The organism is Pseudoalteromonas sp. '520P1 No. 423', assembly GCF_001269985.1.
Taxonomy (GTDB): domain Bacteria; phylum Pseudomonadota; class Gammaproteobacteria; order Enterobacterales; family Alteromonadaceae; genus Pseudoalteromonas.
In genome coordinates this window covers 2,998,919-3,114,261 of the sequence record NZ_BBZB01000001.1, presented here as the reverse complement: position 1 = coordinate 3,114,261, position 115,343 = coordinate 2,998,919, and the positions used below count along the sequence as shown (strand labels likewise).

Sequence of the window (115,343 nt, the reverse complement as noted above, 5' to 3'; positions counted from 1 at the left end):
CGTGTATTATCTCTCGATTTAGGCGCTTTAGTTGCGGGTGCAAAATATAGAGGTGAATTTGAAGAAAGACTTAAGTCTGTTTTAAATGAATTATCAAAAGAAGAAGGTCAGGTAATTTTATTTATTGATGAAATTCATACTATGGTGGGTGCAGGTAAAAGTGATGGTGCTATGGATGCAGGAAATATGTTAAAACCTGCATTAGCGCGAGGCGAATTACATTGTGTCGGTGCAACAACATTAGATGAATATCGTAAATATATTGAAAAAGATGCAGCATTAGAACGTCGCTTTCAAAAGGTATTGGTGCAAGAGCCTACAGTTGAAGATACCATCGCCATTTTACGAGGCTTAAAAGAGCGTTATGAGTTACATCACTCAGTAGATATTAGCGATCCAGCGATTGTTGCTGCAGCGACTTTATCTCATAGATATATTTCAGATAGACAACTGCCTGATAAAGCAATTGATCTGATTGATGAAGCGGGTTCTTCAATTCGATTGCAAATAGATTCTAAACCAGAAGAACTAGATAAATTAGAACGTAAAATTATTCAACTTAAACTTGAAGATAATGCACTGGAAAAAGAGCATGATGATGCTAGCGTAAAACGTCAACAAGATATTAAACATCAAATAATCGCTTTAGACAGACAATATAATGAATTAGATGAAGTTTGGATTGCAGAAAAAGCCTCTTTACAAGGTACGCAAGTCATTAAAGCAGAACTTGAACAGGCTAGGCTTGATTTAGATGTTGCCAGACGTGCCAGTGATCTACAGCGCATGTCGGAATTACAATACGGTAGAATTCCAGAACTAGAAAATAAGCTCGACCTTGCTTCACAAGCAGAAATGCAAGATATGAGTTTATTAAAAAATAAAGTAGGTGAAAGTGAGATTGCAGAAATTTTATCTCGCTGGACTGGGATCCCAATTAATAAAATGCTGCAAGGTGAAAGAGAAAAATTATTAAAAATGGAAGAGCAGCTCCATGAAAATGTGATTGGTCAAGATGAAGCTGTAGAAGCTGTTTCAAATGCAATTAGGCGTTCTAGAGCGGGGTTATCCGATCCTAATCGCCCGATTGGTTCTTTTTTATTTTTAGGGCCATCAGGGGTCGGTAAAACTGAATTAACAAAAACCTTAGCCAATTTTATGTTTGATACCCAAGATGCCATGGTGCGTATTGATATGTCTGAATTTATGGAAAAACATTCAGTGGCACGTTTAGTGGGTGCACCACCAGGTTATGTAGGTTATGAAGAAGGGGGTTATTTAACAGAAGCGGTAAGAAGAAGGCCTTATTCAGTTATTTTGTTAGATGAAGTTGAAAAAGCGCACCCTGATGTATTTAATATACTGCTACAAGTGCTAGATGATGGGCGGTTAACGGATGGCCAAGGCCGTACTGTTGATTTTAAAAATACTGTAATCATAATGACATCTAATTTAGGCTCTGAACTAATACAAGAACAAACAGATACTGCAGACTATCAACAATTAAAGTTGACGTTAATGGATGTATTAGCAAGTCAATTTAGACCTGAATTTATAAATCGCATAGATGAAACTGTCGTGTTTCACCCATTAGCTAATGAGCATATAAAACAAATAGCACATATTCAGTTGCAAAACTTACGTGAAAGGTTGGCTGATTTAGATTATCAGCTAATTCTAACCGATGAAGCGATGTCTAAGTTAGCAGAGTCCGGCTTTGATCCTGTTTTTGGTGCAAGGCCACTTAAGCGTGCAATACAGTCATCAATTGAGAACCCACTGGCACAATTTTTATTGGCAGGTGAAAGTAAAAAGGGCACCTTATTTACTATTGATGTAAAAGATGGGTGTTTTATTATCAATAGAGATTAAAGCCTTTTCGCTGTTAAACACCTATATTGCGTTTTTTATTTAATACAAAAAAGCGCAATACGTTTTTCTGCTTGTTTTTTATATTCTGCTTTATCTTCATTTGACAGTATACGCTCTTTGCCTGAGTCATCAGCAAACTTAACTTTTGCATATTCTGAGAGTACTTTTAAGTTGTCTTGGGCGTTTTTACAATTCGTTTGTGATTGTTCAGTGAGTTTATCAGACAGGCTTAGGTGTTGTTGAGCATCTTGTGTTGCATCACTCTCTTTTTTAGGTAGGGGTTTCTTCATTTCAAATGTGGTGTAGTCTGCATTTTTAGGCATGATGTATGAGAAGTGAGCAACACCTTTGCTATCAACCCATTTATATACTGTAATTGTTTGACTATAAGCTTTTATATAAAATAGGCTTATTAATATAAACATCACTTTGATTACTTTGCTCATTTGCCTTTTCTCAAAAATAAATCCCTTCCTAGTTATTATTAAAATTAATTTATATTTTAGCAACAAATTTAAAAGAATCGGCCGCAAGCGAGCGAGTTTAAAAGAGTTCTAACTGATTTCCGTGAGCTCCTTTTTTATCCAATTCAACTATATCGATGTCGTAATCGTAACCTATTTTTTGAATTATCGTTTTCATCGCTTCACGATAAGGCTCAGAAAATACTTTGCGTCGATACTTAGGTATCCACACAAAGTGATACATTAGTCTGAAAACATAATGTGAATTTCCATGTAATGGATAGTACAGACTGAGGCAAGCTCAGTCTGCACTATCCAGGACGGGGGCAAGCCCCCGAGATTTTCGCTACGCGCTGTTAAAAATTATATGATTACTAAATATTTCAGATTCAAAATAGTAATTTTTTGATACAATTAAAAACATTAAATTTGCTTTGTTTAGTAATATTTTAACGCGGCGCTATTGAGTATTACTTTCATGCCCCCATAAAACAAGAAGCAAGTACAAAGCCATTTAGGTTTGAGGATTTATTTTTGAAAAAACAGCTATTAAAATCGACTTTAGCAGCGCTTTCCCTTGAAGAAAACAGCAAAAGTATCTTGGGGATCACTCGAGGTATAGAGCGTGAGACTTTAAGGATCAGCAAAGAAGGTCGTTTATCTTCAAATGCTCACCCAAAAAGTATTGGCAGTGCTTTAACACATAAATATATTACCACTGACTTTTCTGAAGCATTATTAGAGTTTATCACCCCTGCGACACATAATGCAGAGCGTACTTTAAATCAATTAAGAGATATTCAAAAGTTTACACAGGCAAGACTTGATAACGAAGTCTTATGGCCAATGAGCATGCCTTGCTTTATTAAAAATCAAGATGAAATTGCTTTAGCAGATTATGGCAGCTCTAATATCGGTAAAATGAAAACCTTATATAGAGAAGGTTTGAAAAATCGTTATGGCAGCATGATGCAAGCTATCGCAGGTGTGCATTTTAATATTTCATTCCCAAAGTCATTTTGGCTTAGCTTACAAAAAATAAAAGATGATAGCGCAAAGTCACAAGATTTCATTTCTGATGGTTATTTAGGTCTAATACGTAATTTTAAACGTGACTTGTGGCTGTTAAGTTATTTATTTGGTGCCTCACCGGCATTATGTTCTTCTTTCTTAGAAGGTAAAGAAAGTAAGCTTCCTTTTGACAAACTAGGTAAGGGCAGTTTATATTTACCTTTCGGCACAGCACTACGCTTAGGTGATTTAGGTTATACCAATAGTGAGCAATCTGCGCTTAAAGTAACTTACAATAATTTAGATGAATACATAAAAGGCTTAAAAAAAGCAATCTCAACTGATTCGGAGTTATACCGTAACATCGGCACAAATGAAGATGGCTCATTAAAACAGTTAAATAGTAATGTTTTACAGATTGAAAATGAATTTTACTCGCCAATTCGTCCTAAGCGTAATGCCGATTCAGGTGAAACGCCGATAGATGCATTAAATCGTGGTGGTATAGAATATATTGAAGTACGTGCACTTGATGTTAATCCGTTCAGTGATACAGGAATTAGCCTACAGCAAATTTACTTTTTAGATGTATTTTTATTATATTGCTTGTTAAATGATGCGCCGCAGATGAATTGTAGCGAACAAAATATCAGTCAAAACAATTTAGACAAAGTGGTAAATCAAGGACGTGATCCTAATTTAACTTTAACTAAAGGTAATGAAGAAGTCTCTATCAAAACCTGGGGTAAAGATATTTTTGATCAGCTTGCACTTGTTGCTAAGTGGCTTGATGATGCCCACGAAACATCTCATTATCAACAAGCAATTTCTGAATTAAGTCAGTCTATTGAAGATCCAAGCAAAACACTTTCAGGTCAATATATAAATGAGCTTAAAGCGTCAGGTAAAGACAACGGTTGTTTTGCACTTGATTTAGCAAATCAATACCATGAGCAGCTAAGGTCACATCAATATGTTGAGTTTAGTGAGTCTGACTTAAACTCAGAAAGTCAAAATTCATTTGTTAAACAGCAAGAAATAGAACACAATGATAAAATGACATTTGATGAATTCTTAAAAGATTATTTTAAAGATTAATCTTGAACCCAATTCTGCTTAACGAGTGGAATTGGTAATAGAATATTTTGGCAAAAAAAAACGCAGCGACAACAGCTGCGTTAAATATTCTTCAGGGATGAAACAATGTTCATAAATTCAGACCAAGCTCTTTTTAATTAGTTCAAAAAAAATTGAATAAAATGAAAAAAAAATTAACTTTACCCATCTTATTAGTTTCAAGCGTAGCCATATTAACAGGTTGCGCTTCTGCGCCTCCTGAAAATCCAAATAATATTTGTGATATTTTTACTGAAAAACGCGATTGGTATTTTGCGTCTAAAGACGCTCAAGATAAATGGGGCGCACCAAAACATGTTTTAATGAGCATGATGTATCAAGAAAGCTCATTTAGACATGATGCTCAGCCTCCAATGGAGTATTTTTTAGGTTTTATTCCTACCGGACGTGCAAGCTCTGCATATGGCTTCTCACAAGCTAAAACCATGACTTGGGATGACTATATCAAAAAAACAGGAAACTCCGGCGCAGATAGAGATGATTTTGATGATGCAATAGATTTTATGGGTTGGTTTGTTTATCAAACGCATCGTATTAATGGCGTTTCTAAATGGGATGCATATGCGCAATATCTTAATTATCATGAAGGCTGGGGTGGGTACCGTAGAGGCACCTATAAAAAGAAAAAATGGTTAATGCCAGTTGCAAATAAGGTAAAACATCGCGCGAGTAAATATGGTGCGCAATTGAAAAAGTGCGAAGATGAATTAGGTAGAGGCTGGTTTAGCCGTTTCTTTTTTGGTTAAAGAATTAATAATTATAAAAAAGCCGAATAGTGATATTCGGCTTTTTAGTGTTTATTTTCTGAAATGTTAGATTTTATGTTCAGGTAATACTTTTGCAAGTTTTACAGTGTTTTCTTTTACTTCTATAATTTCAATCGGATAACCCGCTAAACGAATGCTGACATTCGCTTCTGGAATTTCTTCTAAATACTCAACAATTAATCCGCTTAATGTTTTTGGACCGTCAGTAGGGAAGCTCCAGTTCATCTCTTTGTTTAAATCACGAATGTTTGCACTGCCATCTATGATGAAAGTACCATCCTTTTGCGAATGAATTTCTTCACTAGGAGTACGCGTCATAGTTGTTGTGAAATCGCCAACCACTTCTTCTAAGATATCTTCTAGGGTAACTAAGCCTTGTATATCACCGTATTCATCAACAACTAAACCTATGCGCTCTTTACTTTGTTGAAACTTAAATAGTTGTGTATTAAGAGATGTTCCCTCAGGTACGTAATAAATATCTCTTACTGCACGTAATAATGAATCTTTTGTAAATTGCTCTTTTGTTAATAGCCTTAATGCGTCTCTAGAATGAATAAAACCAACAACATCATCTATTTGATCTCTATAAAGTAATACACGAGTATGCTGTGCATGAGATAACTGTTTTAAAATCGTTTTAAAATCATCATTGATATCAATTCCCACAATTTCATTTCGTGGGATCATAATATCTTCTACTTTTACTTGCTCTAAATCTAAAATAGAAACAAGCATATTTTGATGTCTTTCAGGCAGCATAGCACCTGATTCGTTCACAACTGTTTTTAGCTCTTCTTTACTTAAGCTATGTTGTTCTATTTTATCTGCACTGATCCCAAACAATTTAAGTAAGCCATTTGTGATCCAATTAACCACAATCACTACTGGGAACAATATTTTTAATAATATGTTTAAAATCCAAGAGCTTGGAAATGCCACTTTTTCAGGATGCAGGGCAGCTAAGGTTTTAGGGGTAACTTCAGCGAATATTAATACTACGAGTGTTAAAACAATAGTTGTAACTGCTACTCCAGTAATACTATCGCCAATCAGTCGCATACCTATAATAGTAGCTACAGACGAAGCTGCAATATTAACTAGGTTATTACCTATAAGAATTAAACCTATTAATCTATCAGGTCTTTCAAGAAGTTTACTAACACGCTTGGCACTTTTATGGTTTTGTTTTTCTAAGTGGCGTAGGCGGTAGCGATTAAGTGACATTAATCCAGTTTCAGAGCCAGAAAAATAGCCTGAAATAAGTATAAGCACTGCTAATGTGATAAATAGCGTACTTGTAGATATGGCGTCCAACTAGGGATCCTTTTATTTAATATAGAATAGGTATTAAGTCTTAGCTCGTAACTATAGTCAAGCTAAAATTGATATAATAAAACTTCTTTCACAAATCGGCTGCCAAAATAGGCCATAGTTAACATAAAAGCAGCAAACATTGTTGTTATAATACTGCTTTTACCACGCCATCCTCGATATTTATGTCCCCATGCAACAGCAACAAAACAACACCAGGCTAAAATAGAGAGTATGGTTTTATGAATAAAGTCCTTGCTGAACATATTCTCAAGAAATATAAACCCAGTAGCGAGTGCAATAGTGAGTAATAAAGTGCCAACAGTAACAAGCTGATAAAGTTGTCTTTCAACAACCATTAATGGTGGAAGGTGACTATATGCAATTGATAAGTCTTTTTGTTTTAATCTTTTGTTTATAAAGTAAAACTGTATAGCGTACAGCGTAGCAATAATCAAGATACAGTAAGCTAAGAAAGACAGTGAGATATGCGTGACTAAAGCGATATCGATATTAATCGATTTTAAAATAATATGATGTGGGAGAAATAAGCTAATAATTAATAATATTGCAGCAAAGCCATATACAACAGGTAATAATAAGGTTGCTGGATAGCGTAATGATACAGTTGTAATAGAAACAACAATTATCCAACAGATCAACAAAGAAATATTCACTAGGCTTAAATCTTGGCCGCTTTCAGTAAATACCAAATTAACCAATAAAGCCATATGAGATAAAATAGCCACTGTGCTTGTAAGTAAAGTGAGTTTTTTATTTGGTCCATCTTTATGAAATAGGCGCGCAACAACATGACTACTTGCTAAGGCGTAGAAAAAAAATGCAATAAAGGTAAGGCTATTCACAAGCATATTAATACCGTAGGGCAAAGCCCTATATTCAATAATATTATGTTCTTATTGTATTTTAACCGTGATGAATTTAATAGAGGTTAAATCAATATAAATGAATTTGCTTGCTAAAAATTTGATACTTATCCAAGGATATTGATAGATATTTAAAATCAACGCTGTTTTATACTGTGTTATCTGAGGTATAATCGAAAATAATTTAGAATTTTGAACGGACGATTTTTAATGTTTGAAAACTTACAGGAACGATTAGGCAAAACCTTAAACAATATAAGAGGCCGTGGTCGTCTAACTGAAGATAATATAAAAGAGACTTTGCGTGAAGTGCGCATGGCGTTGTTAGAGGCTGATGTTGCTTTACCTGTTGTTCGCGAGTTTGTTAAAACAGTAAAAGAACGTGCCGTTGGTACAGAAGTAACTAAAAGTTTAACCCCTGGACAGATTTTTGTAAAAATTGTTCAAGATGAGCTTGAAAAAGCCATGGGTGAAGCGAATGAAGAGTTAAACCTTAATGCCCAACCACCAGCAGTGGTTATGTTGGCAGGTCTTCAAGGTGCTGGTAAAACAACCAGTGTTGCTAAGCTTTCTAAGTTTTTAATTGAAAGAAAAAAGAAATCTGTTTTGGTTGTCAGTGCTGATGTATATCGTCCAGCAGCAATAAAACAATTAGAAACTTTAGCTCAAGAAGTTTCTGCGGAATTTTTTCCGAGTGATATTTCACAAAAGCCTGTTGATATTGTTAATGACGCAATTGCTTACGCAAAACGTAAATTTATTGAAGTTGTTATTGTAGATACTGCGGGTCGTCTTCATGTTGATGAAGATATGATGGATGAAATTAAAGCCTTACATAATGCTGTAAACCCAGTTGAAACATTATTTGTTGTTGATGCTATGACAGGTCAAGATGCTGCCAATACAGCTAAAGTATTTGGTAATGCTTTGCCATTAACCGGCGTGATCTTGACAAAAACTGATGGTGATGCCCGTGGTGGTGCAGCTTTATCAATTCGTCATATCACAGGTAAGCCAATTAAATTTATCGGTGCGGGTGAAAAAGTTGATGCGCTAGAACCTTTCCATCCAGATAGAATCGCTTCTCGTATTTTAGGCATGGGTGATGTACTTTCATTAATCGAACAAGTCGAGATGAAAGTAGATAAAGAGCAAGCTGCAAAAGTTGCTAATAAAGTTCTCAAAGGTGATGGATTTACTTTAGAAGATTTTGCTGAGCAGCTTAGACAGATGAAAAACATGGGCGGTATGATGTCTATGATGGATAAATTGCCGGGTATGGCTAATTTGCCTGATGCCGCTAAAAGTCAAATGGGTGATAAAACATTTAACCAAATGGAAGCGATTATTAACTCTATGACAGTTAAAGAGCGCATTCGTCCTGAAATCATTAAAGGTTCACGTAAAAAACGTATAGCGGCTGGTTCTGGTACTACGGTACAAGAGATAAATAAGCTATTAAAACAGTTTACACAAATGCAAAAAATGATGAAAAAGATGAAAGGCAAAGGCGGCATGATGAAAATGATGCGCGGAATGAAAAATATGATGCCACCAGGTATGGGTGGTGGTATGGGCGGCATTGGCGGTCCAAAATTTTAAATTATAAAAGTTATTTAATATAATTTTTATATCTCGTAATGGTGTATAGGTTATGCTTATACGCCACATATAACTTCAACTAAGCCTTGTAAACCCGTTATATATTTTCCACGATTCAATCGATAAACCTCAAAAATATCTTGCATTTTTTCACCAGATACGTACAATTCGCGAGCTTCATCTGAACTTGTCACTTTATTTATAAAGCGATAAGTGAGAATAGGAAGTATGTTAGAAAGTAATCAAAACATTAAATATAGGTAGAAAACGATATGGTAACTATTCGTTTACAACGTGGCGGTGCTAAGAAGCGTCCATTTTATCAGGTAGTAGTAGCGGACAGCCGTTGTGCTCGTGACGGTCGTTTCATCGAGAAAGTAGGTTTCTTTAACCCACTAGCTCGTGGTCAAGAAGAAAAAATCCGTTTAGATCTTGCTCGTGTTGATCACTGGGTAGGTCAAGGCGCATCTTTATCTGATCGCGTTAAAAGAATTGTAAAAGACGCTCGTAAAGCGGCTTAATAGGTGTAAGTGAAACCATGAGTCAAGATTCTATTGTTGTAGGTAAGCTTGGTGCCCCTCACGGCATAAAAGGATGGCTTAAGGTACATTCATTTACTGATGATCCCGAAGGGATCTTTGATTTCAGCCCCTGGCTGATTAATCAACAAGGTAAAGTGGAGACCTTTGAAGTTGCCGACTGGCGTCGAAGCGGAAAAGGCTTTATAGCCAAATTTGCGAATATTAATGACAGAGATGAAGCGATGGCTTATACCCATAGTGAAATCACAGTTACTGAGTCGCAAATACCAGAATTACCGCAAGGTGAATTCTATTGGCGTGACCTTATCGGCATGTCTGTTGTAACTAATAAAGGTTACAGCTTAGGCAAAGTCGATGACTTGATGGAAACAGGTTCTAATGATGTGCTAGTTGTTAAAGCTAACAACAATGACGGATTTGGAAAGTCTGAGCGTTTATTACCATTTTTAACTGATTCAGTTATTTTAAATGTTAATGCTGAGGCAAAAGAAATTACTGTAGATTGGGATCCAAGCTTTTAATGAGTACTGAGTCTAAACTGTGGGTGGGGGTGATAAGTCTTTTCCCTGAAATGTTTGATTCAATCACTAAGCTTGGTGTTACTGGTCGAGCGGTTAAAAATGGCATTATTAGCTTTAATAGCTGGAATCCACGCGATTATGCTTTTGATAAGCATAGAACCGTAGATGATCGTCCCTATGGTGGCGGACCAGGTATGTTAATGATGGTAGAACCGCTCAAAAAAGCGATCACTGATGCAAAAGCTGCAGCTGGTGATGGTGCAAAAGTAATTTATCTGTCTCCTCAAGGGCGTAAGCTAGATCAACAAGGTGCTGCCGAATTGGCAAAACACGAAAAGTTGATTTTAGTTGCTGGTCGCTATGAAGGTATAGATGAACGTATTATAGAATCCTATATAGACGAAGAATGGTCTGTAGGTGATTTTATTTTAAGTGGTGGTGAATTACCTGCCATGACACTAATTGATGCAGTAGCGAGATTAGTGCCTGGCGTGTTAGGTCACAGCCAATCGGCGGAGCAAGATTCATTTTCGGATGGATTATTGGATTGCCCACACTATACTCGACCTGAAATTTTGGATGGTAAGCAAGTTCCAGCTGTTTTACGCAGCGGGGATCACCAAAAAATCGCTAAATGGCGCTTAAAGCAGTCATTAGGTAGAACTTGGTTAAGACGTCCAGACTTGTTGAATAAACTAGCTCTGACTGTGGAGCAAACTCAATTATTAGCTGAATTTCAGCAAGAAAATAGTGAGTTAGCGGCAAATGACAGTTAATACTAGAAAAGAGAAAATAATGTCAAAAGTTAATCAAAATATTATCCTAGCGCTTGAAGAAGAGCAGCTTAAAAAAGATCTTCCTGCATTTGGTCCTGGTGACACAGTTGTAGTTAAAGTTCGTGTTAAAGAAGGTGAGAAAGAGCGTCTACAGGCTTTCGAAGGCGTAGTAATCGCTGTTCGTAACCGTGGTCTTCACTCAGCATTTACTGTTCGTAAAATCTCGAACGGTGAAGGCGTTGAGCGTGTTTTCCAAACTCACTCTCTACAAGTAAATAGCATTGAAGTTAAACGTCGCGGTGCAGTTCGCCGTGCGAAACTTTACTACTTACGTGAGCGTTCTGGTAAATCTGCACGTATCAAAGAGAAACTTCCTGCTAAAAGAAAGTAGATCTCTATACGTACTAGTATTTAGTTCAGATAAAAAAGGTCGATATCTTATGATATAGACCTTTTTTGTTGGCAAAATTTTAAATAATTATAAAGTATGTTTATTATAAAACTCAGTAAATGCTTCAGGGTTGATCGATTTACTAAAATAATACCCTTGTATCTCATCGCAACCTATATCAGATAAAAAGTTTGATGCTGCTTATATTCAACGCCTTCAGCAATCAGTGACATATTAAGGTTTTTACCTAAACTTACGATAGTTTGAACGATATCCCTATCTTTTTTAGAATTATGAGATTCTAAAATAAAGGATTGATCGATTTTTAACTTATCGACAGGGAATTGTTTTAAATATGGCAAAGATGAACATACAGTACCAAAATCATCAATAGACAGATGTACGCCTAGTTGTTTTAGTTCTAAAAGCATGGCTATGGTACCTGACTCTTGATGCATTAAGACACCTTCTGTGATCTCAAGTTCCAGATTACATGGCGGAAGCTTACTTTGTATTAAAATTTCTTTTACTAAATTAACAAAATTAGGTTGGCTAAATTGTCGTGGAGATATATTAACCGCTATAATTATTCTAACCATTGTTTAGCTTGAAAGCATGCCGTGTTTAAAATCCAGTTTCCTATTGGGATAATCAAACCTGATTGTTCTTTTAATGGAATAAATTCAGCTGGAGAGACTTGTTGGCCTTCAAGTGTCCATCGACAAAGTGTCTCTGCACCTGTAATTGTATTACTGTCTAAATTGAGCTGAGGTTGGTAATGTAAATAAAGAGCATTATTTTGAATGCCAGACTTGAGTGCTTCGATTAAAGTTGCTTGTCTATTGAGCTTATCCCCTAATTGGGAAGAATAAAGAACGAGGCTTGAATGTTCAATTGATATTGCTTGCTCCAAAGCCGCACGACAGTATTTTAGAAGTTCATCAGGGTTACTGCCATGACTGGGGTAGTCGACAACACCAAAGTCTAATTCAATTGATAGTTCGCCACATTGAGTCATAAATGCATTGAATTGTCTTATCTCTAATAACATCATGGAAAAAGGTCTTGAAGTATTTTGGCATATCTGAGTATTCAAATGCTTGATAATATAACTCATCTTTCGCAATTTTTTGCTCTGTGATATCAACGATATGCACATCAACCTGGTTAACATCATCTAACCGGTGAAACTCACATAATAAAGTCTTTGATTTTAATTGATGCTCAATCTTTATGACTTGTTTAGTTTGTTTTTTTAAATGTTGAATGACTTCATGCAGGTTTTTTGGTAACAGGGCATTTAACTCGTTATTGCAGCCTGGTATAGAAGTTAATAGAGCTTTAGCAGCAGGGTTCGCATATACAATTTCTTTATATTCGTTTATAGATAGAATTGGATTAGGGTTACGCATAGGAAAAAGTGCTAAACGCGCGCTTTTTTGGCTATGATCTAGGTAGCCCTAAGGTATCGTCCTACAAATAATATAAAACTAAATGCAATTACGGTCCAAGATGTTTTATTTATTTCTTCAAGGGTGTGTTGATAACTCATATCCACTCTTAGCTTTAATTCATTTAATATTTCATCTAAATGCGGTAATGCCGCTTCTCTTATCAATGTTATCTCAGCTAATTTATCTCTTGCCAGTTGCCACTGTGTTTGTTCTGAATACAAATTTTTAGTTAACGCTTGAGCTGTCGTTTTTATACGATTAATTTTCGAAATTCATGAGCTTTTCATCTGCGGGTTATTAAGTTTTATTGTTAACTTAATAAGCTGAGAGTCTAACTCTCTGATTTTTTCGTTATGCAGTCGAATATAGATATTATTTTCATCCTTTGCATAATATTCATATAACAACCTTTCTTGCTCAGATAATAATGCAACAACATTTTTTATTTGAGAAAGCGTAGGGATTTCATTATCAACTAAATTGAGTGTCGACTTTTGAACTTTCGAAAGAGAAAAGTAGACTAAAGCAGATAAGCAAAGGCCTAAAAACATAATGGTTAAGTAAAAAATAATAGATTTAGAGTCGCTAATAACCACATATGATCCTTATTATATTGTTATTCTTGATATTGAGTATTCGATATAAAGCCGTTAACTACAAGCATTAGAATGAAAAGAATCACTTTTGCTTGGCATAAAATATGATAGTATCTTCTGTATATAAATTTGTACAATTGTAACTTTAGGTTTACGGGGTTTGGTTTTGGAACAGAAATTAGCAGCGCTTCGCTCACAAATAGATGCATGTGACACAGAGTTAGTCGCCATTTTGGCGAAAAGAAATAAAATTACAGCACAAGTAGGTCAAATAAAAAGAGACTCAGGAAAACCTGTTTATATTCCAGAACGTGAAATTGAATTATTAGCGGCGCGTAGGGCACAAGCACAAGCGCAAGGTGTATCTGGTGACTTAGTTGAAGATATTTTACGTCGTATGATGAGAGAGTCATACCAAAATCAACAATCTGAGTTAGCCTGTGTTTCTCCTGAGTTATCTCCCGCCGTGATCATAGGTGGTAAAGGTGTAATGGGGCAGTTATTTGCTAAACAATTGAGACGCTCTGGTATTGAAGTCAGGATTTTAGATAAAGAACAAAATGACTCTCAAGCTGAAATTTTGTCAGGAGCAAAATTAGTATTAGTCTCCGTGCCAATCAATAAAGTAGAGGCTATTATCGAAAACTTGCCAAAACTGGATGATGATTGTTTATTGGTTGATATTACAAGTGTCAAAGCAAAACCGGTAAGAGCTATGTTGAACAGTCATAAAGGACCTGTTTTGGGTTTACATCCGATGTTTGGTCCTGATATTGCGCATTGGGTTAAGCAAACTATTGTAGTGTGTCGTGGCAGAGGTGATTTAAAAGCTGATATGTTGCTCGCTCAGCTTAAAATTTGGGGTACGCAACTTGTTGAGATGGATACTAAAAAGCATGATGAAGCGATGCAAATCGTGCAAGTAATGCGCCATTTAACAACATTTGTTTATGGCCAATTTTTAGCAAAACAGACTCATAGTTTACGTGAAATCAAGAGTTGTTCATCGCCAATATACCAATTAGAGTTAATGATGGTAGGTCGATTGTTTGCACAATCACCGGGTTTGTATTCAGATATTATGTTGGCACAATTTGATAATGTAGAATCACTGCTTGAAGATTATCAAGATATATATGAACAAACCTTAATTAAATTAAAAAATGGTGATAAAGCAGGGTTAATCGAAGGGTTTAGTGATGCGAAAAGCTACTTCTCGGATTCAGCTGAGTCTTTTTTAAAGCAGAGTCGTGCTTTGTTAAACAAGGCAAATGACTCTAAGGTGTTAGATTAATAAATCTCCTTCACATCTTTATTAAGGCCACTTCGAGGAGTTTTTTGGTAAAAAGCATAAAATACTCTGCGTATATAACTGCGCTTGTTAATAGCGCAGTTATATAACAAAAGGTTTACTTCTCTACTTCTACTTGCGTCATAGACTCACTCGGGTAGCACCCTAGCACTCTTACATACTCAGTGACTTCTTTTAAATCATCAAGAGCCTTTTGGGTATTGCTTTGAATTAAATTAGCATCCAAATCAACATAAAATACTTCTTCCCATGGGTTACCAGGTACTGGACGAGATTCTAATTTAACTAAATTGATTTTATGCTGTTTAAAAATCATTAAGGCATCAGCAAGTGACCCCGCATTTTGGCTAGTCGCCATTATTAAGCTTGTTTTAGTTGGGATTTGTTTTGATGTTTGCATTGGTTTTCTTGCAACAACAATAAATCTGCTATGGTTTTCAACTTGATTTGCAACCGCAGATTGAACAACCTCTAAGCCCGCTTTAATACCTGCTTGTTGTGAAGCAATTGCAGCGCTGTTTGGTGTTTCTAATGCTCGAGCGATCGCACTTGATGTTGAATCACAGTATTCAAGTTGGATGTTTTCTAGACCCTGAATAAATTGACTACATTGTGTGAAAGGTTGTGGGTGACCAAATACTTTAGTGATATCAGTCAGCTCTAAACCCTCTTTTGCAATTAAACAATGTTCGATTGATTGTGTTAGTTCACCAACAATCGCAACTTGTGCGTGTTGTAATAAGTCGAACACTTCATTAATACTACCTGAGCAAGTATTTTCAATTGGCAATAAACCAAAATCAGCTTGTCCGGTTTCAACTTTATTTGTAATTTCGAAAAAGCTAGAACAGCCAAGTTCGACTAAATGATCGCTACGTCGACTAAAGTATTTATGACATGCAAGTTGGCTATATGAGCCTTGACCGCCTAAATATGCAACACGGTTAGTTTCGCCTTTAATATCTGGGTTGATATTCTGTTGCAGCATAGCTTGCTGATGTAACACTGAATCTTCGATAATCGTTTGGAAAACACTATTTACATAATAAGCATCTAAACCAAGAGACTTTCCGTACGATATTAACTTTTCTAATAACGCGACTTCTCGTTGTTCATCTCTAATTGGTTTGTTGTTTGAAATTTTATATTCAACAACAGAATGACTAATACGACGACGTTTTGTCAGTAGTATTAATAATTCAGAATCAATCTCATTGATATCTTTTCGTAATGCTTGTAATGCATCATTAGCCATAGTTATTTCCTCATTCCCGGTTTTAAAAATTTAATGCAAAAAAAAGCCTCCCATTTGGGAGGCTTGTATTTGTCGCTGACTTTTCTTATGTCGTGACTAAACCGCCTCCCATTTGGGGTGGAGTACAAAAAACATAAAGAAAAATCGTGCATAAATTCGTTTCATACTGTTAATTTAAAAATTAGCGCGTCATAAGTCAATAAATGATTTGTTTAATTTCAAGAATATTATTTTCACTTACCATCAAATGAAATATTGACAGAAATTAAACCACTTATATATATAAAAAAGGTGTTGTTTACGCTACGTTTATTTTATATTTAAGGGGTTAATGACAAAAGCCATTTTGAAAAATAATTGCATAGGTTTAATTTTGAAGTATAGCCGTTTACCATCCCGCTATGGAAGAAATTCTCTTAGCGTTAAATTATCAGTATTAATTTCAGTTATTTGTTTAATTGCTGGTATGAGCGCTGCTGTTTTGATGTTGAAATCAGAACGAAAGCAATTAATTTTTGAAGAACAAGAAGCTTTAAAGAGAAGTGGTAATAACTTTATAACTCAGTTTAATCAAATTATTGATAATAAAACTAAGATTGCGACCAAAGCGAACTTTGTTGTTAAACAGCAATTATTCGAATATAACTTTATTAATCAAAATCAAAAAAAGATTGAATTAGATACATCACAGGAAGGCGTGGTTAGAAGTATTGCATTAGATGGTTTGTCTGCAGCTTATATTCCTGAAGTAAACTTTACAGATTCATATAAAAAGCTTTTCTATGATACCGAAGTGCTTTGGCAAATCATTTCACCTACTTTAACTAAAGATTTTTTTAATTTTTATTATATTAGTAAAGATAACTTTGTACGTATCTCTCCTCCAAACTGGGCAGTGCAATTAGAGCCTGAACACAATTTTTCAAATGATATTTTTTACTCTGTGGCATTAGAACAGAGTAACCCCTCAAGAAGCCCTGTTTGGACTCCTGTTTATCGAGATGATATTTGGGATAAGTGGGTGGTTAGCTTAATTGTGCCGCTTTATTACAAAAATGAATTCTTAGGCATTACAGGTAGTGACTTAATTTTTCAGGATTTGATTAAGCATTTTTCTGTATCAGATAAAGAGCAACAATTTTTTATTTTTAATAAGCAAGGTCAAATATTATCCCATCCATTGTTCAATAAGTTGATTGAAAAGATGGAAGGGGATATGAATCAGTTGTTAGTAACAAATGATTTAATCCCGCAGCATTTACAAGAATTAGTACAGTCAGCCATTAAAAAAGATTTACCTCATATGCCAAGTACTTTTATTGAGCAAAATGAAGTGCATTTAGTTAATATTCATAAAATGGATCCGCTAGATTGGTATATAGGCGTTTATAAAAAGCGCTCAACGATTTTATCTGCTTTGGATGAATTAGAGATTAAGTTTTTTGGTTTATTCGTAATTTATACTGCCTTGGTTGTGATTTTATTGCATCAATCTTTAAATGAGCTATTGCTAAAACGTGTTATTACTTTAGTTCATTCAGTTAATGCTTTTGGTAAAAGTAAAGGTAAATCAAAAGGTGACTTCCTTGAAGAAAATAAAGACGAAATAGGTGCATTAAATGGTGCCTTTAAAACCATGTCAGAGGAAATTACTAAGCATCTAGATAGCTTAGATCAAAGGATCATAGAAAAAGAAGAGGCAGAATTGGCTGCTAAAAGATTAAATAAGGCGGTAGAGTTCTCTGGAAGTGCTGTTGTTATTGCTGATGCTGATTTAAATATTGTTTATGTAAACCCTAAAATGCCAGAAATGACAGGCTATTCAGAAAAAGAGCTTATCGGCTCATCCGTTCTTAATATCATTGCCCAAGAAATGCAAATTTTGGTTGAGGATATTGAGATAGACCTTAAAAGTAGGCACTACTGGCGTGGCGATACATTATTTAGAAATATTTATAATAAAGCAATTTGGGTTTCTTTGAGTATTTCTCCGATCAGAGATGAAGATAGCACAGTAACCAGTTATGTCGCGTCAGCACAAGACATCAGTTTTATTAAAGAAAGCCAACGTAAAATGGAGCAACTAGCATATTATGATACGTTAACTGGATTATCTAATCGTGCCTTTTTTAGAATGCAGCTTAGAAAGTCTATGGCACTGGCTGCGAGAGGCCATTATTCATTTGCTTTATTCTATTTTGACCTTGATGAATTTAAACGTATTAATGATACCTTAGGTCATGATGCGGGTGATCAACTCCTATTAGAAGTCGCCAACCGACTTAAATTTAGACTCAGAGCGGAAGATACCATCGCGCGCTTAGGAGGAGATGAATTTGCAGTATTACTTAGTGGTATCAATGATAGAGAAAAAGCGACCGAGGTTGCCAATACAATTCAAGAAACATTAAATAAACCAATTAAATTAGTAAATGATGAGGTTATTGTGAGTGCCAGTATTGGTATTACATTAGCACCAGAAGATAGTTCAGAAGAAGACCAATTGTTAAAACATGCGGATTTAGCTATGTATGAGGCGAAAGCTAAAGGCCGTAATACATATCATTTTTATAATGCAGATCTTAATGCTGCGGCAAAAGAGCGTATGCTGATAGAAAATGAATTAAGGATCGCACTAAAAGAAAAGCAATTTGAACTGCATTATCAACCTCAGCTTGATAGTAGAACACGGAAAATAGTCGGTTATGAAGCGCTGATCCGATGGCTTCACCCAGATAAGGGCATGATACCGCCAGATAAGTTTATTCCAATTGCTGAAAGTACAGGGATCATTGTTGAATTAGGCGAGTGGGTACTTTGGGAAGCATGCCGCTTTGCAACTAGGTTGGTTGAGCAAGATGTTGCTAATAATGTGTCAATTAACTTATCTGCAAGACAATTCAAAGATAGTAATTTAGTCGATTTATTATCAAAAATATTAAAAGAAACTGGTGCAAATGCGGATAATGTTCATTTAGAGTTAACTGAAAGTATGTTAATGGGTGATATAGAAGTTGCAATAGCGCAGCTCCATGAATTTAAAGCTTTGGGTCTTGCAATATCTATTGATGACTTTGGTACCGGTTTTTCTTCATTAAGTTATCTAAAGCGTTTCCCTGTTGATATTCTTAAAATAGATAGATCATTTGTAAAAGATATCCCTGAAGATACAAGTGATATGGCCATTACCGCTGCGATAATCGCCATGGCAACTAAATTGAAGCTTAATTTGGTAGCTGAGGGGGTTGAGACTTCAGAACAAATTGCGTTTTTAGAGAGCAATGGTTGTTATATTGTTCAAGGTTATTATTTCAGCCAACCTTTAGCTGAAAATAAATTAGAGCAGTTTAGGAATACTTTAATAAATACTTAAAATAACTCTATTACTACTCTAAACTTCAATGTATTTAGTGGTTATCTAATAACTGATAAATTAAATTTTTGACTGTTTTAGGTTCAAATGGTTTATCGCACATCGCATTAACACCAGATTGTGCGATATTTGCTAAGTGTGTATCACTAGCCTCTGATGATACCATTAAGATAGGCACATGAGATTGATGAGATTCATTACGTATAAACTGTGCTAGTTCTTGTCCATTAACTTCAGGCATATTGTAATCAGTTACAATCAAATCAAACATTTTGTCATTTAAAGCGGCAATGGCTTTTTGGCCATCAACAGCTTCAGTAAAGTGTTGGATGCCTAAATTAGTTAATACACGTCTAATATGATTCCGTGCCAGCATGGAGTCATCAACGATTAATACTTTAATATCGTGAACATCGTATAATTCTAGCTCTAACTCTTGTGGACTGAGTATGTCTAAGGTGGCATTGATTGCTTTACCTAAATTTTCACGTGTAAAAGGCTTAGGTAAAATCGCTATGACACCTGATTGTTTAAATGTTTCTAATGCGTGTTTTCTGGTTTCACTAGAAATTAGCATAAATGGCACATCACCTATGCTGTCATCTTCTTTTATCGCAGTGAGTAAATCTAATGCACTACCATCATTAAAATGCAAACTGCTGATCACCAGATCAGGAGAGTTTAATTTAATTTTTTCAAATGCCTCCGTGTGATTTTTTCCATGGTCAATATGTGTGATCTCCTCTAAATTTAACTCTTTTATAATTATATTTCTTTGAGTTAAAGAAGGTTCAACTAATAGAATATGTAGATCTGATGGTGATAAGTTTATCATGTTAGCCTCCCGCTATTTTTACTTTAAAACCAGCACTTTCTAAAATGGCCTTGAGTTTAACTCTGTCATCACCTTGAATTTCAATAAGACCATCTTTTACAGCGCCACCTTGACCCATTTTGCTTTTAACCGATTTGGCTAATTTTTTAAGGTCATGATCTTTAGTATCTATACCTACTACCAACATAACGCCTTTACCTTTACGGCCTTTTGTCTGGCGTTCAATTCGAATAAAGCCATCTTTAAATAATTTAACATCTTCAACTTTTTGCTCTTTTTGTTGTTCGATTCGGCCAAAATCTGTTGAATAAACTAAATTAGAATTTTGCATAAATTTACCTTAAGGGTCGTGAAATTATAAAAATTGAATATAAAAGTATTTTAACTTTATGATTTATTATAAATCTCTCTAAATAGGTTTTATATTATAGTGGAATAAGAACGACAGGTTTAAGGATTTAGCGCGTTATTTTTATGTTTTATCAATTTAAAAAGTCAAAAGATGATTTAAATTTACAACTTATGTTGAAAAACAGCCAATTTACAGCTTTATTTATAGCTAGAATATCCTATTTATAATTATATGCATTTTCTAAATTAAGGAAAATATGATGAGTTTGAACAAAAATTTTTCATCTGATGGTAAATTATTCACAATACAAATAAAGGGCAAGTTTGACTTTAATTTAGTTCAAGCTTTTCGTTCTGCATACTCTGAAATAGGAGATAAATCGCCTAAGGTGATAATTGATTTACGTGAAACAGAATATATGGATAGCTCAGCTTTGGGCATGTTGCTGAATATGAAAAAATCCTTAGGGGATTCGGTTTCAAGTATTCAAATAGCGAATTGTAAGCCACAAATAAAGAAAATATTACAAATTTCACGCTTTGATAAAAAATTCGATATTGATTGAGAAATACAATTAACTCATAAAATACTTTCAATCATTTAGATTTATTTTTGGAGCGATATTTGCGTATTTTAGTTGTTGATGATCAAGCATTAAACTGCACTTTATTAAAGTTTATGCTTGAACAAGAGTCACATACGGTTTTTTGTGTTTCTAATGGTAAAGAAGCTGTAGAGCAATTTTCTGATATCAATCCCGATATCGTATTATTAGATGTCATGATGCCAATCATGGATGGCTTTGAAGCCGCGCCACTTATAAAAAAACAGGTAAGCGACGTTTATCTGCCGATTATCTTTATTACAGCTCTGGATGATCAAAAAAGTTTAACCCGTTGTTTAGAAGTTGGAGGTGATGACTTTATTAGTAAACCTTTTGATAAAATTATTTTATCAGCAAAAATTCAAGCACATACGCGTACTAGAGAATTAAGCCAAAAAAGTTTTGAGCAAAAGAAATTATTGGAATTACATCAAAATGAAGTTCAACGAGAGCATGAAATTGTTGAACATATATTTAAAAATGCGTTAGTCGAACACCTTATTGTACCCGACATCATAGATTATCATTTATCTCCTGCTTCTATGTTTAATGGCGATTTTTTTTTAGTATCACCAAGCCCGATAGGGGGCTTATATATCATGTTAGGTGATTTTACCGGGCACGGGTTAGCAGCGGCGATTGGAGCACTACCAACTTCTAAAATATTTTATAGCATGGCACACAAAGGGCTGACAGTAGGAGATATTGCGAGCGAACTTAATAGCATGTTGTCGGATTTACTACCTGGGCATATGTTTTGTGCAGCAACTATTTTGGAGATTAATAAGTCTGGTAGAAGTGTTAATGCTTGGCTTGGTGGGCTACCAGAAGGTTATATACTAGATGAATTCGGACAAGTTAAAAGAGAATTAGAATCTCAACATATGGCATTAGGTATATTAGAAAGTTATGAGTTTGAAGATACCATAGTGCATTTTGAGGTTGAAAATACTGACCGCATACTCGTTTTTACCGATGGCATTATAGAGGCATCTGATCCCAATGATGAGTTTTTTGGTGAAGAGCGTGTATTAGAGATTATGTCATGTTCAAAACAAGCAAAAATTGAAGATGTCGTAAATGCAGTTTATGAGTTTACCGGCGATATTAAGCAGCAAGATGATTTAAGCTTAGCGCTAATACGCTGCAAAGCAACACCCTTAGCTGATGTAGAACCAAGAAGCTTTAGTCAAATACCCATCACTTTTAATATTCAGTTAGAGCATGAACAATTAAAAACATCAGATCCTGTTGTTCAATTTGTTGATTTAGTTTGCAGTATAGAAGGGGCTTCAGAGCATAGATCAAACTTATTTCTAATTTTATCAGAGGCTTATAATAATGCGCTTGATCATGGCATTTTAGGTTTAAACTCCCAGAATAAAGATACTGAAGAGGGATTTTACGAATATTATATTCAAAGAGCTGAAGTATTGGCTGAGTTAAATTCAGGATATTTAAATTTTACAGCTTTATATCAACCAGAAGTTCAAAGTATTGTTTTTACAATCGAAGATTCCGGTAAAGGGTTTTGTACAGAGCAGCAGCATAAAGCAGATAATAAAGCCCACCCTCATGGTAGAGGGTTAGGTTTAATGGAAGAAATTGCATCAGGTGTGTCTTCTAACGATATTGGTAATAAAATAAATATTAATTATTGTTTAAATGAAAGGGCAAGCAGTACTTAACAAGTACTAATTTCCATGTTAGTATTTTTGATATAGATATTCAGATGTGTAGACGTCCATGGTGCTTTCATATTTAGAGATAACACAAATAACATGTGATCATGTATTAATAAATAATCATTTATCAGCCCTTAAAACATATTTAAATACAAAAAATCATAGCCGCGATATCCAATGGCAGTATAAAATCCCAGAGTTAGGTGAGGATGGAAGTTGTAGTTTATTTGGACATTTACAGGATGAACCATTTGATCTAAAAAACGTGCTACTTACAGAGCATCAAGATATAGATATTAATTTAGTTAATTCTATGCAGATGTTAAACCAGATTGTTGATTATATCGTTAATACTTCTCAAGTTGATTGGTTTGGCATATATCAAAACCGTGATACAAACAACGAACAAGGCCTTGTAAAACTCGCCTATCATGGTGCGCCGAGTCGACCTATATTTCCTCTAACGTCTGATTTTTCCCTTATTAGTAATAATGTTCAAGTGGCACTATCAAAAAAAGGGCGTGTTATTAATGATATTCAAGCATATCAAGCCAATGGCGGTGAATATTATATTTGCGATCCAAAAGTAAAATCTGAGGTGTGTTTACCTATCTTGACAGCATCAGGTGCAATGTTAGGTATTATTGACGCCGAAGCTTTTAAAACTGATTTTTTTGATGAAAATACATTAGCGTTGCTCATTGCTGGCTGTTTATTGATACCAAATTATTTACCTGCATAATTATTCTGTTTAGCGACCAATCGGCATAGTTTATGTTAAGCTACATTTGAACTCATTGATTTTAGCTTTTGTTATTATAATGAGTATAAAAATTGTTGCTTTACAATATTTTTAACCCCATAAATGAAAAGAGATGACCAAATGTTCTCAAACTTAAAACCATTACCAACAGATCCAATTTTAGGCTTGATGGCTGCGTATAAAAAAGATACGAACCCAAATAAAATCGACTTAGGTGTTGGTGTATATAAAAATGAGCAAGGCGATACACCTATTTTAGAATCAGTGAAAAAAGCTGAAGCATTTCGTTTAGAAAATGAAACCTCAAAGTCATATATTGGTCTAGCCGGTGATCTTGGTTTTTGTAACAAAATGGAATCTTTATTATTAGGTGAACACAGTGCGCTTTTAGCTAATCGCGTACGCACAGCGCAAACACCAGGCGGCACAGGCGCTTTACGTGTTGCTGCTGAGTTTATTGTTCGTTGTAATCCTAAAGCGACAGTTTGGGTAACAACACCTACATGGGCAAACCATATTAGCTTATTTGAGGCAGCAGGTTTAACTGTTAAAGAATACCCTTATTACGATTACGAAAATAAAGGTTTATTATTTGATGAAATGATTGCAACACTAAAACAAGTGCCTAAAGGTGATATTGTTCTATTACATGCATGTTGTCATAACCCAAGTGGTATGGACTTAAATCAAGAGCAATGGAAAATTGTTGCTGAACTAGCTAAAGAAGTTGGTTTTACACCATTAGTTGATATTGCATACCAAGGTTTTGGTACAAGCTTAAATGAAGATGCTTCTGGCCTTCGTGTACTTGCTGATACAGTTGAAGAAATGATTATTTGTTCTTCTTGTTCTAAAAACTTTGGTTTATACCGTGAGCGTATTGGTGCATGTTCTATTATTGCAAAAGATTCCGCCGTTGCAGATGTATCAAATTCAGTTTTATTAAGTGTTGTTCGTAGTATTTATTCAATGCCTCCTGCACATGGAGCAACGATTGTTGATACTATTTTAGGCAGTGCAGAACTAACTGGTTTATGGCATCAAGAACTAGCAGAAATGCGTAATCGCATTAATGGTCTGCGTTCTTTGCTTGTTGATAATTTACATGCACAAAATGTAGATAAAGACTTCTCATTTATTAAACATCAACATGGTATGTTTTCTTTCTTAAGCATTACAAAAGAACAAATTGAAAGATTACAAAAAGAATATGCTATCTACATTGTAGGCTCTAGCCGTGTAAATGTAGCTGGTGTGAGCAAAGCAAATATTGAGTATTTCTCAAAAGCGGTTGCTGATGTAATTAAATAAGAAAGTTACTTTTCTTATTTAATGAACAACTCATAGATAAAATATTGATATAAAAAAGTGGCTTTTGCCACTTTTTTCATTTTAGGGTCTAAACTTATTTATAAATAGCTATTGAAAGGATTCGATTATGTTTAAATTTATAAGTGTGCTTTTATTACTTACCATTATATTTTCTCCATTAAGTTACGCTACTGAAAAAATCAAACCTTCAGTGCAATTGGCAATGAAGTACCATCAAGCTATCAATGTTAAAGATTATTTTATAAGTGAGAAGTATGACGGTATTCGTGCTATTTGGAATGGAAAAGTACTGAAGACACGGGATGGCAATAAAATATATGCACCAGATTGGTTTACAGCCAAATTACCAGATATGTGGCTAGATGGTGAGTTATGGTCAGCCAGAGGAGAGTTTGAGTTTATTTCTTCTACGGTACGTAAAAAACAAGCAGATTTTAATTGGCATAAAATCAAATATATGGTGTTTGATGCCCCTGATAAAAACACGCCTTTTTATTTAAGATACCAAAACTATAAAAAACAGATCAAGAATTTAGCGCTTAAGCATGTTGTGGCAGTGAAGCAATTTGAGATAAGTACTAATGAGGGGTTAAATCACATATTAGATGGATACGTTGCAAAAGGCGCTGAAGGCTTAATACTACATTATAAAAAAGCCATATTCCGCTCAGGTAGGGGTAATAATTTAATAAAGTTAAAGCCTTTTATGGATGCTGAAGCGACCGTTATTGCGCATCTTCCTGGTAAAGGTAAATTTCAAGGCATGTTAGGTTCTTTATTAGTCAAAACAGACTTAGGCATAGAGTTTAGAATAGGCAGTGGTTTTAGCGATCTAGAAAGAGTAAATCCGCCCAAAATAGGGGATGTGATTACTTTTAGTTATCATGGATTGACTAAAAATAAAGTGCCAAAGTTTGCAAGCTATATGAGAGTACGCACACCTAAAGACACTAAATATTAATAGTTATTGCTACACTAACTTGGCTATGCTATTTTGCGCAGCCTTTTTAGTTTTAGGTTGTATTTCATGTTTGCAGGTTTTGATTACGGTAGCTCTAATTGTGCCATAGGTGTATGGCAAGAAAATCAGGTTAGCCTAGTACCCTTAGAAGGAGATAATCATTATATACCTTCAACTTTATATGCTTTACACCCAAGTTTGATCGTCTCTGAAGTACATAAAGGCATTAAATCTGTCGAGCTAAAACAAGATTATCAAAAAACGCGACAGCCATTACTAAACGCTTTAGGCATGGTTAAATCAAACTTAGATTTAACTGATGATGAATGCAAAATTTATTTAGGCAGAGAAGCGATTGCAGAATATATAGAATGCCCTGAGGAAGGTCATTTTGTTAAATCCCCAAAGTCATTTTTTGGTGCGACAGGCTTAAAGCAACAACAACTCGATTTTTTTGAAGATATCGCTTGTGCCATGATCATGACCCTAAAACAAAGAGCTGAATCTCACTTAGGAACTGAACTTAAACATACTGTTATAGGGCGCCCTGTAAACTTTCAAGCCATAGGTGGCGAAAAGAGTAATCAACAAGCTGTGACCATATTGCATAATGCAGCAATGAGAGCTGGATTTAGCAGTGTAGAATTCCTTTTTGAGCCTTTAGCTGCTGGTATTGATTTTGAATCAAAGCTTGAAGAAGATAAAACGGTTTTGGTAGTTGATATTGGTGGTGGTACAACCGATTGTTCTTTAGTGAAAATGGGACCATCTTATCGAGATAAAAATGATAGGCAGTGTGACTTTTTAGCACATACTGGTAAGCGAGTTGGTGGTAACGATTTAGATATTAACCTTGCTTATCATGGTTTAATGCCATTATTTGGTTCTGAAAGTAAATTGAAGTCGGGCATTCCTATGCCAAACCAACCTTTTTGGAATGCCTGTAAAATTAATGATGTTATTTTACAAAGTGAGTTTTATAGCGCTAAAAATCAAAGAGCATTAAATGACTTTGTTCTAGAAGTTAATGAGCCAAATAAATTTAGAAGGCTACTATCTTTACAAGAAAATAAGCAAGGTCACCAATTAGTGAGAACCGCTGAACTCGCTAAAATTTCTTTATCGGGAAAGAATGAACATCTAGCTGATTTAGGCTTTATAGAATCACAATTAAGTAAGAATATTGTGCAACAAGAACTTGCTAATGCGATTGATTCTAGTATCTCTCAAGTGGTGAGTTTAGTACTTGATGCGATTAAGCAAGGTGGTTGCAAACCTGATGTTATATATTTAACGGGTGGCAGTGCACAATCACCATTGATAAAAGCGGCATTAACGCACGCTTTAGGCGAAATACCTATGTTAAATGGTGATCACTTTGGTAGTGTGACTGCAGGTTTAACTAAATGGGCAAAGCAATTATTCAGCTAAGCGAATTAATTAAGTCTAGTCGCTAAATAATTTTGGTAATCAGGGATCTCTCGAGAGATTTCTGATGTCATTAAAGGCGATGATAACAGCATGTCAGCACTTGCCTCTGTACATGCTACCGGAATATTCCAAACCGCAGCTAATCTTAATAATGCTTTAATATCTGGATCATGTGGTTGTGAAGCAAGTGGATCCCAAAAAAATATCAATATATGAATTTCATGTTCAGCAATTTTTGCACCTAGCTGCTGATCTCCGCCCATAGGGCCACTTAATAGCTTTTCAACCGGTATTTGGGTGGCTTGTTCTATTAAATTACCCGTGGTACCTGTGCCATAGAGTTTATGCTCTGCTAATAGACTTTTATGTTTTACACACCATCCCTCTAAAGATTGCTTTTTACCATCGTGTGCAACAAGTGCGATGTGTTTTTTAGCGGGTAATACTTTGTTTATTGTCTGCATACGCTTCTCTTTTTATGTTTTAATAAATAATTACATAAAATCAACTCATTTCATAATGCAATTTTTGCTTACTATCTTTAATTAATAATATCAACATAGGCAGTAATAAGAGCATATGAAAGGCAATATAAAGTGGCGCAGTGAGATTTAATATGTGGGTTACTGTTACAAGTAAGCCTGCACCGCTCATTTGCATTAAACCTATTAGGGCTGAGGCAGTACCTGCTTTTTTTGAAAAAGGTTCAAGTGCTTTGCCGGCTGAAGAGCCAAGGGTAAACGCGAAGCCTACAGAGGTAATAAATATTGGCACCATAAATGCCCAAGCTTGTTTTATGTTTGAAAATGCAATTAATAATATGCCGCCTAATACCAGTAATGTTAAACCGATAGTAAGTGCTTTTTTTGTACTGCGTTTAATTAAAATGGGTGCAATAAAACTCGCTAATATACTTATTGAAGCATTAACAGAAAACCAATAGGTAAAGCTTTGCATTGTTAAACCTTGCTCTGTCATCAACCAAGCAGGGGCTGAAGTAACAAAGGCTAAAATTGCGGACATAGATAATAGACAAATACTGGCATTAAACATAAAACTCGCATTACTGAGCATAGGTTTGAAACGTCTAAAGTCTAAAATATTACCTTGATAGTGGCTATCTTGTGGTTTTGTTTCTTTATATGTTGTCAAAAATATCAATAAACTAATAAGACCGAATCCGGTTAAAAATAAAAAGTTTATACGCCAACCAAATTCTGTTGTGAGCCAACTCCCTAAAATGGGTGCTAAGGCAGGTATAAAACAAACAATACCATTTAAATAAGTGATCATTTGTGCACTTTTATTCGCATTAAAGCTATCTCTGACAATCGCAAAACAAGATACAAATGTTGCACTGGCACCTATGCCTTGCAATATTCTTGCTATTAATAACAGATCAAAATTTTTGGCTAAATAAGCTAGATATGATGTAAAGGTATAAATCACTATGCCAAATAAGGCGATGGGTTTTCTACCGTATTTATCAGATAAGGGACCTAATATAAGTTGCGCGATACCTACACTGACCATAAATAGGCTAATTGTGAGTTTTACATCACTATTGGGCACATTCAAGCTGGTGGCAATTTCAACAAAAGCAGGTAAATAAATATCAATTGCTAATGGACAAAAAATGACAAGCAACACTAAAACTAGGATACTTCTAAATGTATTAAATGATTTTACGGTCATAAATAGAATATGGTATGTGTGAATAAATCTAGGGCAGGGATTATATTAGATTTAAATTAAAAATATATAAAAAATGACCAATTTATTTGGTCATTTTTTATCATATTGAAATTATGTAACTATGATGTGCTGTTTTCAACACGGATTGCAGCTTTAATAATTTTCACTTCAGATTTAGTTCTGCCACTTCTGCTTCCTAAAGCCTCAATTTGTGGTAAAGAATCATCTAAACCCTTAACGACTTCACCAAATACAGTATGGCGACCATTTAAAAAAGGTGTGGCTTTAAATGTAATAAAAAATTGACTTCCGTCAGTATTTGGACCTGAATTTGCCATGCTTAAAATACCTGGTTTATCGTGTACTGCAGAATCTTTACTAAATTCACCTGCATATTTATAACCTGGATTTCCACGACCAGTTCCTAAAGGGTCTCCTCCTTGTGCCATAAAGCCAGGGATCACGCGATGAAAAATTAAGTCATCATAGAAGCCGAGTTTAGTAAGGTAAATCGTACTTGATACATGCATAGGTGCGGTATCTGGTAATAATTTAATACTGATGTCACCCTGATTGGTGTGTAAATCCCAAAAATAATCTTTACCTTTTGTAAATTCAACCAGTTCGGGTTTGGTTAATTGGGTTTTCCATTTACTATCTTCAGTATTTACCTGTTGTTTAGCGATAAACTCATCTGTTTGTTTTATTGCAGGATCGGCTTGAAAACAGCCACTGAGTGAAAGAGAGATAAAGCTAGCACCAATTAATTTATACAGATTATTCATAAATTTACTTTTCCTTATGTTGTAGCGTTATTATGCCCAGTTTATTTCAACAGTAAAGTCGCATTTTGCTGCAGTTTATCAAGAAGTTGATTTAAATCTTTTTGTTCATTATCAGATAGCACTGTAAGTAACTCTTGCTCTTTTTTAAGTACTCTAGGAACTAATATTTGATAAATTTCTTTGCCTTTATCAGTCAAATATAATTGTGTGAACCGTTTGTCTTTAGCGTTAACAGTTTCTTTTATTAAGTTATTTGAGCGCATTGAGTTGATGGCGCGACTGATTTGCATTTTTTCTAAGTTAGTTAATAGGGTGATTTTTTTGGCGGATAAGCCTGTTTGCTCACCTAAAATCGCCATAACACGCCATTCATGGCGAGATAACTCAAATTCACCAGTATAAACACAGGCAATATTTTCACTGATAGCTTGTTGCAACATCGCAAAGCGATATGGAAAAAATTGATTAAGGATCAGAGGTTCATGCTTATCTGTTTTATGCACTTTTTAAACTCCAAATAATTGATATAAGTAAAATGCGTTAAAATTGAAAAAACATCAATAGTAACATTTGTTACTATTTATTTCTTTGTTCCAAATGGGCATAGATTAGAGCTTACTTGTGTTACAGGTACAAGTGAACAAATGGCTGAACTAAAACGCGTTGCACCCGCTATGGTAGAAGAGTGGAGTGTGACTAAAAAAGCGCCTAAGCATGCAGCTTGGCTACATGAAAAAGAATTTTCAAAATAAACTAACAATTGTTGGTTGCTAGCTTATTTTGAGTGAATTTTTGCCGGGTAAGTTACCCGGTTTTTTTATTATTTGAAGCTTTATCTTTAATATCTGTGACATTTTCATCTTCAACAATTTGCTTGATGCTTGCATCAATTTGAGCGCCAGATTCAATGCTAATTGTTTTATGGTTTATATCACCTTTGATGTGAGCTGTTTGTTCTAAAGTTACTTTTATCGCATTAATAGAGCCAGTGACTTTACCTTTTACAGTGACTTCTTGTGCATCAATATTACCGTCGACCCAACCTTGCTCTCCGATAGTGAGGCTATTGATATTAATTTCACCTTCAATTTTACCGTCAAGTTGAATTAGCCCTTGGCTTATTACATTGCCTTGAATCACTACATCAGCACCAATAATTGAAGGCGTTGCATTTTTATTAAGCGGAGCTGGTTGTGTTTGGTCTTTACTTTTAGAGAACATTTTCTAATGCCTTTGTTATTTTTAACGGATTTACCGTTTTATTATTAAACATGAGTTCATAGTGTAAATGTGTGCTTGTACTTCGGCCTGTACTGCCCATTAAGCCGATGACATCATTTTTACTAACAGTCTGTCCTTTTTTAACTTTTATTTTATGAAGATGGCCATAGCGAGTAGAAAACCCATTTAAATGATCAATTTCAATAAAGTTACCATAACTACCATTTTTACCAGCACGTTTTACAGTGCCTTTAGCAGGCGAAAATATTTGTGTTTTTATCCAACCTGCCATATCAATGCCTTTATGCATAGAGCGGCGCTTGGTGATCGGATCTTTGCGGTAGCCATATAAGCTTGAAATGTAATAATCTTTCGCGGGCAGCTTTACTGGCACATTCTGTAAAGCGAGTTCTAATTCTTTGAGTTCAATCAATTGATCAATAACATTTTTTTGCTTATCAGTCGCTTTGGTTGATAGGTCATATAATGGGCCGCCTTGCGCTATTGTACTATTTACAAAATGCGATTTAATCATTTCATTAGTAATACCTGCGTTATTTAGGGCTTTATCTAGAATATTTTGGCGGTGTTGAACTTGTTTCGCTAATTGAGTTAAATCATTATGCTGTTTTAATCTAATATTTGATAATTGCTTGTGACTAATATCCATTTTATCTAATAAAGAGATACTTTCATTTGATGGAGCTTGCGTATCAACTTGATGTTCAGTAGGTGTAATATTTCCCTCTTTTTCAGGGCTTATAGCAGAGGGTAATGATTCAAGTATATTTTGTAAAAATACTTGCTGTTCTTGAAGCTGTGTTAGTTGTTTATTTAAAGTTTGGTGTTTTTCTTTATATTGATTTGTTAGCTGATCTAAATCTTGTTTAGATTGTTGTAAATTATTATGACTACTAGATATTTTTTGATTTAAAGCAAAATATTGTTTACTAGAATATACAAACCAAATAAATGTAATAGTAATGATACTTAACAATGAAAGTTGTACTACACCTGTGATATTAAGGTATTTAACTTCTCCGTTTTGTCGGATCAGTAATTGACGCTCAGGTAAATAGTGTTTATATATTTTCTTTAAAGGGCTTAACATTTAACTTTTAATTTATTCAACGCTTAATCTTTCTACGATACCAAATTTTAATAAAATAAAAAAGGGCATGTTTCTATTAATAAAACATACCCTTAGATTACTAAAAGTTATTATTTAGTTGGTAATAGTGTACCTTCAACAGAGCCGAAACCAATGCGAGCATAACCATCAGCTTCACACCAACCGCGCATAATCACTTTATCGCCATCTTCTAAGAATTTACGCTGCTCACCATTACTTAAAGTGATTGCTTCTTTGCCACCACGTGAAAGTTCTAGCATAGAACCTGCTTCAATATGTTCAGGACCTGACTGTGTACCAGAACCTAACATATCACCAGGCACAAAATTACAGCCATTTACTGTATGATGAGTTACCATTTGTGCTACTGTCCAATATGAATGTTTAAAGCTAGACTCTGATACTTTAGAAGCTTCAATGCCATCTTTACGCATTTGTTCAGTTTCAATTTGAACATCCATAGTGACATCAAAAGAACCCTGTTCACGGTTTTCTTTAGAGTCTAAGTATTCAAGTGGTTGTGGATCGTTTTCATCACGTGTCCAAGATGTACGGTATGGCGCAAGTGCTTCTGTTGTCACAATCCAAGGAGAAACGGTAGATGCAAAGTTTTTAGCAAGGAATGGGCCTAAAGGTTGGTATTCCCAAGCTTGTAAATCACGTGCTGACCAGTCATTAAATACACAGAAGCCAAACACATGATCTTCTGCATTTTTAATTGAGATAGCATCACCTAGATCGTTACCTTTTCCTAAATAAATACCCATTTCTAGTTCGTAATCTAAACGTTTAGCAGGGCCAAATGATGGTACATCAGCGTCAGGCGCTTTAGTTTGACCTTTAGGGCGGTGAAATTCTTGACCAGAAACATCAATAGATGATGCACGACCATGATAGCCAATTGGTACCCATTTGTAGTTTGGTAATAATGGGTTATCAGGGCGGAATAAACTACCTACTGCAGTAGCATGATAAATTGATGTGTAAAAATCAGTGTAATCACCTATATGACAAGGCATTGAAAACTCAATATCAGCTTGTGAAATTAAGCTAGTTTCTAAAGTTGCTTGATGTTCAGAACCTGCACGTAATGCTTTTGATAAAGCTAAACGCAATGCAGACCAATATTCGATTCCCATGCCCATAAATTCATTAAGTGCTGCTGCATTCGCTGCAACAACAGCTTCTTGTGCAAGACCTGTAAAAATATTTGCGTTAGCAACAACACTTAAGTCAAGTACTTGTGAACCGATAGCTACGCCACCACGAAATTCTTCATTTGAATCTTTACGACGAAATACAGCAAAAGGTAAATTTTGAATCGGGAAGTCTGTTGTTGCATCATTTGCAGATGATACCCAAGACGCTAATTTTATATCATGTGTTTCGTTAATAAGGCTCATAAATTTTCCTTTTCGGACTATGTCATTTTTAATAAAAATCTATTGTGTATATAGATATAGCCGATTGTAATTATTTAAAGTGTAGAAATAGAAAAAAGCAGATTTAAAATCTGCTTTAGTTCTTAGCAATTTGGAACTGTTTTAAATCTTAATTTAAAGCACACCACGTTTTCTTTGGTCTCTTTCAATTGACTCAAATAATGCTTGGAAATTACCTTCACCAAAACCACCATCATCAACACGTTGGATCATTTCTATGAAGATAGGACCAAATAAGTTTTTAGAGAAGATTTGTAATAAATAACAATCATCACCTTGGCTATCAACTAAGATTTGATGTTTTCTGATTTTCTCTTTGTCTTCTTTAACCCAAGGTACACGATCGAAAATAGTATCGTAATATTCAGGGATAATATCTAATGTTGCGATAGTAGATTGGTCTAGCTTATCTAATGAACTTACAAGGTCATTTGTTAAGAAAGCAATATGCTGAACACCTGGACCGTCGTATTTTTCTAGGTACTCATCAATTTGGTTATTTTTATCGCCTTTACCTTCGTTGATAGGAATACAGAAAGTTTCACAAGGAGACTTAAGTGCGTAAGATATAAGTGCTGTTTCAACACCTTTAATATCAAAGTAGCGTACTTCAGTAAAACCAAAAATATCTTTATAGAAATTAGCCCATGTTTCCATAGTACCTTGATAAACATTGTTAGTTAAATGGTCTATTCTTAAGAAACCTTTATCTTCAACAACTTTTTGTTCTGCTAAATCTTCAAAATCATTAGCGTATATAGAACCTTTATCACCAAATACATCGATGAAGTAAATTAAGCTGTCGCCAATACCAAAGATTGCCGGGTAAGGTAAGTCTTTATGTGTTGAATCTGTCGCAGGCTTTGCACCACGTTTTACAGCTTCTTCAAAAGCAGCTTCAGCATCGGCAACGCGCCAACCCATAGAACAAATAGCAGGACCATGGCTTTTAGCAAACTCTGCAGAAAATCCTTCACGACTATTATTTAATAAAAAGTGGATATCATTTTGATTGAAGTAAACAATGTCTTTACCTTTAAAAGTCTTTAATTTTGAAAAACCAAAGTCAGTAAATACTTGTTCCATATAATCCGCATCAGGTGTTGCATATTCTGTAAATTCGATGCCCATTAAACCTAATGGATTAGTTGATTCGCTCATTTTAAATGCTCCTACAAATCTATCTAAAAATTCGTATTTAATTTAGTTAGTATCATTTGTTACCGAATGATTAACTATTATTAATGTAAGTAAAAGCCCTAAGCCTAATTTAGTAAAGGTGCTCAGATGTAAATAAATGTGAACAAAAGTATATTTTTTGAATTTAGCTTAGTTATACAGCTTAAATACTCTGAAATATTTAAATTCTAATAAATAATAAAAGTTTAAAAATAGAGCTGTTTTAACTTAAGTCTTTGTTATTTATTTGGAAGTAAGTTTATATTTAAATCGTAATCTAAGGAAAATATACGAAACAGAAATGTAAACAAAACAGTACAAAATGTATAAATTGAAATAGGTTCTATAATTTCGGCATATATAGAAAACATCATTTTGATAATTTTAATGTTGTATTTATGAAGGCTGTAAGAGATAGCTTGTTAGAACATGCAAATGTGGAAGAAAAAAGTAGAGCCCCTAGTAATATAGTATTAATTTGTTTAGTAATAATTTACTGTATGTTATTATACTTGCGAGATTGGCAATAATTTCACTAGAGTGTAATGTTGTGTAATTAACTGTTGTTATTGATTTTTGTGTTTAAATACTTCAATTCTATTCACAAAAATAAATTTCAATATTGTTAGGTATTTTTAGGATTTTAAATATGCAAGAATTAAAACTAACCGAAGCAGGGATTGTAGTATCCATACAGGGGAAAGTATCAGTAATTTCTTCAGATGGTCAGATCCGTATTTTGAAACCTGATGATAAGCTTCAGGTTGGTGATATAGTTTTAACTTCTAAAAATTCTAAAGCAGTCATTCAGTTTGAAGTTCATAATATGGTAACAACTATTGATGAGTCTTGCGCTGCTTGTATTTTAATTAATAATTATGAACAAGTTAGCGCTAACATACAAAATGTAGACACAGATGCTTTTGATGGATCTGATGTTCTCGCATTACAGCAACTTATTTTAGATGGGGTAGACCCAACAGATACAACTTCAAATGATGAAATAGCTGATTTGCAAGAGCTAATAGCTCAAGGTATCGATCCAACTGCTACGCCTGAATTTGAAGCGGCTGCTGCTGGCGCGACGGGTAACCAGGGTTCAACAATTTCTCCTCGAATAGATGCCACAATTGAACAAATAGATGTAACAGCTGGTTATGATACTGATTATGCCACATCTAACTTAAATACCGTTGAAAACACTGAAGAAACACAAGTAAGAAAAGCAATTATCATAGGGGAAGATCAAGGCACTGCGGTTGAAGATATTGCACCTCGTATCAGTGGAAAACTTGAAATATCAGATACGAATATAGATGAATCAAAATTCAATGTAGCTGAGATCCAAACTCAATATGGTATGTTGACAATAGATGAGAACGGTAATTGGGTATACTCACTTAATAACGAATCAGATGTGATCCAAACATTAGATGTTGGAGAGTCATTATCTGAAAATATCATAGTTACATCGATTGATGGTACAGAGCATACAATATCTATAATAATTCAAGGTAATGAAGATCTATCAGTTATTAGCTTAGCTGATGGTGATACAGATGTGGGTTCAGTGACTGAAGATGAATCAGTTACGAATAACCAACTTAGCACTAATGGCCATTTAACCGTTACCGATACCGATAGCTCAGATACTGCAGCATTTGATGTTAATTCAGTAACAAGCACTAATACGTTAGGCACATTGACCATAGATGAAAATGGTAACTGGGTCTACAACATAGATAATACTCTGGCAGCTGTTCAAGGCTTAGATGAAGGCGAAAGCTTTACAGAAATTTTCACTGTAATGACGATTGATGGTCAAACACATGAAATCACAGTGACGGTTAATGGTGCAGAAGATTTATCACAAATTAGCTTAGAAGCAGGTGATACAGATGTGGGTTCAGTGACTGAAGATGAATCAGTTACGAATAACCAACTTAGCACTAATGGCCATTTAACCGTTACCGATACCGATAGCTCAGATACTGCAGCATTTGATGTTAATTCAGTAACAAGCACTAATACGTTAGGCACATTGACCATAGATGAAAATGGTAACTGGGTCTACAACATAGATAATACTCTGGCAGCTGTTCAAGGCTTAGATGAAGGCGAAAGCTTTACAGAAATTTTCACTGTAATGACGATTGATGGTCAAACACATGAAATCACAGTGACGGTTAATGGTGCAGAAGATTTATCACAAATTAGCTTAGAAGCAGGTGATACAGATGTGGGTTCAGTGACTGAAGATGAATCAGTTACGAATAACCAACTTAGCACTAATGGCCATTTAACCGTTACCGATACCGATAGCTCAGATACTGCAGCATTTGATGTTAATTCAGTAACAAGCACTAATACGTTAGGCACATTGACCATAGATGAAAATGGTAACTGGGTCTACAACATAGATAATACTCTGGCAGCTGTTCAAGGCTTAGATGAAGGCGAAAGCTTTACAGAAATTTTCACTGTAATGACGATTGATGGTCAAACACATGAAATCACAGTGACGGTTAATGGTGCAGAAGATTTATCACAAATTAGCTTAGAAGCAGGTGATACAGATGTGGGTTCAGTGACTGAAGATGAATCAGTTACGAATAACCAACTTAGCACTAATGGCCATTTAACCGTTACCGATACCGATAGCTCAGATACTGCAGCATTTGATGTTAATTCAGTAACAAGCACTAATACGTTAGGCACATTGACCATAGATGAAAATGGTAACTGGGTCTACAACATAGATAATACTCTGGCAGCTGTTCAAGGCTTAGATGAAGGCGAAAGCTTTACAGAAATTTTCACTGTAATGACGATTGATGGTCAAACACATGAAATCACAGTGACGGTTAATGGTGCAGAAGATTTATCACAAATTAGCTTAGAAGCAGGTGATACAGATGTGGGTTCAGTGACTGAAGATGAATCAGTTACGAATAACCAACTTAGCACTAATGGCCATTTAACCGTTACCGATACCGATAGCTCAGATACTGCAGCATTTGATGTTAATTCAGTAACAAGCACTAATACGTTAGGCACATTGACCATAGATGAAAATGGTAACTGGGTCTACAACATAGATAATACTCTGGCAGCTGTTCAAGGCTTAGATGAAGGCGAAAGCTTTACAGAAATTTTCACTGTAATGACGATTGATGGTCAAACACATGAAATCACAGTGACGGTTAATGGTGCAGAAGATTTATCACAAATTAGCTTAGAAGCAGGTGATACAGATGTGGGTTCAGTGACTGAAGATGAATCAGTTACGAATAACCAACTTAGCACTAATGGCCATTTAACCGTTACCGATACCGATAGCTCAGATACTGCAGCATTTGATGTTAATTCAGTAACAAGCACTAATACGTTAGGCACATTGACCATAGATGAAAATGGTAACTGGGTCTACAACATAGATAATACTCTGGCAGCTGTTCAAGGCTTAGATGAAGGCGAAAGCTTTACAGAAATTTTCACTGTAATGACGATTGATGGTCAAACACATGAAATCACAGTGACGGTAAATGGAACGGCCGATGCAACAGAAACTAAAGCTGATGCAGCATCAGTAAACGAAGATGGCTCAGTTGTTATTGATGTATTAGCTAATGACTCTGATATTGATAGTGAAAAATCTCCTGTAGTCTCAGTAACTAATGGTGCTAATGGCACAGTTTCAATTAATCCTGATGGCACCGTAACATATACACCCAATCCAAATTTTAATGGCACAGATACCTTTACTTACACTAATGCAGAAGGCAATACAGCAACAGTTACAGTATTTGTTACACCTGTTGATGATGCAACGGTTATCAAAGATGATACCGCGACTGTAAATGAAGACGGCTCTGTAGTAATCGATGTTTTGGCCAATGATACCGATGCAGATGGTTCAAAATCACCAGTTGTGTCAGTGACTAATGGTTCAAATGGTACGGTTGTTATTAATCAAGATGGAACAGTAACTTATACACCAAACCCTAATTTTAATGGCACAGATACCTTTACTTACACTAATGCAGAAGGCAATACAGCAACAGTTACAGTATTTGTTACACCTGTTGATGATGCAACGGTTATCAAAGATGATACCGCGACTGTAAATGAAGACGGCTCTGTAGTAATCGATGTTTTGGCCAATGATACCGATGCAGATGGTTCAAAATCACCAGTTGTGTCAGTGACTAATGGTGCTAATGGAACAGTGGTTATCAATGCTGATGGAACAGTAACTTATACACCAAATCCAAATTTTAATGGCACAGATACGTTTACTTATACTAATGCAGAAGGCAATACAGCCACAGTTACGGTGAATGTCACACCTGATGGGGATGCCACTGTAATTAAAGACGACAGCGCGACAGTTAATGAAGATGGCTCTGTGAAAATTGATGTTTTGGCCAACGATACAGATCCAGATGGTTCAAAATCACCAGTTGTGTCAGTGACTAATGGTGCTAATGGAACAGTGGTTATCAATGCTGATGGAACAGTAACTTATACACCAAAACCAAATTTTAATGGCACAGATACGTTTACTTATACTAATGCAGAAGGCAATACAGCCACAGTTACGGTGAATGTCACACCTGATGGCGATGCCACTGTAATTAAAGACGACAGCGCGACAGTTAATGAAGATGGCTCTGTGAAAATTGATGTTTTGGCCAACGATACAGATCCAGATGGTTCAAAATCACCAGTTGTGTCAGTGACTAATGGTGCTAATGGAACAGTGGTTATCAATGCTGATGGAACAGTAACTTATACACCAAATCCAAATTTTAATGGCACAGATACGTTTACTTATACTAATGCAGAAGGCAATACAGCCACAGTTACGGTGAATGTCACACCTGATGGGGATGCCACTGTAATTAAAGACGACAGCGCGACAGTTAATGAAGATGGCTCTGTGAAAATTGATGTTTTGGCCAACGATACAGATCCAGATGGTTCAAAATCACCAGTTGTGTCAGTGACTAATGGTGCTAATGGAACAGTGGTTATCAATGCTGATGGAACAGTAACTTATACACCAAATCCAAATTTTAATGGCACAGATACGTTTACTTATACTAATGCAGAAGGCAATACAGCCACAGTTACGGTGAATGTCACACCTGATGGGGATGCCACTGTAATTAAAGACGACAGCGCGACAGTTAATGAAGATGGCTCTGTGAAAATTGATGTTTTGGCCAACGATACAGATCCAGATGGTTCAAAATCACCAGTTGTGTCAGTGACTAATGGTGCTAATGGAACAGTGGTTATCAATGCTGATGGAACAGTAACTTATACACCAAAACCAAATTTTAATGGCACAGATACGTTTACTTATACTAATGCAGAAGGCAATACAGCAACAGTTTCTGTTCTAGTTAATCCTTTATCAGATACCTTCACAGATAATGATGAAGTGGTATCAGGTAATGAAGATACAGATCAAACGGGCACAGTCCTTGAAAACAGTGTAGACGGTAATGGTCTGACACTGACAGTAACTAAGTTCAGCTTAGATGCCAATGGTGATGGGTCACAACAAGAATTTACGGCTGGTCAAACGGTGATCATTGCCGGTGTGGGTGAATTCACACTGAGTGCAAATGGTAGTTACACGTTTCAACCCGCACAAAACTACAATGGTCCAGTACCTGTGATCACATACACAGTGAGTAACGGTGAGACCACAGATACGTCAACATTAACGATTAATATCAATGCACAAGATGATGTATTTACAGATAATGATGAAGTGGTATCAGGTAATGAAGATACAGATCAAACGGGCACAGTCCTTGAAAACAGTGTAGACGGTAATGGTCTGACACTGACAGTAACTAAGTTCAGCTTAGATGCCAATGGTGATGGGTCACAACAAGAATTTACGGCTGGTCAAACGGTGATCATTGCCGGTGTGGGTGAATTCACACTGAGTGCAAATGGTAGTTACACGTTTAAACCCGCACAAAACTACAATGGTCCAGTACCTGTGATCACATACACAATGAGTAACGGTGAGACCACAGATACGTCAACATTAACGATTAATATCAATGCACAAAATGATGTATTTACAGATAATGATGAAGTGGTATCAGGTAATGAAGATACAGATCAAACGGGCACAGTCCTTGAAAACAGTGTAGACGGTAATGGTCTGACACTGACAGTAACTAAGTTCAGCTTAGATGCCAATGGTGATGGGTCACAACAAGAATTTACGGCTGGTCAAACGGTGCTCATTGCCGGTGTGGGTGAATTCACACTGAGTGCAAATGGTAGTTACACGTTTAAACCCGCACAAAACTACAATGGTCCAGTACCTGTGATCACATACACAGTGAGTAACGGTGAGACCACAGATACGTCAACATTAACGATTAATATCAATGCACAAAATGATGTATTTACAGATAATGATGAAGTGGTATCAGGTAATGAAGATACAGATCAAACGGGCACAGTCCTTGAAAACAGTGTAGACGGTAATGGTCTGACACTGACAGTAACTAAGTTCAGCTTAGATGCCAATGGTGATGGGTCACAACAAGAATTTATGGCTGGTCAAACGGTGACCATTGCTGGTGTGGGTGAATTCACACTGAGTGCAAATGGAAGTTACACGTTTAAACCCGCACAAAACTACAATGGTCCAGTACCTGTGATCACATACACAATGAGTAACGGTGAGACCACAGATACGTCAACATTAACGATTAATATCAATGCACAAAATGATGTATTTACAGATAATGATGAAGTGGTATCAGGTAATGAAGATACAGATCAAACGGGCACAGTCCTTGAAAACAGTGTAGACGGTAATGGTCTGACACTGACAGTAACTAAGTTCAGCTTAGATGCCAATGGTGATGGGTCACAACAAGAATTTACGGCTGGTCAAACGATGACTATTGCCGGTGTGGGTGAATTCACACTGAGTGCAAATGGTAGTTACACGTTTCAACCCGCACAAAACTACAATGGTCCAGTACCTGTGATCACATACACAGTGAGTAACGGTGAGACCACAGATACGTCAACATTAACGATTAATATCAATGCACAAAATGATGTATTTACAGATAATGATGAAGTGGTATCAGGTAATGAAGATACAGATCAAACGGGCACAGTCCTTGAAAACAGTGTAGACGGTAATGGTCTGACACTGACAGTAACTAAGTTCAGCTTAGATGCCAATGGTGATGGGTCACAACAAGAATTTACGGCTGGTCAAACGGTGACTATTGCCGGTGTGGGTGAATTCACACTGAGTGCAAATGGAAGTTACACGTTTAAACCCGCACAAAACTACAATGGTCCAGTACCTGTGATCACATACACAGTGACTAACGGTGAGACCACAGATACGTCAACATTAACGATTAATATCAATGCACAAAATGATGTATTTACAGATAATGATGAAGTGGTATCAGGTAATGAAGATACAGATCAAACGGGCACAGTCCTTGAAAACAGTGTAGACGGTAATGGTCTGACACTGACAGTAACTAAGTTCAGCTTAGATGCCAATGGTGATGGGTCACAACAAGAATTTACGGCTGGTCAAACGGTGATCATTGCCGGTGTGGGTGAATTCACACTGAGTGCAAATGGTAGTTACACGTTTAAACCCGCACAAAACTACAATGGTCCAGTACCTGTGATCACATACACAGTGAGTAACGGTGAGACCACAGATACGTCAACATTAACGATTAATATCAATGCACAAGATGATGCACCTACATCAACAAATGATTCAATATCTGTAAAAGAAGATCTTAATAATACAAATCTTGGTTATGCACTTTTATTAACAGATTTCGGTGATTATTCTGATGTTGAAAATAACCCTCTATCTTCCGTTAGAATTGAGACATTACCGACAAATGGTAAGTTTTATTTAAATGGTGTTGAAGTTACGGCGGCCAACTTTGAGGTAACCGCAGCTGATATTACTGCAGGGAAATTAACTTTTGTGCCAACACAGCATACCGACACAGATGGTAGCTTCACTTTTAGTGTTTCAGATGGTACAAACTGGAGTTCTGAAGTATACACAACGGTTATAATATTAGAAGCCCTTGCAGATAAACCTGAGCTATTAATTTCTATTAGCACACCAGTACAAATTCCGGTCTCTAGTACAGGAAATCCAATTGATTTTAATGACCTAGCTTCGTCACTCGGTATAGTTATTGATGGCACAGTTACAGGTACTGATCTTGGTGATTCATTGATGAATGGCGTTAACAATACCACAAATGATTATTTGTTAGGTAAAGGAGGGGCCGATGCTATACATGGTTATGGTGGAGACGATATCTTTGATGGTGGCGCCGGTAATGACTCTATGTATGGGGGAGAAGGTAAAGATGTTGCCATCTTTACAGGTAAATTTAGTGATTACATTATTGAATATAGATATCCAGACGACCATGGCAATGATGCATACTTATTAGTGATTGATAAAAGAGGAATTGATACAGACTCTACAAATTCTAACCATTTAGATGCAGGTGATCATCTTTATAGTATTGAAACGCTAGTTTTCTCTGATATGAGTGTTTATGTTGATTTATCTAATGGCAATATGGAAACTAACTCTGCATTTAAATATGAGTTAAATATTGATTCAAGCTTAGTAGATAGAGATGGTAGTGAAACACTTTCTATTACATTATCTGGCATACCTGACAGTGTAAGTGTTGTAGGTGCAACTAAGAACCCAGATGGTACTTGGTCACTTACAGTAAGTGGTAAAGACTTTAATGGTGCTATCACGCTAATAGCCTCTGAATCACAAAGTAACTTTGATGTTACAGTTACTGCGAGGTCTACAGAAAGTAGTAATAATTCAACAGCTATTTTCTCTCAAATAGTGGCAGTTATTATTCCATTAGTTACAGGAACAAAAGCACCAACAATAACCTCTGTTGAAGATGAAACTGTATATGAACATGGTTTAGTTGATGGTAACTCTAATAGTGGCGCTGAGTTTACAAGCGGTAGTTTTATAATTAAAGGTGAGAGTAGTGATATTGTTTCGATAGAAATTGAGGGACAAAGTATTAGCTTGTCACAATTAGAATCGCTTTCATCAACAGATATCACAATTATTACAGATAAAGGTGTATTTACATTAACAGATTATAATTCATCAACTGGAGAGTTAAGTTATACCTATAAGCTCTCATCATCTCAAAATCATACAAATAACATAGACATTAAAGAAACTATTGATCTAGTTTTAGAAAATGCACAAGGATTAAAAAGCTCAACGAGCTTTGATATTACAATTGTTGATGATGCACCTAGCACAACAGGTGATACACAATTTATTGTTTTTGAAGAGCAGATAACTAATGTCATTATTATCTTAGATGCTTCAGGTAGTATGGCATATGATATGAGTAGTAGTGACGATAGAAGTCGAATGAAAGTTGCTATTCAAGCGATTAAGCAACTACTAGAAGCATATGATGATCTCGGTTCAGTAAATGTTCAACTAGTAAGCTTTAGTAGCACGCATAGTGGGTCTACAAATGCACATTCAAATGGTTGGCTTAATTTAGCAGACGCTAAAGCGTGGTTAGATACTGCATCAAATGTTGACCCAGATGGTGGTACTGACTACGTATTAGGGCTGAACAGTGTAATTAACAATTTTACAGCACCTCAAAATGGCGGAAAAACTTACACTTACTTCATTTCTGATGGTGAACCATGGAGTAATCAAAATAAATCGGATGCACTTGCATTTGAAGATGATTGGGAAGCTTTTATCAATGCAAATGGGATCACTGAATCTTATGCTATTGGTATGGGTAATGTACCAACTGAATATTTGAGTATTGCTGCACATGCAAATGGTGTAGATACTGCGGTAACACTTGTATATTCTGCAGATGATTTAAAAGATCATTTATTAAGTACCATAGTAGTTGAAACAACAGGCCATATATTTGATGGATTATTATCAAATGGGAGTATTATTGGGGCAGATGGTGGTACTTTCACATCTGTAACTATCGATGGTCAAACTTATACATTAGCAAATGCTATTAATGGTATTTTGGTAATTAATACTGCGCTAGGTGGTAAATTAACCGTTGATTTCAATAAAAATGAGTATTCATATGAAGCGACAGCTTTATCAAATAATGGACAAGATTATATTGAAACCTTTACTGCGACTATGACAGATAATGATGGCGATTCATCATCTGCTGAATTTACAATAAATGTCGCATTTCCAGATCATACCCAAGGTACATCAAACACAGATGTATTATATGGTACGACAGCAAATGATACATTAAATGGTTTAGCTGGTAATGATGCCATTATGGGTGAAGCTGGAAACGATACCCTTGAAGGCGGTGCTGGTCATGATATTCTAGTCGGCGGTAGTGGAAACGATATATTTAAATTTGGAGCAAACTCAGGTGATAGAAGTACGGATACAATTGTTGACTTTACTGCGGGTGACATCATAGATTTAAGCGATTTACTAGTTGGTGAATCAGCTAATGCATATACACTGAATTCCTATTTAAATTTTACAACTGTTGATGGTGATACTAGGATTTTTGTTGACTCAGATAAAGATGGTGCAGTAGATCTAACAATTAGATTACAAGATTTAGATCTTGGTGCTACAGGAAGCAATGATGTAGATATAATTCAAACACTATTAACTCAAGGGCAACTGGTTGTAGATAATACATCTTCACGTTCTTCAAGACGTACAGATACCGAAGATGAAGCAAGAGATGGCAGAGAATATAATAGTTTTAAATACTCAACAAGAAGTGCAGACTCAAACTCAGCGCAAAATGATGAAATGAATACAATTAATTCAGAAGCTGAATCAGATAGCTTAATGTTCAACTTTTCTAACGATCAAGCAATACTTGGTATTGATAGTTTAGAGCCTATGCAAAGCGAGACTGATGATGAATTAAAAATTAATCCTAATGAAAGAGAGGTGGCACAGTTTTTAGATCTTAATACAGTTGAAGCTATATCAGATATGAACTTAACTATGTCTGATTTAGTTAAGGATGAAGGTGAAGAAATCGAATCTTTAGATACATATTTAAACTTATCATTTGAAAGAAATGAAATTGAAGGTGAAATTACAGAGGCTAAACAAGTCGCTAAGCCTAGTAATAATCCAAAAACATTGGAAATTTCAGAACATCAGGAGTTTGAGTTGATTCAAAAATTAATAGATGACATTAAACTGTCTCATGACTAATCCTTGATTTTTATAGTGATAAGTTTTTAGCCTTATTTTCTTGTAGTTATATATTGTTCTTTAGTGATAAAGAACAATATCAAAAAGATAGACAATATGATCAATGAAAAAGATACGTTAGCTCAATCATTAGAGCTAAACCGCCAAGAGCAAGATCCATTATTAGGATGCTTAGTTTTTTTAAGTAAATTTTATGGAAAACCATTTTCAGCTGAAGCTATGAGTTCGGGCCTCCCCTTAGAAGATGGTAAATTATCTCCTAAATTGATGCCAAGAGCAGCACTTAGAGCTGGGATGGAAACTAAACTTAAGAAAAAAGAATTAAAAAAATTACCCTCTTTAATGTTGCCATGTGTTTTGATGCTAAAAGATGGCCGAGCATGTGTTTTACTATCTTATAAAGAAGATAAATTAGAAATTGTATGGCCTGATTTACCTTCTAGTCACGATCTTATTGAACGAGAGCAAATAGAAGACGAATATTCTGGATATTGTTTTTATATCAGAAAGCGATACCGATTTGATGAAAGGGCAAAAGAAACTTTAAAAACCAACCATGGTCATTGGTTTTGGAGCACATTAAAGCTTTCTACACCTATTTATAAAGATGTATTATTAGCAGCTTTTTTTGTAAATTTATTTGCAGTTAGCTCACCGCTATTTGTAATGAATGTATATGATCGGGTAGTACCCAATCAAGCATTAGATACGCTTTGGGTACTTGCTTTTGGTATGTTTATAATATTAGTTTTTGATTTTATTTTAAAAGAAATTAAAGCCCACCTACTCGAAACCGCCGCTAAAAAGTCAGATTTACTGTTATCTTCTACATTATTTGAGAAAACACTGAGCTTAGATATGAGCAATCGGCCGCCATCTGTGGGGGCTTTTGCTAAACAAATTCAAGAATTTGAATCTATAAGAGATTTTATCACATCAGCAACAGTATCAGCGCTTTTAGATGTACCATTTTCTCTCATATTTTTAATCATCATAGCGGTTGTTGCAGGCCCAATCGTTTGGATCCCTCTAGTAGGTATTATTATTATGCTTGTTTTCTCCTTTTGGATAAAAGGTAAAATTAAATTTGAAGTAGAGCAAGGTAGTCGTTTTTCAGTGCAAAAAAATGCGCATTTAGTTGAGTCTTTGCAAGGTATTGAGACAATAAAACTAACAGGTTCTGAAAGCCAATTTCAATCCAAGTGGGAACAACTAATAGGCCATATTGCAAACTGGAATATTAAGATAAAAAAATATGCGACATCTGTTGGTAGTGTGAATAGTCTTGTTGCCCAAGTTGCAAATGTATTTGTTGTTATTTTTGGTGTATATCAAATAACTGAAGGCAATATAAGCATGGGTGCGATGATTGCATCAGTTATGCTTACAGGTCGAGCTATGTCTCCATTTTCTCAAGTTGCATTATTGATCACTAGATACAACCAAGCGCATTCAGCGCTCAATACACTTGATGAAATAATGGAATTACCAGGTGAAAATATGGATAGATATTTACACCGCGGTCATTTTGATGGTGAAATTAAATTTGAAAAAGTCAATTTTGCTTATCCAGGTGCTCAAATAAATGCTTTGACTGATGTTAGCTTCAATATAAACAGTGGTGAAAAAGTTGCTATTATTGGTCGCATTGGTGCAGGTAAAACATCTATTGAAAAACTATTGGTTAACTTTTATCAACCTTCAGAAGGTGCTATAAGAATAGATGGGATTGATATCAAACAAATTAGTCCTGCTGATTTGCGTCAAAAAATAGGTTGTCTGGCACAAGATAGTACATTATTTTTTGGTTCTATTCGTGACAATATCACTTTGGGTGTACCACATGTAGATGACGCTCTTATAACCCGAGCTGCTGGCCTTGCTGGTGTAACCAGATTTACTGATATCGATCCTGAAGGATTAGATAGACAAGTAGGAGAGCGAGGGTGCTATTTATCTGGTGGACAACGTCAGGCTGTAGCACTTGCTAGGGCTCTGTTATTTAATCCTCCAATGCTAGTGCTTGATGAGCCAACAAGTAGCATGGATAATTTTTCAGAATCAGAAATTAAAAATAATATAAAAGGCATTATTCAAGATAAAACATTTATCTTGATCACCCACAAAGCAAGTATGCTAGATCTTGTTGATCGTATATTAGTCATGGAAAGAGGACGTCTTGTTGCTGATGGACCAAGAGATAAAGTATTAGAAGCCTTAAAGTCAGGTAAAATAAAGGCGGCATTGTGATGAAAGATAATTCTTTTAAAGAAATTGATACCAGTTTTATTGATGATATTAATGCTGCTATTTTATTAACTTCACCAAATAGATCGCGAAACTTATTATATGTCATTACAGGATTTTGTTTTTGCGTTTTAATCTGGGCCTATTTTGCAGCACTTGATGAAGTAACTGTCGGATCAGGAAAAGTAATACCCTCTTCTCAAATTCAAGTTGTGCAAAACTTAGAAGGAGGGATTTTATCTAAAATTTTTATAAAAGAAGGACAGAAAGTAACTAAAGGTGAAGAGTTACTCAGGATAGATGATACCCGATTCTTAGCCGATTTTCGTGAAAAAGAGCAGGAAGTCATGCAATTACAGCGTAGAGCTGTTCGTTTAAAAGCAGAGCTTGCCAGTGTTAAATGGTCTAAAAATATTAGCCCACGCTTGTGGAAACAACAAATTAAAATTATACCGCAATCATTTAATATCTCTCTTGCCGAACAAGAGACGTTTTCTGATATTTATCGTACTGAGGTAGCAAGCTTTAATGCCAATATTAGTAACTTTAAAAAACAGTTAAATGTGATGGCTAATCAAATTCAGCAAAAAGAGCAAGAAGTTGAGTCTTTGAAGTCCCGAGTTAAACATGTTCAGACAAGTTATCAACTGGGCTTGGAAGAGCTCAATTTAACAGAACCTTTAGCTAACAAAGGTGTTATTTCTCCTGTTGAATTTTTAAAGCTCAAACGTCAAATAAATGAACTTAAACAACAAATGGAAGAAGCTGAACTGGCTTTACCAAGAAGTAGAACCGCTTTAACCGAAAGTATTAGTAAACGACAAACTTTAGTGAGTGAATATCAAAAGGAAACTCAAGAGTTATTAACTAAGGTAGAAGCACAGTTAGCACAATTGACAGAAAAACAGGTTAATTTAAAAGATAAAGTAAATAGAACATCGATAACATCACCTGTAGCAGGTACTATAAAAGCGCTAAATGTAAATACTGAAGGTGGCGTCATTCAGCCTGGCATGGATTTAGTTGAAATCGTACCAATTGAAGACCAACTTTTAATTGAAGCGAAAGTATCACCAAAAGATATCGCATTTTTAAGACCTGGTTTAAAAGCTATTGTAAGATTTACGGCTTATGACTTTGCCATATATGGTGGTATTGAAGGCAAACTTGAAAATATCAGTGCAGATTCATTTGAAGATGAGAAAGGCGTTAGTTATTATCTGATCACTGTGAGAACAGAAGATAACTATCTTGGTGATAAATCAAAAAAGTTACCAATAATACCAGGCATGACTGCATCAGTTGATGTTATGACGGGTAAGAAAACAGTTTTAGAATATTTATTAAAACCAATTTTAAGGGCTCAACAGAGTGCTTTAAGAGAAAGATAAAAATATTTTTATCACCTAAGAATCACACATTATTTTGAAAAAGGATTGATCATGTTCCACAAAACAAAAATAACATCAGCTATTATTTTAATGAGCACTTTGCTTAGTACAACTGTATCTGCACAATCTTTAGAAGAAGCTGTTGAAAGAACATTATCAAGTGAACCAAAAATAGCTGAGGCTTTTCATTTATATAAAGCTTACCAACAAGATGTTGGCATTGCTAAAAGTGGTTACTTACCACAAATAGACTTACAAGCAGGGTATGGTTATGAGAATACAAATAGCCCAACAACACGTATTGTAAATGACACATCAAGAGAGCTAACAAGAGGTGAATTATCGGTATCACTAAAGCAAAAGATATTTGATGGTTTTGCAGTGATGGATAATGTTAAAAGAACAAAGTTTGAAGCAACTGCATCGCAATATGCGCTATATGGTTTAGCTGAAGATCAAGCATTAAAAGTTGCATCAGTATATTTAGGTGTATTAGAGGCAAAAAAAATACTAAGTCTGTCAGAGCGAAACTTAAAAGCACACAAAAAAGTATATGACCAAATTAAAGATCGCGTATCGCAAGGTTTAGGCTCAAATGCTGATTTAGCGCAAATTGAAGGGCGATTAGCAAGAGCACAAGTTAATGTTATTTCATCAGAGCATAATCTATTAGATGCCAACAGTAAGTTTGTAGATATTGTTGATCAAAAACCTGAAGATTTAAAATGGCCAGTAGCAGATGCTGATATGTTTCCTAAATCACTTAATAATGCATTAGCAACGGCAAGAGAAGATCACCCTGTATTACTTTCTGCCTATAATGATATACAGGCTGCTTCTGCAAAATTAGAAATTGGCAATAGCAATTTTTATCCTAAAATAAGCTTTGAAGTAGGTGCTTCGCATAATAACGATATGGATGGAACAAAAGGGTATAATGAAGATTTAACCGCAATGCTGAGAATGAAATATAATTTATATGCAGGTGGCGCAGATAGTGCTGGAAAATTAAAAGCAGCTTACCAAGAAGCACAAAGTAAAGATATATACGCACAAACCTTAAGACAAGTATTGCAAAGTACTAAGTTATCATGGCGTGCTCAGGTTTATTTAAATAAACAAATACCATTTTTACAGCACCATGTAGACTCGGCAAAACAAGCTCAAAGTATATATGAAGAGCAGTTTTTCTTAGGAAAACGTAGTTTACTTGATTTGTTAGATACCAGTAATGAGCTATTTGAAGCTAGAAAAACTTATACTTCGGTAGAGCATTCTCAGTTACTTGCACAATATCGTGTATTGGCTTCCACTGGTAAATTACTTGCCTCATTAAGAGTTGAAAAACCAAAACAATGGAGCCAACAACAATGATTAAAAAAGCGATGTTCGGTAGTTTGCTTATTATCCTAACTGCCTGTAGTTCGCAACCAGAACTTAGCTATAGCACAAAAAAAAGTGCATCACTTGCAGATGATGACGCCGATGGTGTCATTAATGCGCGAGATTTATGCGCATATACTTTTGAAGGTGCACAAGTTACAAATGATGGTTGTCCTACAGTAACAGATACATTATTAACTATGGACTTAAACATTTTGTTTGATAATGACTCTTCATTTGTAAAACCTCAATATCATAGAGAGTTGGTTAAACTTGCTGATATGATTAACAGAACTGATGATATTAAGCTTGAGCTTGAAGGCCATGCGAGTTCAGTTGGCAGTGAAAAATATAATCTCGCACTATCTCTTAAACGAGCCAAAGAAGTTAAACGCCTATTGGTTAATAACCACGGGGTAAACTCGAGTAAGCTTGTTGCAGTACCTTTTGGTGAGAGTCAATTGGCAACACAAGGTGGTTCTGAAAGTCATCATAGTAAAAATAGAAGAGTGGTGCTTTACATTCAAATAAAAAATCAAAAAGATCTTTTAAGATGGAACATTTTCACAACAGAAAATAAAAAAAATGAAAGGTTTAAAGGTTATTAATTGATGATAAAGCGCTTTATTGTCATATCTCTATGTGTGGTTTTACCGCTATGGGGTGATTCAAATAAAGCCTTTGATTGGGATAAACTTGAACTCCAATTAAAAAATCAATATGGGCCCCGAGCGGGCCTAAGATTACGGGCATGGGAGAAAGTACTTACTGACCCTAACTTAGTTACAGATTTAAATAAGTTAGAAAGAGTGAATCACTTTTTTAATTTATTAAATTTTGTTGATGATATCCCTTTGTGGGGGAAAAAGGATTATTGGGCAACGCCATTAGAGTTTATTGGTGCAAATGGTGGAGATTGTGAAGATTTTAGTATTGCCAAATACTTTAGTTTACTAGAGCTAGGTATACCAGAAAATAAACTTCGTATAACCTATGTTAAAGCTCTTAGTTTGAATCAATTCCATATGGTATTAGCTTACTATGAAACACCTTCATCAATACCGCTTATTTTAGATAATATCAATCCTAAGATTTTACCTTCAACTCATAGACGAGACTTACTGCCCATTTATAGCTTTAATGGTGAAAACCTTTGGTTAAGTAAGGTCAAAGGTCAAGGTAAGTTAGCTGGAAAATCTAGCAGATTACAGAGTTGGAACAAATTAAGAAGTCGCTTCAGCGCCGCGTCCTTGCGAACACCTTTGTATTCATTAGATTAATATTAATTATGTGGATAATCTAAATCTATATTAACTGCATTGATGCAGGTAATTATGTTTGCTCTGTAACTAATACCTGTGTTTTTACAAACTTATAATTCAGTTGGAATTTGAATGAACTGTCCCTGACAGGCATCACATTCAAGTTCTTTTATCTGGTTAAGTATCTCATCACTTTCTATATGACAGGCAATTACCTTTATACCTAAGCTATGACAGACTTGATTTACAGCCTGAATATAATAGTTATTTTCAGTGTGATTTATTAGGTCTTTAATATAACTACCATCAAGTTTAATAAAGTCGAGATCTAGGCCTCTAAGATATTTAAATGATGTAAAGCTAGTGCCAAATCTTTCGATACAAATACTGATCCCTAAAGTTTTAAATAAATTAATGTGTTTTGTTGCAAGTTCTACATCCTTAAGTAAGGCGGTTTCATTAATCTCAAATATTAACCTTTCTCTGCAATATTCATTTTCAGTCATAAACTCTTTGAGCCATAGATAAAATGAGGTACTGAATAGTGATTGTTGGCTTAAGTTTATGGCGAGTGTGTTATCTTGAACGGTTGAGACAAAATTAATAGCTGTTGTGATGAGCTTTATATCTAGCTCTTGTGTTAACTTTAATCTTTCAGCCATCGCAAACAACTGATTATTAGGAATAACTTTGTCATCATAATAAAATTTAGCGAGTAACTCATCATATAAAACATTGACATTATTAATCTCTTTTACCGGTTGATATAAAAATTGTATATGGCCCGTACTCATTATATTTTCAATGAGGGTTTTCCAATCTTGTAATCCGATAGATAAGCCGGAATTCTCAGAAAATATAGTTTCCTTGATTTTTAATTGTGACGAATCTTGAGTGACTAAATTATCTAAATCAATTAATAACTTTTTCATCGAGTCGCTATTTTTATATGGTGTTGCGACTAACTTAGCAAAACCGTCTGGATAAAGATTATTATCAAGAGATAAAAACTGGTTATTTAACGATCTTATTTCGTATTGGCAAAGAGAAGTCGATTGCGCGATGGTTACTATAAAACTACCACCATTGATCCTATAAATTTTGGTGCCTTCAATTTCTTTGAAAGCAATTTTTAATTCATTAACTGCAGATAATACGTATTTATCACCTGCTTGATAACCACTCTCATTATTTACTTTTTGTAATGATGGTAGTTCAATTAAAGCAATAGTTGCTGATTCATCATCTGAAATATCAGACAAGCTTGCATTGAATTGACTTTCAAAAGCACGACGGTTAGCTAATCCTGTTAACTTATCTAAATAAGCTTCTTCAGTTATTTTTTCAGCCTGGCGAGTCATTGAATCAAAGTTTTTTTGCACATTGGCAACCATAGAATTTAATGCTTCTATTACAACTTTGAGCTCTCTAGTAAATGGTTTTGCGCCGTTATGGATAAACTGTTTTTTGGAAACTGAAATTGCTTGATGCTCAACCATAGCTAACGGTTTCAATACTGCGCTTAAAATGAAATATGCGATAATTAAACTAAATAAGAGAATAAAGAAAAATGCGATAAATGCTTTGCTACCATATTGCCATAATTGGAAATAAGAAACACCCGCATGGCTGGTTACAGATAAGTTACCAACAATCTGCCATCCATTATTTATTTCACTTACTCTTGTAGGAGGAGACAACGCAAACATATCAATAAACCAAGCTGGGACAGTATCGACCTGATTTGGGTTTTGGCGGTTAATAAGGACTTTACCATCAATGGTTTTAAGCTCCATAGCGGCATAATATCCAGAATCAAAAATCGCGGAAACCATAGTTTCTGCAATAATGATATTTTCTTCATCTAAATAAGGGGAAATTGATAAGCCTAAACTGGTTGCAGTATCTTGGGCGTGGCTACCCATTTGCTCATTTAAATAATCTTTTGTATGTTCTACGCTTATTAATAAACTACCAATAAACGATACTATGCCTAAAAAAATGACTAAACCATAAATTTGCGTTTTAAGACTGGCGCCTTTTCTGGTTTCACTTCGCATTTTAGTTCCCTTTATTTCTTATTATGCGTTGGTATGTTAACTCAATAACTTGTAAAAGTTAATGAACAGATGAATAACATTTTTTAAATAAATAGTCATTAAATACATGATTGAAAGCCAAAAACTAAAAAAACCCAAAGATTTCTCTTTGGGTTTTTAATATATCAAATTAAAGTTGAAATTAACGTGTCGCTGTTACTTCTAACTCTTCTTCAAGGTTTTCTTCTTCAGTATGATGGCTATCACCTTCAGCACCATGCATCCAATAAATAAGTTTGTTAGCACTTAAGAATATAATAAGACCAGTTGCTAATGCAGCAAAACCAACAGACATAAAGATATTACCTGCGTTATTAACCATTTCTTGACCTTCGCCAACAAATGAACCAATAAATGCAGCCAGTTTATTTGATAATGCAGTGAATAAGAACCAAATTCCCATTAATACAGAAGCATATTTAAGTGGGGCTAGTTTTGTCACTAGAGATAAACCGATAGGGGATAAACATAATTCACCTAATGTGTGGAATAAATAAGCGAATACTAAGAATAGCATTGTTACTTTAACAGTTGTATCACCACCTTGTACCATAGTCGCCCATAACATAACAAAGAAACCGAGTGCTAAGAATAACATCGCTAAAGCAAATTTAACCGGTGATGTTGGCTCTTTTTTGCCCATTTTAACCCAAACTGTGGCAATGACAGGGGCTAATAAAATAATGAACATTGCATTAAGAGATTGGAACCAAGAAGCTGGTACTTCAAAACCCATTAAGTCACGGTTGGTAAATTCTGAAGCATATATTGTAAATAAACCACCGGCTTGTTCAAATCCAGCCCAGAAAATAACAGAAAACATACTCATGATTAAAATAACTTTCATACGATCAAAGTCTTCTTTAGTCAGAGGCACATCTGCTTTTTTATCGCCTTTAGTGCGTTTAGCTGAAGGCTCAACACCAATATTACCAAGGTATTTATTTGCTAAAGTAAGTTGTAAAACTAAACCAATTAACATACCACAACCTGCTGCGATGAAACCGTAGTGCCAGTTTACTTGCTCGCCTAAATAGCCAACAATTAGTGGTGCAATAAATGCACCTAAGTTAATACCCATATAGAAAATAGTAAAAGCACCATCGCGACGATGATCGCCATCATCATATAATTCGCCAACTAAGCTAGATACGTTTGCTTTAAAAAAACCATTACCGATTACGATTAATGTTAGACCAAGATAAAAAACTTCTTCTTCCATGCCAACTAGCATAGTTTTAGGAATACCTAAGGTAAAATAACCTGCAGCGAAAATAATGCCACCAAAGATAATTGCTTTTCGTTGACCAATATAGTTATCGGCTAACCAACCACCTATTAAAGGAGTAACATAAACCGCCATGGTAAATGTACCGTAAAGTCCTAATGCTTCAGCAGGGGTCCAACCAAAACCGCCATCTTGAACGCTAGCTACGAGGTAAAGTACCAAAATGGCACGCATACCGTAATAACCAAAACGTTCCCACATTTCGGTACCAAACAGTAAGAACAGCCCCTTGGGGTGTCCTAAAAAATCTCCAGTCTTTGGAATCGAACTCATTGTTAATTTCCTAAATCAATTTATCGTGTTGGCCTGTATGTTATAATTGTTTCGTTTAATTAAGGTATTAATCACCTAGTATTAAACGGATGGCCATGTGTGTTTTTTTATTGGTAATAGTCGACAATCTATTTTATTTGAACATTTTTCTCTATTGAAAAGCGTTAAATGGGCATAAAAACAGGTCATGTGTATAAAATTACCGAAAGTCAGTATACATAGACCTAAGTATTAGTAAAAGCATTAGCTGCTCTGAGTAGTGAGTGATGTAAATAATAAGTATAAAAAACGGACAAATATATATGAAACATGGCTTTTCTACACCTGATCCCCAAAGCAATATTAACTTTGCAGTATTCAAACAGGTGATCCCATACTTAACCGAGTACAAAAATCGTATCATCTTGGCATTTTTATGCTTAGCTTTGGCTAAAGTAGCTAGTGTTTATTTACCTTTCATTCTAAAGAACACGGTTGATTTATTAGATGAGCAACAAAGCATTACTTCCCCAGAACTTGTTTTGCCTTTAATGTTAGTGGCCGCCTACGGCATAGTTAGGTTTGCTAATGTATTATTTTCAGAATTAAGAGACGTTCTTTTTGGTCGCGTAACAGAACATGCAATGAGAAGGATCAGCCTTGAGGTATATACGCATATTCACCAACTAGATTTGGAGTTTCATCTCAATAGAAAAACAGGAGGCTTGGCTAGAGACATAGAAAGGGGCGTATCAGGTATTAGTTTTGTTATGCGCTTTTTTGTTTTTAATATTGGACCTACAATATTAGAGTTAAGCTTTGTTATAGGTATATTAAGCATCAATTATGGCATTGAGTATGCGTTAATTATTATATTTGCAGTGGTTTTATATGTATTGTTTTCCGTAAAAGCGACAAATTGGCGATTAAAATACATTAAACAAGCTAACCTTGCAGATAATCAATCAAATACCCGCGCTGTTGATAGCTTATTAAACTTTGAAACAGTTAAATATTTTAATAATGAGAAATATGAACAAACTCAATACGATACTGATTTAGCTAATTGGCAAGTTGCGAGACGTAAAAATAGATTGTCGCTATTTATTTTAAATGGTGGCCAAGCTTTAATAATCGCAATGGCGATGACTGTAACTTTAGCACTGGCTGCGATCGATGTTAGTCAAAAAAATATGACTCTGGGTGATTTTGTATTAGTGAATGCTTTTATGATGCAAATTTTTATTCCATTAAACTTCTTAGGTTTTGTCTATAGAGAAATCAAAGGGTCATTAGCAAATATAGAAAACATGTTTGCGCTACTTAGTGTGAAATCAAATATAACAGAGGATAAAGATGCGCCTGATTTAAAGCTTAAAAATGCAGATATCGAGTTTGAAAATGTGAGTTTTGCTTATAAAAATAAGACTAACACCATAACTGAACTCAGTTTTAAAATTAAATCAGGGCAAAAAGTTGCGATCGTAGGCCCTAGTGGCGCAGGAAAATCTACTATCACTAAATTACTTTATCGGTTTTATGATATTAATGAAGGGCAGATACTCATTAGTCAGCAAAATATACTAGATTATTCTTTAGAGTCTGCCCGAAAGCAAATCGCAATTGTGCCCCAAGATACTGTGTTATTTAATAATAGTATTTTAGAAAATGTGCGTTATGGCAGATTAGATGCAACAGATGATGAAGTTAAACAAGCGATTAATGATGCACAATTGAGTCACTTTATTGATTCACTACCTGATAAGTTAAACACTCAAGTAGGAGAGCGAGGATTAAAACTCTCTGGTGGAGAAAAACAAAGAGTTGCTATTGCACGAAGTTTATTGAAAAAAACCCCCATTTTAATTTTTGACGAAGCGACATCATCATTAGATAGCCACAATGAAGCTGCCATTATGGAAACACTAAGAAACATTGCAACGGGACATACAAGTCTGGTTATTGCACATAGGTTGTCAACTATCATAGATGCAGATGAAATATTTTATATGGATAAAGGGAAAATAAAAGAGCAGGGAACACATATTGAATTACTTAATAAAAATGGTTTTTATGCCGCTTTATGGCAGGTTCAGTCTCATAAAAATTAAAATTAAAGCCTAAATAAAGGCGTTTTAGTTCTAACATATAAGTTTTAAAATATTAAAAATGTGCAAAATTCTTTACAAAATGAGTTTTTTTATATGTAAATTGCAGTATGATTCAGCTATCTGAAATTTATATGCTCTGAGGTTTTATGCGTCTGGAAATTCATTGTGCTGATCGTATGGGGATCGCACAGGAAGTATTGAATATTTTAGTAAGTTATCAAGTCGATTTAAAAGGCATTGAAGTAGATGCTATCAATAGTAAAATGTTTATTTCAATGCCGCCGATTGAGTTTGAAACTTTTCAAAAACTGATGCCTGAAATTCGTCTGATTGATGGTGTAGAAGATGTTAAAACAACTGCTTTTATGCCATCAGAAAGAGAACATAATGAACTCAAAACCTTATTAAGTGTTTTACCTGATGGTATTATTTCTATTGATACTAAAGGTTGTGTTCGCCTATGTAATGATGCCGCAGCAAGAGATTTAAACATTGATAAGTTCGAAGTCATAGATTTAAATATTAATAATCTATTAAAAGGTTTTAACTTTAATCGCTGGCTAGAAAGCGATGAAGTGCTGGGCCAAACGGTGAGAGTTGAGGTCTCAGGTGAAGATTTCATTGCTGATATTTTACCTATCTCCGTACCTGATGCATCTAGTGAAGATATATTAGCCGGTGCGGTTATTAATATTAAATCTCAAAGTCGCTTAGGTCAACAAGTAAGTGTATTTAGACGCTACGGCCAAGAAAGCTTTTCTTCTATACAAAGTCAAAGTACTGCAATGCGACGTGTAGTTCGAGAAGCGAAAAGAATTTCTCATTTAGAGGCACCAATTTTGATTTTAGGAGAGACTGGCACAGGCAAAGAATTACTTGCTAGGGCATGTCATTTCTCATCTAACCGTTCTATGAAACCTTTCTTAGCATTATCTTGTGCCTCTTTACCTGATAACGTTGCGGAGTCCGAATTATTTGGTCATATCGATCATACTAATGAATCACTGACCAAACGGGGAATTTTAGAACAAGCAGATGGTGGTACTGTTTTTTTAGATGAAGTTGGGGAAATGTCTACTCAGCTACAAACTAAATTATTAAGATTTTTACAAGATGGTACATTTCGTCGTGTTGGTGATGAAAATGAAGTAAAGGTAAATGTTCGCATTATCGCAACGACACAAAAAGATTTGCCAGGTATGGTACAAGAAGGGGCTTTTCGTGAAGACCTTTACTATCGTATTAATGTACTTACTTTAGATATTGCACCATTGAGAGATAGAAAGGCTGATATCTCACCGCTTTCAAATCATTTTATACAAAAATATGCCCATCAAATGGGTGTGAAAGTGCCAGAATTAACGCCTGAGTGCCTCGCATTTTTAGAGCAATACCCATGGCCTGGCAATATAAGGCAGTTAGAAAATGCTTTATATAGAGCGGTTTCTTTATTGGATGATGAAAAACTTGGGATTGAACATTTACAGTTACCAAGTTTTACAAATGATTTAGGCTATTTGGAATCTGATTTTGAAGGCAGTTTAGATCAAGCCGTGAAACGTTTTGAATCTACTTTACTTCGTAAATTATACCCCGCTTACCCAAGCTCAAGGCAGCTGGCTAAGCGACTCGGGTTAAGTCACACCGCAGTGGCAAATAAATTAAGAGAGTACGGTATTAACCGTAAAACAATTAAAGTTTAAAAGTATATTCTTAATTAGCCAGTTTATAGATTAAAACCTAACATGGGTTATTCTCGTTTGTTAGGTTTTTTATTTTTTAGTACCAAAATCTTTTGTCACACCTTCAATTGAAATGCCTTTTATCCCATCTTCATTAAACTTTATGGTTAGGCTTGCTGCTCGACTGGTGAAAAAATACTGGTTATCGTCCAGGGTCAAAACATAATTACCTAATACTTTATTTTCGAATTTTTGTTTTTCTAATTTCACTGTATGTTTATCAATTTGCCATTCAAACTGTTCAAAATATCCTTTAGCAAATTCTTGCACCCATACTGTTTTTTCATTTTTACTAATAGCTAACGCAATAGAGTAGGAGTCAGGTACTTGCTCCATTGAATATGGTTTATTACCTATAGTGAATTTTTGTGTTTTATCATTCCATGCGAAACCAAAGTTGAATGGTTTGGAAATACCAGTCGGGTAAGAAAGTGTGCCATCCCCTTTAAAATTGAAGTTTGCAAAAGCAGGTAAAGAAAGAAAAAAAGTTGATAGGAGGAGGGTACATTTATTTTTATTAAGCATAGTTATACCTCTGTTTATTTACGATAAAATTTTTTACTTAATAAAAAAGTATAAACGAAAATGAAATTGTTGCTAGTAGATGAACAGAGTTAAAATTGAACTATTAAAAGGAAATTAGCCAATTACGTAATGTAATTGGCTTATTTTCTAGAAATATAACTTTGAAAAAAGATCTAGAATTTATATTTCATACCTAACATAAATACTGTTGGATCAATGGCAACAATTGAAGTAAGTGCTTTTTTACCGTCAGCAAATACTTCTGCATCACTATCAATATCCATGTATGAGGCCATCGCATGAATGCTCCATTTTTCATTTAACATGTAGTTAAAACCTATTTGTGCAGCTAAACCAAATGAATCGTCTAATTTGATTTCAACATCATCAGTGCCAAGAGTATCTTTAAGATCTTGTCCTGCTTGCTCATCAAAAAACATTGTGTAGTTAATACCTGCACCTACGAATGGGCGAAATGCCGCATTTGAATCACCAAAATGATATTGTGCTAGTAATGTTGGTGGTAACTGTTTAGTTGAGCCAATATCAGCGCCAGCTAAACCTACTTCGCCTGAAAAGTCATGGCTAAATGGTGTTGCTGCAATTAACTCTAATACCCAGTTATCATTTAAAGCGTAATCAAAAGTAATACCTAACTGCGTGTTTGAATCAACACCTAAACCTAGAGAAGGATCTTGGTCGATATTTGATGTGCCACTATCTGGTGCTACTGTAATAGCACCAATGTTTACGCTTAAATTATCAAGAAAATCTGCATGTGCAAAAGGTGTTGTAATAAGAGTCGCTGCTACTAAAGATGATTTTAATACATTTCTCATAATTGTGCTCCGATGTTATGAGTGATTTCAGTTAATGACGACATTATCTTTTCTTTTCGCTTGCAGTTATTTGATGTAGATCAAGTAATTAAATGCTCTAAATTATCCTATTGTAAAAATTGATTTAGATTAAGTTACAGTGAAATTAACCTTTATTTTTATGTGGTTTTAATGCTTGGATCTGTTCTAAAATTTTTATTTAATTGAAGTTTATTTAATTTTAAAAAGGTGTATTTGCCAATTACCAAATACATGTGTAAATATATTGTTAATTCTTAAAACTTTAAGTAAACTAGTTTCGAACAAAAAACGTTCTAATAAAACCAAATAATAAAAATAAAAAATTGGAGTGATTATGAATAGGGCAACCAGTCGTGGGATCCGACTTAGTTCAGTAGCATGTGCAGTTGTTGTTTTAGCTGTTTCGGCTTGGTTTAATCAGGCATCTGCAAATGAGGTAAGCCCTGAGTCACATTTAAACTATTTTCTAGCACCGTGAAGCTTTAAAAACCACTTAGAGCAAGGTATTATTGTTCTAAGTGGTATGTAAATAATTTAAAAAGACAGAAAGTATTTATTAGTACTAGACTAATGTTAGAAAGCATACCTGTTGGAAAATTTCCTAATGTATTAACTGTGAATAAAATACTCATACCAAGCATAGCGGATACTTTTAGCCAAAAGCTATCTTTTATAAAAAAAGCACCCAAACACAAAATAAACCCTAAAATATTTATACTATTTAAAAAAACTTCTTCCATTATTCTTGCCTCAATTTCAAAGGAGGCTATTATCTTCAAGTCATGGTTTTACTTCAAACGAGATTTTTTTAGAATTTCACATTAGTTTTTCTAATCTAAAATCTTTCTTTATATAAAAAAATTGCTACAGCAACCGATCTTTCAGTATTAATTATCCTATATTTTTGGCAAGGCAGAGTTGTAATAGTCTCATGGCATAAAAATAAGTGGTTAGCACGAATGTTTGCATTTGCTTTAAGGTTAGAATCTAAAATAAAAGGTTTAAAATTATAAAACCCTGGCCAATAAATACTTTTATTTATAATACCCACTTTTTCATATGTAAGTAATTGAGGCTTAGGTGATATAAGATAAATAAGTGATAGAAAAACAATAAAGGCTAAAAATTTGATACTTTTAGTATTTGTTTTTTTTGCCTCATTAGTTAAGGTTTCAGACTTTTGAGTATTTTTACTTTGTGCAGGGCTCGGCTTAACCACTTGCTTTTTAGTTTTTTTTTGCTTTTTCTTAAGATCTTCGGGCTTAAGTAGCTTTTGTTGTTTTATTTTTATAGACATAATTATTATTTACTTGATAATAGAAAGTGTAACCGCAACAAATATTGTAATAGGTATATACTGTAAGTATAACAACAATCAGTGGAATGAATATATGAATGATAACTTTTCGGTTTTAATAGTTGATGACGTCGGTACTGTTCGAAACTTTCTTCATCAAACACTTCCCAATGTTTACAATTATGCGAAGAACATAAGTTTTCAATTGTATTTTTAGACATTGAACTTCCTGATGGCAATGGCAAAGATATTATCGCTAAATTAAATGAAATAAGTCCACAAACAAACGTTGTGATGGTTTCTGCTCACTCTACTGTAGAAAATGTCAAAGATGCAATTGATAAGGGAGCTAAAGGATTTGTTGTAAAACCTTTTTCCCCTAAAAAAATAGCCGCTATCTTAAAAAAATTCGCACCAGACCTTCAATTACCTTAATTATTAACCTCTCATATTTGCTGGCTATATTGAACGCTTTAAATAGTCAGCTAAACAGTCAATTCTATCTCTGCTGATATTCATATGACTGATTTAGTAATGAGCTAGGTTTGCTGCTTAATTGTTAGGATTGATATGGGTAGGGTTAATGACGTTTTTGTGGGTTAAATTTAAGATATAAAAAAACCGGCATGTGCCGGTTTTTTAAAAGCTAAAACAAAAGCGACTAAAGCGCTTTGATTTTTGCAGATAAACGGCTCTTGTTACGAGCTGCTTTGTTTTTGTGAATAAGACCTTTAGTTGCGTAACGGTCTAGAACTGGAACAGCAGCATTAAATGCTAAAGTTGCAGCTTCTTTGTCACCAGCTTCAATTGCTACTACTACTTTTTTGAAAAAAGTACGCATCATTGAACGACGACTTGCATTGTGTTTACGGCGTTTTTCGCTAGTTAAAGCGCGTTTTTTTGCAGACTTGATGTTAGCCAAGGTTTGCTCCTAACAATCTAAAAATAAAGCTTTGAATTTATGGCCGAGGAATATGCCTCTTTTTATTGAAAATGTCAATGGCCTTTATATAAAAACCACTAATTTAACGCATATTTATATTAAAACGATGAAATTTTCATTTCTTTAGCGTTTTAACACAGTAGGCCATCGCAGCAGTTAATGCGGAGATTATATCAAAGCTTATATGAATCGCCTAGTACCCAAGTACACTTATTATGTCATAATGCGTGTCCTTAAATTTATCAAAAAGGTTTAGCGTGGCAAAAGGTTTGTTTCGTTCAGGGGTGATAGTCAGTTTTATGACATTCCTTTCAAGAATACTCGGGTTAGTCAGAGATGCAGTAACAGCGCATTTATTAGGTGCAGGTGCTGCGGCAGATATATTCTTGTTAGCGAATAAAGTACCAAATTTTTTAAGGCGGTTATTTGCAGAAGGAGCATTTGCACAAGCATTTGTTCCAGTTTTAACTGAAGTAAAAGAACAACATGGTGATGATAAAGTCAGAATGTTTGTTGCAAATGCAGCGGGTACATTGGGTACTATTTTATTATCTGTTACTATTTTAGGTGTGATAGCTTCGCCTGTTATAGCTGCTTTATTTGGCGCTGGTTGGTTTGCATCTTCAGACTCTAGTATTTCAACAGATAAATATGCTTTATTATCTTTGATGCTTAAATTTACATTTCCTTATTTATTTTTTATTAGTTTAGTTGCCTTATCTGGCGCTGTCCTTAATGTATATAACAAATTTGCTGTTGCAGCGTTTACTCCCGTCTTGTTAAACATTTCAATTATAAGCTGTGCCTTGTATTTTCATGATAAATTTGATTTTGGCGCTTTATCGTTAGCGTTAGGTGTTTTTATTGGCGGAGTTGTACAGCTACTTTTTCAAATTCCATTCTTATATCGTGCAAAAATGTTAGCGAAACCAAAATGGGCTTGGCAAGATGAGAATGTAAAAAAAGTACGTAAATTGATGATCCCTGCTTTATTTGGTGTATCTGTAAGTCAAATAAATTTATTGCTTGATTCTGTTATTGCTACTTTTTTAATTAATGGTTCTATTGCGTGGTTATATTACTCAGATCGCTTAATTGAGTTTCCATTAGGCTTGTTTGGTATTGGTATTGCGACCGTTATTTTACCCGCATTATCTAAATTGCATGTAAATAAAGAAGGTACGGATTTTCAAGATACTTTAGATTGGGGTGTTAGGTTTGTGCTTTGGTTAGGTTTGCCTGCATTTATGGGGTTAATCGTTTTAAGTCCATTAATCATTACCGTTTTGTTTGGCCATGGCGCTTTTATCAATAGTGAAGTAGATCATGTTACTCAAGTCTCTTTCGGTGTAACTGCATATGCGGTGGGTTTAGTAAGCTTTATGCTTATAAAAGTACTAGCTCCAGGGTTTTATGCAAGGCAAGATACAAAAACACCAGTGAAAATAGGTATAGCGGCATTAATTTTAAATATGGTGTTTAATTTAATTTTGGCTTCATTTTTAGGTTATATCGGTTTAGCTTTGGCAACATCACTATCGGCAACGTGTAATGCGTTTTTATTATATTACTTTTTATCAAAACAAGGGGTTTATAAGTTTTCACGATATAGTGTTGGCTTTACCCTGAAATGCATAGTGTCTAGTTTAGTGATGGCATTTGTTACCTACTGGTGTGAACAACAATTAATATGGCAATCGATAGGGTTGGGGCAGCAGATAGTATATTTATTTTCATTGTTATTAATTGCGATTATTACGTATTTTTCTCTATTGTTTGTTTTTGGTATAAGAGTAAATACAATAAAAAATGTATCCTTTGCGAAAAAAAGTCTATAATCGCGACTTTGATATTTTAATAATAAAATTGTAGGTCATATTTAGGTTATGGAGCTAATTAGAGGCATCCACAATATTAGAGCTAGGCATCGAGATTGTGTATTAACGATAGGTAATTTTGATGGTGTACATTTAGGTCATGAAGCTGTTTTAAATGGCTTAATTAAAGACGCTGATATGTTAGACCTGCCAAGCACTGTGATGTTGTTTGAGCCGCAGCCGCAAGAGTTGTTTGCAAAAGACAAAGCACCGCCTAGGTTAACACGTTTAAGAGATAAATTAATTATTTTTAAAAAATTAGGTATAAAACGTGTTATTTGCATAAATTTCAATCGAAATTTTGCAAATTTGTCAGCAGATGATTTTATCCGTGAAATATTAATTAATAAATTAGGTGTTAAAGCCCTCACTATTGGTGACGATTTCAGGTTTGGTAAAGGACGAGTTGGCGACTTTAAAATGCTGGTTGAAATTGGCGCCCAGTTAAATATGACTGTTAAAAGCACCCGTAGTTTTCGAAAACTCGATTGTAGAGTGAGTAGTACTGCAATTAGAGATTCACTAGCAAAAAATGAAATAGAGCAAGCTAATGATATGCTAGGGCACGCTTATCAAATTTCAGGACGTGTGATCCATGGCTGTAAACAAGGTAGGCAATTAGGATTCCCAACAGCGAATGTCGCCCTTAAAAGGCAAGTAAGCCCAGTTAATGGTGTCTTTGCTGTAAAAATAAAAATATCTGATAAAGAATATTATGGGGTGGCTAATGTCGGTTCTAAGCCAACCCTTAATGGACAAAAAATGTTGCTTGAAGTGCATATTTTCGACTTTAAGCAAGATATATATGGAACATTTATAAGTGTGGAGCTTATTACTAAACTTCGCAATGAACAAAAATTTGATACGCTTGATCAACTTATCGCACAAATTGATGCCGATGTTAAAGTTGCCAAGCAGTGTTTTGGTTTGACCAATATCTAAGATACGGAAAGTTAAATAAATGAGCGACTACAAGCATACTCTGAATCTACCACAAACTGCATTCCCAATGCGTGGTAACTTGGCTAATCGTGAGCCGAAAATGCTAAAAGATTGGAACGAAAAAGATCTTTACGGCAAGATCCGTGCTGCTAAAAAAGGTAAAAAACCTTTTATTTTGCATGATGGACCTCCATATGCAAACGGTAATATTCACTTAGGTCATTCAGTAAATAAAATCCTTAAAGATATTATTATTAAAGCAAAGACTTTATCTGACTTTGATGCACCTTACATTCCTGGTTGGGATTGTCATGGTTTACCAATTGAGCTTCAAGTAGAGAAAAAAGTAGGCAAGCCAGGCAAAAAAGTAACGGCAGCACAATTCCGTGAAAAATGTCGTGAATACGCTAAAAAGCAAGTTGAAGGCCAAAAAACAGATTTTATCCGTTTAGGTGTTTTTGGTGATTGGAGTAATCCATATCTAACAATGAACTTTGATTTTGAAGCAAATGCAATCCGTGTTTTAGGGCGCATTATTGATAAAGGTCACTTACATAAAGGTTCAAAACCTGTTCATTGGTGTACAGATTGTGGTTCTGCATTAGCTGAAGCTGAAGTTGAATATCAAGATAAGCAATCACCAGCAATTGATGTAAGCTTTAAGTTTTTAGATGAATCGGCACTTGAAAGTAAATTTAATTTACCTGAAGGTCATAAAGGCGAAGGTCAAGTTGATGTTGTTATTTGGACAACAACACCTTGGACACTACCTGCTAACCGTGGTGTTGCTTTACATGAAAATGTTGAATATAGCTTAGTTCAAGTTGAAACTGAAGAAGGCAAACGTCGCTTTGTTTTAGGTTCTGAACTTGTTAAAGATGCAATGGACCGTTTTGGTTTCGATAAGTACCATGCATTAGGTTACTGTAAAGGTAGCGAGCTTGAGCATTTACAATTACAACACCCGTTTTATGATTTCTCAGTACCAGTTGTATTAGGTGAGCATGTAACAACTGACTCAGGTACAGGTGCTGTTCATACTGCGCCAGGCCATGGTCAAGAAGATTTCATCGTTGGTAAAGAATACGGCCTTGAAATTGCGAATCCTGTAGGGGCTAATGGTGTTTATTTACCGGATACACCTTTATTTGCTGGTCAGCATGTATTTAAAGCAAATGCGAGTGTGATTGAAGTATTAAAAGAAAAAAATACTTTAATGCATCACCAAGCGTTAGAGCATAGCTATCCACATTGTTGGAGACATAAAACGCCAATTATTTTCCGCGCGACACCACAATGGTTTGTAAGCATGGATCAAGCTAATTTACGTGGCGATACATTATCTGAAATTGAAAAAACACAATGGATCCCAGCTTGGGGTGAAAACCGTATCTCAAATATGGTAACAGGTCGTCCTGATTGGTGTATTTCTCGCCAACGTACTTGGGGTGTACCAATTGCATTGTTCGTAGATAAAGATACTGGCGCACTTCACCCAGACTCAAAAACCTTAATTGAACAAGTTGCAAAACGTGTTGAAGAAAAAGGCATTCAAGCTTGGTATGACTTAGAAGTAAACGAGTTATTAAACGAAGCTGATAGCGAGCGTTATGTTAAGATCCTTGATACGTTAGATGTATGGTTTGATTCTGGTGTATCTCATGCATGTGTTGTAGATGCACGTGAGGAGCTAACTGGTCCAGCTGATTTATATCTTGAAGGGTCAGATCAACATCGTGGTTGGTTTATGTCTTCAATGATGACATCTGTTGCAATCAATGGTCATGCACCTTACCGTCAAGTATTAACGCATGGTTTTACGGTTGATGAAAAAGGTCACAAAATGTCTAAGTCTTTAGGCAATGTGATTTCTCCACAAGATATCATGAACAAACTTGGTGCTGATATCTTGCGTTTATGGGTTGCATCAACAGATTATACTGCTGAAATGACAGTATCAGATGAAATCTTTAACCGTGCAGCAGATAGATACCGCCGTATTCGTAATACAAGTCGCTACTTATTATCTAACTTAGCGGGTTTTGATCCTAAGACTGATATGGTTGCATATGATGATTTAGTTGATTTAGATAAGTGGATCTTAGACAGAGCTGCTGTACTACAAGAAGAAATTGTAAATGCGTATGACGAGTACCAAATGCTACTTGTTACACAAAAACTTATGAACTTCTGTACCCTTGAGTTAGGTGCTTTCTACTTAGACGTCATTAAAGATCGTCAATATACAGCAAAAACTGAAGGTGTTGCCCGTCGTTCTTGTCAAACTGTGTTATTCCACATTGCTGAAGCGATGACACGTTGGATGGCGCCTATTATGAGCTTTACAGCCCAAGAAATTTGGCAGACATTACCAGGTGAGCGTGAAGAATTTGTATTCACAGGTCAATGGTACGAAGGTTTAGTTAAATCTGATTCTGATAAATTGAACGATCGTTGGCAAACGATCTTAACAGTACGCGATCAAGTAAATCGTGTATTAGAATCAGCGCGTAAAGAAGAAGTGATAGGTGCAACTCTACAAGCTAATGTTACAATCTCAGCGGATCAATCACTGGCTGATAAACTAACAGCATTAGGCGAAGAACTAAGATTTGTATTATTAGTATCTAAAGTGAATGTTGAAGTGGTATCTTCAAAGCCAGAAGGTGCGGTTGAAACTGAAGTTGAAAACTTATTTATTCAAGTAGAGTCAACTGATGCAACGAAATGTGAGCGCTGTTGGCATTACACTGATGATGTCGGTTCGATTGAAGGACATAGTGATATTTGTGGACGTTGTGTTACCAATATTGATGGTGAAGGCGAAGTTCGTAAATTTGCATAAGCTTACTATTAAAATAATATAACAAGATCAAAGGGCGGATTTATTCGCCCTTTATTATATATAAATAATACAGGAGTATATTTTGTTTAAAGCAAAATCCGGATTAGTTTGGTTATGGTTAACTTTAGTGATGCTAATAGCAGATCAAGTGACTAAAATTATGATTAGTACACAAATGAAGCTATATGAGTCTATAGAGCTTATACCTGTTTTTAAAATTACTTATGTACATAACTACGGCGCAGCATTTAGTTTTTTAACTGATGCCGGTGGCTGGCAGCGTTGGTTTTTTAGTATCATAGCCATAACGATAAGTGGGCTATTAATATGGTGGTTAAAAAAATTACCAGCGAGCAATAAGTTACTCGGTTCAGCTTATGCTTTAGTACTAGCAGGTGCGTTAGGAAACTTATTCGACAGACTAGCTTATGGTTATGTTGTCGACTTCCTTCATGTATTTTATAAAACATGGAATTTTCCCGTATTTAATATTGCCGATAGTGCAATATGTGTGGGTGCAGGTCTATTGTTAATCGATGCATTTTTGGAAGAGAAAGTTAAATCAGCTAAAGAACAGAAGAAAGAAGGTACGCAATAATGTCAGTTTTAATTAATGATAACTCTGAAGTCGTTTTTCACTTTTCAATTAAATTATCAGATGGCTCTGCTGCTGATTCAAGCAAAGTTCATAATAAGCCTGCAAAGTTAGTAATGGGTGATGGTAGCTTAACTGCAAACTTTGAAAAATGTTTATTAGGCCTTAAAGCGGGTGATGATAAGTCATTTGAACTAGAGCCAGAAGATGCTTTTGGTATACCAAATCCTGATAATATTTATCACCTAGATCGCACTAAATTTGGTGCAGATACCCCAGCCGAAGTGGGTGCCATTATCGCGTTTACTCAACCTGATGGGTCAGAGCTTCCGGGAATTATCCGTGAAGTAGCAGGAGAATCAGTTACTGTTGATTTTAATCACCCATTAAGTGGTCAAAAATTAACGTTTGACGTTGAAATTATTGAAGTTAAAAATTCAGAGGCAACAACCTCATGAAAATCATGCTAGCAAATCCTCGAGGATTTTGTGCTGGTGTAGATCGTGCGATCAGCATAGTTGAACGTGCTTTAGATATTTTTAAAGCCCCTATTTATGTCAGACATGAAGTAGTTCACAATAAATTTGTTGTAAACGGCCTTAAAGAGCGTGGGGCAATTTTTGTTGAAGAGCTAGATCAAATACCTGACGACAGCATTGTTATTTTTAGCGCCCATGGCGTATCTCAAGCTGTACGCAAAGAAGCAAAACGACGTGAGCTTAAAATATTTGATGCGACATGTCCGCTAGTGACTAAAGTGCATATGGAAGTAACACGTGCTAGCCGTAAAGGCATTGAATGTATTTTAATAGGTCATCAAGGTCATATTGAAGTTGAAGGCACTATGGGTCAATACGATAATGCTGATGGCGGCATTTATTTGGTGCAAACAGTTGATGACGTCGCCACTTTAGAGGTTAAAAATCCGGATAACTTAATGTATTGCAGTCAAACGACTTTATCGGTTGATGATACAGCTGATGTGATTAATACACTAAGAGCCAAGTTTCCGAATATTGACGGTCCTCGAAAGGATGATATTTGTTATGCAACACAAAATCGTCAAGATGCAGTTAGAGATTTAGCTGCAAAGGTTGATGTATTATTAGTTGTCGGTGCAAAAAATAGTTCAAACTCTAATCGATTAAGAGAAGTATCAGATAAACTAGGCACGCCAGCTTATTTGATTGATGATGCTGATTCTATGGAGCAAAGTTGGCTTGAAAAAGCTAACACTGTTGGTGTAACTGCTGGTGCATCTGCACCTGACATTTTAGTTCAGCAAGTCATTACCCAATTAAAACAATGGGGTGGTGATGAAGTGATACAAAACCCTGGCGTTATCGAAAATACAATATTTGCAGTACCAATTGAATTAAGATAAATCCATCAATATAAATAAGAGCTCGTTCTGAGCTCTTATCTTTTTAAGTAAAAACTCTATTTCATATTTATTAACATGATACAAACTTTGATAACAACTTGTCCCTAGAGACAATATATGTTAAAAAACACTCAATTAGCTCAATACTTTTCAATTTAGACAAAAATTTAATACTAAAGTACTGAATAATAAAAATAATAAGGTCTATTAATGACGCAATCTAAAAATAAAGGTTTCACTTTATTAGAAACTTTAATTGCATTTGTTGTACTCACAGTGGGCTTATTAGGCGCTGTAGCACTGCAAGCACAAGCAAAAAAAGCAAGTTATGATTCTCTGCAACGTGCTGCTGCTTTAAGTTTAGGTAATGACATTCTTGAACGCATTGGATCTAATGATACTGGTGCCGCCTTAGCCGTTTACTCAACCTCTTTTTCTTCAACTGATAAGGAAAATACAGCGTTAGCAAACGCTTGTTTTAATGCTGCTTGCACTACAGTGCAATTAGCTCAATTTGATCTTGAACAATGGCGAAGAGCTATAAAAGCACAAGACGGAACCGGGACTTTATCTGGTGCAACTGTGTGTATAGAATCAACTATAATTGGTGCAAATATAACCTTAACAGTGAATATTACTTGGTTAGGAAGGCAAAAGCTTGTTCAGGGAACTGAAAACTCAAAAGTTAGTTGTGGTGACGTCAGCGGTCAGCGAAAGTTAGTTTCTTTAGAGCGCTTCATTCTTATGAGGAATGCATAGTGAATTTTAAAGGCAATTATAAAATCAAGCAGCAAGGTATTACACTAATTGAGATGATGATTTCTTTGGTTATAGGTGTATTTATACTAGGCGGAGTTTCCTTTACATATATAAGCATGAAAACAACCACAAAAAGCACTTTAGAGATAGGTGAACTACAAGAGTCTGGTCGGTTAGCTATGGATATACTGAGTAAAGATATAGAGAGGGCAGGTTTTTGGGGCACTTATTACGGTAATACTCTTGATTTTGATAATGTTTCAATACCAGCTTCAATATCTAATGATTGTTCTGATGGGGCTAACAATGCCAGTTTTCCTATTGATTCAGCTGATAACTTTAGGTTTATTTATGGTGTTGAAACTAAAACTAAAAATGCAATGGCTTGTATATCAACAGCTGTGCCTGAAACTGATATTATTCAACTTAAAGGGCTTGCAGGGGTCAATATTGATGGTGAAAAAACGAATATTGCTCGGTACTATTTAGTTACACAAAAAACATCGGCTCAGTTGAGAGCAGGTGATAATAAAGTTTTTGTATTGGATAATTTAAATAGTTCTGTATGGCAATATAATCACCATGTTTATTATATAAGTTCTCAAACAGGACAAATTGTAAATGGTTATTCTACTGATATTCCTACATTAATGAGAAGGCGTCTAGTTGCCACCAAAGGCGGAGAGTTTGTTGATGAAGTTATCATGGAAGGAGTCGAAAATATGCGATTTATTTATGGTTTAGATACTGATGGAACCGATAAAGTTGATACTTATAGAACTGTTGAACAAATGGGGGCCGGCGACTGGGAACAATCAAACTCTAAAATAATGTCAGTTCAGATTTTTCTATTAGTAAGGTCATTGAGAGAAGATTTTTCAACCCCAGCTATCAGACGTACTTATATTTTAGGTGGTGTAAACAATGCAACTGCAAAAACGATAAATACTAATGATCAATTTAAAAGAAGCGTATTTGTTTCTACCGTAAGATTAGCTAATGGGGGATCTGAGTTATGGTAAATTTAAAGAGAAGTAAAAATTCTGGTGTCGTTTTGGTCACAGTTTTGATTATGGTCTTTGCTGTAACTGGTATTGCAGTCTCTTTAATGAGTTCTAGCAGCATTGATTTAAAAGTTGTAAGTGCGATACAAGAGAAAGAAAAAGCGATAAATATTGTTAAAGGAGATTCTTTTCGTGCTATCAGTGTTGAAAAGAAAAAAGTACTAGAAAATCATTTTTATTATTTAAAAGGTAGATTTGAAGCTAAAGATCCCAACAATAAAAAAAATCAATATTTTGATATAAGTAATATTAGTGGTAATACGAATGCTCATGGACAAGCAGATTCAAAAGTATTGTTATTTAATGAAAATAATGGGCCAGGCCCGTTAGCTTGTTTACCACGTTTAGCCGTGACACCTTCTTTAAAATGTAACTACCTTAGAATGCAAACATCAATTCATTATGGAAAATTAGATTCTAATAACATAGGTAAACATGATATAGAAATTCACAATGGCATGGTTCAGGCGCTTGGGCCCTCTACTGAATCGTTATAAAAATAATTTAAATATTTCACCTACAATAAATCATTAAGGAATACAGGTGTTAAAGAAATTAACAGTAAAAATCACTCCTTTGTTTTTAGCATTATCATTAACAATATCAGGAATTGCAATTGGGGAAGATATTGAAATTTATGTAAATCAAAATGTGACCGATCTATCTGAAAAGCCGAGGGCATTAATTATTTTTGATTCTTCTGGAAGTATGGCTTGGTCACTTGCTGATGGACGTAGGTGTCAAGGTGAATGCTGGGATAGCAGAATGAAAACTGCAAAATCATCAATCAAATCATTAATCACCCATGATGATAATAAAAATATAGATTTTGGATTGATGAGATTTAATGGAACACACGGAGGTTATGTTTTAGAAGGTCTAGGAGCCAATCACTCTGATTTGGTTTCAGCAATTGATAATAAAATCTGGGCGAGTGGAGGAACTCCTTTAACTGAAACTATGTGGGAAGCATATCGATATCTGTCAGGGAAAGGTGTGGACTTTGCACAGGATGTAAATGATAGGGATATTAGTATCGAGCAGTATTGGAAAACATATACATCTCCTTTTATACCGAAAAAAGATACTTCGGGTAAAGATATTTTACGCTGTGATAACAATGTGCATATCATCATGATGACAGATGGAGATCCAAGCACATCTTCTGATTCAAGTAGAAATACTTCAATTAGTAATTTAGCTGGCGGCGGCAGTGGAGATCACTTAGATGAACTTGCGAAATATATGCATGATGAACAAACTGATTTATGGCCTAGTACAACTGTTAAGGATACGGCCACAGTGCATACAATTGGCTTTGGTACAGGTATGTCACCTGATGGGAAAACGTTATTAAAAAATACAGCAACACTGGGTGGGGGGATTTCTACTGTAGCAGAAACAGCTGATGATTTAACAAATTCATTGAATCAAATTTTTAGAGATATAAGGGCTTCTAATACCAGTTTTACCGCTCCTTCTGTAACAAATAATGCCAGTAAAGTTAAAAGTGGTAATTATGTTTATTACGCGATGTTTTATCCTAGTACGAATACACGTTGGGCAGGAAACTTAAAAAAGTTCGAAGTTGATGGCGATACTATAAAAGGTGGAGATGGAAAAATTGCCGTTAGTGGAGGAAAAATTCTAGATTCGGCAAAAAGTTTTTGGTTAGGAAGCAATGCTGCTGATGGTGCAGATGTAAAACAAGGTGGCGCTAACTTACAATTATCAAATCAAACATCACGCAAAATTTATACTGATTTACTGAACGGTAAATCTATGCGTGAATTTAATAAATCATCATTATTGAATTTAGATAATATAGATAATGACACTGAGTTGGCGAATTTTTTAGGGACAACATCAGGAAATTTAGATAATTTACTTTCTTGGGCCATAGGTGATGATGTTGATAATGAAAATACTAATGGTAATAAAAGGTTAGATATTATGGGTGATCCACTTCACTCAAAACCAGTAGCAATTAACTATGGAGAAAAAAGCTCAGGTGTTGATGATATTCGTATTGTGATCGGTACTAATGCTGGTTTTGTTCATATGTTCCAAGATAACGGAGCAAGTGTTGAAGAAAATTGGGCGTTTATTCCTTCTGAACTTTTTCCTAACTTAATAAAATTAAAAGATAAGCAAGTGGGAAAAGTTTATGGTATGGATGCCCCAGTATCCGTTTATTTTAAAGATATTAATGCTAATGGTAAAGTTGATGGTGATGATAAGGTTTGGGCATATTTTGGTATGCGCCGTGGAGGTTCATCTTATTATGCATTAGATATCACTAACCCAGATTCTCCTAAATATAAATGGACAATTTCTCCAACTGAATCACCAGGAAATAAAGATTTTTCAGAATTAGCTCAAACATGGTCAAAACCATATATTACTTATGTTGACATTAAAGGGCATGATAAAGAAAAGCCGGTTTTAATTTTTGGCGCTGGATATGATCCTATTAAAGATAAGGATTCAACTAAAAATGGCACAGATTCAAAAGGCAGAGGGGTTTACATCGTTGATGCAGATACAGGTATATTATTATGGAGCTTAACACCCAATGTTAAAAGCGCTATTAATACTGAGTTTATGAGTAATGCTACGACGAGTACAAAAGGTTTAGATAGCGTACCAAGCGAGATTGCAGTATTAGACTCGGATTATAATGGTTTGGCTGACAGACTATACTTTGGTGACACAGGAGGTAAAGTATGGCGAGTAGATTTATCCGGTTCAGACCCATTTAGTAGTACAACACCTTGGGCAGCTCATGCATTAGCTAATTTCTCTTCAGAAAAGCAAAAGTTTTTTTATGCTCCTGAAGTTGCAAGCACATATTTTAGTAAAGTAACTAAAACAACAATAGGGGAAGATGTATTCATATCACGAAAACAGACTCCTTTTGAAGCAATATTAATAGGTAGTGGGGATAGGGTAAATCCTGTCTCAGATACTACAACAGCTGATAAGTTGTATATGATTAGAGATGAAAATACACTAACACAATATTTTACATCTTCTAAAGTACCAGATCCTATTTTAAATACGGATGGAAAGTTATTAGATATAACATTAGATCCTTTTGCTTCTAAACTTTCAAATGAGACCGCATTTAGAGAGTTAGAGTTAGAAATGTCGTCAGATTTTAAGGGGTGGTATTATAAATTAAATGGTGCTGAAAAAGCATTGTCTAAGCCTATCGTAGCAGGAGGTGTTGCTTATTTTTCTACTTTTTCACCTGATAGTAATGAGGATAATCAATGTTCTGTTACTGAAGGAAATGGTGGTTTATACGCTTTCCATTTATTATACGGCACCATCACAGCAAATTTAAAAAACTTTAAAATTAGCGATACCATTCCTGATACGCCACCTATTTATTTATCTGTAGAAAATGATAAAGTTAAAATTTCATTATTATGTCCTGGTTGTGACAAAGGGATTATTCCTGATTTATACCCTGTGTTAGAAAATGAAGTTGCAATGAATGTCGATGGCAAGGAAGGTATAGACCTTATTTCTACAGAGTTTCTTAAGTTGGATACTGTCAGATCTTATATCTATCGACTAGAGGAATCTTCGAAGAATTAAATTTGACTGCTACTAGATTTCATTTAAAATTAATCTAGTAGCTCTCAATATCATATCTATAATTTAAACACATAAAAAATACTTCTAAGCTCAAATTGTAATTAAAACCTCATACTTTTTTATCGTTTATTATTTATTCACTTCTCAAATTGTATTTTTTCTAATCCGTGTGTCTATACTCTAAAAATGGAGTTGTGGATAAGCATGAAGGTTGATTAATGCAAGCTCATTTTTGTTCATTTTTCATATCAAATTTAATGGTTTTAAAAGGTCATCATAGTTGAAAAAAGGTGTTGTAATGAACAATTCTAAAAATAGAGGTTTTACGCTTCTAGAGACGCTTATTGCCTTTTTTGTACTGACGATTGGTTTGTTAGGTGCTGTTGCGCTTCAAGCAAAGGCGAAACAAGCTAGCTATGATTCACTTCAAAGAACGGCTGCACTTGCACTAGCTCAAGATATTATTCAACGAATAAGAGTTAATGATACTGCAGCTTTAGTCGCTTTGTATGATGTCGACTTTACAAGTACTGATGAAATAACAACTGTTCAGTCTTGTGTGGATTCATTTTGTACCTCAGCTCAAGTTGCTGCATACGATATTATTCAATGGAAAAAAGCGATTAAAGCTAAAGAGTTAACAGGTGCGATGGCTAATGCAAGTGTTTGTATTAATCCAGTTTTGAGTGCTGGTGTCAGTGGTGTTGATGTTGAAGTAGTGATTAGCTGGGGAGGACGGCAAGACATAGCTCAAAATATAGAAAATACAGCAATTGAGTGCGGCTCTTCTACAGAAAATAGAAGAGTAGTTGTTGTGAATAGTTTTATTTTTATTCGGGCATGAATATGAAGCAATTTGGTTTTACATTAATAGAAATGATGATAGCGCTTGTTGTTAGTGCGTTTGTATTAAGTGGAGTCATGTTTACTTATATAAGTATGAAGGTTACAACAAGCGATACTTTAGAAATAGGAGAGCTACAAGAGTCAGGTCGTTTAGCAATGGATATTTTGAGAAAAGATATCGAGCTTACAGGGTTTTGGGGGACATATTATGGCTCTACCTTAGACGCTGCCAATGTAACTGCACCTGCAGCACCTGTTGGTGATTGTTTTGAAGGCTCTAATAATGGTAGTTTTCCAAATGATCCCACGACAAATTTTAGATATTTGTATGGGGTAACAACTACGACAAGTTCTGCAATTAATTGTATTTCAAGTGCAATAAAAAATAGTGACGTAATACAAATAAAGCACTTAGATGGCCAAAGTATTTCGGTTGCTGATAGTTTATCAAACCAATTTTATTTTATGTCTGAATATAATCAAGGTAGCTTATCGGCTGGTACAAGTGCAAATATAGATCCCTTATCACCTAATGCGAGTTTATGGGGTTATACACATAACGCATATTATATTTCTGAGCAAACATATTCATTGGGTAGTAAATCAATTACGGTTCCAGTATTAATGAGGAAAAGACTTACTGCAAATGGCTTTACAACAGAATCTATTATGGAGGGTGTCGAAAATTTAAGGTTTTTATATGGCTTAGATATTGATGGGGATAATAGAGTTGATACATATAAAACTGCTGTACAAATGTCTGATACTGATTGGGAACAGACAACAGTAAATATTTTAAATGTTCAGATATTTTTATTAATACGTGCATTTGAAGAAGATGCAAACTCTACTGCTAGTTCAAAAACATATGTATTAGGTGGCGATACAGAAGCTAATCAAAGGAAATTGAACTTTAACGATAAGTATAGAAGGGCGCTATTTGTATCTACAATTCATTTATTAAATGGAGGAGAGCAAGGATGGCGAATGTAAATTTTTATAATCAAAAAGGTGTTGTATTAATTACATCTCTCGTAATGATAATCGCAGTTACAAGTATAGCGGTTACACTCATGAGTTCGTCAGGAATAGATATTAAAATGACCAGTGCAGCACAAGAAAATGAAGTGGCACAATACTGGGTTAGGGGGGATTCAGAGCGGGCTATAAACCAGGAGATCATTGCAAGTGGAAATAGTCGTTTGTTGTACCTTACGGGTCAATTTCCTGCAGATAATACCATAGGTATTGATGTAACAGCAGCAGGTTCAAAATCTACAGTGACATTATTTAATAATAATAATGGTCCAACATTACTTAACTGTCCTCCAAGAATAGCGGTAACCAATGGCATTAAATGTAATACGTTAAGGGTTGAATCAAATTATAAATACGGTAAAGACAATAAACACTCGGTAGCATTGCTAAGTGGTATCGCTCAAGAATTAGGCATAGTAGGGCAATCCCAATAAGTAAATAAAAGTTATTAATTTATTAAGTAGTATTATTGAGGAATTTCACGTGAGTAAATTTAATTTTATAAACAGTTATATATCCGTAATTGCTTTAATACTGTTAGTAAGTATTGATGTAAAGTCAGAAGATATCGAATTATATGTCAATTACGATATTGAGGTAACTGAAAAACCGAGAGTTTTAATTATATTTGATACATCAGGTAGCATGGCTTGGTCGGTTGTTGACGGTGATGATTGCGGTAGATACTCAAGTGGCCCTTATGATGGAGATTATATACCTTGCTCTGACAGTAGAATTGGAGTGGCGCAATCTGCAATATCAGGGTTAGTATCATCTAATCCTGATATTGAATTTGGTTTAATGCGTTTTAAAGGAAGTAGTGGTGGTTACGTACTGTCAGGTATGGGGACGTCCCAAGCTAATTTACTCACTGATATTACCAATCTAAGGGCTGATGGCTCTACTCCGCTCTCCGAAACTTTATGGGAATCCTATCGTTACTTATCTGGTAAAAGCATGAAATATGGTGATGGAGTTGAAGATAGGGATAAAAGTATAGATGATGGCGATACCTATACATCGGCATTTGTACCTGAAGTTGTAGATGGAAAAACGGTTTTACGTTGTGACAATTCAATTAATATTATTTTAATGAGTGATGGAGATCCAACACGGGATACAGCAAGAAATAGTGATATAAAGAACTTATTTCCTGATGGTGAAGTACCGTACCGTATAAAAACCGCGGGAGGGAGTGATAATTACTTACATGCTATGGCTAAATATATGTATACCACTGACTTGTATCCATCAACTCCTGATACCATTGATATAGGTCGTACATTTACAATTGGTTTTGGTACTGGTATGAGCAATGCGGGTAAGGCGCTATTAGAAGAAACTGCAGATTTAGGCGGCGGAGAAAATTTACATGCCAATACAGCTTCTGAATTAGTTTCTGCATTCGAACGAACAATTAACAAAATAAGAGAAGTAAACAGTACCTTTTCAGCACCTTCCGTAGCAAGTAATAACTTTGATAGAACACAAAGTCGAGATTCAGTTTATTATGCTATGTTTTATCCAGATAAAGGTGCACGTTGGAAAGGTAACTTAAAAAAACTAAAAGTGCTAGGTGAAACGATTGTAGATTCACGAAGTACACCTCAGCCTGCTATTGCGGATAATGGAAATATTAAAGAAACGGCAAGAACCTATTGGTTACCTGATTCTGCTGCTGATGATGGTAATGATGTTCAACAAGGTGGTGCAAATTTAGCTTTATCTGGAATATCTTCTCGTAATGTATATACAGATGTAGGTACTGGTAGTCCATTGCCTGCATTTACCAAAGATAATGCTGAAACTGTAGCTGGTTCAGCTGAAAATCTAGCTTCCTTAATGGGAGTCAGTGAGAATGAATTAAGCAACTTATTTAGTTGGACTATTGGTAATGATGTGGATGATGAAAATAGTGATGGTTCAACAACTGATAAGCGAGTTGATATTATGGGGGATCCACTTCATTCTAAACCGATAGCATTAGATTACGGTGATGGGTCTGTTCGTGTATTAGTAGGTACAAATGCTGGTTTTATTCATATGTTTAAGGATTCTGGGGATGCTATTACTGAAAGTTGGGCGTTTATCCCTTATGAATTGTACCCTAATTTAGATGATTTAAGGCAGAACAAAGGTGATACAAAAATTTATGGGATGGATGCTCCTGCTGCCGTTTATTTTGACGATGTAAATGATAATGGTATTGTAGAAACAGGTGATAAAGTTTGGGCATTCTTTGGCATGAGACGTGGCGGTTACTCTTATTACGCTTTAGACATTACTTCTCCAGATAGCCCTAAATTGTTATGGACATTAAAAAATAAAGATAGTGGTTTTGAAAAAATGGGACAGACATGGTCTAAACCATACATAGGTTTTATTGACGTTGATGGCTTTACTAATAGACCTCTTCTTATTTTTGGTGCCGGTTATGATATTAATAAAGACAATGATGCCAAAAGTGCTGATTCAGTAGGGGCTGGTATTTATGTCATCGATGCAGAAACAAAAAAATCAGTTTGGAGCTTGGTCGCTGGAGGTGATACTAACTTTCCAGGTACGCATAGTATTCCAAGTGACATAGCTGTGATAGACTCAGATTACGATGGTTATATTGACAGGTTATACGCTGGAGATACCGGAGGAGATGTATGGCGAGTTGATATGCCAGGTACAGATCCGTTAAGTACAGATACACCTTGGACCGTTTTCAAAATTGCAGAACTAGGATCTACGACAGCCTCTGAAAACCGTAAGTTTTTCTATCAGCCGGAAGTTGCTAGAACTTACTTTAGTAAAGTGAGTGAAACAACAATTGAAGAAAATGGCGAAACTAAAACATATTTAGTAAGAAAAGAAACACCCTATGAAGCAATTTTAATTGGTAGTGGCAATCGGGTACATCCAAGCTATAAGGTAATTAACGACTATCTCTTTATGATAAGAGATGAAAGTACCATAACAAAATCATTTAATGATGAAGTTCCCACTTCAATAAAAATAGATGATTTATTGAGTATTAATAGTGACCCTTTTGGGAATGCTTTAAGTGATGAAGATACATTTAGGGACGTGGAGTTGAGTTATTCTACTTTTAAAGGATGGAAATATAGTTTGACCACAGGTGAAAAGTCTTTATCAAAGCCAAGCGTTGTAGGTGGTGTTGCATACTTTTCGACCTTTACTGCTGCAGATGAGTCTAATGATAATCAATGTTCATTAAGCGGGGGAGCTGGCTCTCTTTATGCCTTTCATTTACATTACGGAACTAAAGTATATGATAGTTTGAAATTTGATGTTGGTGATAATGTACCAGATACTCCACAATTATTTTTTGATAAAAATGATGATGATGAAAGTCAGTTCTTATTAATAGGTGTGGGTAAAGGTGAAGACGGTACTGGCGTAGTAAAAGCTAAATCAATTTTAGAAAATATAGTGCCAACAGATGTTGATAAAGATGGCACAATTGATTTAATAGAGACAAATATATTAGGATTACAGACAGTAAGATCGTATATTTATCGCCAGGAAAAATCATCAGGAAATTAGAATGAAAAAAAATGGGTTTACATTAATTGAAGTTATGATCACGGTTGCGATTGTAGGCATATTAGCAGCAGTTGCATATCCTAACTATACAGAACACGTTAAAAAATCAGCTAGGGCTGAAGCAATAACTGCTTTAGTTGATGCTGCTAATAGACAAGAACAGTTTTTTGTAGATAATCATGATTATACAGCTGTTTTAGCTAATCTAGGTTTAAATACCACTACTGAAACTGGGTTATATACATTAACAATAGTAGCTGAGGCTAATTCTAGAGAGTTTGCAATAACAGCCACACCTGCCAGCGGTGTGCCGTTAACTGATTCTGATTGTACCACTTTAGTGATTAATGAGCTTTCTACAAAAACATCTACAGGTTCTGGCACATCAAAAGAATGTTGGGGTCGTTAGAGGCTGAAATATATTTAGCAATTATCAGTATTGCGTACCCTAATGCGTCCAGCTTGGCTTACTGTAATACGTTTACCTTCTAAATTAAGACTTTCAGGAAGGCAGTAAATAATACTGCCTGATTGAAATCCATCAAGACTGCCATCTGCTCTATAAGTTACTGCAACTCGTGGATAATTCAGCGAGTGGTTGTCACTAACTTCATCTAAAACTTTTAATATGTAATCTTCCCCATCTAATTCTTGATTTGAATTAAAATCTACAAAAATAAACAACTCTTTATGCCACTCTTTTGTGCAGATACCTGATATTAATGGGCACAAAGTAACATTTGTAGTATTTTTAATGGCTATAATTCGCGTGAATACTAAATTAGTTTTAAGTAATGATAGAAAATTATCTCTTTCATTTTCTGCTAATAGTTTTGAATATGAAGGACTAGTTATGGCTAATAAAATACCTACGATACAACAGGCAGTCATTAACTCAATAAGTGAACATCCATTGTTATGGTATTTTAAATAATGTTGATTTATAAACTTCATCCTTGAAGCCTAAGTTTGTTACTGTTATTACTACTTTAGAATATAAATCATAAATGTAAAGGAATTATGTACAAGTGATTGAACTATCATGACCTGTATTTCTGACTCGTCCAGAAGCGCTTAAGTTTAAGGTAATACTTTGATCGTTATCACCATTAGGGCAAAATGTTAGATTGCCTAACTGGCCAGTCGGGATCCTACCTTGGCCATCAAAACTTACAGCTGAACTTAAAGCACTGTGAACAAATAAATCATTAGCATTGTTGTCAGTGATGATATCCATACTTCTGAGCATGATATCGCTAGCAGGATCAAATGTTAGATTAGCGTTAATATCAACAAACACTGCTATATTTAAACTATTCCATGTATTTACACAAGCTGAGGTCGCAGTAACTGAAGCTAGAGGGCAAACAACAACAGATTCATCATTTACTGTCGCCTGTGCTCTGGCGTACATAAAATTTCGTTTCAGCTCAAAAGTGAAACCTTCTGCTCGATCATCTTCTAATAGACTGGACATGCTGGGTAAGGCTATTGCTGCTAGTATTCCTACTATTGCGATGGTGACCATTAATTCTAATAGTGTAAAGCCTGATTTTTTGGACTGCATTGGTAAACCTTAAATCTTACTTTTATTTATATAAGTCAGTATAACGGTTTGTTGATTAATTCTATATATTTGATTGTTATTAAAAATTAATTTAAATATGAGATGAATATAAATAGATTTTTAAGGTTAACTATTGAAGTGAATTGAATTATTTAATAATGGTGCGGAAAGAGAGACTTGAACTCTCACATCTTGCGATACTGGAACCTAAATCCAGCGCGTCTACCAATTCCGCCACTTCCGCATACTTATTTTCGTCACATTCTTACTGGTAGAAAGAATGGCTGGGATATCTGATTTGTAATTAGGAAAGGGTTCTGAGAACAATTCACGTTATTCCGTTATTCCGTTATTCCGTTATTCCGTTATTTCAATTTTAAAAGAAATTGGCTGGGATACCAGGATTTGAACCTGGGAATGCCGAGATCAAAACCCGGTGCCTTACCGCTTGGCGATATCCCAAAAAATAACTTTATTGTTGATTGTTTTAATTCTAATCAAAGAATGGTGCGGAAAGAGAGACTTGAACTCTCACATCTTGCGATACTGGAACCTAAATCCAGCGCGTCTACCAATTCCGCCACTTCCGCATACTTATTTTCGTCACATTCTTACTGCAAGAAAGAATGGCTGGGATACCAGGATTTGAACCTGGGAATGCCGAGATCAAAACCCGGTGCCTTACCGCTTGGCGATATCCCAACAAATAACTTTATTGTTGATTGTTTTAATTCTAATCAAAGAATGGTGCGGAAAGAGAGACTTGAACTCTCACATCTTGCGATACTGGAACCTAAATCCAGCGCGTCTACCAATTCCGCCACTTCCGCATACTTATTTTTCGTTACATTCTTACTGGTAGAAAGAATGGCTGGGATACCAGGATTTGAACCTGGGAATGCCGAGATCAAAACCCGGTGCCTTACCGCTTGGCGATATCCCAACAAATAACTTTTTTTTGATTGTTTTAATTCAAATCAAAGAATGGTGCGGAAAGAGAGACTTGAACTCTCACATCTTGCGATACTGGAACCTAAATCCAGCGCGTCTACCAATTCCGCCACTTCCGCATTCAATATCATATATTGAGGTAGTAATAGATTTTAAGTTTCTATTAAACTTTAAAATGGTGGCTACTACGGGATTTGAACCTGTGACCCCATCATTATGAGTGATGTGCTCTAACCAGCTGAGCTAAGTAGCCAAATTTTATTTTTTACTATCATTCACTTTAATTAAAAAGTGGCTGGGATACCAGGATTTGAACCTGGGAATGCCGAGATCAAAACCCGGTGCCTTACCGCTTGGCGATATCCCAACAATAATCTATTAAAACTAAATGGTGCGGAAAGAGAGACTTGAACTCTCACATCTTGCGATACTGGAACCTAAATCCAGCGCGTCTACCAATTCCGCCACTTCCGCGATACCAGTTTCATAAATGGAACTTTTAGTTTTATGCATGCAAAGTTAGTAATGGTGGCTACTACGGGATTTGAACCTGTGACCCCATCATTATGAGTGATGTGCTCTAACCAGCTGAGCTAAGTAGCCATTGCTTAACCATCTCTGCGGTGCGGGGCGTATTATGCGGATAACCCTCAATTGCGTCAACACCTTTTTTTAAAAAAAGTACCATGATCGGATCGTTTGCAGGAAATTTAAACTAACTGATTAAAAAAGAATACATAATAGAATGATTTATGGCTTTTTAGACAAATTTAAATGTGTGTAATATTATTCTATTTTATGTTTTTTAAGATTGTTAAAAGGTATAGTCTTTAAAATACCTAAAAAAGAACACAAAAATATGAATTTTAAATGACTATTACTTTCTGGTTCGACATTGGGTGTAAATTAGCGGTATAAATAAAGCACATTTATGAATAATTAATGTTTAGTAATGCGTACTTACTAGAATGTTATAAATGTAAAAAAGAACTAAAAATCTGTATAAGGGAATTTGACCAGTCCCATCCGCTCATAATTACGCAGACGATATATTTAATATAGAGTATGAGTCATTTTATCTTGGTTAAATAGGTGGTTTGTTAATTTTATTGATTATAAGAAGTGATAGCTGGTGTGAAGTTAATCGAAATGAAAGTTAAACTTTTATGCTTAAACTGATATGCAGTCAATAAATATTTTAAGCATAAAAAAACCCGCATAAGCGGGCTTTTAAACGTTTGTAAAATTAAACGTTAAATAAGAAGTTTAATACATCACCATCTTTAACAATGTAGTCTTTACCTTCTTGACGCATTTTACCTGCTTCTTTTGCTTTGTTTTCACCTTTGAATTCAATGTAATCATCAAAAGCAATGGTTTGAGCACGTATAAAGCCTTTTTCAAAGTCAGTATGAATTTTACCAGCAGCCTGTGGCGCAGTATCACCTTTTGAAATAGTCCAAGCGCGTACTTCTTTAACACCTGCAGTAAAGTAAGTTTGAAGATTTAATAAATCGTAACCACCACGGATCACACGATCTAAACCTGGCTCTTCTAAACCGAGATCAGCCATAAACTCAATACGATCTTCATCATCAAGCTCAGAAAGTTCTGATTCAATCGCTGCACATACAGCTACTACTACAGCACCTTCAGTCTCTGCAATCGCTTTAACTTTATCGAGATATGGGTTATTTTCAAAACCATCTTCACTTACATTAGCAATATACATTGTTGGTTTGATTGTTAAGAAGTTGATGTATTCAATCGCAGCTCGCTCTTCTTTTGTAAGTTCAAGAGAACGTAAAATTAGACCTTCATCTAAATGTGCTTTAACTTTTACAAGTACAGCAGATTCAACTTTAGCATCTTTATCGCCACCTTTTGCTTTTTTAGCTATACGGAAAATAGCACGATCAGCGCTATCCATATCAGCAAGTACTAGCTCTGTATTGATAACATCAATATCGTCTTCTGGTTTTATATCACCAGCAACGTGCACAATATTGTCATCTTGGAAACAACGAACAACATGGCCAATGGCATCGGTTTCACGGATATTAGCTAAAAACTTATTACCTAAACCTTCACCTTGAGATGCGCCTTTAACTAGGCCTGCAATATCTACAAATTCCATTGTAGTTGGTAAGATTTTTTGTGGTTGAACAATTTCAGCTAATTGATCAAGACGAGAATCTGGTACAGGTACTACACCTGTATTTGGTTCAATCGTACAAAATGGAAAGTTAGCAGCTTCGATGCCAGCTTTTGTTAACGCGTTAAAGAGTGTTGATTTACCAACATTAGGCAAACCGACGATACCACATTTAAAACCCATTTGAGGATACCTTTTATTTTGACAATCTAACCAATTTTATTATGGTTTGAATGAATGTAATCTGTTTTGTGCTTTTAGCACACCATCTTTCGCTAAAATTTCTAAACAACGTACAGCTTCATCAATAGCAGCATCCATTAATTCTTGTTCAGATTGAGGTGCTTTACCTAAAACCCAACCTGTCACTTGTTCGCGATGACCAGGGTGACCTATACCAATGCGTAGTCGCATAAAGTCTTTTTTATTCGCCATTTTGCTGATGATATCTTTTAGACCATTATGTCCACCATGACCACCGCCTTTTTTTAATTTGGCGATACCTGGATCTAAATCAAGCTCATCATGAGCAACTAAAATATTTTCAACGGGAATTTTAAAGAAATTTGCTAAACTACCAACTGATTTCCCACTTAAATTCATAAAAGTAGTCGGGATGAGTAGTTTAAATTCTTGGTTTTGGATTATCACTTTGCCAGTTATGCCGTGATATTTAGGATCATGCTTTAATGTGCAGTTATAGCGATGTGCAATTTGCTCAATAAACCAAGCACCTGCATTGTGACGTGTTTTAGCGTATTCGGGGCCTGGATTAGCCAGGCCCACAAGCATTTGAATTGAATTCAAGGATAATTATCCTAAATTACTATTCAGCTGCTGCTTCTTCTTCAGTATCTTCAGCTTTTGCTTTAGGTACTTTGATGTTAGCTACAGCAAGGTCATGACCTTTAACTAACTCAACTGAAGAAACACCTTCAGGAAGTTTTACGTCAGAAATATGAAGTGTAGTACCAGCTTCTAGAGCAGATACATCAATTTCTACAAACTCAGGTAAATTAGCTGGTAAACAGCTTACTTCGATTTCAGTTGCTTGGTGTAATACTGTTGCACCCGTTTTAGCAATTACTTCTTCGCCGATGAAGTGAATTGGTAATTTAGTGTGGATCTTATGAGTAGCATCAACACGTTGGAAATCTAAGTGAGTTACCACTGGCTTGAAAGGGTGACGCTGCATATCTTTTAAGATTGCTTGAACAGATTCACCAGCAATGTTTAAAGTTAAGATATGAGTGTAAAAACCTTCGTTTTCTTGTGCTTTGATGATCGTTTTGTGCTCAAAAGATAAAGATTGTGCTTCTTTATCAGCTCCGTAAAGGATAGCTGGAACTTTGTTTTCTTTACGTAGGCGGCGGCTCGCACTCGTACCTAGGTCAGCACGTACTTCAGCATCTAATGTGTAGATTTCGTTAGACATTATTGTCTCCAATATATTTTAAATTTATGTTTCAACTCTTCGCGACCAAAGAGCCCACCAAAAATCGGCGCGCAATGATAACACTACTGAAAATTAAATGTAATGTTTTTATTCAATAAGGTTTTTAAAAGGAAGGGTATTATTATTAGGAATAAAAAAAGCGCTGATTAATCAGCGCTTAATAAAGAATTTATCGTAATAAGACTTTATTATTGATCAAACATCGCAGAGATTGACTCTTCATTGCTAATACGACGTATCGTTTCAGCTAACATGTCTGCAAGTGTTAATACAGTGATCTTATCAATTGCTTTTAGCTCATCAGTTAAAGGAACAGAATCTGTTACGATAACTTCATCAATTACAGAGTTACGGATATTTTCCGCAGCTGCACCTGATAAGATTGGATGAGTAGCGTAAGCAAAAACACGTTTAGCGCCATGCTCTTTTAATGCTTCAGCAGCTTTACATAATGTTCCACCAGTATCGATCATATCATCAACGATAATACAATCACGACCAGCAACATCACCTATGATGTGCATTACTTGAGAAACGTTTGCTTTAGGGCGACGTTTATCAATAATAGCAAGGTCAGCATCATCTAATAATTTAGCGACTGCACGCGCACGTACAACACCGCCGATATCAGGAGATACAACAACAACATCATCAAATGATTTCTGTTGCATGTTTTCTAACAGTACAGGCGTACCAAAAACATTATCAACAGGAACATCGAAGAAACCTTGGATTTGTTCAGCATGTAAATCAACCGTAAGAACACGGTCAACACCTACACTAGATAAAAAGTCAGCAACAACTTTTGCAGTGATAGGAACACGAGCAGAACGTACACGTCTGTCCTGACGAGAGTAACCAAAATATGGAATAACAGCTGTAATACGACCAGCAGATGCACGACGAAGCGCATCAACCATAACGATTAATTCCATTAGGTTATCATTAGTAGGGGTACAAGTAGACTGGATAATAAATACATCCGAACCACGTACATTTTCATTGATTTGAACTGCGATTTCACCGTCACTAAAACGACCTACTTCCGCTTGTCCCATTTCAATATATAAACGTTTGGCAACTTTTTGAGCTAACTCAGGTGTTGCATTACCGGCGAAGAGCTTCATGTCTGGCACAGTAGATTTCCTCAGGCACTGACTATTGGGTTTACCGAATATAATTTATATTAAAGTTTAAACTTTGATATAAAGCTACAAAACGGTCGGGTATGTTACATTTTTTTTGCGCTGATCTGCTTATGTAAAGGCGAAATCATTGCACTTTTGGCTATAAAACCTTGCCAACAATTAGGCAAAGCCTCCAGAACGCTTTGTGCTTGAGCTTGTGTTTTAAAGCTAGCAAAACAACATGCGCCTGTGCCTGTCATTTTCGACGGTGCGTATTTTAACAACCACTGGAGGGTTTGATCAACCTCAGGATAGTATTTTTTAACCAATTCTTCACAATCATTGTCTATTTTAGACATTTGCCAGTCATCTTTGAGCTTTGGAGTATCACGAGGGAGGTCTGGATGGTTAAATATTTTAGCTGTACTGATATGTATGTTTGGATGAACAACAACATACCATTGTTCTTTTAAATTCACAGGTTTGAGCTTTTCGCCTATGCCTTGTGCGATTGATGCTTCCCCTTTAATAAACACAGGCACATCAGCGCCAAGTTTAATGCCTATTTCACATAGCGTGTCTATTGATAGATTTGTTTGCCATAATATATTTAAAACAACTAACGTTGTTGCTGCATCTGATGATCCGCCACCAACACCTCCGCCCATAGGTAATATTTTATCTAATGAAATATTTGTACCTAAAGTGCAGTTCGTTTTATTTTGTAATGCTTTAGCGGCTTTGATTATTAAATTATCTTCAAGTGGTACATCACATAATCCATCAATAAGTGTGATTTTTTTGTTATTAGTGACTTCAAAATTTAGATGGTCGCCATAATCTAAAAATACAAATAAAGTTTCTAGCTCATGATAGCCATCTGGGCGGCGTCCATTTATATGTAAAAATAAATTTAATTTTGCGGGGGCGATAAAAGTCATATTTGTATCTATTTGCATTAATTGAACTGCCATGAATGAATTTGCATTTTAATTTTAAGATCGTTTCTTTCTAAATTAAGTTTAGTAGGCAACCATACACCATTATTTTTTACATAATTGTTATATGTCACTTGCCAAGTATCGCCCTGAGAATCTTCAATTGTGGCTAACATAATACGCTCGAAGTTATCATATTTAATATGTGCACTGTCTGGGCGACCTTTTAACCAATTAGGCGCATCATTAAGAGGGAAAGATAAATCAGTGAGACGATTTAACATGTTTTGGGCATTCTTATCTCTAAAAGTTTTGCTATCATAGTCTAACTGCGCATGTGAATTTGTTTGCACTAAAGACAATATTTGAGTACCAATGAAAGTGGTGAGCTTTAGCTTATAATCAGGCGTGCTGCTACCTCCATTATTTTGCCAAGTGAAATTAGCTGAATGGCGTTCTTTTTTACTAATAAAAGCCAATTTACCGTTTGCTTTCCAGCTATCTTGATTATCTAAATGGACTTGCCAATCAGAAAAAATGGTCTGCTTATCGGGTATTGTGCTGACACAGCCCGAAATAAATAAAAAAAACATGAGCAAAATCAAATATAATCGCATCTATTTGTGTTCCTTCCTTTCCTTATTCGAATGATTTTCGTAAAATTCGTTTTTTATAAGTTCTATTGCGCACTTTAGAAAGTGTACAATTATAAATATCGTTTAATAGGTCTTTTTTTTATGAATCTGGTTGTACTAGGTATTAATCACAAAACAGCATCAGTAGATTTACGAGAAAAAGTAGCTTTTTCTGTAGAACAACTCGAGTTCGCTTTGAAGCAAATGCTTAATTCTTCAGAGTTTCTAGAGACTGTGATTGTTTCTACCTGCAATAGAACCGAAATCTATTGTAGCCTTGAGAGCGATAATTCCCAAATATTATTAGCTTGGTTAGCCGATTTTCACCATTTAACCGAGACAGAATTAAGCCAACATACATATTGTTATACAAACGAAAAGGCTGTTTCACATTTAATGTGTGTTGCGTGTGGGTTAGATTCCTTAGTATTAGGTGAGCCGCAAATCCTTGGCCAAATCAAGCAAGCTTATCAAAATGCAAAAAACCAATCTTGCGTGGGTGTTTTACTTGAGCGTTTATTTCAAAAAACCTTTTCTGTTGCAAAGCAAGTCAGGACAGAAACAGATATCGGTGCCAGTGCTGTATCTGTTGCTTATGCCGCAGTAAGTCTTGCAAAGCATATTTATGGTAAATTAGATAAAATTAAGGTGTTATTAATTGGCGCAGGTGAGACAATAGAATTAGTTGCGCGGCATTTACAACAAAATGGTTGTGAAAATATGACCGTAGCTAACCGAACTATTGCACGCGCACAAACTGTTGCGGATGAATTTGGCGCTAATATTGTTTCTTTAGCACAAGTGCCTGAACAATTGATACAGTCTGATATTGTGATCAGTTCAACAGCAAGTACTTTGCCAATAATAGGTAAAGGTGTGGTAGAGCAAGCATTAAAAGCACGCCGATACAAGCCAATGCTTTTTGTCGATATTGCAGTGCCAAGAGACATTGAAAGCCAAGTAGGCGAACTTAATGATGCCTACTTATATACGGTTGATGACTTACAAGCAATTGTAAATCAAAATGTGCAAAGCAGACTAAAAGCTGCTGAAGAAGCTGAAGAAATTATTGTTTTGAAAGTAGCTGAATTTAAAGTTTGGCTCAAATCACTTGATTCTGTTGACTTAATTCGCGAGTACCGCTTGCAAGTTAATGGTATCAAAAATGAATTAGTAGAGCGTGCAACAGCACAGCTTGGAGCAGGAAAACCTGCTGAAAAAGTGATATTGGAATTGGCTAATAAATTAAGTAATCGTTTAATGCACGCACCTACGCGTTCTATTAAACTGGCTGCTGAAGATGGGCAGCTAGCCCAGTTAGTCCAATTAAAAAATATTTTAGGTATAGATGATTAATCATCAAAAAAAGAATAGGCAGTTAAAGTAAATGAAAGAGTCGGTTTATCATAAGTTAGAAACAATTGAAGAACGTTATGAAGAGGTTCAAGCACTATTAAGTGACCCTTCAGTGATCAGTGATCAAAATCGTTTTCGTGAACTGTCTAAAGAGTATTCTGAGTTAGAAGAAGTTGTAAAAACATTTTTAGCTTTTAAAGAAGCGCGTGAAGATATTTCAACTGCTGAAGAAATGCTTAAAGATTCTGATCCAGATATGCGCGAAATGGCGCAAGAAGAATTTAAAGCGGCTAAAGTAGAAGTCACAAAATGTGAAGACCAATTGCAAGTATTAATGCTCCCTAAAGATCCACGAGATAAAAATAACGTATTTTTAGAAGTAAGAGCAGGTACTGGTGGTGATGAAGCGGCTATTTTCGCAGGTGATTTATTCCGCATGTATAGCCGTTATGCAGAAACACAAAAGTGGAAGTTAGAAGTTGTAACGACTAATGAAGGCGACCATGGCGGTTTTAAAGAAGTAATCGCACATATTACAGGTGATGATGTATACGGTAAATTGAAATTTGAATCTGGTGCCCACAGAGTACAACGTGTTCCAGAAACTGAATCACAAGGTCGCGTACATACCTCTGCATGTACTGTCGCTGTAATGGCTGAAATCCCTGAAGCAGAAGCGATTGAGATAAAATCTTCAGATTTAAAAGTTGATACATTCCGTGCATCTGGTGCCGGTGGTCAGCACGTAAATAAAACCGATTCTGCTATCCGTATCACACATATACCAACAGGCGTTATTGTTGAGTGTCAAGATCAGCGTTCACAACATAAAAATAGAGCACAGGCTATGTCTGTTCTTGGTGCACGTTTACAGCAAGCTGAAGATGAAAAACGTCAAGCAGCTGAAGCAAGTGAACGTCGTAATTTAGTAGGTACAGGTGATCGTTCAGATCGTATTCGTACTTATAACTATTCTCAAGGTCGTGTAAGTGATCATAGAATCAACCTTACACTATATAAACTTCATGAAATTATGGCTGGTGATTTAGGCGCCGTAATTGACCCATTAGTACTCGAAAACCAAGCAGACCTTCTTGCTGCAATGGGTGAACAATAATCGTGATTGAAAACAACATGACGATTCAAAAGGCGTTGGCTACTGCAGCCAACGCCTTTTTGGCTTTACCAGAAGATAAAAAATCAGATACCATTAAATTAGATACTGAAGTTTTATTATTAGCCTGTATTGAAAAAACACGCACTTATTTGTTCACTTGGCCAGAAAAACGACTAACGGACGAACAACAAAAGTGCTTTTTTGAAATGGTTGAAAGGCGTAAGTTAGGTGAACCTGTTGCACACATTGTTGGTTTTCGAGAGTTTTGGAGCCTGCCTTTAGAAGTAAATGCACAAACTTTAATCCCACGACCAGATACAGAAACATTAGTTGAGCAAGTTTTAGCACTTGAAATAGACCGTGATATTTCTTTACTTGATTTAGGTACTGGTACTGGCGCAATCGCATTGGCAATTTCGAGTGAATATCCAAATTGGCATGTGACTGGATGTGACAGAATACCTGCGGCAATTGAATTGGCTGAACGTAATCGTCAAAGGCTTAATACTGATAATCAATTTGATAAAGTACAATTTATTCAAAGTAATTGGTTTAGTGCTTTTAAAGATCAAAAGTTTGATGTGATAGTGAGTAATCCACCTTATATAGAGCCAAATGACCCACATTTAAATCAAGGTGATGTCTGTTTTGAACCATTGAGTGCATTAGTAGCACAAGATGATGGCATGGCCGATCTAAAGCATATTATTGCACAAGCAAAGTCCCATCTAAATGAAAATGGCACGCTATTATTAGAGCATGGCTATAATCAATCTAAACTAGTAAGTGATTTTTTGAGCAAAATGGCTTATAAAGGTATTAAGACCTTTACTGATTTATCCGGAAATGATCGTATTACAGTTGCACAGTTAGGCACTAAGTAGAGTTCAAGTTATAAAGGAGTATCAAATGGCAGAAGACTTTTTATTTTCTAATGAGCCTGAAGAAGAAATAGAAACCATTGACCAAGGCACATGGAAACTGATTATTGTAGATGATGAATCAGAAGTTCATGCAGTAACTAAACTTGCGTTGAGTGATTTTAAATTTCAAGGAAAGGGGCTTGAATTTTTAAGTGCTTATTCAGGAAAGGAAGCGCAGGAACTGATTGTTCAACATCCTGATGTTGCGATTGTTTTACTTGATGTTGTTATGGAAACAGATGACGCAGGTCTTAAAGTTGCTCAGTATATTAGAGAAGAAGCTAAAAACAATCATGTTCGAATTATCCTTAGAACCGGACAACCAGGTCAGGCACCTGAGCGCCAAGTAATTGTTAACTATGACATAAACGACTACAAATCAAAAACAGAACTCACAGCACAAAAATTATTTACTGTTGTTATGTCAAGCCTACGCTCATACCGTGATATTTTATCTATAGAGCAATCGCGTCAGGGACTTGAGAAAATAATTATTGCATCAAGAGATATTTTTTCAGCTCATTCGATGGAGAACTTTATTTATGGTGTTATTCAACAATTAACTTCAATTATTGGCACTGTTGATGAAGCTATGTATGCAACAACTTTAGTTGCAAGTAATCCAATAGAAAATGGTAGTGAAAATAAATTAATTGTTTTTTCAGGGCAAGGTGAATTTGAAGAATCTGAAGGAAAATTGCTTGAAGAGGTACTGACAGGCGAGCAGCTAAATGCGTGTAAACAATCCTTAAGAGAAAAAAGCATTGTTTATAAAGATAATTATTTATTTGCTTATTGCTCAAGCGAATGCAATCACAATTCAATGCTCTATGTTTCAGGCGTGCCAAAAACACTGACACCTTCACATAAACATTTAATAGAAATTTTTGCTCAAAATGTACAAGTCGCCTATGAAAATATTCAGTTGCAATCAGAAGTTGAAGATACGCAACGAGAAATTGTTTATAGACTCGGAGCAGCTGTTGAACAACGCTCTAGTGAAACGGGTAATCATGTTAAACGCGTTGCTCATATCTCATGTAAACTAGCTAGTTTATATGGTTTATCTGATGTCGAAAGTGAAATATTAAAACATGCCGCACCTTTACATGATGTCGGTAAAATAGGTATTCCAGATACCATAATTCATAAACCTGAAGGCCTTAATAGCGATGAATGGGATTTGATGAAATCACATTCTGAGAAAGGCCATCAAATTTTGAAAAACTCACGTCGTTCAATTATTAATGCTGGAGCAATAATTGCGCGAGATCATCATGAAAAGTGGGATGGAACAGGGTACCCACGTGGCATAGAAGGAGAGAAAATACACATCTATGGCAGGATAGTTGCCTTAGCGGATGTTTATGACTCATTAAGGCATAATAGATGTTATAAAGAAGCGTGGGATTTAGATAAAACATTGAATGAAATTCAAAAACAAAAAGGCTCACATTTTGAGCCTAAACTCGTAGATTTATTAACGAGTAATATTCAATTTTTTGAAACAATATTAGTAACAAACCAAGATAGTTAAATAACAAAGGGGCAGTTGAAGTAAATGAGTTATATGGCAATAAAACATATGCATCTAGCATTTGTTGTTTTAAGCATAATATTATTTTATGTAAGAGTAATATCGAGAATTAATAATTGGCAACTAGCAAAAAATAAAATTTTATTTATTAGCAGTCATATTGGAGATACCGTACTTTTAATTAGTGCGTTTTCTTTGGTTTATATGGCAGGACTCAACCCTTTAGAGCACTCATGGTTATTAGAAAAAATAATCTTTGTTATTGGTTATATTGGGTTAGGTTTTGTTTTATTAAAACAAGAAACTAAAAGTAAACAATTTATGTTTTTAGGCTTATGTACAGTATGCCTATGTTTAGTTGGATATTTAGCGGGTTCTAAAAACGCTTTTATTCTTTAAGTCTATACAAATAGCGATTGGGTGATTATTGCAGTCGCTAGTTTCATTTTTACATTCCAAATCCATTCCATAAACAAATATTCCTCAACTTGTTTAATTGATGAAGTCGTTAATTACTTATTCCTAATGAAATTGCAGCCAAACATAGGTAGACTATAGTCCTTTTGAGATTTATAGAGTTGTACAGGTATTGAAGTCAGATATCTGGTTTGATGATCATGAACAAGATTATGATCAACTAGACCCAATACATGCCTGCTTAAAAGCAGAGCAAAGATGGCTTGCGATAACAAATGTTAGAAAATATTTACAGATATTGGATGACCTTGTAGTTGAAGCTAAACAAATAGTAAGCGCTTGTAGTACAAAACATGAAGCTTTAGATACTATCGTCGATCATTTTTATAGTGACTGGACCTTTAGTGGTACTAGTCAAAAAATTGAAGAAACTAAATTAAATAGCTTGTCATATTCTTTGGTTTATCGAACGGGTACTGATTTACCATTAGCACTCATATTGAAGCATGTCTTATTTAATCTTGATTTTGATGTGTGCATCGTGGTGTTTGAATCAAGTTTGATGCTTAATGTAAAAATGAGTCAAGATGAAGGTTATTTAATTGATCCAGCTTCGGGACAACAATCTTGGTACTTAAAGCCTGAGAATCTATCAGTTGAAGAAAATTCTGATTCATTTCAAATTGTGCCAGAAGATAATTTATATAAATTATTTTTAGCTCATCAAAAATGGGCATTTATTTCTGAAAATAAGCACTATCAAGCACTTAATTGTATTGAACTATTAATGACAATTACAGGAGATGATCCTTATGAAAGAAGAGATAGAGGTTATTTGTTAAGAAGCATAAATTGTTCTCAGATGGCCAGAGAAGATTTAGAGTATTTTATTAGTGAATGCCCTGATGATCCTGCAATTGAATTGATTCAAAATCAGCTTGAAGAAATGGAAAATAATATAAATACAATCCATTAAAAACTAAACCATATAAATAGGTTGTTAAAGTTAAAAGTGGGATTAATCGAAATATAATTAGGAGAGAAAATGGCTGACACACACTCAGCTCTGATCACGAATGATGCTGTTGTTCTTGGTTTATTAGCAATTATTTTAGGTTTTATTTTTAAGACATCAAGTAGTCAAAATTCGTTTTGGGTGAAGTTTTACAAATATGTCCCAGCGTTATTATTATGTTACTTTTTACCTTCGCTATTAAATACGTTTGGCATTGTCGATGGACACAGTTCAAATGTTTATTACGTGGCATCACGATTCTTATTACCCGCTTGTTTAATTTTATTAACTATCAGTATTGATTTAAAGGCGATTCTTAATTTAGGACCTAAAGCCTTAATCATGTTTTTAACCGGTACTTTAGGCATTGTCATAGGTGGTCCCATCGCGATATTAGTGATGAGTGCAATCAGCCCTGAAATTGTAGGCGGACATGGTCCAGATGCCGTATGGCGTGGCATGACAACCGTTGCAGGGAGCTGGATTGGTGGCGGTGCAAACCAAGCTTCAATGAAAGAAATGTTTGAAGTAGGTGGTGATATCTTTTCGGTCATGGTTACTGTTGATGTGATCGTTGCAAATATGTGGATGGCAGTTTTATTATTAATGGCTGCTAACCATAAGAAAATAGATGCAAAAACGGGTGCCGATACATCTGCGATTGAAGATTTAAAGACTCGCGTTCAAAAGTATCATGCTGAACATGCGCGTATGCCAACTTTAAATGATTATATGACAATCATTGCTATTGCTTTTGGTATTACCGGTTTTGCCCATTTTGCTGCCGATATTTTAGGCCCATACTTTGGCAATAACTTTGCTTGGGCAAGTGAATACAGTTTAAATAGTAAATTCTTTTGGCTAATCGTGATTTCTACTACGATAGGTATTAGCTTATCATTTACTAAAGTGCGACATATTGAAGCATTTGGTGCATCAAAAGTCGCTTCAAGTTTTTTATATATTTTAGTTGCTTCTATTGGCCTACATATGAATGTAACAGCGATGTTTGATAATCCTGGCTTATTTATTGTTGGCGGTATTTGGATGCTGATCCACGCATGCTTAATGTTATTAGTCGCTAAACTAATCAAAGCACCACTGTTTTATATGGCTGTTGGCTCACAAGCAAATGTAGGCGGAGCAGCATCGGCACCCGTTGTTGCAGCGGCTTTTCACCCATCACTTGCGCCAGTAGGTGTTTTATTGGCTGTATTAGGCTATGGCGTAGGCACATATATGGCTTATATTTGTGGACTAATGATGCAAGCAGTTGCACCTTAAGGATAAAAAATGAATAAAAATATTATTAATGTACAATCAGTAGAAGTCGCAAATGATAAACCATTTGTTTTATTTGGCGGCATGAATGTATTAGAGTCTCGTGATTTAGCGATGCGTATCGCTGAGCATTATGTTGAAGTGACGCAAAAATTGGGGATCCCATACGTTTTTAAAGCGTCATTTGATAAAGCAAATCGCTCTTCAATTAACTCTTACCGTGGCCCAGGCATGGAAGAAGGCTTAAAGATTTTTGAAGAAATTAAAAATACCTTTAATGTGCCTTTAATTACTGATGTTCATGAACCACACCAAGCATTAGCGGTTTCAGAAGTGGTAGATGTCATTCAGTTACCTGCATTCTTGGCCCGTCAAACAGATTTAGTTGTTGCTATGGCAAAAACGGGTGCGGTTATTAACATTAAGAAACCACAGTTTTTAGCACCTCATGAAATGCGCCATATCATTAAGAAGTTTAATGAGGCTGGGAACGATAAAATTATTTTATGTGAACGTGGTTCAAGCTTTGGTTATAACAACTTGATAGTTGATATGTTGGGTATGGATGACATGAAGCAACAAGCACCTGTTATATTTGATGCAACACACGCTTTACAACGCCCTGGTGGTCGTGCTGATTCTGCTGATGGTCGACGTGCACAAGCAACAGAACTTGCTAGAAGTGGAATTGCATTAGGAATTGCAGGATTATTTATTGAAGCCCATCCAGATCCATCACAAGCTAAGTGTGATGGTCCTTGTGCATTACCTTTAGCTAAATTAGAAGCTTATTTAACACAAATGAAAGCAGTAGATGATTTAGTTAAAAGTTTTGAGCTACTAAATACCGCAGAATAATTTAAAAATCTTATCAATAAAAAAGAGCTTAACAGCTCTTTTTTTGTTTATAACGATACGCAATTAATTGTGCGCGTTTAGTAATTCTCGTGCATTAGTTAATGTGGCTTTACTAATATTATTACCACCTAATAAACGTGCAATCTCATCAGTACGTCCGCTTTTATCTAGCGCTAGCATTTGAGTTGAAGTTTGTTGTCCATCGGTCTGCTTTGAAACAAAAAATTGCTGGTGGCCAGAACTGGCAACTTGCGGTAAATGTGTTACACATATAACTTGAGTAGACTTGCCAAGTTGGCGTAATAATTCACCTACAGAAGCCGCTGTTGGACCAGATATACCCACATCCACTTCATCAAAAATCAGTGTAGGTGTTGTAACTTTACCTGCAATAATAACTTGTATAGCAAGACTAATTCGAGATAGTTCACCACCAGACGCTACTTTAGCTAAAGCTTGCAAAGGTTGGCCTGGATTTGTTGATACTAAAAACTCTATGCTATCAGAGCCGAATTTATTAGGTGTTAAGTCACTTTGGTAGTGCAAATCTATTTTAAAACAACCATGTTCCATAGAGAGTTGATGCATGCTTGAACTTATCAACTTATTCAGTGTTTGCGCTGCTACTGAACGACTATCACTCAGTAGTTTAGTTTGTAATTGATAATCAGCCAAAGCATCTGAAATTAAGTCTTCGAGTTCTTCAATTCTGGCATTATTAGAACTAATATTATTAAGTTTTGCCACTAAATCTTGGTGTAGTTGGTATAAGTCCTCCGGCTTAGTATGGTGTTTTCTTGCCAAATTTAAAGCTTGGCTCATACGTTCTTCTACTTCAATAAAACGACTCGGATCGCAATCAGTATTATCTTGATAATGTCTAATTTCTGTTGCAGCTTCTTCTATTTGAATACTTGCCTCTATTAATAATTCACTAATAGGTGACAATGCTTTATCAATAGAAGCAAGTTCAGAAAATTGATTTGCACTTTGTTGTACAAAAGTAAAAGCATTAGCGCCATCTTGATCATATAGTTGTAATAATTGCTGTTGGCATGCACTAATTAATGTCTGGCCATGACTTAGTTTTTTATGCTCACTTTCTATCTGTTCAAATTCATCTTCTTGTAAGGAAAACTCATCTAGCTCTTGAACTTGATATTCAAGTAGCTGAAGTTGCGCTTGCTGCTGTGCGTGTTGTGCACTCAGTTGTTTAAATTCTTTTTTTAGTTTGCTGTAAACACCATAAGAAATACTAACATTATGTTGTAAATCTCCGTGCCCAGCATATTCATCTAATAAATGTAATTGATGTTCAGATTTAGTTAAAAGTTGATGTGCATGTTGGCCATGAATTGAAATTAAGTATTGGCCCATTGTTTTTAGTTGACTTGCAGTGACTGCAATACCGTTAATATATCCTTTGCTTCGGCCATTTTTGTTAACTACTCGGCGTATTAAACATTCAGTATCACTGATCAGATCATTATCTTCTAAGAATTGCTTTGCTTCAGGAAGGTTATGAATATCAAATTGCGCACTTACTTGCGCACGTTCACAACAAGGGCGTACAACTGAAGCTTCTGAGCGCTCCCCTAAACATAATGATAAAGCATCGATGGCGATTGATTTACCAGCACCGGTTTCTCCCGTAATGGTTGTCATTCCAGGGCCCCACTCGGCATTCAGTTTATCAACGATTGCAAAATTTTCGATTTCGAGAGAAATTAACATGCTGTTTATCCATACAGTAACTATACTGGTAATTTATACAGTAAAATTAAATTTAGCAAGTGTAAGATTAAAATTTTTTAATATTGAAAGTAAAAAACTGGTAAAAAATATAGAATATAATGACTTTTGGCTTTTAACCTGCTGATAATAAATATAGGAAATTACAAATGAACATAGATCTCAGTCAATCTCTAAAGCAGTGGTTTGGTTTTGATTCTTTTAGGCAAGGCCAGAAACAAACAATAACACAGTTATTAAATGGTCAATCATCATTAGCTATTTTCCCTACTGGATCAGGCAAAAGTTTGTGTTATCAATTAAGTGCAATCCATTTACCACATCTAACACTTGTTGTTTCACCCTTATTAGCTCTAATGAAAGACCAATTAGAATTCTTAGCTAAGAAAGGCATAAAAGCGGCGAGCATTGATTCCACTTTAACCGCTGAGAAAAATAAGCAAGTAATGAGTGATGTACGTTCAGGTTATACCAAAATTTTAATGGTTTCTGTTGAGCGTTTTAAAAATGAGCGCTTTAGGCAGTTTATCCAATCAGTTAATGTATCTATGTTAGTGGTTGATGAAGCACACTGTATTTCTGAATGGGGGCACAATTTTAGGCCTGATTATTTAAAACTGCCAGATTATAAAAAGCAACTTAATATCCCTCTAACGCTACTTTTGACTGCAACAGCAACAAAAAAAGTTAAAAAGGATATGGCTGAGCGTTTTGACATCTCACAAGAGCATGTTATTCAAACCGGTTTTTACCGTGATAATCTCGATTTATCAGTTATTCCTGTATCTACTAATAATAAAAATAAAATGTTACTTGATGTGGTTCATAGTCAATCTGGTTCAGGCATAGTTTATGTCACTTTGCAGCATAGTGCTGAGCAAGTTGCACAATTTTTAAAGTCTCATAATATTAACGCATGTGCTTATCATGCTGGTTTTGATAGTGAATTACGCCAAAGTATTCAAAATGATTTTATGGCAGATAAAATTCAAGTGGTGGTTGCGACAATCGCATTTGGTATGGGTATAGATAAGTCGAATATACGATTTGTGATCCATCATGACTTACCTAAATCAATTGAAAACTATTGCCAAGAAATAGGTAGAGCAGGGCGAGATGGGCTCAAGTCTCAGTGTTTTACACTTGCTAATTTAGATGGTCTAAATACAGTTGAGAATTTTGTATTTGGTGATACTCCAGAAAAAAATGCAATCAAATTTATAATCGACAATATGTTTGATGAGAACGATAAAGGTCAGTGGGAACTTCAAACGACTGGTTTATCTAATGCAAGTAATATTAAACAACTGCCACTTAAAACATTATTAGTTCAGCTAGAGCTAATGAATGTTATTAAACCTATGTACGCTTATTTTGCAGAATTTAAATATAAGTATTTGCAAGACCGGCAACTGATTTTATCTAGATTCTCGCAAGAAAGGGCAGTATTTCTATCTGAAATCTTTAACCACACACAGTTTAAAAAAGTATGGGGGTCACTTAATTTTGATGCTTTATATCAAAACTATGGTAGTGATAGAGGCAGAGTAGTTGCTGCTTTAGATTATTTAGCGGAACAAGGGTTGATTGAACTTGAAACTAAACGTATTACAGAAGTGTTTAATATTGATGTAGATAAGTTAAGTGAAGGCGATATAGTGCAAAATCTTTATGATTATTTTACCGATAAAGAACAAAAAGAAATTAAACGAATAGCGACACTTGTTAGGTTTTTTGAGCTTAAATCATGTTTAAGTCACAATTTGTCTTTGTACTTTGATGATTATAATTCACCTGAAAACTGCGGACACTGTAGTGTATGTAGGGGTCAGGTTGCAAAATTAACATATTCAACAAATGTTGACTTTCCACAAGATGATTTTTTAATTAAAGCATTAGCTGAATTTAAAAATCACTTAAGTGATAAAGTTGCTCATGAATTGACTATAGGTATATATAGTAGATTTTTAGCAGGGATCAGTATTCCACTATTTGCTAGAAATAAAGTAAAAAAGCTATCGGGTTTTGCTTGCTGTGAAAACTTAAGATTTGAAGAAATACAACAGAAAATAAGTAAGTTACATTTTTGAGAGTTTTGTAATCAATTATCTATTTGTTTTTACTTAACTTAAAAAGTCCTAAGCCTGCTTTAGGACTTTTTAACAGAAATTGAGATTTTCTCTTGAATTAAATTTTTGCTACCCCATATATATTTTATAAATGATACTAACTACACATGCCTGGCAGTAAATTTGTTTGGGTATGATTTAATATAGATATATGGAAACCTCAATGACGGCTGAATTAAATAAAGAAAACCATTCGTTTGGAACAGATGCAAAACAAATCCTAAATTTAATGATCCATTCTTTATATTCAAATAAAGAAATTTTCTTACGTGAGCTTATCTCAAACGCATCAGATGCAGCAGATAAATTACGTTTCTTAGCTCTTTCTGACGGTAATTTATATCAAGGTGACGCTGAATTAAAACTTACGATCAGCACTGACGAAAAAGCGGGCACAGTAACTATTTCAGATAACGGTATTGGTATGAACCGTGATGAAGTGATTAGCTCATTAGGTACTATCGCAAAATCAGGCACAGCCGAGTTTTTTGAAAACTTATCTGGAGACCAAGCGAAAGATTCACAATTAATTGGTCAATTTGGTGTTGGTTTTTATTCTGCATTTATCGTTGCCGATGCAGTAACAGTGCGCACGCGTAAAGCAGGTGAAGAAAAAGCTGTTGAATGGCATTCAAAAGGCGAAGGTGAATACACGCTTGCTGAAATTGAAAAAGAAGCACGTGGTACTGAAATTACACTTCATTTAAAAGAAGAAGAAAAAGAATTTGTAGATGGCAATCGTCTACGTGGCATCGTAACTAAATATGCTGATCATATTTCTATCCCTGTACAAATGTTTAAAGATGAGGTGCCTGAGTCTGAAGGTCCTGATGGCGAAAAAATTGCTGCAGTACCAGCTCAATGGGAAACAATAAATAAAGCAACAGCGCTTTGGACTTTAGATAAATCAGAAATTGAAGAATCTGAATATAAAGAGTTTTATAAGCATGTTAGTCATGATTGGGAAGAGCCTCTAACTTGGACACATAACAAAGTAGAAGGTAAATCTGAATATACTAGCCTACTTTATATCCCTAAAAAAGCACCGTTTGACCTATGGAATCGTGACCATAAAAGTGGTTTAAAACTTTATGTTCAACGTGTATTCATTATGGATGATGCTGAACAGTTTATGCCAAGTTACTTACGTTTTGTTAAAGGTTTATTAGATTCTAATGATTTACCACTGAATGTATCTCGTGAAATATTACAAGATAACAAAACAACACAAACAATTCGTAAAGGTTGTACTTCTCGCATTCTTAAAATGCTTGAGCGTATGGGTAAAAACAAAGCTGAAGATTATCAAGTTTTCTGGAATGAGTTTGGTCAGGTGATCAAAGAAGGCCCGGCTGAAGATGCAGTAAACAAAGATGCAATTGCTAAACTATTACGCTTTGCTTCAACAGATAATAATGAATCAATTCAGAGTGTTTCTCTAGCAGATTACGTATCTCGTATGAAAGAAGGACAAGATAAGATTTATTATGTTGTAGCAGATAATTTTGCAGCAGCTAAGAGTTCTCCACACTTAGAAATCTTCCGTAAGAAAGGCATTGAAGTATTATTAATGTCAGATCGTGTTGATGAGTGGATGATGAGCCATTTAACTGAGTTCGATTCTAAACAGCTTACTTCTATCACGCGTGGTGATTTAGATTTAGGTGATCTTGATGATGAAGAGAGCAAAAAAGAGCAAGAAAACTCAGAAAAAGAAGTTGAAGGTTTAGCTGAACGTATTAAAACAGTATTAGGTGAAAAAGTTAAAGAAGTTCGCTTTACTCACAGATTAACTGATTCTCCAGCATGTGTTGTAGCTGATGAAAATGATATGAGTTCACAAATGGCCAAGTTAATGGAAGCAGTAGGCCAAGGCGCACCAGAAGCGATGCCTGTTTTTGAACTAAACCCTGAGCATCAATTAGTGAAGCACCTAAATGATGAGCAAGATGAAGATAAATTTGCACAATGGTCTGAAGTTTTATTAGACCAAGCATTATTGGCAGAACGCGGCAGCTTAAAAGATCCAGCTGGGTTTGTTAGCCGTTTAAATAAGCTAATGTTAGATTTAAGCAAGTAAGATTGCTTAAAATTTAATGAATAAAAAAGGAAGCCTTGCTTCCTTTTTTAATTTCTACAACTTTTGGCGAATTTCCTTCAAAGTTTCTTGAGTATACTTTGCGCTTATGGAAGAATTCGCCTCGAACTTTAATTTCAAACAAAGGCAATTAATATGCGCATAATTCTTTTAGGTGCACCAGGTGCAGGTAAAGGTACTCAAGCTCAATTCTTAATGAATAAATATGGTATTCCACAGATCTCTACTGGCGATATGTTACGTGCAGCGATCAAAGAAGGCACTGAAATGGGTCTTGCAGCTAAAAAAGTAATGGATGCTGGCCAACTAGTTTCAGATGAAATCATCATAGGTTTAGTTAAAGAGCGCATTGCAAAGCCTGATTGTGCAAAAGGCTTCTTATTAGATGGTTTCCCTCGTACGATCCCTCAAGCCGATGCAATGAAAGAAAATGGCGTTGACGTTGATAACGTAATCGAGTTTGATGTTGCTGATGAAGTAATTGTTGAACGTATGGGCGGACGCCGTGTACATCCTGCTTCTGGTCGTGTATACCATGTTGTATATAACCCACCTGCAGTTGAAGGTAAAGACAACGAAACTGGTGATGATTTAATTATCCGTGAAGATGATGTTGCTGAAACTGTACGTAAACGTCTTGGCATTTACCATGATCAAACAAAACCATTAGTAGAGTATTATCAAGCAGAAGCTAAATCAGGTAAAACAAAATACAATAAATTTGATGGTACACAAGCAGTTGAAGCTGTTAGTGCACAACTTGCTGAGTTATTAGGTTAATATCTAGTAAGTCATCAACTTTAGATTGATGGGTATCATTGCATAATTGATTAATATCTAATAAATTAAAAACCCGCATATTTGTGGGTTTTTACTTCTCTGTAGCCGTTTAAAATATGGCTATATCCAACTAAAAAGAAATATAATGAAATTATCTTTATCAAAGAATCCTTCTAAATATGGTGTTTTACTGGTAAATCTAGGCACGCCAGATGAACCGACACCAAAAGCTGTTAAAAAATATTTAAAAGCATTTTTATCCGATACACGAGTTGTGGAAATCCCTGCTTTTATTTGGTATTTCATATTAAATGGTGCCGTTTTACCTTTACGCTGTAAAAAGGTGGCAAAAGCATATGCTTCAATATGGACAGAGCAAGGTTCTCCTTTGAGAGTAATAGGTGAGCAGCAAGCTGAATCTTTATCTCATTTATTAAAAGATAAGCATGATGTCGATTTAACGATAGAACTGGCTATGACATATGGCAATCCGTCTATCAGCGCTAAATTAGACTTGATGAAAGCAAAAGGCATAGAGAATATACTTGTATTACCTTTATACCCACAATACTCAGCCACAACTACAGCGGCAGTTTTTGATAAATTAAATCAAAGTTTAGCTAAAGTCAGAAACTTACCCGAAATTCGTTTTGTGAAAGATTATTATCAAAATCCACTTTATATATCAGCTCTTGCGCAATCAATTAAAGATTTTTGGCAGCAAAAAAATAAAGCTGACAAGCTTATTTTTTCATTTCATGGACTACCAAAAGTTAACATTGAAAAGGGCGACCCTTATTTTGAATACTGTGAATATACAGCTAAAGAGACTGCAAAAACTTTAGGGTTAAGTGATAACGAATGGATGATGACTTTTCAGTCTCGTTTTGGCAAGCAAGAATGGCTTCAACCTTATACTGATAAAACGTTAGAACAGCTTCCTAAAGAAGGGGTTAAATCAGTGCAGTTAATCTGTCCTGCATTTTCTGCTGATTGTTTAGAAACCTTAGAAGAAATTTCAATTGAAAATAAAGAAATTTTTATTGAAGCGGGTGGTAGTGGTTTTGATTATATTCCAGCTTTAAATAATAGGGCAGATCACATAAATGTTTTTGAAGATATTGTTGTTAAAAATTTAACCAATTGGTAATCGTTTATAGCTAAAGAAGATATTTGCGAAGTGGTAGTACTTCGCAACAATTTATATATTTATAATTTTTTAACGGCAGCTTGAACTGATATATAGTCAGGTTCTTGAGATAAGCTAGGAACAAGCTGCTTATAAACTATCTTATGTTGTTTATTTAATAAAAATACAGCTCTTGTCAGTAATCCCATATCTTGGATCATCAAACCGTAATTTTTTCCAAAATCATGCCAAACAGAATCTGATAATGTAATCACTTTATCTATATTTTCTGCTGCACAAAAACGTTTTTGAGCAAAAGGTAAATCAGAGCTAATGGTTAACATCACTAAATTAGGGTGTTCAATGGCAAGTTTTTCATTAAAAAATTTTGTTTGTAAACTGCAAACCCCAGTATCTAAGCTTGGTACTACGCTAATTAAGATATTTTTACCTGTAAATTTATCTAATGAAATAGGGCTAAATTTATCATCAACTACTTTGAAGTTAGGCGCTTGTTGTCCCAGAGAAACAGAGTTACCTAATAATACAATTGGTTTATCGCCAGCAGTGACCTTACCTGCATCGAGTGTATTAATGTTTGATGTTGACCAAGTGCAAAAACTGGCAGATAAAAAGGTTAAAAATAGCAAGTTACGTAACATAATATTCCTATGAATTGATATAGAGTGTAGATTTTTGCGTTGATTCTAAATTAATTTTTAAAGTTATAAAATATATTATTATATAGTTACAGAATTGTCATTGGTTAACCTATTAATTTAATAGTTTAATATTAAATCGAATTAACATTTCTGTTATGCTAAGTTTAGAATTATAAAAAATGTAACTTTAGCTGAATTTCTTCTAAAATTACTATTATAAATTAAGAAGAGAATGTGTATGGCCACTCCTATTTTAATATGTGATGATTCAAGATTAGCTCGTCGTCAGTTGGCACGTTCTTTACCTGATGATTGGGATATTCAGATTGAATATGCAGAACATGGGTTACACTGTATAGAACAAATACGTGAAATTAAGCCCGAAATTTTGTTTCTTGACTTAAACATGCCGCAAATGGACGGTTATGAAGTATTACAGACCATTCAAGAACAAGGGTTAGAAGTATTGACCGTTGTTGTATCTGGTGATATTCAACCGACAGCACATGCCCGTGTAATTGAACTGGGGGCCATAGATTTTATAAAAAAACCATGTTCACCTAAAAAACTCGATGAAATAATTGAAAAGCATGGCATTAAAGATAAAGCGATTAGAGAGCGTTTAGCCCATAAGCTTGGGGAGCAAATTGAACCTGAAATCAGAGATATTTATCAGGAGTTAACTAATGTTGCTATGGGGCAAGCTGGTGATTTATTAGCCCGTTTATTAAATGTTTTTGTAAAGCTTCCAATTCCTAATGTTAATGTATTAGAAGTCAGCGAACTGAACATGGCACTGCAATCTATTGATGCGAATGCAAGTACATCAGGTGTTTGCCAAGGCTTTATTGGCGGTGGAGTATCCGGTGAAGCATTAATTTTACTGAATGACTCAAGTTTTAAAGAAATTGCATCTTTGATGAATTATGAAGGTGAAGTGAACGAAAAAGTAGAACTTGAGCTATTAATGGACATTGCAAATATATTAATAGGTTCACTTTTGTCTGGATTATCTAAACAACTAGATATGTCTTTTAGTCAAGGTCACCCAGTTGTAATGGGCCAGCATTGTGATGTTGCCAAGCTAGTACAAACAAATAAATCCAGATGGCAACGTACCTTAGCAATAGAAATTAGTTATGGTATTGAAAATCATGATGTTAATTTTGATTTAATGTTATTGTTTACTGAAGATTCATTAAAAACATTAAAATATAAAGTACAATATCTATTAGATGATTAACTTTAATTTATAGATTTGTAATATGCCAGCTGCTGATTTTGAAATGAATGAAATTCAGCCGATACATGATGGATATGTTTTTACCTTAAACTAGAAGATTTGTAATATGCTTGCTGATGACTTTGGGATTACTATAATTCAGTAGGTACGTGATGGATATGTTTTAACCTTAAACTAGAAGATTTGTAATATGCCAGCTGCTGACTTTGAAATGAATGAAATTCACTGGATGATGGATATGTTTAATACCATAGACGTTGGCTTGGTGGTATTAGATCGTAAATATAATATATGTGTATGGAATGGTTTTATGGAAAACCATTCTGGCTTGTTACCAAGCGCTGTAAAAGATAAAGATGTATTTGATTTGTTTCCCAGTATTGATGAGAAATGGTTCCGCAGTAAATCGGAAGCTGTATTTGTTTTAAAAAATCGCTCTTTTACCATATGGGAACAACAGCCTTATATTTTTAAATTTAAAAACTACCGTCCGATCACAGGTAAAGCTGATGATATGTACCAAAATGCGACTTTTATTCCTTTGACAAATACCTTAGGAGAAGTAGGGCATTTATGTATTATTTTATATGATGTGACTGATGAAGCGGTTAATAAAATAGAATTAGAGCTTGCGAACCAAAAGTTAGCTGAGTTAAGCAGAATAGATAGGCTTACGGGTTTATATAATCGAGGTTTTTGGGAAGAATCTCTTCATAAAGAATTCAAACGAATTAATCGCAATAATAATGAAAGCTGTTTATTAATGTTTGATATTGATCACTTCAAACATGTTAACGATAATTTTGGTCATGCAGGCGGCGATGCTGCAATTCGTCATATTGCAGATGTTTTGAAAAAAACGCTACGTGAATCTGATGTCGCAGGTCGATATGGTGGTGAAGAATTTGCTGTCACTTTAGTTGATACCGATATTGAAGGAGCGATGATTTTTGCTGAGCGCTTAAGAAAGACAATTGAAAGTTCGACAATTATTTATGAAGGATGTGAAATCAAAATAAAGATAAGCTTAGGTATTGCTAAGCTTGAAAGTCACTTTACTAAACATGAAGATTGGATAGTTGCTGCTGATAATGCGCTATATCAATCAAAAGAAAATGGTCGAAATCGAGTAACCGTATATAAAAAACAGACTGATAACAAAGAAACATAATAAAAACCCCAAGTTTAAATTTCAACTTGGGGCTTTTTATTTCTAAATAGCGGTTTTTTCTTCTTCAGGTGTAGGGCACTGAGCAATACTCGTGACAGAGCCTGTGGCTGAAGCTGTTTCAAGTTTAACTTTAAACCCCCACAGTTGATGCAAATGCTTAATAACTTCATCTTTAGAATCCCCTAACGGGATATCATTATGAGGGATATAACGTAATGTTAATGATCGGTCTCCTTTTAGATTAACATCAAAAACTTGAATGTTTGGTTCTAAATTACTCAGATTATATTGTTCTGATAATGCTTGGCGAATATCAAGATAGCCTTGTTGATTATGGATTGCGCTAACATTTAAATGATTTTGTTTTTCATCATCTAAAATTGAAAATAATTTAAAATCTCTTATGAGTTTGGGTGAAAGGTATTGGCTAATAAAACTTTCGTCCTTAAAGTTCTTCATCGCAAAATGAAGCGTCTCTAACCAATCACTCCCTGCAATCTCAGGAAACCACGCTTTATCTTCTTCAGTCGGGTTTTCACATATGCGTCTAATATCAACCATCATATTAAATCCAAGTGCGTAAGGATTGATCCCAGAATAATACTGACTGTTGTAGGGAGGTTGATAAACAACATTTGTATGACTTTGTAAAATCTCTAACATAAATGCATCAGTGACTTTACCTTCATCATACAGATGATTAGTTATAGTGTAATGCCAAAAAGTTGCCCACCCCTCATTCATAACTTGAGTTTGTTTCTGAGGATAAAAATATTGTGATATTTTTCTAACAATTCGAATAATTTCTCTTTGCCAAGGTTGTAATAAAGGCGCATGTTTTTCAATAAAATAAAGAATATTCTCTTGTGGCTCAGAGGGGAAATGCGCAATATCTTGTTTTTCTTCAAGCTGTTGCTGCGGAATTGTTTTCCACAGCTCATTTACTTGAGACTGTAAATAAGTTTCACGTTCTTCTTGTCTTTTCTGTTCTTCAAATAATGAAATTGATTGCGGGCGTTTATAGCGATCAACACCATAATTCATTAAAGCGTGGCAAGAATCAAGTAATGACTCAACTTGAACTAAACCATGCTTTAGCTCACAATCTGCAATATAGTTTTTGGCAAATACTAAGTAATCAATGATAGAACTTGCATCGGTCCAGGTTTTAAATAAATAATTATTTTTAAAAAATGAATTATGACCATAACACGCATGGGCAATGACAAGCGCTTGCATAGGTAACGTATTTTCTTCCATTAAATATGAAATACAAGGCTCAGAATTAATCACTATTTCGTATGCCAAGCCCATTTGGCCACGCTTGTAACTTTGCTCTGTTTGAATAAACTTTTTGCCATAAGACCAGTGGCTATAACCAATGGGCATACCTATGCTTGAATAAGCATCCATCATTTGCTCTGCGGCTATCACTTCAATTTGGTTAGGGTAAGTATCTAGCCTGTAATGCGCAGCTACTCGTGCAATTTCTGTTTGATATTGCTCAAGTAGATCAAAGGTCCAATCAGGACCATCATTTAATACAGCTGATTTATCACAGTGCTTTTGATTTTTCTGTTTTGGCTTTTTAACCGGCTGATCAATGTTTATATCTTGAGTCATATTGATCTCCTTTAAAACAAGCTAGTTAAATTTAATGGATGATTAAATCGAACGTATTCAAATAAAGGTCTTATATTTTTACTTTTTGTTAGCATATAGTCCTCCTTAAACGATTTATAACTTAAGCTTTTTGGCTATTTTTCTTAAATAGCTCTCTAAAAATAGGATAAATATCTTCAACTGAACGTATATGTTGAATTGCAAAATTATCATATGCCTGAGTTATTTTTTCGTATTCTCGCCATAAGCTTTGGTGTGCTCTATTGGTGATCTCTATATAAGAATAATATCTGATTTTTGGTAAAATATTATTTAATAGCAATTCAGTACAGTTAGGTGAGTCATCAGCCCAATTATCGCCATCTGATGCCTGAGCCGCATAAATGTTCCATTGAGTTGGGTCATACCTTTTTTCAACAATTTCATCCATCAATTTTAAAGCACTTGAAACTATGGTTCCGCCTGTTTCTTGGGAATAGAAAAACTCTTGTTCATCTACCTCTTTTGCTTGGGTATGATGGCGAATATAAACAACTTCAATATCTTTATAAGTGCGTGTTAAAAACATATAAAGTAGAATATAAAACCTTTTCGCCATTTCTTTGGTTGCTTGATCCATAGAGCCAGATACATCCATCAAACAAAACATCACAGCTTTACTGGTTGGTTTTGGCCTTTGTTCATAATTTCTGAATCTTAAATCAAATGAATCAATAAAAGGGACTTTAGAAATTTTAGCTTTTAACTCTTCAATTTCTTTAATTAACAGTTTTATTTCAGAGTCATCAGCTGTTTTGCTTTTTTCAAGTTCAATTAAAGCAGCTTTTGCTTCTCTCAATTGTCTTTTTTTAGCGGCAGACATTGCAATTCTGCGCGCTAAAGAACCTTGCAGTGACCTGACAATATCAATATTAGTAGGGACGCCATCAGAACAAAAACCTGCTCTGTGAGTTTCCATCTCCATTAATTTGTCTAATTGTGTCTTTTGTAAATTAGGGAGTTCTAAATCCTCAAATAATAAATCTAAATATTCATCTTTTGAAATTGAAAATACAAACTGATCTTCTCCTTCACCCTTATCACTGGCTTCACCTTCTCCTGCGCCACCACCTTGCCCACCTTGTGGACGTTTTATTTTGTCTCCTTTTGTAAACTGATCATTGCCAGGATGAACTGTATTTCTGGCACCTCCTTTACCTTGATGAAAGGTGGGTTCTCCAATATCTTTACTTGGAATAGAAACACTTTCACCTTGATCTATATCTGTAACACTACGTTTATTAATCGCATCTGATACTGCTTTTTTAATTTGTTGTTTATAGCGGCGAATAAACCTTTGTCTATTCACCGTGCTTTTATTTTTGCCATTTAATCGGCGGTCTATAAAGTGGGCCATATATTTCCCTCTTTTAATCTAATGTTACTGCGATTTACGCACGCGTAAATACCATTCAGATAATAGTCGTACTTGCTTTTTGGTATAGCCTTTCTCAACCATACGATTGACAAAATCTTCATGTTTTTTCTGATCGTCACCTGATGTTTTGGCATTAAATGAAATAACAGGTAATAAATCTTCTGTATTTGAGAACATTTTCTTCTCAATAACGGTTCTCAGTTTCTCGTAACTAGTCCAAGTTGGATTTTTGCCATTATTGTGTGCTTTTGCACGTAGTACAAAGTTAACAATTTCATTTCTAAAATCTTTAGGATTTGAAATACCAGCAGGTTTTTCAATCTTTTCAAGCTCTGCATTTAAAGCCGCTCTATCAAAAAGCTGACCTGTATCAGGATCACGGTATTCTTGATCTTGAATCCAAAAATCGGCATAGGTGACGTAGCGGTCAAAAATATTTTGTCCGTATTCAGAATAAGATTCTAAATAGGCTGTTTGAATCTCTTTACCGATAAACTCAACATACTTTGGAATTAAGAAGCCTTTTAGAAACTCTAGATAATGCTCTTGGATATCCTGTGAAAATTGTTCTCTTTCGATTTGTTGCTCTAGTACATAGAATAAATGCACTGGATTTGCTGCCACTTCTGTATGGTCGAAATTGAAAACGCGAGATAATATTTTAAAAGCAAAACGTGTAGATAAGCCATTCATGCCTTCATCAACACCTGCGTAATCTTTATACTCCTGATAAGACTTAGCTTTTGGATCGGTATCTTTTAGAGTTTCACCATCATAAACGCGCATTTTAGAGTAAATGCTTGAGTTTTCTGGTTCTTTTAACCGAGAAAGGACACTAAATTGCGCTAAAGTTTCTAAAGTGCCAGGTGCACATTGAGAGGTTTTTAATTCACTACTTTCTATCAATTTGTCATATATTCTGACTTCTTCGGTAACACGTAAACAATAAGGTACTTTAACAATATAAACACGATCTAAAAAAGCTTCATTGTTTTTATTATTTCTGAAGGTTTGCCATTCAGATTCATTGGAATGCGCTAAAATAATACCGGTAAATGGCAGAGCAGATAAACCTTCTGTGCCATTATAGTTACCTTCTTGTGTTGCTGTTAATAATGGGTGCAGCACTTTGATAGGTGCTTTAAACATTTCAACAAACTCCATTAAACCTTGGTTTGCCCTACATAAAGCACCTGAATAGGCATAGGCATCTGGATCATTTTGAGCAAAATGCTCTAGTTGTCTAATATCAACTTTACCAACTAAGGCACTTATATCTTGATTGTTCTCATCACCAGGCTCTGTTTTTGCGATTGCAGTTTGATCTAAAATAGAAGGGTAGCGCTTAACTACTTTAAATTGGCTAATATCACCATTATATTCGTGAAGTCGTTTTGCTGCCCATGGTGAGATAATTGTTTTTAAATATCTTTGATTTATGCCGTATTCTTTTTCTAATAACTCACCATCTTCTAGGGCATCAAATAAAGATAAAGGATGATCATTTACAGGTGATCCCTTAATGCAATAAATTGGCATTTTTTGCATTAAAAATTTTAACTTTTCAGCTAATGAAGACTTACCGCCACCAACGGGTCCTAATAAATACAGTACTTGTTTACACTCTTCTAAACCTTGCGCTGCATGCTTTAAGTAAGAGACTATTTGCTCAATAGCATCTTCCATACCATAAAATTCGCTAAAAGCTGGATAACGCGCAACAACACGATTTGAAAAAATCCTACTTAAAGTTGGATCCTGAGATGTATCAACCATTTCAGGGTTGCCTATGGCCATTAATAATCTTTCTGAGGCACTGGCATATGCGGATTTATCATTTCGGCAAATCTCTAAAAACTCAGAGATACTATATTCTTCTTCTTTGGCCGCTTCATATCTGGCCTGGTAGTGATCAAATATTGTCATATGGACCTCCAATCATTATTACAAAAACACTTTTAAAATGAATAGCTCTACTTTAAGCGTAGTCGGTGTTATGAAATAAAGTGAAGATTTTTAAAGAAAAATTTTACTATAGAATTGTAATTATTGATGTTTTTGCAATAAAGGGTGAAACTTCATTAATTGAATGATTTCTT

Annotated in this window: 95 protein-coding genes, 11 tRNA genes and 1 pseudogene (1 of these 107 cut by a window edge); 55 read left to right on the top strand and 52 right to left on the bottom strand. The window is 35.2% G+C overall.

All coding sequences use genetic code 11. From position 1 onward, the window contains the following. Positions 1–1,872 carry the 3' portion of an ATP-dependent chaperone ClpB gene (gene clpB, locus PSA_RS14190; protein WP_042142217.1) on the top strand. Its footprint begins 705 nt before the window's first position, so the window shows 1,872 of its 2,577 coding nt (coding positions 706–2,577); its start codon lies off the left edge, out of view; its stop codon occupies positions 1,870–1,872. Positions 1,873–1,907: 35 nt separating this feature from the next. Here the strand turns inward: clpB and PSA_RS14185 are convergent, their stop codons facing one another. Together PSA_RS14185 and PSA_RS14180 are read right to left on the bottom strand one after the other, a co-directional pair. Further along, positions 1,908–2,318, bottom strand: a complete 411-nt coding sequence (locus PSA_RS14185; RefSeq protein WP_042142214.1) for a DUF4124 domain-containing protein — start codon at positions 2,316–2,318, stop codon at positions 1,908–1,910. Positions 2,319–2,415: 97 nt separating this feature from the next. Further along, entirely contained in the window at positions 2,416–2,580 is a 165-nt protein-coding gene (locus PSA_RS14180) for a transposase (RefSeq protein WP_231665264.1), read from the bottom strand. Positions 2,581–2,870: 290 nt separating this feature from the next. Here PSA_RS14180 and gshA point away from each other — a divergent pair, with 290 nt between their 5' ends. Further along, positions 2,871–4,445 carry a glutamate--cysteine ligase gene (gene gshA / locus PSA_RS14175; RefSeq protein WP_042142212.1) on the top strand — a complete coding sequence of 525 codons (1,575 nt, stop codon included), beginning with the start codon at positions 2,871–2,873 and terminating at the stop codon, positions 4,443–4,445. Between the two features lie 161 nt (positions 4,446–4,606). Then, positions 4,607–5,230 (top strand): transglycosylase SLT domain-containing protein, encoded by a 624-nt coding sequence (locus tag PSA_RS14170; RefSeq protein ID WP_042142210.1) that lies wholly within the window; start codon positions 4,607–4,609, stop codon positions 5,228–5,230. A gap of 66 nt (positions 5,231–5,296) precedes the next feature. Here PSA_RS14170 and PSA_RS14165 read toward each other — a convergent pair whose 3' ends face one another. Continuing rightward, positions 5,297–6,568: an HlyC/CorC family transporter gene (locus PSA_RS14165; protein WP_042142208.1), complete on the bottom strand. Its 1,272-nt coding sequence runs from the start codon at positions 6,566–6,568 to the stop codon at positions 5,297–5,299. Between the two features lie 62 nt (positions 6,569–6,630). After that, positions 6,631–7,437 carry an inner membrane protein YpjD gene (locus tag PSA_RS14160; RefSeq protein ID WP_042142206.1) on the bottom strand — a complete coding sequence of 269 codons (807 nt, stop codon included), beginning with the start codon at positions 7,435–7,437 and terminating at the stop codon, positions 6,631–6,633. Positions 7,438–7,662: 225 nt separating this feature from the next. On the opposite strand from PSA_RS14160, the gene ffh reads away from it, so the two are divergent. Next, on the top strand, positions 7,663–9,054 hold the full coding sequence (gene ffh / locus PSA_RS14155; RefSeq protein ID WP_042142204.1) for a signal recognition particle protein: 1,392 nt from the start codon (positions 7,663–7,665) through the stop codon (positions 9,052–9,054). 56 nt (positions 9,055–9,110) lie between these two features. Here the strand turns inward: ffh and PSA_RS25305 are convergent, their stop codons facing one another. Further along, positions 9,111–9,248 (bottom strand): hypothetical protein, encoded by a 138-nt coding sequence (locus PSA_RS25305; protein WP_157575783.1) that lies wholly within the window; start codon positions 9,246–9,248, stop codon positions 9,111–9,113. A gap of 78 nt (positions 9,249–9,326) precedes the next feature. Between PSA_RS25305 and rpsP the strand changes: the two genes are divergently transcribed. From rpsP to rplS, 4 genes are read left to right on the top strand one after another with little or no spacing between them, the layout of a single operon-like run. Continuing rightward, positions 9,327–9,575: a 30S ribosomal protein S16 gene (rpsP, locus tag PSA_RS14150; protein WP_042142202.1), complete on the top strand. Its 249-nt coding sequence runs from the start codon at positions 9,327–9,329 to the stop codon at positions 9,573–9,575. A 17-nt stretch (positions 9,576–9,592) separates the two neighbouring features. Beyond that, entirely contained in the window at positions 9,593–10,117 is a 525-nt protein-coding gene (rimM, locus tag PSA_RS14145; protein WP_042142200.1) for a ribosome maturation factor RimM, read from the top strand. Next, the gene (trmD, locus tag PSA_RS14140; RefSeq protein ID WP_042142199.1) at positions 10,117–10,893 is read left to right on the top strand and encodes a tRNA (guanosine(37)-N1)-methyltransferase TrmD; all 777 of its coding nucleotides are present in this window, start codon (positions 10,117–10,119) and stop codon (positions 10,891–10,893) included. Before rimM ends, trmD begins: the two co-directional genes overlap by 1 nt. A gap of 19 nt (positions 10,894–10,912) precedes the next feature. Beyond that, positions 10,913–11,284: a 50S ribosomal protein L19 gene (rplS, locus tag PSA_RS14135; protein ID WP_042142198.1), complete on the top strand. Its 372-nt coding sequence runs from the start codon at positions 10,913–10,915 to the stop codon at positions 11,282–11,284. A gap of 173 nt (positions 11,285–11,457) precedes the next feature. Here rplS and PSA_RS26875 read toward each other — a convergent pair whose 3' ends face one another. From PSA_RS26875 to PSA_RS14110, 5 genes are read right to left on the bottom strand one after another with little or no spacing between them, the layout of a single operon-like run. Beyond that, positions 11,458–11,883: an EAL domain-containing protein gene (locus PSA_RS26875; RefSeq protein ID WP_052379790.1), complete on the bottom strand. Its 426-nt coding sequence runs from the start codon at positions 11,881–11,883 to the stop codon at positions 11,458–11,460. After that, positions 11,871–12,338 carry an EAL domain-containing protein gene (locus PSA_RS26870; RefSeq protein WP_193216481.1) on the bottom strand — a complete coding sequence of 156 codons (468 nt, stop codon included), beginning with the start codon at positions 12,336–12,338 and terminating at the stop codon, positions 11,871–11,873. The genes PSA_RS26875 and PSA_RS26870 overlap by 13 nt, the downstream gene beginning before the upstream one ends. Beyond that, positions 12,274–12,696: a hypothetical protein gene (locus PSA_RS25905; protein WP_042142196.1), complete on the bottom strand. Its 423-nt coding sequence runs from the start codon at positions 12,694–12,696 to the stop codon at positions 12,274–12,276. The genes PSA_RS26870 and PSA_RS25905 overlap by 65 nt, the downstream gene beginning before the upstream one ends. A gap of 38 nt (positions 12,697–12,734) precedes the next feature. Beyond that, positions 12,735–12,959, bottom strand: a complete 225-nt coding sequence (locus PSA_RS14115; protein ID WP_042142194.1) for a hypothetical protein — start codon at positions 12,957–12,959, stop codon at positions 12,735–12,737. Between the two features lie 51 nt (positions 12,960–13,010). Further along, positions 13,011–13,334, bottom strand: coding sequence for a hypothetical protein (locus PSA_RS14110; RefSeq protein ID WP_042142192.1), 324 nt, complete (start codon positions 13,332–13,334; stop codon positions 13,011–13,013). A gap of 166 nt (positions 13,335–13,500) precedes the next feature. On the opposite strand from PSA_RS14110, the gene tyrA reads away from it, so the two are divergent. Continuing rightward, positions 13,501–14,628, top strand: coding sequence for a bifunctional chorismate mutase/prephenate dehydrogenase (gene tyrA / locus PSA_RS14105; protein WP_231665263.1), 1,128 nt, complete (start codon positions 13,501–13,503; stop codon positions 14,626–14,628). A 115-nt stretch (positions 14,629–14,743) separates the two neighbouring features. Here the strand turns inward: tyrA and PSA_RS14100 are convergent, their stop codons facing one another. After that, positions 14,744–15,901: a chorismate mutase gene (locus PSA_RS14100; RefSeq protein ID WP_042142188.1), complete on the bottom strand. Its 1,158-nt coding sequence runs from the start codon at positions 15,899–15,901 to the stop codon at positions 14,744–14,746. 331 nt (positions 15,902–16,232) lie between these two features. Here PSA_RS14100 and PSA_RS14095 point away from each other — a divergent pair, with 331 nt between their 5' ends. Further along, positions 16,233–19,274: an EAL domain-containing protein gene (locus PSA_RS14095; protein WP_042142186.1), complete on the top strand. Its 3,042-nt coding sequence runs from the start codon at positions 16,233–16,235 to the stop codon at positions 19,272–19,274. 34 nt (positions 19,275–19,308) lie between these two features. Here PSA_RS14095 and PSA_RS14090 read toward each other — a convergent pair whose 3' ends face one another. Continuing rightward, complete coding sequence (locus tag PSA_RS14090; protein WP_042142184.1) at positions 19,309–20,109, bottom strand: response regulator; 801 nt, start codon at positions 20,107–20,109, stop codon at positions 19,309–19,311. 1 nt (position 20,110) lies between these two features. Then, complete coding sequence (locus PSA_RS14085; RefSeq protein WP_042142182.1) at positions 20,111–20,440, bottom strand: translation initiation factor; 330 nt, start codon at positions 20,438–20,440, stop codon at positions 20,111–20,113. A 280-nt stretch (positions 20,441–20,720) separates the two neighbouring features. Between PSA_RS14085 and PSA_RS14080 the strand changes: the two genes are divergently transcribed. The 6 genes from PSA_RS14080 to yegD all read left to right on the top strand — a co-directional run bounded on the left by PSA_RS14080 (position 20,721) and on the right by yegD (position 27,237). Further along, entirely contained in the window at positions 20,721–21,026 is a 306-nt protein-coding gene (locus PSA_RS14080; protein WP_042142180.1) for an STAS domain-containing protein, read from the top strand. Between the two features lie 59 nt (positions 21,027–21,085). Further along, a complete protein-coding gene (locus PSA_RS14075) occupies positions 21,086–22,753 on the top strand; it encodes a fused response regulator/phosphatase (RefSeq protein ID WP_042142178.1) in 1,668 nt (555 codons plus the stop codon). 58 nt (positions 22,754–22,811) lie between these two features. After that, positions 22,812–23,492: a GAF domain-containing protein gene (locus tag PSA_RS14070; protein WP_042142176.1), complete on the top strand. Its 681-nt coding sequence runs from the start codon at positions 22,812–22,814 to the stop codon at positions 23,490–23,492. A 141-nt stretch (positions 23,493–23,633) separates the two neighbouring features. After that, a complete protein-coding gene (locus PSA_RS14065) occupies positions 23,634–24,824 on the top strand; it encodes an amino acid aminotransferase (protein ID WP_042142174.1) in 1,191 nt (396 codons plus the stop codon). Between the two features lie 127 nt (positions 24,825–24,951). Further along, on the top strand, positions 24,952–25,806 hold the full coding sequence (locus PSA_RS14060; protein WP_052379788.1) for a DNA ligase: 855 nt from the start codon (positions 24,952–24,954) through the stop codon (positions 25,804–25,806). Between the two features lie 66 nt (positions 25,807–25,872). Next, positions 25,873–27,237 carry a molecular chaperone gene (yegD, locus tag PSA_RS14055; protein ID WP_042142172.1) on the top strand — a complete coding sequence of 455 codons (1,365 nt, stop codon included), beginning with the start codon at positions 25,873–25,875 and terminating at the stop codon, positions 27,235–27,237. 5 nt (positions 27,238–27,242) lie between these two features. On the opposite strand, the gene PSA_RS14050 is transcribed toward yegD, so the two are convergent. From PSA_RS14050 to hppD, 8 genes are all read right to left on the bottom strand, one after another. Further along, positions 27,243–27,701 carry a methylglyoxal synthase gene (locus PSA_RS14050; RefSeq protein ID WP_042142170.1) on the bottom strand — a complete coding sequence of 153 codons (459 nt, stop codon included), beginning with the start codon at positions 27,699–27,701 and terminating at the stop codon, positions 27,243–27,245. A gap of 40 nt (positions 27,702–27,741) precedes the next feature. Next, positions 27,742–28,932 (bottom strand): multidrug effflux MFS transporter, encoded by a 1,191-nt coding sequence (locus tag PSA_RS14045; RefSeq protein ID WP_042142168.1) that lies wholly within the window; start codon positions 28,930–28,932, stop codon positions 27,742–27,744. Between the two features lie 119 nt (positions 28,933–29,051). Next, a complete protein-coding gene (locus PSA_RS14040; RefSeq protein ID WP_042142165.1) occupies positions 29,052–29,717 on the bottom strand; it encodes a peptidylprolyl isomerase in 666 nt (221 codons plus the stop codon). A gap of 41 nt (positions 29,718–29,758) precedes the next feature. Then, positions 29,759–30,220 carry a MarR family winged helix-turn-helix transcriptional regulator gene (locus tag PSA_RS14035; protein WP_042142163.1) on the bottom strand — a complete coding sequence of 154 codons (462 nt, stop codon included), beginning with the start codon at positions 30,218–30,220 and terminating at the stop codon, positions 29,759–29,761. Positions 30,221–30,521: 301 nt separating this feature from the next. After that, on the bottom strand, positions 30,522–30,938 hold the full coding sequence (locus tag PSA_RS14025; RefSeq protein WP_042142162.1) for a polymer-forming cytoskeletal protein: 417 nt from the start codon (positions 30,936–30,938) through the stop codon (positions 30,522–30,524). Continuing rightward, a complete protein-coding gene (locus PSA_RS14020; RefSeq protein ID WP_042142161.1) occupies positions 30,928–32,049 on the bottom strand; it encodes a M23 family metallopeptidase in 1,122 nt (373 codons plus the stop codon). Before PSA_RS14020 ends, PSA_RS14025 begins: the two co-directional genes overlap by 11 nt. A 110-nt stretch (positions 32,050–32,159) precedes the next feature. Continuing rightward, positions 32,160–33,473, bottom strand: a complete 1,314-nt coding sequence (gene fahA / locus PSA_RS14015) for a fumarylacetoacetase (protein ID WP_042142160.1) — start codon at positions 33,471–33,473, stop codon at positions 32,160–32,162. A gap of 153 nt (positions 33,474–33,626) precedes the next feature. Continuing rightward, a complete protein-coding gene (hppD, locus tag PSA_RS14010; protein ID WP_042142159.1) occupies positions 33,627–34,673 on the bottom strand; it encodes a 4-hydroxyphenylpyruvate dioxygenase in 1,047 nt (348 codons plus the stop codon). A gap of 667 nt (positions 34,674–35,340) precedes the next feature. Between hppD and PSA_RS14005 the strand changes: the two genes are divergently transcribed. The 6 genes from PSA_RS14005 to PSA_RS13980 all read left to right on the top strand — a co-directional run bounded on the left by PSA_RS14005 (position 35,341) and on the right by PSA_RS13980 (position 52,297). Further along, complete coding sequence (locus tag PSA_RS14005) at positions 35,341–45,996, top strand: retention module-containing protein (protein ID WP_059364943.1); 10,656 nt, start codon at positions 35,341–35,343, stop codon at positions 45,994–45,996. A 96-nt stretch (positions 45,997–46,092) separates the two neighbouring features. Further along, complete coding sequence (locus PSA_RS14000; RefSeq protein WP_042148589.1) at positions 46,093–48,246, top strand: type I secretion system permease/ATPase; 2,154 nt, start codon at positions 46,093–46,095, stop codon at positions 48,244–48,246. Continuing rightward, positions 48,246–49,634: an HlyD family type I secretion periplasmic adaptor subunit gene (locus PSA_RS13995; protein WP_042148593.1), complete on the top strand. Its 1,389-nt coding sequence runs from the start codon at positions 48,246–48,248 to the stop codon at positions 49,632–49,634. The genes PSA_RS14000 and PSA_RS13995 overlap by 1 nt, the downstream gene beginning before the upstream one ends. Positions 49,635–49,685: 51 nt before the next feature. Further along, complete coding sequence (locus tag PSA_RS13990) at positions 49,686–51,008, top strand: TolC family outer membrane protein (protein WP_042148596.1); 1,323 nt, start codon at positions 49,686–49,688, stop codon at positions 51,006–51,008. After that, a complete protein-coding gene (locus PSA_RS13985) occupies positions 51,005–51,625 on the top strand; it encodes an OmpA family protein (RefSeq protein WP_052380112.1) in 621 nt (206 codons plus the stop codon). Before PSA_RS13990 ends, PSA_RS13985 begins: the two co-directional genes overlap by 4 nt. A 3-nt stretch (positions 51,626–51,628) precedes the next feature. Continuing rightward, entirely contained in the window at positions 51,629–52,297 is a 669-nt protein-coding gene (locus PSA_RS13980; RefSeq protein WP_052380113.1) for a transglutaminase-like cysteine peptidase, read from the top strand. A gap of 92 nt (positions 52,298–52,389) precedes the next feature. Here PSA_RS13980 and PSA_RS13975 read toward each other — a convergent pair whose 3' ends face one another. Together PSA_RS13975 and PSA_RS13970 are read right to left on the bottom strand one after the other, a co-directional pair. Continuing rightward, positions 52,390–54,339 (bottom strand): EAL domain-containing protein, encoded by a 1,950-nt coding sequence (locus tag PSA_RS13975; RefSeq protein WP_042148663.1) that lies wholly within the window; start codon positions 54,337–54,339, stop codon positions 52,390–52,392. A 181-nt stretch (positions 54,340–54,520) separates the two neighbouring features. Further along, a complete protein-coding gene (locus PSA_RS13970) occupies positions 54,521–55,939 on the bottom strand; it encodes a peptide MFS transporter (protein WP_042148599.1) in 1,419 nt (472 codons plus the stop codon). 302 nt (positions 55,940–56,241) lie between these two features. Between PSA_RS13970 and PSA_RS13965 the strand changes: the two genes are divergently transcribed. Both PSA_RS13965 and tyrR read left to right on the top strand, forming a co-directional pair. After that, positions 56,242–58,029, top strand: a complete 1,788-nt coding sequence (locus tag PSA_RS13965; protein WP_042148602.1) for an ABC transporter ATP-binding protein/permease — start codon at positions 56,242–56,244, stop codon at positions 58,027–58,029. Positions 58,030–58,175: 146 nt separating this feature from the next. Beyond that, positions 58,176–59,732, top strand: coding sequence for a transcriptional regulator TyrR (tyrR, locus tag PSA_RS13960; protein WP_042148605.1), 1,557 nt, complete (start codon positions 58,176–58,178; stop codon positions 59,730–59,732). A gap of 69 nt (positions 59,733–59,801) precedes the next feature. Here tyrR and PSA_RS13955 read toward each other — a convergent pair whose 3' ends face one another. Together PSA_RS13955 and PSA_RS13950 are read right to left on the bottom strand one after the other, a co-directional pair. Beyond that, the gene (locus PSA_RS13955; RefSeq protein ID WP_042148607.1) at positions 59,802–60,296 is read right to left on the bottom strand and encodes a hypothetical protein; all 495 of its coding nucleotides are present in this window, start codon (positions 60,294–60,296) and stop codon (positions 59,802–59,804) included. Between the two features lie 173 nt (positions 60,297–60,469). Beyond that, complete coding sequence (locus PSA_RS13950) at positions 60,470–61,135, bottom strand: OmpW family protein (RefSeq protein ID WP_042148609.1); 666 nt, start codon at positions 61,133–61,135, stop codon at positions 60,470–60,472. A 355-nt stretch (positions 61,136–61,490) separates the two neighbouring features. Here PSA_RS13950 and PSA_RS25900 point away from each other — a divergent pair, with 355 nt between their 5' ends. Beyond that, positions 61,491–61,634 carry a hypothetical protein gene (locus PSA_RS25900; RefSeq protein ID WP_193216543.1) on the top strand — a complete coding sequence of 48 codons (144 nt, stop codon included), beginning with the start codon at positions 61,491–61,493 and terminating at the stop codon, positions 61,632–61,634. A gap of 28 nt (positions 61,635–61,662) precedes the next feature. Here the strand turns inward: PSA_RS25900 and PSA_RS13945 are convergent, their stop codons facing one another. After that, positions 61,663–61,896 (bottom strand): hypothetical protein, encoded by a 234-nt coding sequence (locus PSA_RS13945; protein ID WP_042148613.1) that lies wholly within the window; start codon positions 61,894–61,896, stop codon positions 61,663–61,665. A 95-nt stretch (positions 61,897–61,991) separates the two neighbouring features. Next, positions 61,992–62,453 (bottom strand): hypothetical protein, encoded by a 462-nt coding sequence (locus tag PSA_RS13940; protein WP_042148616.1) that lies wholly within the window; start codon positions 62,451–62,453, stop codon positions 61,992–61,994. A gap of 94 nt (positions 62,454–62,547) precedes the next feature. Here PSA_RS13940 and PSA_RS13935 point away from each other — a divergent pair. After that, a pseudogene (locus PSA_RS13935) lies at positions 62,548–62,888 on the top strand (response regulator). Positions 62,889–63,114: 226 nt separating this feature from the next. On the opposite strand, the gene rpsT reads toward PSA_RS13935, so the two are convergent. Next, a complete protein-coding gene (rpsT, locus tag PSA_RS13930) occupies positions 63,115–63,375 on the bottom strand; it encodes a 30S ribosomal protein S20 (protein WP_042148619.1) in 261 nt (86 codons plus the stop codon). Between the two features lie 320 nt (positions 63,376–63,695). On the opposite strand from rpsT, the gene murJ reads away from it, so the two are divergent. The 15 genes from murJ to PSA_RS13855 all read left to right on the top strand — a co-directional run bounded on the left by murJ (position 63,696) and on the right by PSA_RS13855 (position 82,316). Then, the gene (murJ, locus tag PSA_RS13925; RefSeq protein ID WP_042148668.1) at positions 63,696–65,234 is read left to right on the top strand and encodes a murein biosynthesis integral membrane protein MurJ; all 1,539 of its coding nucleotides are present in this window, start codon (positions 63,696–63,698) and stop codon (positions 65,232–65,234) included. A 48-nt stretch (positions 65,235–65,282) separates the two neighbouring features. After that, positions 65,283–66,215, top strand: coding sequence for a bifunctional riboflavin kinase/FAD synthetase (ribF, locus tag PSA_RS13920; protein ID WP_042148622.1), 933 nt, complete (start codon positions 65,283–65,285; stop codon positions 66,213–66,215). A 19-nt stretch (positions 66,216–66,234) separates the two neighbouring features. Further along, positions 66,235–69,060, top strand: a complete 2,826-nt coding sequence (ileS, locus tag PSA_RS13915) for an isoleucine--tRNA ligase (protein ID WP_042148625.1) — start codon at positions 66,235–66,237, stop codon at positions 69,058–69,060. 82 nt (positions 69,061–69,142) lie between these two features. After that, the gene (gene lspA / locus PSA_RS13910; protein ID WP_082305733.1) at positions 69,143–69,658 is read left to right on the top strand and encodes a signal peptidase II; all 516 of its coding nucleotides are present in this window, start codon (positions 69,143–69,145) and stop codon (positions 69,656–69,658) included. Beyond that, positions 69,658–70,113 carry an FKBP-type peptidyl-prolyl cis-trans isomerase gene (gene fkpB / locus PSA_RS13905; RefSeq protein ID WP_042148628.1) on the top strand — a complete coding sequence of 152 codons (456 nt, stop codon included), beginning with the start codon at positions 69,658–69,660 and terminating at the stop codon, positions 70,111–70,113. The genes lspA and fkpB overlap by 1 nt, the downstream gene beginning before the upstream one ends. Then, entirely contained in the window at positions 70,110–71,039 is a 930-nt protein-coding gene (ispH, locus tag PSA_RS13900; RefSeq protein ID WP_042148631.1) for a 4-hydroxy-3-methylbut-2-enyl diphosphate reductase, read from the top strand. The genes fkpB and ispH overlap by 4 nt, the downstream gene beginning before the upstream one ends. A 210-nt stretch (positions 71,040–71,249) precedes the next feature. Then, entirely contained in the window at positions 71,250–71,798 is a 549-nt protein-coding gene (gene pilV / locus PSA_RS13895) for a type IV pilus modification protein PilV (protein ID WP_042148634.1), read from the top strand. Further along, on the top strand, positions 71,798–72,820 hold the full coding sequence (locus PSA_RS13890) for a PilW family protein (protein WP_231665261.1): 1,023 nt from the start codon (positions 71,798–71,800) through the stop codon (positions 72,818–72,820). The genes pilV (PSA_RS13895) and PSA_RS13890 overlap by 1 nt, the downstream gene beginning before the upstream one ends. After that, positions 72,814–73,359 (top strand): pilus assembly PilX N-terminal domain-containing protein, encoded by a 546-nt coding sequence (locus tag PSA_RS13885; RefSeq protein WP_052380114.1) that lies wholly within the window; start codon positions 72,814–72,816, stop codon positions 73,357–73,359. Before PSA_RS13890 ends, PSA_RS13885 begins: the two co-directional genes overlap by 7 nt. A gap of 46 nt (positions 73,360–73,405) precedes the next feature. Continuing rightward, entirely contained in the window at positions 73,406–76,468 is a 3,063-nt protein-coding gene (locus PSA_RS13880; RefSeq protein WP_042148636.1) for a pilus assembly protein, read from the top strand. 298 nt (positions 76,469–76,766) lie between these two features. Beyond that, complete coding sequence (gene pilV, locus PSA_RS13875; RefSeq protein ID WP_042148641.1) at positions 76,767–77,312, top strand: type IV pilus modification protein PilV; 546 nt, start codon at positions 76,767–76,769, stop codon at positions 77,310–77,312. 2 nt (positions 77,313–77,314) lie between these two features. Further along, on the top strand, positions 77,315–78,307 hold the full coding sequence (locus PSA_RS13870) for a PilW family protein (protein WP_042148680.1): 993 nt from the start codon (positions 77,315–77,317) through the stop codon (positions 78,305–78,307). Next, a complete protein-coding gene (locus PSA_RS13865) occupies positions 78,295–78,786 on the top strand; it encodes a hypothetical protein (protein WP_042148644.1) in 492 nt (163 codons plus the stop codon). The genes PSA_RS13870 and PSA_RS13865 overlap by 13 nt, the downstream gene beginning before the upstream one ends. A gap of 49 nt (positions 78,787–78,835) precedes the next feature. Beyond that, positions 78,836–81,907: a pilus assembly protein gene (locus tag PSA_RS13860; protein ID WP_231665260.1), complete on the top strand. Its 3,072-nt coding sequence runs from the start codon at positions 78,836–78,838 to the stop codon at positions 81,905–81,907. A 1-nt stretch (position 81,908) separates the two neighbouring features. Beyond that, on the top strand, positions 81,909–82,316 hold the full coding sequence (locus PSA_RS13855) for a type IV pilin protein (protein WP_042148647.1): 408 nt from the start codon (positions 81,909–81,911) through the stop codon (positions 82,314–82,316). A gap of 14 nt (positions 82,317–82,330) precedes the next feature. Here the strand turns inward: PSA_RS13855 and PSA_RS13850 are convergent, their stop codons facing one another. From PSA_RS13850 to lolB, 19 genes are all read right to left on the bottom strand, one after another. Further along, positions 82,331–82,861 (bottom strand): GspH/FimT family pseudopilin, encoded by a 531-nt coding sequence (locus PSA_RS13850; RefSeq protein WP_042148651.1) that lies wholly within the window; start codon positions 82,859–82,861, stop codon positions 82,331–82,333. 64 nt (positions 82,862–82,925) lie between these two features. Further along, the gene (locus tag PSA_RS25895; RefSeq protein ID WP_042148654.1) at positions 82,926–83,474 is read right to left on the bottom strand and encodes a GspH/FimT family pseudopilin; all 549 of its coding nucleotides are present in this window, start codon (positions 83,472–83,474) and stop codon (positions 82,926–82,928) included. Between the two features lie 159 nt (positions 83,475–83,633). Next, a tRNA-Leu gene (locus tag PSA_RS13840) sits at positions 83,634–83,718 on the bottom strand. Between the two features lie 143 nt (positions 83,719–83,861). After that, a tRNA-Gln gene (locus PSA_RS13835) sits at positions 83,862–83,936 on the bottom strand. Between the two features lie 43 nt (positions 83,937–83,979). Further along, positions 83,980–84,064 (bottom strand) — tRNA-Leu (locus PSA_RS13830). A gap of 37 nt (positions 84,065–84,101) precedes the next feature. Next, a tRNA-Gln gene (locus PSA_RS13825) sits at positions 84,102–84,176 on the bottom strand. A gap of 43 nt (positions 84,177–84,219) precedes the next feature. Then, positions 84,220–84,304: transfer RNA gene (locus tag PSA_RS13820), tRNA-Leu, on the bottom strand. A 38-nt stretch (positions 84,305–84,342) separates the two neighbouring features. After that, a tRNA-Gln gene (locus PSA_RS13815) sits at positions 84,343–84,417 on the bottom strand. A gap of 42 nt (positions 84,418–84,459) precedes the next feature. After that, positions 84,460–84,544 (bottom strand) — tRNA-Leu (locus PSA_RS13810). 57 nt (positions 84,545–84,601) lie between these two features. Then, positions 84,602–84,678 (bottom strand) — tRNA-Met (locus PSA_RS13805). A 39-nt stretch (positions 84,679–84,717) separates the two neighbouring features. Continuing rightward, positions 84,718–84,792 (bottom strand) — tRNA-Gln (locus PSA_RS13800). Between the two features lie 22 nt (positions 84,793–84,814). Further along, a tRNA-Leu gene (locus PSA_RS13795) sits at positions 84,815–84,899 on the bottom strand. A gap of 52 nt (positions 84,900–84,951) precedes the next feature. Continuing rightward, a tRNA-Met gene (locus PSA_RS13790) sits at positions 84,952–85,028 on the bottom strand. A gap of 643 nt (positions 85,029–85,671) precedes the next feature. Further along, positions 85,672–86,763: a redox-regulated ATPase YchF gene (ychF, locus tag PSA_RS13785; RefSeq protein WP_042148700.1), complete on the bottom strand. Its 1,092-nt coding sequence runs from the start codon at positions 86,761–86,763 to the stop codon at positions 85,672–85,674. Positions 86,764–86,802: 39 nt separating this feature from the next. Continuing rightward, the gene (pth, locus tag PSA_RS13780; protein ID WP_042148703.1) at positions 86,803–87,387 is read right to left on the bottom strand and encodes an aminoacyl-tRNA hydrolase; all 585 of its coding nucleotides are present in this window, start codon (positions 87,385–87,387) and stop codon (positions 86,803–86,805) included. A 19-nt stretch (positions 87,388–87,406) separates the two neighbouring features. After that, positions 87,407–88,015: a 50S ribosomal protein L25/general stress protein Ctc gene (locus PSA_RS13775; protein WP_042148706.1), complete on the bottom strand. Its 609-nt coding sequence runs from the start codon at positions 88,013–88,015 to the stop codon at positions 87,407–87,409. Positions 88,016–88,224: 209 nt separating this feature from the next. Beyond that, on the bottom strand, positions 88,225–89,172 hold the full coding sequence (locus PSA_RS13770) for a ribose-phosphate pyrophosphokinase (protein ID WP_042148709.1): 948 nt from the start codon (positions 89,170–89,172) through the stop codon (positions 88,225–88,227). A gap of 95 nt (positions 89,173–89,267) precedes the next feature. Beyond that, entirely contained in the window at positions 89,268–90,122 is an 855-nt protein-coding gene (gene ispE / locus PSA_RS13765; RefSeq protein ID WP_042148846.1) for a 4-(cytidine 5'-diphospho)-2-C-methyl-D-erythritol kinase, read from the bottom strand. Beyond that, positions 90,122–90,694, bottom strand: coding sequence for a lipoprotein insertase outer membrane protein LolB (gene lolB / locus PSA_RS13760; RefSeq protein ID WP_042148712.1), 573 nt, complete (start codon positions 90,692–90,694; stop codon positions 90,122–90,124). Before lolB ends, ispE begins: the two co-directional genes overlap by 1 nt. A gap of 144 nt (positions 90,695–90,838) precedes the next feature. Between lolB and hemA the strand changes: the two genes are divergently transcribed. The 8 genes from hemA (at position 90,839) to kdsA (ending at position 99,240) form a co-directional block, all read left to right on the top strand. Continuing rightward, entirely contained in the window at positions 90,839–92,092 is a 1,254-nt protein-coding gene (hemA, locus tag PSA_RS13755; protein WP_042148715.1) for a glutamyl-tRNA reductase, read from the top strand. Between the two features lie 31 nt (positions 92,093–92,123). Continuing rightward, the gene (gene prfA / locus PSA_RS13750; protein ID WP_042148718.1) at positions 92,124–93,209 is read left to right on the top strand and encodes a peptide chain release factor 1; all 1,086 of its coding nucleotides are present in this window, start codon (positions 92,124–92,126) and stop codon (positions 93,207–93,209) included. 17 nt (positions 93,210–93,226) lie between these two features. Further along, entirely contained in the window at positions 93,227–94,093 is an 867-nt protein-coding gene (gene prmC, locus PSA_RS13745; RefSeq protein WP_042148851.1) for a peptide chain release factor N(5)-glutamine methyltransferase, read from the top strand. Between the two features lie 25 nt (positions 94,094–94,118). Next, the gene (locus PSA_RS13740) at positions 94,119–95,669 is read left to right on the top strand and encodes a response regulator (protein ID WP_042148721.1); all 1,551 of its coding nucleotides are present in this window, start codon (positions 94,119–94,121) and stop codon (positions 95,667–95,669) included. Between the two features lie 24 nt (positions 95,670–95,693). Next, on the top strand, positions 95,694–96,068 hold the full coding sequence (locus PSA_RS13735; protein ID WP_042148724.1) for a SirB2 family protein: 375 nt from the start codon (positions 95,694–95,696) through the stop codon (positions 96,066–96,068). A gap of 190 nt (positions 96,069–96,258) precedes the next feature. Then, positions 96,259–97,062 (top strand): tetratricopeptide repeat protein, encoded by an 804-nt coding sequence (locus tag PSA_RS13730; RefSeq protein WP_042148727.1) that lies wholly within the window; start codon positions 96,259–96,261, stop codon positions 97,060–97,062. Positions 97,063–97,131: 69 nt separating this feature from the next. Further along, positions 97,132–98,385: a DUF819 domain-containing protein gene (locus PSA_RS13725; RefSeq protein ID WP_042148730.1), complete on the top strand. Its 1,254-nt coding sequence runs from the start codon at positions 97,132–97,134 to the stop codon at positions 98,383–98,385. A 9-nt stretch (positions 98,386–98,394) separates the two neighbouring features. After that, complete coding sequence (gene kdsA / locus PSA_RS13720) at positions 98,395–99,240, top strand: 3-deoxy-8-phosphooctulonate synthase (protein WP_042148734.1); 846 nt, start codon at positions 98,395–98,397, stop codon at positions 99,238–99,240. Between the two features lie 63 nt (positions 99,241–99,303). Here the strand turns inward: kdsA and recN are convergent, their stop codons facing one another. Next, positions 99,304–100,974, bottom strand: a complete 1,671-nt coding sequence (gene recN, locus PSA_RS13715; protein ID WP_042148736.1) for a DNA repair protein RecN — start codon at positions 100,972–100,974, stop codon at positions 99,304–99,306. Between the two features lie 167 nt (positions 100,975–101,141). On the opposite strand from recN, the gene PSA_RS13710 reads away from it, so the two are divergent. From PSA_RS13710 to hemH, 4 genes are all read left to right on the top strand, one after another. Then, complete coding sequence (locus PSA_RS13710; RefSeq protein ID WP_042148739.1) at positions 101,142–103,082, top strand: ATP-dependent DNA helicase RecQ; 1,941 nt, start codon at positions 101,142–101,144, stop codon at positions 103,080–103,082. 202 nt (positions 103,083–103,284) lie between these two features. After that, the gene (htpG, locus tag PSA_RS13705; protein WP_042148742.1) at positions 103,285–105,201 is read left to right on the top strand and encodes a molecular chaperone HtpG; all 1,917 of its coding nucleotides are present in this window, start codon (positions 103,285–103,287) and stop codon (positions 105,199–105,201) included. 153 nt (positions 105,202–105,354) lie between these two features. Next, positions 105,355–105,999 (top strand): adenylate kinase, encoded by a 645-nt coding sequence (gene adk / locus PSA_RS13700; protein WP_042148743.1) that lies wholly within the window; start codon positions 105,355–105,357, stop codon positions 105,997–105,999. 145 nt (positions 106,000–106,144) lie between these two features. Beyond that, positions 106,145–107,149, top strand: coding sequence for a ferrochelatase (gene hemH, locus PSA_RS13695; protein WP_042148746.1), 1,005 nt, complete (start codon positions 106,145–106,147; stop codon positions 107,147–107,149). 59 nt (positions 107,150–107,208) lie between these two features. On the opposite strand, the gene tpx is transcribed toward hemH, so the two are convergent. Then, complete coding sequence (gene tpx, locus PSA_RS13690) at positions 107,209–107,790, bottom strand: thiol peroxidase (RefSeq protein ID WP_042148748.1); 582 nt, start codon at positions 107,788–107,790, stop codon at positions 107,209–107,211. Positions 107,791–108,028: 238 nt separating this feature from the next. Between tpx and PSA_RS13685 the strand changes: the two genes are divergently transcribed. Together PSA_RS13685 and PSA_RS13680 are read left to right on the top strand one after the other, a co-directional pair. Next, the gene (locus PSA_RS13685; protein ID WP_042148751.1) at positions 108,029–109,033 is read left to right on the top strand and encodes a response regulator; all 1,005 of its coding nucleotides are present in this window, start codon (positions 108,029–108,031) and stop codon (positions 109,031–109,033) included. 190 nt (positions 109,034–109,223) lie between these two features. Continuing rightward, positions 109,224–110,204, top strand: coding sequence for a diguanylate cyclase (locus PSA_RS13680; RefSeq protein WP_042148754.1), 981 nt, complete (start codon positions 109,224–109,226; stop codon positions 110,202–110,204). Between the two features lie 42 nt (positions 110,205–110,246). Here the strand turns inward: PSA_RS13680 and PSA_RS13675 are convergent, their stop codons facing one another. The 3 genes from PSA_RS13675 to PSA_RS13665 form a co-directional block, all read right to left on the bottom strand. Beyond that, positions 110,247–111,827 (bottom strand): SpoVR family protein, encoded by a 1,581-nt coding sequence (locus PSA_RS13675; protein ID WP_082305731.1) that lies wholly within the window; start codon positions 111,825–111,827, stop codon positions 110,247–110,249. 121 nt (positions 111,828–111,948) lie between these two features. Continuing rightward, positions 111,949–113,223 (bottom strand): YeaH/YhbH family protein, encoded by a 1,275-nt coding sequence (locus tag PSA_RS13670; protein ID WP_042148759.1) that lies wholly within the window; start codon positions 113,221–113,223, stop codon positions 111,949–111,951. Between the two features lie 24 nt (positions 113,224–113,247). Then, positions 113,248–115,170: a PrkA family serine protein kinase gene (locus tag PSA_RS13665; protein WP_042148760.1), complete on the bottom strand. Its 1,923-nt coding sequence runs from the start codon at positions 115,168–115,170 to the stop codon at positions 113,248–113,250. Positions 115,171–115,343 lie beyond the last annotated feature (173 nt).

What these genes read in the sequence shown, in the direction of transcription:
- PSA_RS14185 (WP_042142214.1), bottom strand. Translation starts at nt 2,318, where the DNA reads ATGAGCAAAGTAATCAAAGTGATGTTTATATTAATAAGCCTATTTTAT.
- PSA_RS14180 (WP_231665264.1), bottom strand. Translation starts at nt 2,580, where the DNA reads ATGTATCACTTTGTGTGGATACCTAAGTATCGACGCAAAGTATTTTCT.
- PSA_RS14170 (WP_042142210.1), top strand. Translation starts at nt 4,607, where the DNA reads ATGAAAAAAAAATTAACTTTACCCATCTTATTAGTTTCAAGCGTAGCC.
- PSA_RS14160 (WP_042142206.1), bottom strand. Translation starts at nt 7,437, where the DNA reads ATGCTTGTGAATAGCCTTACCTTTATTGCATTTTTTTTCTACGCCTTA.
- ffh (WP_042142204.1), top strand. Translation starts at nt 7,663, where the DNA reads ATGTTTGAAAACTTACAGGAACGATTAGGCAAAACCTTAAACAATATA.
- rpsP (WP_042142202.1), top strand. Translation starts at nt 9,327, where the DNA reads ATGGTAACTATTCGTTTACAACGTGGCGGTGCTAAGAAGCGTCCATTT.
- rimM (WP_042142200.1), top strand. Translation starts at nt 9,593, where the DNA reads ATGAGTCAAGATTCTATTGTTGTAGGTAAGCTTGGTGCCCCTCACGGC.
- trmD (WP_042142199.1), top strand. Translation starts at nt 10,117, where the DNA reads ATGAGTACTGAGTCTAAACTGTGGGTGGGGGTGATAAGTCTTTTCCCT.
- rplS (WP_042142198.1), top strand. Translation starts at nt 10,913, where the DNA reads ATGTCAAAAGTTAATCAAAATATTATCCTAGCGCTTGAAGAAGAGCAG.
- PSA_RS26875 (WP_052379790.1), bottom strand. Translation starts at nt 11,883, where the DNA reads ATGGTTAGAATAATTATAGCGGTTAATATATCTCCACGACAATTTAGC.
- PSA_RS26870 (WP_193216481.1), bottom strand. Translation starts at nt 12,338, where the DNA reads ATGATGTTATTAGAGATAAGACAATTCAATGCATTTATGACTCAATGT.
- PSA_RS25905 (WP_042142196.1), bottom strand. Translation starts at nt 12,696, where the DNA reads ATGCGTAACCCTAATCCAATTCTATCTATAAACGAATATAAAGAAATT.
- PSA_RS14100 (WP_042142188.1), bottom strand. Translation starts at nt 15,901, where the DNA reads ATGGCTAATGATGCATTACAAGCATTACGAAAAGATATCAATGAGATT.
- PSA_RS14095 (WP_042142186.1), top strand. Translation starts at nt 16,233, where the DNA reads ATGACAAAAGCCATTTTGAAAAATAATTGCATAGGTTTAATTTTGAAG.
- PSA_RS14090 (WP_042142184.1), bottom strand. Translation starts at nt 20,109, where the DNA reads ATGATAAACTTATCACCATCAGATCTACATATTCTATTAGTTGAACCT.
- PSA_RS14085 (WP_042142182.1), bottom strand. Translation starts at nt 20,440, where the DNA reads ATGCAAAATTCTAATTTAGTTTATTCAACAGATTTTGGCCGAATCGAA.
- PSA_RS14080 (WP_042142180.1), top strand. Translation starts at nt 20,721, where the DNA reads ATGAGTTTGAACAAAAATTTTTCATCTGATGGTAAATTATTCACAATA.
- PSA_RS14070 (WP_042142176.1), top strand. Translation starts at nt 22,812, where the DNA reads ATGGTGCTTTCATATTTAGAGATAACACAAATAACATGTGATCATGTA.
- PSA_RS14065 (WP_042142174.1), top strand. Translation starts at nt 23,634, where the DNA reads ATGTTCTCAAACTTAAAACCATTACCAACAGATCCAATTTTAGGCTTG.
- PSA_RS14060 (WP_052379788.1), top strand. Translation starts at nt 24,952, where the DNA reads ATGTTTAAATTTATAAGTGTGCTTTTATTACTTACCATTATATTTTCT.
- yegD (WP_042142172.1), top strand. Translation starts at nt 25,873, where the DNA reads ATGTTTGCAGGTTTTGATTACGGTAGCTCTAATTGTGCCATAGGTGTA.
- PSA_RS14050 (WP_042142170.1), bottom strand. Translation starts at nt 27,701, where the DNA reads ATGCAGACAATAAACAAAGTATTACCCGCTAAAAAACACATCGCACTT.
- PSA_RS14045 (WP_042142168.1), bottom strand. Translation starts at nt 28,932, where the DNA reads ATGACCGTAAAATCATTTAATACATTTAGAAGTATCCTAGTTTTAGTG.
- PSA_RS14040 (WP_042142165.1), bottom strand. Translation starts at nt 29,717, where the DNA reads ATGAATAATCTGTATAAATTAATTGGTGCTAGCTTTATCTCTCTTTCA.
- PSA_RS14025 (WP_042142162.1), bottom strand. Translation starts at nt 30,938, where the DNA reads ATGTTCTCTAAAAGTAAAGACCAAACACAACCAGCTCCGCTTAATAAA.
- PSA_RS14020 (WP_042142161.1), bottom strand. Translation starts at nt 32,049, where the DNA reads ATGTTAAGCCCTTTAAAGAAAATATATAAACACTATTTACCTGAGCGT.
- fahA (WP_042142160.1), bottom strand. Translation starts at nt 33,473, where the DNA reads ATGAGCCTTATTAACGAAACACATGATATAAAATTAGCGTCTTGGGTA.
- hppD (WP_042142159.1), bottom strand. Translation starts at nt 34,673, where the DNA reads ATGAGCGAATCAACTAATCCATTAGGTTTAATGGGCATCGAATTTACA.
- PSA_RS14005 (WP_059364943.1), top strand. Translation starts at nt 35,341, where the DNA reads ATGCAAGAATTAAAACTAACCGAAGCAGGGATTGTAGTATCCATACAG.
- PSA_RS14000 (WP_042148589.1), top strand. Translation starts at nt 46,093, where the DNA reads ATGATCAATGAAAAAGATACGTTAGCTCAATCATTAGAGCTAAACCGC.
- PSA_RS13995 (WP_042148593.1), top strand. Translation starts at nt 48,246, where the DNA reads ATGAAAGATAATTCTTTTAAAGAAATTGATACCAGTTTTATTGATGAT.
- PSA_RS13990 (WP_042148596.1), top strand. Translation starts at nt 49,686, where the DNA reads ATGTTCCACAAAACAAAAATAACATCAGCTATTATTTTAATGAGCACT.
- PSA_RS13985 (WP_052380112.1), top strand. Translation starts at nt 51,005, where the DNA reads ATGATTAAAAAAGCGATGTTCGGTAGTTTGCTTATTATCCTAACTGCC.
- PSA_RS13980 (WP_052380113.1), top strand. Translation starts at nt 51,629, where the DNA reads ATGATAAAGCGCTTTATTGTCATATCTCTATGTGTGGTTTTACCGCTA.
- PSA_RS13975 (WP_042148663.1), bottom strand. Translation starts at nt 54,339, where the DNA reads ATGCGAAGTGAAACCAGAAAAGGCGCCAGTCTTAAAACGCAAATTTAT.
- PSA_RS13970 (WP_042148599.1), bottom strand. Translation starts at nt 55,939, where the DNA reads ATGAGTTCGATTCCAAAGACTGGAGATTTTTTAGGACACCCCAAGGGG.
- PSA_RS13965 (WP_042148602.1), top strand. Translation starts at nt 56,242, where the DNA reads ATGAAACATGGCTTTTCTACACCTGATCCCCAAAGCAATATTAACTTT.
- tyrR (WP_042148605.1), top strand. Translation starts at nt 58,176, where the DNA reads ATGCGTCTGGAAATTCATTGTGCTGATCGTATGGGGATCGCACAGGAA.
- PSA_RS13955 (WP_042148607.1), bottom strand. Translation starts at nt 60,296, where the DNA reads ATGCTTAATAAAAATAAATGTACCCTCCTCCTATCAACTTTTTTTCTT.
- PSA_RS13950 (WP_042148609.1), bottom strand. Translation starts at nt 61,135, where the DNA reads ATGAGAAATGTATTAAAATCATCTTTAGTAGCAGCGACTCTTATTACA.
- PSA_RS25900 (WP_193216543.1), top strand. Translation starts at nt 61,491, where the DNA reads ATGAATAGGGCAACCAGTCGTGGGATCCGACTTAGTTCAGTAGCATGT.
- PSA_RS13945 (WP_042148613.1), bottom strand. Translation starts at nt 61,896, where the DNA reads ATGGAAGAAGTTTTTTTAAATAGTATAAATATTTTAGGGTTTATTTTG.
- PSA_RS13940 (WP_042148616.1), bottom strand. Translation starts at nt 62,453, where the DNA reads ATGTCTATAAAAATAAAACAACAAAAGCTACTTAAGCCCGAAGATCTT.
- murJ (WP_042148668.1), top strand. Translation starts at nt 63,696, where the DNA reads ATGACATTCCTTTCAAGAATACTCGGGTTAGTCAGAGATGCAGTAACA.
- ribF (WP_042148622.1), top strand. Translation starts at nt 65,283, where the DNA reads ATGGAGCTAATTAGAGGCATCCACAATATTAGAGCTAGGCATCGAGAT.
- ileS (WP_042148625.1), top strand. Translation starts at nt 66,235, where the DNA reads ATGAGCGACTACAAGCATACTCTGAATCTACCACAAACTGCATTCCCA.
- fkpB (WP_042148628.1), top strand. Translation starts at nt 69,658, where the DNA reads ATGTCAGTTTTAATTAATGATAACTCTGAAGTCGTTTTTCACTTTTCA.
- ispH (WP_042148631.1), top strand. Translation starts at nt 70,110, where the DNA reads ATGAAAATCATGCTAGCAAATCCTCGAGGATTTTGTGCTGGTGTAGAT.
- pilV (WP_042148634.1), top strand. Translation starts at nt 71,250, where the DNA reads ATGACGCAATCTAAAAATAAAGGTTTCACTTTATTAGAAACTTTAATT.
- PSA_RS13885 (WP_052380114.1), top strand. Translation starts at nt 72,814, where the DNA reads ATGGTAAATTTAAAGAGAAGTAAAAATTCTGGTGTCGTTTTGGTCACA.
- pilV (WP_042148641.1), top strand. Translation starts at nt 76,767, where the DNA reads ATGAACAATTCTAAAAATAGAGGTTTTACGCTTCTAGAGACGCTTATT.
- PSA_RS13870 (WP_042148680.1), top strand. Translation starts at nt 77,315, where the DNA reads ATGAAGCAATTTGGTTTTACATTAATAGAAATGATGATAGCGCTTGTT.
- PSA_RS13865 (WP_042148644.1), top strand. Translation starts at nt 78,295, where the DNA reads ATGGCGAATGTAAATTTTTATAATCAAAAAGGTGTTGTATTAATTACA.
- PSA_RS13855 (WP_042148647.1), top strand. Translation starts at nt 81,909, where the DNA reads ATGAAAAAAAATGGGTTTACATTAATTGAAGTTATGATCACGGTTGCG.
- PSA_RS13850 (WP_042148651.1), bottom strand. Translation starts at nt 82,861, where the DNA reads ATGAAGTTTATAAATCAACATTATTTAAAATACCATAACAATGGATGT.
- PSA_RS25895 (WP_042148654.1), bottom strand. Translation starts at nt 83,474, where the DNA reads ATGCAGTCCAAAAAATCAGGCTTTACACTATTAGAATTAATGGTCACC.
- ychF (WP_042148700.1), bottom strand. Translation starts at nt 86,763, where the DNA reads ATGGGTTTTAAATGTGGTATCGTCGGTTTGCCTAATGTTGGTAAATCA.
- PSA_RS13775 (WP_042148706.1), bottom strand. Translation starts at nt 88,015, where the DNA reads ATGTCTAACGAAATCTACACATTAGATGCTGAAGTACGTGCTGACCTA.
- ispE (WP_042148846.1), bottom strand. Translation starts at nt 90,122, where the DNA reads ATGCAAATAGATACAAATATGACTTTTATCGCCCCCGCAAAATTAAAT.
- lolB (WP_042148712.1), bottom strand. Translation starts at nt 90,694, where the DNA reads ATGTTTTTTTTATTTATTTCGGGCTGTGTCAGCACAATACCCGATAAG.
- hemA (WP_042148715.1), top strand. Translation starts at nt 90,839, where the DNA reads ATGAATCTGGTTGTACTAGGTATTAATCACAAAACAGCATCAGTAGAT.
- prfA (WP_042148718.1), top strand. Translation starts at nt 92,124, where the DNA reads ATGAAAGAGTCGGTTTATCATAAGTTAGAAACAATTGAAGAACGTTAT.
- prmC (WP_042148851.1), top strand. Translation starts at nt 93,227, where the DNA reads ATGACGATTCAAAAGGCGTTGGCTACTGCAGCCAACGCCTTTTTGGCT.
- PSA_RS13740 (WP_042148721.1), top strand. Translation starts at nt 94,119, where the DNA reads ATGGCAGAAGACTTTTTATTTTCTAATGAGCCTGAAGAAGAAATAGAA.
- PSA_RS13735 (WP_042148724.1), top strand. Translation starts at nt 95,694, where the DNA reads ATGAGTTATATGGCAATAAAACATATGCATCTAGCATTTGTTGTTTTA.
- PSA_RS13725 (WP_042148730.1), top strand. Translation starts at nt 97,132, where the DNA reads ATGGCTGACACACACTCAGCTCTGATCACGAATGATGCTGTTGTTCTT.
- kdsA (WP_042148734.1), top strand. Translation starts at nt 98,395, where the DNA reads ATGAATAAAAATATTATTAATGTACAATCAGTAGAAGTCGCAAATGAT.
- recN (WP_042148736.1), bottom strand. Translation starts at nt 100,974, where the DNA reads ATGTTAATTTCTCTCGAAATCGAAAATTTTGCAATCGTTGATAAACTG.
- PSA_RS13710 (WP_042148739.1), top strand. Translation starts at nt 101,142, where the DNA reads ATGAACATAGATCTCAGTCAATCTCTAAAGCAGTGGTTTGGTTTTGAT.
- htpG (WP_042148742.1), top strand. Translation starts at nt 103,285, where the DNA reads ATGACGGCTGAATTAAATAAAGAAAACCATTCGTTTGGAACAGATGCA.
- adk (WP_042148743.1), top strand. Translation starts at nt 105,355, where the DNA reads ATGCGCATAATTCTTTTAGGTGCACCAGGTGCAGGTAAAGGTACTCAA.
- hemH (WP_042148746.1), top strand. Translation starts at nt 106,145, where the DNA reads ATGAAATTATCTTTATCAAAGAATCCTTCTAAATATGGTGTTTTACTG.
- tpx (WP_042148748.1), bottom strand. Translation starts at nt 107,790, where the DNA reads ATGTTACGTAACTTGCTATTTTTAACCTTTTTATCTGCCAGTTTTTGC.
- PSA_RS13685 (WP_042148751.1), top strand. Translation starts at nt 108,029, where the DNA reads ATGGCCACTCCTATTTTAATATGTGATGATTCAAGATTAGCTCGTCGT.
- PSA_RS13680 (WP_042148754.1), top strand. Translation starts at nt 109,224, where the DNA reads ATGCCAGCTGCTGACTTTGAAATGAATGAAATTCACTGGATGATGGAT.
- PSA_RS13675 (WP_082305731.1), bottom strand. Translation starts at nt 111,827, where the DNA reads ATGACTCAAGATATAAACATTGATCAGCCGGTTAAAAAGCCAAAACAG.
- PSA_RS13670 (WP_042148759.1), bottom strand. Translation starts at nt 113,223, where the DNA reads ATGGCCCACTTTATAGACCGCCGATTAAATGGCAAAAATAAAAGCACG.
- PSA_RS13665 (WP_042148760.1), bottom strand. Translation starts at nt 115,170, where the DNA reads ATGACAATATTTGATCACTACCAGGCCAGATATGAAGCGGCCAAAGAA.